This is a genomic window from Streptomyces albus subsp. albus, from assembly GCF_000725885.1.
In the GTDB taxonomy this organism is placed as follows: Bacteria; Actinomycetota; Actinomycetes; order Streptomycetales; family Streptomycetaceae; genus Streptomyces; species Streptomyces albus.
The window spans coordinates 1-114,119 of sequence record NZ_JODR01000021.1 but is presented as its reverse complement, the minus strand read 5'-3'; the positions used below and the strand labels follow the sequence as shown (position 1 = coordinate 114,119).

Annotated in this window: 101 protein-coding genes and 2 pseudogenes (1 of these 103 running past the window's edge); 62 read left to right on the top strand and 41 right to left on the bottom strand. The window is 72.1% G+C overall.

All coding sequences use genetic code 11. The features are described from left to right. A protein-coding gene (locus IO40_RS0124015) for a L,D-transpeptidase (RefSeq protein WP_016469419.1) crosses the window boundary here: on the top strand, positions 1-378 show its final stretch. The gene continues 852 nt to the left of window position 1, outside the view; only the last 378 of its 1,230 coding nucleotides appear in the window; the start codon falls outside the window, past its left edge; its stop codon occupies positions 376-378. Positions 379-851: 473 nt separating this feature from the next. Here IO40_RS0124015 and IO40_RS0124010 read toward each other — a convergent pair whose 3' ends face one another. Beyond that, positions 852-1,295: an acyl-CoA thioesterase gene (locus IO40_RS0124010; protein ID WP_016469420.1), complete on the bottom strand. Its 444-nt coding sequence runs from the start codon at positions 1,293-1,295 to the stop codon at positions 852-854. A 392-nt stretch (positions 1,296-1,687) separates the two neighbouring features. On the opposite strand from IO40_RS0124010, the gene IO40_RS0124005 reads away from it, so the two are divergent. Next, a complete protein-coding gene (locus IO40_RS0124005) occupies positions 1,688-3,253 on the top strand; it encodes a hypothetical protein (RefSeq protein ID WP_106963717.1) in 1,566 nt (521 codons plus the stop codon). 17 nt (positions 3,254-3,270) lie between these two features. Here the strand turns inward: IO40_RS0124005 and IO40_RS34010 are convergent, their stop codons facing one another. The 4 genes from IO40_RS34010 to mca form a co-directional block, all read right to left on the bottom strand. Beyond that, complete coding sequence (locus IO40_RS34010; protein WP_234336569.1) at positions 3,271-4,740, bottom strand: amidohydrolase family protein; 1,470 nt, start codon at positions 4,738-4,740, stop codon at positions 3,271-3,273. A 396-nt stretch (positions 4,741-5,136) separates the two neighbouring features. Further along, positions 5,137-5,802 carry a peptide-methionine (S)-S-oxide reductase MsrA gene (msrA, locus tag IO40_RS0123995; RefSeq protein WP_016469423.1) on the bottom strand — a complete coding sequence of 222 codons (666 nt, stop codon included), beginning with the start codon at positions 5,800-5,802 and terminating at the stop codon, positions 5,137-5,139. Between the two features lie 52 nt (positions 5,803-5,854). Next, the gene (locus IO40_RS0123990; RefSeq protein ID WP_016469424.1) at positions 5,855-6,172 is read right to left on the bottom strand and encodes a hypothetical protein; all 318 of its coding nucleotides are present in this window, start codon (positions 6,170-6,172) and stop codon (positions 5,855-5,857) included. Between the two features lie 4 nt (positions 6,173-6,176). After that, complete coding sequence (gene mca, locus IO40_RS0123985; RefSeq protein WP_030409112.1) at positions 6,177-7,055, bottom strand: mycothiol conjugate amidase Mca; 879 nt, start codon at positions 7,053-7,055, stop codon at positions 6,177-6,179. A 194-nt stretch (positions 7,056-7,249) separates the two neighbouring features. Between mca and IO40_RS0123980 the strand changes: the two genes are divergently transcribed. Continuing rightward, the gene (locus tag IO40_RS0123980) at positions 7,250-7,681 is read left to right on the top strand and encodes a DUF4307 domain-containing protein (protein WP_031176103.1); all 432 of its coding nucleotides are present in this window, start codon (positions 7,250-7,252) and stop codon (positions 7,679-7,681) included. Positions 7,682-8,073: 392 nt separating this feature from the next. Further along, positions 8,074-8,571 (top strand): transcription elongation factor GreA, encoded by a 498-nt coding sequence (gene greA / locus IO40_RS0123975; protein ID WP_016469427.1) that lies wholly within the window; start codon positions 8,074-8,076, stop codon positions 8,569-8,571. A 157-nt stretch (positions 8,572-8,728) separates the two neighbouring features. Here greA and IO40_RS0123965 read toward each other — a convergent pair. From IO40_RS0123965 to IO40_RS0123955, 3 genes and pseudogenes are all read right to left on the bottom strand, one after another. Next, positions 8,729-9,294 (bottom strand): annotated as a pseudogene (locus IO40_RS0123965) (GNAT family N-acetyltransferase). Between the two features lie 79 nt (positions 9,295-9,373). Then, a complete protein-coding gene (locus IO40_RS0123960) occupies positions 9,374-9,958 on the bottom strand; it encodes an HD domain-containing protein (RefSeq protein WP_030409110.1) in 585 nt (194 codons plus the stop codon). A gap of 154 nt (positions 9,959-10,112) precedes the next feature. After that, entirely contained in the window at positions 10,113-11,450 is a 1,338-nt protein-coding gene (locus tag IO40_RS0123955; protein ID WP_033229604.1) for an NsdA family TPR-like regulatory protein, read from the bottom strand. A 237-nt stretch (positions 11,451-11,687) separates the two neighbouring features. Between IO40_RS0123955 and IO40_RS39695 the strand changes: the two genes are divergently transcribed. The 4 genes and pseudogenes from IO40_RS39695 (at position 11,688) to tgmC (ending at position 14,648) form a co-directional block, all read left to right on the top strand. Next, positions 11,688-12,110 (top strand): ATP-binding protein, encoded by a 423-nt coding sequence (locus IO40_RS39695; RefSeq protein WP_041968700.1) that lies wholly within the window; start codon positions 11,688-11,690, stop codon positions 12,108-12,110. Positions 12,111-12,263: 153 nt separating this feature from the next. Continuing rightward, positions 12,264-12,566: a putative ATP-grasp-modified RiPP gene (gene tgmA, locus IO40_RS0123945; RefSeq protein ID WP_031176101.1), complete on the top strand. Its 303-nt coding sequence runs from the start codon at positions 12,264-12,266 to the stop codon at positions 12,564-12,566. Positions 12,567-12,595: 29 nt separating this feature from the next. Then, positions 12,596-13,512 (top strand): annotated as a pseudogene (gene tgmB, locus IO40_RS34005) (ATP-grasp ribosomal peptide maturase). Then, complete coding sequence (gene tgmC / locus IO40_RS0123935; RefSeq protein ID WP_016469436.1) at positions 13,509-14,648, top strand: ATP-grasp peptide maturase system methyltransferase; 1,140 nt, start codon at positions 13,509-13,511, stop codon at positions 14,646-14,648. The pseudogene tgmB and the gene tgmC overlap by 4 nt, the downstream one beginning before the upstream one ends. 76 nt (positions 14,649-14,724) lie before the next feature. Here tgmC and IO40_RS0123930 read toward each other — a convergent pair whose 3' ends face one another. The 3 genes from IO40_RS0123930 to ilvA form a co-directional block, all read right to left on the bottom strand. After that, the gene (locus IO40_RS0123930; protein ID WP_016469437.1) at positions 14,725-15,588 is read right to left on the bottom strand and encodes an ABC transporter permease; all 864 of its coding nucleotides are present in this window, start codon (positions 15,586-15,588) and stop codon (positions 14,725-14,727) included. Continuing rightward, entirely contained in the window at positions 15,585-16,616 is a 1,032-nt protein-coding gene (locus IO40_RS0123925) for a daunorubicin resistance protein DrrA family ABC transporter ATP-binding protein (protein ID WP_016469438.1), read from the bottom strand. Before IO40_RS0123925 ends, IO40_RS0123930 begins: the two co-directional genes overlap by 4 nt. 216 nt (positions 16,617-16,832) lie before the next feature. Beyond that, positions 16,833-18,080: a threonine ammonia-lyase gene (gene ilvA, locus IO40_RS0123920; RefSeq protein WP_031176100.1), complete on the bottom strand. Its 1,248-nt coding sequence runs from the start codon at positions 18,078-18,080 to the stop codon at positions 16,833-16,835. A 393-nt stretch (positions 18,081-18,473) separates the two neighbouring features. On the opposite strand from ilvA, the gene IO40_RS0123915 reads away from it, so the two are divergent. The 3 genes from IO40_RS0123915 (at position 18,474) to IO40_RS0123905 (ending at position 19,805) form a co-directional block, all read left to right on the top strand. Beyond that, a complete protein-coding gene (locus tag IO40_RS0123915) occupies positions 18,474-19,013 on the top strand; it encodes a MarR family winged helix-turn-helix transcriptional regulator (RefSeq protein ID WP_016469440.1) in 540 nt (179 codons plus the stop codon). 86 nt (positions 19,014-19,099) lie between these two features. Further along, positions 19,100-19,567 (top strand): sigma factor-like helix-turn-helix DNA-binding protein, encoded by a 468-nt coding sequence (locus tag IO40_RS0123910; protein ID WP_030409104.1) that lies wholly within the window; start codon positions 19,100-19,102, stop codon positions 19,565-19,567. Continuing rightward, positions 19,554-19,805 (top strand): hypothetical protein, encoded by a 252-nt coding sequence (locus tag IO40_RS0123905; RefSeq protein WP_030409103.1) that lies wholly within the window; start codon positions 19,554-19,556, stop codon positions 19,803-19,805. Before IO40_RS0123910 ends, IO40_RS0123905 begins: the two co-directional genes overlap by 14 nt. 110 nt (positions 19,806-19,915) lie before the next feature. Here IO40_RS0123905 and IO40_RS0123900 read toward each other — a convergent pair whose 3' ends face one another. Next, positions 19,916-21,112, bottom strand: coding sequence for a cystathionine gamma-synthase (locus IO40_RS0123900; RefSeq protein WP_016469443.1), 1,197 nt, complete (start codon positions 21,110-21,112; stop codon positions 19,916-19,918). Positions 21,113-21,223: 111 nt separating this feature from the next. On the opposite strand from IO40_RS0123900, the gene IO40_RS0123895 reads away from it, so the two are divergent. Further along, positions 21,224-22,402 (top strand): hypothetical protein, encoded by a 1,179-nt coding sequence (locus tag IO40_RS0123895; protein WP_030409101.1) that lies wholly within the window; start codon positions 21,224-21,226, stop codon positions 22,400-22,402. Between the two features lie 144 nt (positions 22,403-22,546). Here the strand turns inward: IO40_RS0123895 and IO40_RS0123890 are convergent, their stop codons facing one another. Further along, positions 22,547-23,155, bottom strand: coding sequence for an O-methyltransferase (locus tag IO40_RS0123890; protein WP_041968699.1), 609 nt, complete (start codon positions 23,153-23,155; stop codon positions 22,547-22,549). Positions 23,156-23,289: 134 nt separating this feature from the next. After that, on the bottom strand, positions 23,290-24,183 hold the full coding sequence (locus IO40_RS0123885) for an SDR family oxidoreductase (protein WP_016469446.1): 894 nt from the start codon (positions 24,181-24,183) through the stop codon (positions 23,290-23,292). 240 nt (positions 24,184-24,423) lie between these two features. Between IO40_RS0123885 and IO40_RS0123880 the strand changes: the two genes are divergently transcribed. Both IO40_RS0123880 and IO40_RS0123875 read left to right on the top strand, forming a co-directional pair. Then, entirely contained in the window at positions 24,424-24,996 is a 573-nt protein-coding gene (locus IO40_RS0123880; RefSeq protein WP_030409099.1) for a TetR/AcrR family transcriptional regulator, read from the top strand. Between the two features lie 283 nt (positions 24,997-25,279). After that, positions 25,280-27,304, top strand: coding sequence for a thioredoxin domain-containing protein (locus tag IO40_RS0123875; protein ID WP_031176099.1), 2,025 nt, complete (start codon positions 25,280-25,282; stop codon positions 27,302-27,304). Positions 27,305-27,335: 31 nt separating this feature from the next. On the opposite strand, the gene IO40_RS0123870 is transcribed toward IO40_RS0123875, so the two are convergent. After that, positions 27,336-27,986: a TetR/AcrR family transcriptional regulator gene (locus IO40_RS0123870; protein ID WP_016469449.1), complete on the bottom strand. Its 651-nt coding sequence runs from the start codon at positions 27,984-27,986 to the stop codon at positions 27,336-27,338. 274 nt (positions 27,987-28,260) lie between these two features. Here IO40_RS0123870 and IO40_RS0123865 point away from each other — a divergent pair, with 274 nt between their 5' ends. Next, the gene (locus tag IO40_RS0123865; RefSeq protein WP_016469450.1) at positions 28,261-29,472 is read left to right on the top strand and encodes a pyridoxal phosphate-dependent aminotransferase; all 1,212 of its coding nucleotides are present in this window, start codon (positions 28,261-28,263) and stop codon (positions 29,470-29,472) included. Between the two features lie 76 nt (positions 29,473-29,548). Continuing rightward, the gene (locus IO40_RS0123860; protein WP_016469451.1) at positions 29,549-29,962 is read left to right on the top strand and encodes an SCO4983 family protein; all 414 of its coding nucleotides are present in this window, start codon (positions 29,549-29,551) and stop codon (positions 29,960-29,962) included. An 89-nt stretch (positions 29,963-30,051) separates the two neighbouring features. On the opposite strand, the gene IO40_RS0123855 is transcribed toward IO40_RS0123860, so the two are convergent. Continuing rightward, entirely contained in the window at positions 30,052-31,896 is a 1,845-nt protein-coding gene (locus tag IO40_RS0123855; protein WP_016469452.1) for a phosphoenolpyruvate carboxykinase (GTP), read from the bottom strand. Positions 31,897-32,163: 267 nt separating this feature from the next. Here IO40_RS0123855 and trhA point away from each other — a divergent pair, with 267 nt between their 5' ends. Next, complete coding sequence (gene trhA, locus IO40_RS0123845) at positions 32,164-32,886, top strand: PAQR family membrane homeostasis protein TrhA (RefSeq protein WP_016469453.1); 723 nt, start codon at positions 32,164-32,166, stop codon at positions 32,884-32,886. On the opposite strand, the gene IO40_RS0123840 is transcribed toward trhA, so the two are convergent. Beyond that, positions 32,874-34,493, bottom strand: a complete 1,620-nt coding sequence (locus tag IO40_RS0123840) for an N-acyl-D-amino-acid deacylase family protein (RefSeq protein ID WP_258775790.1) — start codon at positions 34,491-34,493, stop codon at positions 32,874-32,876. The genes trhA and IO40_RS0123840 overlap by 13 nt on opposite strands. Positions 34,494-34,695: 202 nt before the next feature. Beyond that, a complete protein-coding gene (locus tag IO40_RS0123835) occupies positions 34,696-36,006 on the bottom strand; it encodes an alanine racemase (protein ID WP_031176098.1) in 1,311 nt (436 codons plus the stop codon). Between the two features lie 197 nt (positions 36,007-36,203). Between IO40_RS0123835 and IO40_RS0123830 the strand changes: the two genes are divergently transcribed. The 6 genes from IO40_RS0123830 (at position 36,204) to IO40_RS0123805 (ending at position 42,235) form a co-directional block, all read left to right on the top strand. Then, on the top strand, positions 36,204-37,463 hold the full coding sequence (locus IO40_RS0123830) for a sugar kinase (protein ID WP_031176097.1): 1,260 nt from the start codon (positions 36,204-36,206) through the stop codon (positions 37,461-37,463). Then, a complete protein-coding gene (locus IO40_RS0123825) occupies positions 37,460-38,239 on the top strand; it encodes an IclR family transcriptional regulator (protein ID WP_016469457.1) in 780 nt (259 codons plus the stop codon). The genes IO40_RS0123830 and IO40_RS0123825 overlap by 4 nt, the downstream gene beginning before the upstream one ends. Continuing rightward, positions 38,236-38,649 carry a RidA family protein gene (locus IO40_RS0123820; RefSeq protein ID WP_016469458.1) on the top strand — a complete coding sequence of 138 codons (414 nt, stop codon included), beginning with the start codon at positions 38,236-38,238 and terminating at the stop codon, positions 38,647-38,649. The genes IO40_RS0123825 and IO40_RS0123820 overlap by 4 nt, the downstream gene beginning before the upstream one ends. A 205-nt stretch (positions 38,650-38,854) precedes the next feature. Then, positions 38,855-40,309: a GntP family permease gene (locus IO40_RS0123815; protein WP_016469459.1), complete on the top strand. Its 1,455-nt coding sequence runs from the start codon at positions 38,855-38,857 to the stop codon at positions 40,307-40,309. Between the two features lie 151 nt (positions 40,310-40,460). Beyond that, a complete protein-coding gene (locus IO40_RS0123810) occupies positions 40,461-41,321 on the top strand; it encodes a S1 family peptidase (protein WP_016469460.1) in 861 nt (286 codons plus the stop codon). Between the two features lie 32 nt (positions 41,322-41,353). After that, positions 41,354-42,235, top strand: a complete 882-nt coding sequence (locus IO40_RS0123805; protein ID WP_031176096.1) for a S1 family peptidase — start codon at positions 41,354-41,356, stop codon at positions 42,233-42,235. Positions 42,236-42,338: 103 nt separating this feature from the next. Here IO40_RS0123805 and IO40_RS0123800 read toward each other — a convergent pair whose 3' ends face one another. Next, entirely contained in the window at positions 42,339-43,370 is a 1,032-nt protein-coding gene (locus IO40_RS0123800) for a chitinase (RefSeq protein ID WP_031176095.1), read from the bottom strand. Positions 43,371-43,580: 210 nt separating this feature from the next. Between IO40_RS0123800 and IO40_RS0123795 the strand changes: the two genes are divergently transcribed. Then, on the top strand, positions 43,581-44,891 hold the full coding sequence (locus IO40_RS0123795; protein ID WP_016469463.1) for an Nramp family divalent metal transporter: 1,311 nt from the start codon (positions 43,581-43,583) through the stop codon (positions 44,889-44,891). A gap of 27 nt (positions 44,892-44,918) precedes the next feature. On the opposite strand, the gene IO40_RS0123790 is transcribed toward IO40_RS0123795, so the two are convergent. Beyond that, the gene (locus tag IO40_RS0123790; RefSeq protein WP_016469464.1) at positions 44,919-45,176 is read right to left on the bottom strand and encodes a hypothetical protein; all 258 of its coding nucleotides are present in this window, start codon (positions 45,174-45,176) and stop codon (positions 44,919-44,921) included. 320 nt (positions 45,177-45,496) lie between these two features. On the opposite strand from IO40_RS0123790, the gene IO40_RS0123785 reads away from it, so the two are divergent. The 11 genes from IO40_RS0123785 (at position 45,497) to IO40_RS0123735 (ending at position 55,865) form a co-directional block, all read left to right on the top strand. Continuing rightward, positions 45,497-46,441 carry a hypothetical protein gene (locus IO40_RS0123785; RefSeq protein ID WP_031176094.1) on the top strand — a complete coding sequence of 315 codons (945 nt, stop codon included), beginning with the start codon at positions 45,497-45,499 and terminating at the stop codon, positions 46,439-46,441. Beyond that, positions 46,438-47,190 (top strand): Flp pilus assembly protein CpaB, encoded by a 753-nt coding sequence (cpaB, locus tag IO40_RS0123780; protein ID WP_016469466.1) that lies wholly within the window; start codon positions 46,438-46,440, stop codon positions 47,188-47,190. Before IO40_RS0123785 ends, cpaB begins: the two co-directional genes overlap by 4 nt. Before the next feature lie 7 nt (positions 47,191-47,197). After that, a complete protein-coding gene (locus IO40_RS38980) occupies positions 47,198-49,294 on the top strand; it encodes a CpaE/TadZ family protein (RefSeq protein WP_016469467.1) in 2,097 nt (698 codons plus the stop codon). 54 nt (positions 49,295-49,348) lie between these two features. Further along, positions 49,349-49,762, top strand: coding sequence for a TadE family protein (locus IO40_RS0123770; protein ID WP_031176093.1), 414 nt, complete (start codon positions 49,349-49,351; stop codon positions 49,760-49,762). Positions 49,763-49,989: 227 nt separating this feature from the next. Then, a complete protein-coding gene (locus IO40_RS0123765; RefSeq protein ID WP_016469469.1) occupies positions 49,990-51,357 on the top strand; it encodes a TadA family conjugal transfer-associated ATPase in 1,368 nt (455 codons plus the stop codon). Positions 51,358-51,395: 38 nt separating this feature from the next. Then, positions 51,396-52,367, top strand: coding sequence for a type II secretion system F family protein (locus IO40_RS0123760; RefSeq protein WP_033229602.1), 972 nt, complete (start codon positions 51,396-51,398; stop codon positions 52,365-52,367). 4 nt (positions 52,368-52,371) lie between these two features. Further along, positions 52,372-53,262, top strand: a complete 891-nt coding sequence (locus IO40_RS0123755; protein WP_016469471.1) for a DUF5936 domain-containing protein — start codon at positions 52,372-52,374, stop codon at positions 53,260-53,262. Between the two features lie 361 nt (positions 53,263-53,623). Next, on the top strand, positions 53,624-53,827 hold the full coding sequence (locus tag IO40_RS0123750; RefSeq protein ID WP_016469472.1) for a hypothetical protein: 204 nt from the start codon (positions 53,624-53,626) through the stop codon (positions 53,825-53,827). Positions 53,828-54,006: 179 nt separating this feature from the next. Then, positions 54,007-54,474, top strand: coding sequence for a hypothetical protein (locus IO40_RS0123745; protein WP_016469473.1), 468 nt, complete (start codon positions 54,007-54,009; stop codon positions 54,472-54,474). 33 nt (positions 54,475-54,507) lie between these two features. Beyond that, complete coding sequence (locus IO40_RS0123740; RefSeq protein ID WP_016469474.1) at positions 54,508-55,092, top strand: hypothetical protein; 585 nt, start codon at positions 54,508-54,510, stop codon at positions 55,090-55,092. Positions 55,093-55,094: 2 nt separating this feature from the next. Continuing rightward, a complete protein-coding gene (locus IO40_RS0123735; protein ID WP_016469475.1) occupies positions 55,095-55,865 on the top strand; it encodes an OmpA family protein in 771 nt (256 codons plus the stop codon). A gap of 64 nt (positions 55,866-55,929) precedes the next feature. On the opposite strand, the gene IO40_RS0123730 is transcribed toward IO40_RS0123735, so the two are convergent. Next, on the bottom strand, positions 55,930-56,907 hold the full coding sequence (locus tag IO40_RS0123730) for a hypothetical protein (protein ID WP_016469476.1): 978 nt from the start codon (positions 56,905-56,907) through the stop codon (positions 55,930-55,932). Between the two features lie 155 nt (positions 56,908-57,062). On the opposite strand from IO40_RS0123730, the gene IO40_RS34995 reads away from it, so the two are divergent. Next, the gene (locus tag IO40_RS34995) at positions 57,063-57,773 is read left to right on the top strand and encodes a hypothetical protein (protein ID WP_051719302.1); all 711 of its coding nucleotides are present in this window, start codon (positions 57,063-57,065) and stop codon (positions 57,771-57,773) included. 132 nt (positions 57,774-57,905) lie between these two features. Here the strand turns inward: IO40_RS34995 and IO40_RS0123720 are convergent, their stop codons facing one another. Beyond that, positions 57,906-58,871 carry a hypothetical protein gene (locus IO40_RS0123720; protein WP_030408848.1) on the bottom strand — a complete coding sequence of 322 codons (966 nt, stop codon included), beginning with the start codon at positions 58,869-58,871 and terminating at the stop codon, positions 57,906-57,908. A gap of 185 nt (positions 58,872-59,056) precedes the next feature. After that, complete coding sequence (locus tag IO40_RS37735) at positions 59,057-59,275, bottom strand: hypothetical protein (protein WP_016469479.1); 219 nt, start codon at positions 59,273-59,275, stop codon at positions 59,057-59,059. Between the two features lie 204 nt (positions 59,276-59,479). Between IO40_RS37735 and IO40_RS0123710 the strand changes: the two genes are divergently transcribed. Next, positions 59,480-60,238 (top strand): prepilin peptidase, encoded by a 759-nt coding sequence (locus IO40_RS0123710; protein WP_031176089.1) that lies wholly within the window; start codon positions 59,480-59,482, stop codon positions 60,236-60,238. 139 nt (positions 60,239-60,377) lie between these two features. Here the strand turns inward: IO40_RS0123710 and mgrA are convergent, their stop codons facing one another. Continuing rightward, on the bottom strand, positions 60,378-61,469 hold the full coding sequence (mgrA, locus tag IO40_RS0123705; protein ID WP_016469481.1) for an L-glyceraldehyde 3-phosphate reductase: 1,092 nt from the start codon (positions 61,467-61,469) through the stop codon (positions 60,378-60,380). A 106-nt stretch (positions 61,470-61,575) separates the two neighbouring features. On the opposite strand from mgrA, the gene IO40_RS0123700 reads away from it, so the two are divergent. From IO40_RS0123700 to IO40_RS0123685, 4 genes are all read left to right on the top strand, one after another. Then, positions 61,576-62,337, top strand: a complete 762-nt coding sequence (locus IO40_RS0123700) for an isoprenyl transferase (protein ID WP_016469482.1) — start codon at positions 61,576-61,578, stop codon at positions 62,335-62,337. 256 nt (positions 62,338-62,593) lie between these two features. Next, positions 62,594-63,931, top strand: a complete 1,338-nt coding sequence (locus IO40_RS0123695) for an RNA 5'-3' helicase PhoH2 (protein WP_016469483.1) — start codon at positions 62,594-62,596, stop codon at positions 63,929-63,931. A gap of 435 nt (positions 63,932-64,366) precedes the next feature. Next, the gene (locus IO40_RS0123690; RefSeq protein WP_016469484.1) at positions 64,367-65,098 is read left to right on the top strand and encodes an aggregation-promoting factor C-terminal-like domain-containing protein; all 732 of its coding nucleotides are present in this window, start codon (positions 64,367-64,369) and stop codon (positions 65,096-65,098) included. A 334-nt stretch (positions 65,099-65,432) separates the two neighbouring features. Continuing rightward, positions 65,433-66,809: an AI-2E family transporter gene (locus IO40_RS0123685; protein ID WP_030408845.1), complete on the top strand. Its 1,377-nt coding sequence runs from the start codon at positions 65,433-65,435 to the stop codon at positions 66,807-66,809. 4 nt (positions 66,810-66,813) lie between these two features. On the opposite strand, the gene IO40_RS0123680 is transcribed toward IO40_RS0123685, so the two are convergent. After that, positions 66,814-68,937 carry an alpha/beta hydrolase gene (locus tag IO40_RS0123680; protein WP_031176088.1) on the bottom strand — a complete coding sequence of 708 codons (2,124 nt, stop codon included), beginning with the start codon at positions 68,935-68,937 and terminating at the stop codon, positions 66,814-66,816. A 230-nt stretch (positions 68,938-69,167) separates the two neighbouring features. On the opposite strand from IO40_RS0123680, the gene IO40_RS0123675 reads away from it, so the two are divergent. The 5 genes from IO40_RS0123675 to IO40_RS0123655 all read left to right on the top strand — a co-directional run bounded on the left by IO40_RS0123675 (position 69,168) and on the right by IO40_RS0123655 (position 74,146). Next, a complete protein-coding gene (locus IO40_RS0123675; RefSeq protein ID WP_016469487.1) occupies positions 69,168-69,692 on the top strand; it encodes a PadR family transcriptional regulator in 525 nt (174 codons plus the stop codon). Further along, on the top strand, positions 69,689-70,420 hold the full coding sequence (locus tag IO40_RS0123670) for an ABC transporter ATP-binding protein (RefSeq protein ID WP_174500685.1): 732 nt from the start codon (positions 69,689-69,691) through the stop codon (positions 70,418-70,420). Before IO40_RS0123675 ends, IO40_RS0123670 begins: the two co-directional genes overlap by 4 nt. Next, positions 70,417-72,777, top strand: a complete 2,361-nt coding sequence (locus IO40_RS0123665) for an FtsX-like permease family protein (protein WP_030408842.1) — start codon at positions 70,417-70,419, stop codon at positions 72,775-72,777. Before IO40_RS0123670 ends, IO40_RS0123665 begins: the two co-directional genes overlap by 4 nt. Before the next feature lie 161 nt (positions 72,778-72,938). Further along, on the top strand, positions 72,939-73,871 hold the full coding sequence (locus IO40_RS0123660) for an SPFH domain-containing protein (protein ID WP_016469490.1): 933 nt from the start codon (positions 72,939-72,941) through the stop codon (positions 73,869-73,871). Beyond that, positions 73,868-74,146, top strand: a complete 279-nt coding sequence (locus IO40_RS0123655; protein WP_016469491.1) for a type II toxin-antitoxin system antitoxin — start codon at positions 73,868-73,870, stop codon at positions 74,144-74,146. The genes IO40_RS0123660 and IO40_RS0123655 overlap by 4 nt, the downstream gene beginning before the upstream one ends. Positions 74,147-74,257: 111 nt before the next feature. Here the strand turns inward: IO40_RS0123655 and IO40_RS0123650 are convergent, their stop codons facing one another. Beyond that, a complete protein-coding gene (locus tag IO40_RS0123650) occupies positions 74,258-75,229 on the bottom strand; it encodes a LysR substrate-binding domain-containing protein (RefSeq protein ID WP_041968694.1) in 972 nt (323 codons plus the stop codon). Between the two features lie 176 nt (positions 75,230-75,405). Here IO40_RS0123650 and IO40_RS0123645 point away from each other — a divergent pair, with 176 nt between their 5' ends. Both IO40_RS0123645 and IO40_RS0123640 read left to right on the top strand, forming a co-directional pair. Beyond that, positions 75,406-75,960 carry a peroxiredoxin gene (locus IO40_RS0123645; RefSeq protein WP_016469493.1) on the top strand — a complete coding sequence of 185 codons (555 nt, stop codon included), beginning with the start codon at positions 75,406-75,408 and terminating at the stop codon, positions 75,958-75,960. Between the two features lie 6 nt (positions 75,961-75,966). Beyond that, complete coding sequence (locus tag IO40_RS0123640) at positions 75,967-76,500, top strand: alkyl hydroperoxide reductase (RefSeq protein ID WP_016469494.1); 534 nt, start codon at positions 75,967-75,969, stop codon at positions 76,498-76,500. Between the two features lie 505 nt (positions 76,501-77,005). Here IO40_RS0123640 and IO40_RS0123635 read toward each other — a convergent pair. The 4 genes from IO40_RS0123635 to IO40_RS0123620 form a co-directional block, all read right to left on the bottom strand. Further along, positions 77,006-79,042 (bottom strand): SpoIIE family protein phosphatase, encoded by a 2,037-nt coding sequence (locus IO40_RS0123635; protein ID WP_016469495.1) that lies wholly within the window; start codon positions 79,040-79,042, stop codon positions 77,006-77,008. Between the two features lie 49 nt (positions 79,043-79,091). Further along, positions 79,092-79,802, bottom strand: coding sequence for a class I SAM-dependent methyltransferase (locus IO40_RS0123630; RefSeq protein WP_016469496.1), 711 nt, complete (start codon positions 79,800-79,802; stop codon positions 79,092-79,094). 104 nt (positions 79,803-79,906) lie between these two features. Continuing rightward, positions 79,907-80,617 (bottom strand): cytidylyl-2-hydroxypropylphosphonate hydrolase, encoded by a 711-nt coding sequence (fomD, locus tag IO40_RS0123625; protein WP_016469497.1) that lies wholly within the window; start codon positions 80,615-80,617, stop codon positions 79,907-79,909. Between the two features lie 91 nt (positions 80,618-80,708). Further along, positions 80,709-82,130, bottom strand: a complete 1,422-nt coding sequence (locus IO40_RS0123620) for a class II fumarate hydratase (protein WP_016469498.1) — start codon at positions 82,128-82,130, stop codon at positions 80,709-80,711. 86 nt (positions 82,131-82,216) lie between these two features. On the opposite strand from IO40_RS0123620, the gene IO40_RS0123615 reads away from it, so the two are divergent. Further along, complete coding sequence (locus IO40_RS0123615; protein WP_016469499.1) at positions 82,217-82,600, top strand: VOC family protein; 384 nt, start codon at positions 82,217-82,219, stop codon at positions 82,598-82,600. Between the two features lie 39 nt (positions 82,601-82,639). Here the strand turns inward: IO40_RS0123615 and IO40_RS0123610 are convergent, their stop codons facing one another. Both IO40_RS0123610 and IO40_RS0123605 read right to left on the bottom strand, forming a co-directional pair. Beyond that, entirely contained in the window at positions 82,640-86,137 is a 3,498-nt protein-coding gene (locus IO40_RS0123610) for an NACHT domain-containing protein (RefSeq protein WP_016469500.1), read from the bottom strand. 215 nt (positions 86,138-86,352) lie between these two features. After that, entirely contained in the window at positions 86,353-88,053 is a 1,701-nt protein-coding gene (locus IO40_RS0123605; RefSeq protein ID WP_016469501.1) for a fumarate hydratase, read from the bottom strand. A gap of 148 nt (positions 88,054-88,201) precedes the next feature. Here IO40_RS0123605 and IO40_RS0123600 point away from each other — a divergent pair, with 148 nt between their 5' ends. Continuing rightward, a complete protein-coding gene (locus tag IO40_RS0123600; RefSeq protein ID WP_016469502.1) occupies positions 88,202-88,963 on the top strand; it encodes a DUF1707 SHOCT-like domain-containing protein in 762 nt (253 codons plus the stop codon). 246 nt (positions 88,964-89,209) lie between these two features. Continuing rightward, on the top strand, positions 89,210-89,548 hold the full coding sequence (locus IO40_RS0123595; protein WP_016469503.1) for a WhiB family transcriptional regulator: 339 nt from the start codon (positions 89,210-89,212) through the stop codon (positions 89,546-89,548). A 747-nt stretch (positions 89,549-90,295) separates the two neighbouring features. Here IO40_RS0123595 and glpX read toward each other — a convergent pair. Next, a complete protein-coding gene (gene glpX / locus IO40_RS0123590) occupies positions 90,296-91,330 on the bottom strand; it encodes a class II fructose-bisphosphatase (RefSeq protein ID WP_016469505.1) in 1,035 nt (344 codons plus the stop codon). 278 nt (positions 91,331-91,608) lie between these two features. Here glpX and IO40_RS0123585 point away from each other — a divergent pair, with 278 nt between their 5' ends. Beyond that, positions 91,609-92,202, top strand: a complete 594-nt coding sequence (locus IO40_RS0123585) for a DUF4245 domain-containing protein (protein ID WP_016469506.1) — start codon at positions 91,609-91,611, stop codon at positions 92,200-92,202. 331 nt (positions 92,203-92,533) lie between these two features. Here IO40_RS0123585 and IO40_RS0123580 read toward each other — a convergent pair whose 3' ends face one another. The 4 genes from IO40_RS0123580 to IO40_RS0123565 all read right to left on the bottom strand — a co-directional run bounded on the left by IO40_RS0123580 (position 92,534) and on the right by IO40_RS0123565 (position 96,502). Continuing rightward, positions 92,534-93,127, bottom strand: coding sequence for a malonic semialdehyde reductase (locus IO40_RS0123580; protein WP_031176086.1), 594 nt, complete (start codon positions 93,125-93,127; stop codon positions 92,534-92,536). A gap of 146 nt (positions 93,128-93,273) precedes the next feature. After that, positions 93,274-93,624: an exodeoxyribonuclease VII small subunit gene (locus tag IO40_RS34000; RefSeq protein WP_016469508.1), complete on the bottom strand. Its 351-nt coding sequence runs from the start codon at positions 93,622-93,624 to the stop codon at positions 93,274-93,276. A gap of 70 nt (positions 93,625-93,694) precedes the next feature. Next, positions 93,695-94,978 carry an exodeoxyribonuclease VII large subunit gene (gene xseA / locus IO40_RS0123570; RefSeq protein ID WP_016469509.1) on the bottom strand — a complete coding sequence of 428 codons (1,284 nt, stop codon included), beginning with the start codon at positions 94,976-94,978 and terminating at the stop codon, positions 93,695-93,697. A 93-nt stretch (positions 94,979-95,071) separates the two neighbouring features. Beyond that, the gene (locus tag IO40_RS0123565) at positions 95,072-96,502 is read right to left on the bottom strand and encodes an APC family permease (RefSeq protein ID WP_016469510.1); all 1,431 of its coding nucleotides are present in this window, start codon (positions 96,500-96,502) and stop codon (positions 95,072-95,074) included. 276 nt (positions 96,503-96,778) lie between these two features. Here IO40_RS0123565 and IO40_RS0123560 point away from each other — a divergent pair, with 276 nt between their 5' ends. Beyond that, positions 96,779-97,855, top strand: a complete 1,077-nt coding sequence (locus tag IO40_RS0123560) for a 4-hydroxy-3-methylbut-2-enyl diphosphate reductase (RefSeq protein WP_016469511.1) — start codon at positions 96,779-96,781, stop codon at positions 97,853-97,855. A 149-nt stretch (positions 97,856-98,004) separates the two neighbouring features. On the opposite strand, the gene IO40_RS34990 is transcribed toward IO40_RS0123560, so the two are convergent. Next, positions 98,005-98,733, bottom strand: coding sequence for a TetR/AcrR family transcriptional regulator (locus IO40_RS34990; protein ID WP_016469512.1), 729 nt, complete (start codon positions 98,731-98,733; stop codon positions 98,005-98,007). Positions 98,734-98,878: 145 nt separating this feature from the next. On the opposite strand from IO40_RS34990, the gene IO40_RS0123550 reads away from it, so the two are divergent. Then, positions 98,879-99,817 carry a cyclase family protein gene (locus IO40_RS0123550; RefSeq protein WP_030408832.1) on the top strand — a complete coding sequence of 313 codons (939 nt, stop codon included), beginning with the start codon at positions 98,879-98,881 and terminating at the stop codon, positions 99,815-99,817. Positions 99,818-99,853: 36 nt separating this feature from the next. Here the strand turns inward: IO40_RS0123550 and IO40_RS37730 are convergent, their stop codons facing one another. Further along, positions 99,854-100,624, bottom strand: a complete 771-nt coding sequence (locus IO40_RS37730; RefSeq protein WP_016469514.1) for a DUF6542 domain-containing protein — start codon at positions 100,622-100,624, stop codon at positions 99,854-99,856. Positions 100,625-100,921: 297 nt separating this feature from the next. Here IO40_RS37730 and ychF point away from each other — a divergent pair, with 297 nt between their 5' ends. Then, positions 100,922-102,010 (top strand): redox-regulated ATPase YchF, encoded by a 1,089-nt coding sequence (gene ychF / locus IO40_RS0123540; RefSeq protein WP_016469515.1) that lies wholly within the window; start codon positions 100,922-100,924, stop codon positions 102,008-102,010. A 113-nt stretch (positions 102,011-102,123) separates the two neighbouring features. Here the strand turns inward: ychF and IO40_RS0123535 are convergent, their stop codons facing one another. Further along, entirely contained in the window at positions 102,124-104,028 is a 1,905-nt protein-coding gene (locus tag IO40_RS0123535) for a DUF2075 domain-containing protein (protein WP_033229585.1), read from the bottom strand. A 198-nt stretch (positions 104,029-104,226) separates the two neighbouring features. Beyond that, entirely contained in the window at positions 104,227-104,754 is a 528-nt protein-coding gene (locus tag IO40_RS0123530; RefSeq protein ID WP_016469517.1) for a VOC family protein, read from the bottom strand. Positions 104,755-104,898: 144 nt separating this feature from the next. Here IO40_RS0123530 and IO40_RS0123525 point away from each other — a divergent pair, with 144 nt between their 5' ends. From IO40_RS0123525 to IO40_RS0123495, 7 genes are all read left to right on the top strand, one after another. After that, positions 104,899-106,326: an MFS transporter gene (locus tag IO40_RS0123525; RefSeq protein WP_234029802.1), complete on the top strand. Its 1,428-nt coding sequence runs from the start codon at positions 104,899-104,901 to the stop codon at positions 106,324-106,326. A 14-nt stretch (positions 106,327-106,340) separates the two neighbouring features. Further along, positions 106,341-106,946 (top strand): ArsR/SmtB family transcription factor, encoded by a 606-nt coding sequence (locus tag IO40_RS0123520; protein ID WP_016469519.1) that lies wholly within the window; start codon positions 106,341-106,343, stop codon positions 106,944-106,946. 271 nt (positions 106,947-107,217) lie between these two features. Then, the gene (locus tag IO40_RS0123515) at positions 107,218-107,970 is read left to right on the top strand and encodes a GntR family transcriptional regulator (RefSeq protein ID WP_016469520.1); all 753 of its coding nucleotides are present in this window, start codon (positions 107,218-107,220) and stop codon (positions 107,968-107,970) included. Between the two features lie 367 nt (positions 107,971-108,337). After that, on the top strand, positions 108,338-108,553 hold the full coding sequence (locus IO40_RS0123510; protein ID WP_016469521.1) for a hypothetical protein: 216 nt from the start codon (positions 108,338-108,340) through the stop codon (positions 108,551-108,553). Between the two features lie 479 nt (positions 108,554-109,032). After that, positions 109,033-110,295, top strand: a complete 1,263-nt coding sequence (locus IO40_RS38975; RefSeq protein WP_234336567.1) for a PAS domain-containing protein — start codon at positions 109,033-109,035, stop codon at positions 110,293-110,295. After that, positions 110,186-111,646 carry an ATP-binding SpoIIE family protein phosphatase gene (locus IO40_RS38970; RefSeq protein ID WP_234336566.1) on the top strand — a complete coding sequence of 487 codons (1,461 nt, stop codon included), beginning with the start codon at positions 110,186-110,188 and terminating at the stop codon, positions 111,644-111,646. The genes IO40_RS38975 and IO40_RS38970 overlap by 110 nt, the downstream gene beginning before the upstream one ends. Before the next feature lie 395 nt (positions 111,647-112,041). Continuing rightward, positions 112,042-114,075, top strand: a complete 2,034-nt coding sequence (locus IO40_RS0123495; protein WP_037612940.1) for a SpoIIE family protein phosphatase — start codon at positions 112,042-112,044, stop codon at positions 114,073-114,075. The last annotated feature ends 44 nt before the right edge of the window (positions 114,076-114,119 follow it).

The following is a 114,119-nucleotide window of genomic DNA, read 5'->3' as shown; positions in this document are numbered from 1 at the left end:
AAGATGGTGATCTCCGAGAAGCACAAGGAGACCCGGATGGACGGGAACACCGTCGGGTTCGGCCGCAAGGGCGCCGAGGGGTACGACATCCCCGACGTCCCGCACGCCATGCGGCTGTCCACCTCCGGCACCTTCATCCACGGCAACTACTGGGGCGCCCCCTTCGGGTCGGGCAACACCAGCCACGGCTGCGTGGGCCTGCGGGACAGCCAGGGTGCGGGCAACCCGGGCACCGACGGCGCCTGGTTCTACGAGAACTCGCTGATCGGCGACATCGTCGAGGTCAAGGGTTCCCCCGACAAGACGATCCAGCCGGACAACGGCCTCAACGGCTGGAACATGAGCTGGTCGGAGTGGAAGGCGGGCTCCGCGATCTGACCTCGCGGTCCGGCACGGACACATGACAGGAGGGTGGCTCCCGCTCGGGGAGCCGCCCTCCTGGCGTTTGCGGACCTTCGACGCCGGGAGCTTGCCGGCTACTGGCTGTTGTCGCGCGGCCGACGATCGGTGGCCGTCTCCGAGGGCGCTTGCGGCTTCTGCGCCGTCCCGACGGGCCTGCCGGGGCTGCGGCGCCCTGACCCGCCCTGACCCGGGGCCTGCCCGGCCTCCGAGGGCGTTCTACGGCCCCTGCCGGGCTTTGGGGGCGCCTGCGGGCTTCCGTGGGCTTGTGGGTCTGCCGGCCTCCGCGCGGGCCTTCTGCCGGCCTCCGCTGGCCTGCCCCGGGAATCGGACGACCCCGACAGGTATCAGGCCGCCGCTCGCCGCCCCAGGGCGTCAGCCTCCCCGGCCGTCGGGGCTCGGCCCCGGCCGTCCGGCGGAAGCCCGGCGGCGGGAGCCGCCCGTGCCGCGCTCTAGTCGAGGCCCATCGCCTCGGGCGCCGTGGCCAGTTTCCGCAGGGCCGCGCGGGCGTCCGGCACCAGGCGGCGGGCATCCAGATCGATCACCCCGCCCACGCCGGTCACCTCCGCGGCGAGTGTGCCGTCCGTCGTGCGGATCTCCTGGTGGACGTGGAACACCTTGCCCTCGCCCCATTCGAAGGCGCAGCTGACCGTCACCTCGTCACCCGCGCGCAGCTCACGGCGGTAGCGCACCGTCTGCTCCAGTACGACCGGGCCGACGCGTTCGGCCAGCAGATGCTTCTGCTCGATGCCCGCCGCGTGCAACACCGACCAGCGGGCGTGCTCGGCGTACTGGAGGTACACCGCCTGGTTCAGATGCCCCTGGACGTCGGTCTCGTATCCCCGGACCGTCACGGGAACGGTGAACGGGCCGCCCGTCTCCTGTGGTTGTGCCACCGTGCTCCTCCGTCTCACCGGTCCGCCCCGGCGGGGCGGCCTTCACCGGCGGGGACAATCGTCCCCTGCCCTCGGCGCGGCAACACGGGCCGGGGCACCGGGCATTCCCGTATTCCGCGCCGACAGCCCCCGCCGCGCGCCGCTGCGACGGTGAGAACCGGCGTGCGCCCTGCGGCGTACAGGGCGGTGGCCCGGAGCGCATCGGTGGGCGGACCGGCGTGCGGTGTGGCAACCACGGCTCGCGCGGGCGGGGTTGGCGCCGCCGTCGGCCACCGTCGGCGTGGTGCGGCAGGGCTCTGCCGGCTCCCGGGCGCCGTCCGCGGGGCGGGAGCGGGACACGGCGGGCCCACGCCTGCCGGGGGAATCCGCACCGCGGCGGGAAGATGCCGGGTATGTCGTCTGTCGTACGGAATGCCGCGTCGGAATCCGTCCCGGCGCCCCGGCCGGACCGCTCCTCGCGCAGGACAGGTCGCCCCGCCTGGTGGCGCGACGAACGGTGGTGGCTGGCCGGGGTCTGCGCGCTGTTCGCCACCGTCTCCCTCGTGCTCGTCCACCCCACGCTGGCGCTCGGCTGGGACGAACTCGTCTACGCCAGCCGCTTCGGCCCGCACGGGCCCGACACCCCCTTCAGCGCGCCCCGCACCCGCGGCGTCCCGGCCCTGATCGCGCCCGTCGCCGCGCTGACCGACTCGGTGGTGCTGCTGCGCTGCTATCTGACGGTGGCCGCGGCACTGGCGCTCTACCTGGGCTATCTGCCGTGGCTGGAAGCGGTCGGCCGGCGCGGGGTGGTGACCCTGGCCGCCGGGCTCTACGGCAGCCTGTGGATCGGCCTCTTCTACGCGGGCGCGGCCATGCCCAACCACTATGTGGCGACCGGACTCGCCGGCGCCGTCGGCTGCTTCCTGGCCCGGCCCGCGCGGCGGGGGACGCTCGTGGCCCTCGGCGCGTCGTTCGCCCTCGTCACGCTGATGCGGCCCAACGACGCGGTGTGGCCCGGCCTCGTGCTGCTGCTCGCGGCGGCCTGGGACGGGCGTCGCCGGCGAGACCGTCACCCCGACGGCGAGGCCCCGGCCGGCCCAACGCCCACCGGTGAGGCGGCGACAGGCAGGGTGCTCGCCGTCGTGGGGGGCGTCGCCGCCGGTCTGCTGCCCTGGGTGGCGGAGGCCGTGATCCGGTTCGGCGGCGTACTGGAGAGGCTGCACGCGGCCAGCGAGATCCAGGGCGGGATGAGCCTGCGGCTCTCCTTCGACACCCTGCGGGCGCACGCCGCCGCGCTCGACGGGCCCCTGCTGTGCCGCCCGTGCGACGGGGCGAGCGTCGAGTGGATCAACGTCGGCTGGTGGCTGCTCGTCCCCCCGCTGGTGGGGCTCGGACTGTACGCGGCGCGGCGGCGGGGCCGTACCGCGCTGGGGCTGCTGCCCACCGCGGCGGCCCTCGCCGTGGCCGTGCCGTACCTGTTCCTGATGGGGTACGCCGCCCCGCGCTTCCTGCTGCCCGCCTACGCGCTGCTGGCCCCCGTCGCAGCCCTCGGCATCCGGCAGGCCGCGCAGTGGGCCCGCCGGACGCGGTGTGCGGCAGCGCTGTTGTGCGCCGGTGCCGCCCTCGCCCTCCTCCACCTGGGGGTGCAGATCCAGCAGGTCGACGTCCAGTACGGCATCCAGAAGGCGGCCCGGCAGGACTGGCAGCGCATCGCCCGGGTCCTGCACGCACACGGTGTGCGCCCGCCCTGTGCGCTCGACGGCAACAAGGCGGCCATCCCCATCGCCCACACCGCCGGCTGCCGTGCCGAGCCCGCCCGCACGCCCGACGCGCTCGTCCTGCGCCGGGTACCGCTCCCGGGCTGGGCCGCCCAGGCCGGCTGGCGCACCTACCCGGTCCGGCACACCTACAGCGGCCACTGGTACGTGGCCGTCCCCGTGCGAGCCGCCCTGGCCGCCCCGGGGCAGGCCGTCCCCTGACTGTCGCGCGGGGCGGGTCAGGCGGCGGACGGAAGGCGGGCCGCCGCCTGCTCCGCCTGGCGGACGACTTCCCGTTCGTCGACGCCGACCAGGGCGCCGCCGGTCTTGCGCAGCCGTCCGTCCACGTAGATGTCGGTGACGTTCGCGGGCTGGCCGTTGAGGACGATCTGGCTGATCCAGTCGATGCGGGGTGCGAAGTTGAGGGTGCCGGGGTCCAGGACGAGGACGTCGGCGCGTTTGCCGGGGGTGAGGGAGCCGACCAGGCCGTCCATGCCGATGGCCTCGGCGCCGCCGAGGGTGGCCATGCGCAGGACCTCGGGGAGGGTGGGGTGGACCTCGGCGTCCTCGTGGACGGCCCGCTGGAGACCGACGGCGGCCTTCATGAGGGCGAACATGTCGGAGGTGTCGTTGGTGCCGCCGTCGTGGCCGAGACCGGCGGTGACGCCCCGCTTCCACAGCCGCGGCAGCGGCATCACGCCCGAGGCGAGGCGCATGTTGCTGAGCGGGCAGTGCGCCACCCGCACCCCGTGGTCGCCGGTCAGCGCGATCTCCGCGCGGCTGAGGTGGATCGCGTGGTTCATCAGCAGCCGCGGACCGAACGCGCCGGCCTCGCGCAGCGAGCGGATCTGGCCCGCCGCACGGTCCGTACGGTGCTCCAGCACGTGTGAGTTGAGCATCGGCCCCAGCTCCCGGGCCACCTTCCAGGAGGCCCGCAGCGCGTCGAGGCCCGCCATCCCGGCGTGCACCGCGACCTGCGCCGAGGCCAGCGGCAGCGGGGCCAGCAGTCTCTCGTGCACCTTGCGCACCAGCCCTTCCTCGCCCGGGGCCGTGGCCATGGCGTAGACGAAGCGCAGGCCCGCGTCGTCCAGTGCCCGTACGTACCGCTCGCTCGTCCCGTACGGGACGGCGTGCACCCAGTCGACCACCGTGGTGACGCCCGTCCGCAGGGCGTCGAGCGCGGAGAGGTGAACGAAGCGGTACATGTCCGCCGCGCCGATCTTCGGCAGCGTCGCGCGGTTGCAGGACGTGAGCCAGCCGTCGAGGTCCTGGTCGGAGCAGCCGCCCCGGATGCTGGACTGCCACAGGTGGTTGTGGATGTCCACGAACCCGGGCAGCACCAGCTTCCCCGCCATGTCCCGTACGCGGGCGCCGGCGGGGGCCCGCAGCCGGTGGCCGACCTGTGCGATCCTCCCGTCCCGCAGCAGGAGGTCCGCGTTCTCCAGGGCGCCCAGCGGTCCGCTTCCCCGGCCCGGGTCCATGGTGAGGAGCAGGGCGGCGCCACGCAGCAGCGTGGTGCGCGGTGTGCGGGCCTCCTCGCCGGGCGGGGCGGCCGTCAGAGGGGCCGACGGCCGGGCGGACGCGCTCGGGGCGGTGAGGGTGGCTCCGGCGGCCAGGGAGGCGCCGCCGAGCCCGGTGAGCAGGCTCCTGCGGCGGATTCTCGCGGGGCGGCGGCGTGGGGGGCGTGGGGGTGTGTGAGGAGAGGTCATTGCGGCGTTATAGCGCCGCTGCTTCCGGCACGGGCAGATGCGAATCAGTCCACTGAGCGGAAAATAATTTCCGTTATAGGCCGCCATGCCGTGCTTCCGGGCCGCCGCGCCCGGCCGGCGCGTTTACGCCGCACCCTTCGCACCGGGGTGAATCGCGAAAGGTGTTACCGCGGGTCACAGCACCCCGGGCCGTGTACGGACGCGAATCGCCGCCGCCGGAACGCGGACGGCGGCCGAGCCGGATGCCGCCGACCGAAAAACGTTGTCCGCGACGCGGAAAAGTCCTGCGGGCATGGAAAAGGCGGCCGGGTCGGCAAGACCGCTCGGCCGCCTCCCTGTGCTCCCTGTGCCACAGGCGCTCACCGCGTGACTCGCCGGGTCACGCTCCCCGGCTCGTCAGTCCCCGGCGGATGCGATACCCACCGGGCAGGCCACACCGGTACCGCCGATGCCGCAGTAACCCGCGGGGTTCTTGTCGAGGTACTGCTGGTGGTAGCCCTCGGCCGGGTAGAAGGGACGGTCCGCGGCCGGCAGGATCTCCGTGGTGATCTCACCGTGCCCCGAAGCCGTCAGCACCTGCTGGTAGGCCGCACGCGACGCCTCGGCGGCAGCCGCCTGCGCGGAGGAGTGGGTGTAGACCGCCGAGCGGTACTGGGTGCCCATGTCGTTGCCCTGCCGGAAGCCCTGCGTGGGGTCGTGGGACTCCCAGAAGCGCCGCAGAAGGGTCTCGTAGGAGACCTTCGCCGGGTCGTACACGACACGGACGACCTCGGCGTGGCCCGTGAGGCCCGAGCAGACCTCCTCGTACGTCGGGTGGGGCGTCGAGCCGCCCTGGTAGCCGACGAGCGTCGTGAAGACACCCTCCGTCTTCCAGAAGACACGCTCGGCGCCCCAGAAACAGCCCATCCCGAAGTCGACGATCTCCAGACCCTCCGGATACGGACCCAGCAGCGGCGTGCCGAGCACCGTGTGACGCTCGGGCACCGCGTACTGCGGCTCCTCGCGGCCCTTGAGGGCCTCCTCCGGGGCGGGAATGCGGTCCTTGAACCTGCCGAACAGCATGACGATCTCCAGACGGGCGTCGGAGGGGACGGGGGCGGGGCCGACGCGGACGTCAGCCCTTCGGCTTGGCGGCGGAGCCGGAGCCGGCCGCCTCGGCCGTGGAGCCCTTCTTCGGGCTGCCACTCCTGTCAGCACGCACGGCGCCGCCGCTGTTCCCGGCCGGGCCGGCCGCCGCGCCGTCCGGGAGCGGCTGCTCCGTGAAATCGACCCGCTTCATGTGCTTGTTCATCGACTTCATCAGCATCCACACGGCCAGGCCGATCACCGCGAAGACGACGAAACCGAGTACGCCGGGAGTCACCTTGTTCTCGTCCAGGTCCTTGGCGGCCAGCGGAAGGACCTGGGCGAGCGTTGTCTGCGTCGGGCTCATACCGTCAATTCTCGCGGATCCCCGCGAACAGATCGTCCTCGGGGAGGGAGGTCTCCACGAGCGACTTCGCCAGCTCGTACTCCTCCGTGGGCCAGACCTCCTTCTGGATCTCCATCGGGACGCGGAACCAGCCGCCGTCCGGGTCGATCTGCGTGGCGTGCGCGATCAGTGCCTTGTCACGGATCTCGAAGTAGTCGCCGCAGGGCACGAAGGTGGTGAGCTCGCGCTCCTTGACCTTCATGTTCTCCCAGCGCTCCAGCCACTCCGTGTACGGCGACTCCAGGCCGCGCTCGATCATGGCGTTGTGCATGGCGAGGGTGCGCTGCCGGTTGAAGCCCTGGTTGTAGTACACCTTCAGCGGCTGCCAGGCCGGCCCGAACTCCGCCTCCGGGTACTTGTCCGTGTCCGCCGCGTGCTCGAAGGCGACCATCGTGATCTTGTGGGTCATGATGTGGTCGGGGTGCGGATAGCCGCCGTTCTCGTCGTAGGTGGTGATCACCTGCGGACGGAACTCACGGATCAGCCGCACCAGCGCACCGGCGGCCTCGTCCACGTCCTGGAGCGCGAAGCAGCCCTCCGGCAGCGGCGGCAGCGGGTCGCCCTCGGGCAGGCCCGAGTCGACGAAGCCCAGCCACGCCTGCTTGACGCCCAGGATCTGGCGGGCCTCGTCCATCTCCTTCTTGCGCACCTCGTGGATGTGCTCCTCGACGTAGGTGTCGCCCTGGAGCTTCGGGTTGAGGATGGAGCCACGCTCGCCCCCGGTGCACGTCGCGACCAGCACGTCCACCCCCTCGTCGACGTACTTGGCCATGGTGGCCGCGCCCTTGCTCGACTCGTCGTCCGGGTGCGCGTGCACGGCCATCAGTCGCAGTTGCTCAGTCACAACTCAATCCTCGTTGGTCAAAGCGGCCCTCGGCCCTGTCATCGGCCCGCTCGGCGATTGCGGTGAATTGCGGCGGGTCCTGCCCTTGGCCCGCCTTCGGCGGTCTTGCGGGCGGCTTCTATAGTGACCGAACCGGCACCCTGTTGTATTCCCGGTCCACCTGCCGTACCTGGGCCCGTCGAGAGGAACGCGCCATGGCCGACCTGGCTCACAAGGTCCCCGAGGGGCGTTACGGGCGTACCACCGGCCGCACCGGGGGCGCGGGGGGCCGCTCCGACGCCCGAACCGACCGCCGCCTGAAGATCACCGGCGGTGTGCTGGGTGTCCTGATGCTGGCGCTGATCGGCTGGATCGGCGTCTCCTACATCGCCGGCCAGGACGTCAGCGGCGAACTGATCAAATACAAGGTTGTCTCCGACAACGCCGTGCAGGTGCACCTCGAAGTGCGCAAGGACGCCGGCGTCGAGGGCGTGTGCACGCTGCGTGCCCGCGCGGAGGACGGCGGCGAGGTGGGCCGCAAGTCCGCGAACTTCGACGCGGGCAGCTCCCGCATCGACGAAGTGATCACCATCCGGACGACCGCCCGCGCCACCAGCGGAGAACTGGTCGGCTGCCAGCAGAAGTGACGCCGCCGGCGGGCGGCGCCGAACGGTGTTGTCCGCCGCCGCGCGGCGGCGGGGTGCCGGGTGGCGAGACCCGGGCGGATGGCGAGACCCGTGCGGATGGCGAGGCCCGGGCGGCCGACGGGCCCGGCAGGCCGCCCGCCCGCGCAACGTGACCGCCACGTCACAGCCCCTGGACCAGGGCCCGCCCACCACTGACGGAAGCGGCGGCACCGGCCCCTGCCCGGCTGCGGGCCCGCTGCGGAGCCCGTCCTGACCTGGGACGGAGCTTCGGCCTTCTTCCCTTTTCAGCCGGAATTGTTAAGCTCGTGGTTTCGCCCACCAGTGAAGGCGCACCCTTTCTGGTAGGGCGATTGCTGCATCAGCTGACATCCCAGTACCGACGAGGAGCACCTGTGACCCAGACCAGCGACAACGTCACCTGGCTGACCCAGGAGGCGTATTCCCAGCTCAAGGCCGAGCTGGAATACCTGTCGGGTCCTGCACGTACCGAGATCGCCAAGAAGATCGAGGCGGCTCGCGAGGAGGGCGACCTCCGCGAGAACGGCGGGTACCACGCGGCCAAGGAGGAGCAGGGCAAGCAGGAGCTGCGGATCCGTCAGCTTCAGCAGCTCCTGGAGAACGCGAAGGTCGGTGAGGCGCCGGCGGACGACGGCGTGGTGGAGCCGGGCATGGTGGTGACCATCGCCTTCGACGGCGACGAGGACGACACCATCACCTTCCTCCTCGCCTCCCGCGAGTACGCGAGCGCGGACATCGAGACCTACTCTCCGCAGTCCCCGCTGGGCACCGGCGTGAACGGCAAGAAGGTCGGCGAGGACGCCCAGTACGAGCTGCCCAACGGCAAGATGGCCTCCGTCCGCATCCTGGCCGCGAAGCCCTACCAGGGCTGAGCACGGCAGGTACCGGACACGACGACGGCGGACGGCCCGCGCGCCCAGCGCGGGCCGTCCGCCGTTCGCACATCGGGGACGGGGCCCCGCCCGCTGTCCGCCACGGGCTGTGGCAGAGGTGTGATCGGCCAGACCGTCACCGAGCGAGCAGGCAGGCTCAGGCCGAGGGCAGACGCGGCCGGATCATGGCCCGCAGCAGGGGCGAGTCGGGCGAGGGCCTGCTGTCGCCGAGGTCCCGGTAGCCCCACCCCTCGTACAGGCGGTGCACCTTTCCGTCACCGGCCGAGGGGTTGACCATCAGGGTCACCTGTTCCTCGGCCCGCCCGTGAGAAGCGTGTCGTGGATGCTCCGCGACGCCCCCGTCTTGCGCCAGGGGACCCGCACCATGATCTCTTTGAGCACCAGCGTCGGCGTCCGGGTCAGTGTCTCCGGCAACGGTGTGGTGATCCGCCGCCAGTAACGGTCGCCGTGCTCGATGCTGTTGCCGTACGCATAGCCCACCGCCTCGTCGCCGTCGTACCCGACGACGGCCTCCCACCCCGGCTCGGCCGCATGACGGGCCAAGCGTTCGCCGTACCGCTCGACGGAGTAGTGCGGATCATGAAGCCGGTCGGCCCGCACTTCCGCGTAGACACTGATCAGCGTGTCCCAGACGGGCGCGATGTCCCGGAAGCGGCGCAGTTCTACGGCCGCGGGCACGGGGGTCACGGGGCGTCCTTTCATGGCGTCGCGCACCGAACGGCAGTGGGGCCCGCCCGGACAGGCACTTTCGCGTGCGTACGGGCACTGCGCGAGGCCGGGCTCAGCGGAGGTAGGTCTGCTGCCACTCGATCGAGGTCATGCTCAGCGCGGCCTCGGCGAGGGCCTTGGCGGAGGCCGTCTTGAGCTTCGAGAGGCTGCTGTCGATCCACGGCTGGACGTTCGAGCAGCCCTGTTCGCGGTATTCCACAGCCTGGACCAGGCACTCCAGCTTGTCGGCGTCGTGCGCGCAGACGACTTCGAGGGAGTCCCCGTTCTCGTACTCCGCCACGATCCGCTGCGCCCCGGCCCGCACCGCCGGGTGCGCCGCCGACACCTGGTCCGCGGTGACCTTCTCGTTGCCGGCCGCTTCGAGATAGCGCCGGCCGATGTGCGGGATGTCGCCGACGCGGGTCTCCTGGGTGTCGTGCCAGAGCCCGAGAAGAGCCGTCTTCGCGGGATCGGCGCCTTCCATCATGGCGAGCACGGAGCCGATGAGCCCCACACGGAACGAGTGCTCGGCGATCGTCTCGGGGTCCTTCACCCCGGCGATCCACCAGCCGCTGCGCTTGGCACGCTTCAGCATCCCCATCTCCAGCAGAAACCCTGCTGTGCCCTTCGCCTGCTCCTGCGGGGTGTTGTCCGCCATGGGATGTGTCCCTCCGGTGTCATGTGTGCGCGCTGTTCTCGCGCGGCACGCCGCGCGCCCTCGGTGTGACTTCCTCGCATCCGAGAGCGGGGCCGGGGGCACCGCGTCAATGCGTCTCGATGCCGTAATCGGCAGTGCCCGCATGGGCGTTCCGTCAGGCCGCCTCGACAACCGGCAGGGCGCGGAGGCGGTCCTGGAAGTCCCGTACTGCGGGGGTGTCGTACCGCTTGAGCCGTCCGGAGAACTCCTTCAGACGGTCGACCGCCCGGCCTGATGACACCCCCCCTTCGAGCAGCTTCACACCGTGAGTCGCCGCGTCGAGCGCACCGTCGAGGTCGTGGCCCGTCAGTCGTGCCTCCGCGAGGCGGCCGGCACGGACGGCTCGGTCCCGGGGTGCGGAGGCGGTCACCGAGGAGACCAGGTAGCGGGTCGCTTCGGCGGGACGTCCTGCCCAGAGGGCAACCTTGCCGCGGGTCGAGTCGATCTGCGATTCGCCGAACCACCCGAGCCACGCGGGGCGTTCCTTCTCCACGCGGTCCCACAGCCCGAGAGAGCGCTGGAGGGCCACCGAAGCGCCCCGGTGATCCTTCAGCTGTGCCTTCGCCGCCGCCAGATGGAGGTACAGGTACGTCCGTGAGAGCGCCGACAAAGACCCGGTGCGCCTCTCCAAAGCTGTTTCCAGCAGTGTGGCGCGCTCGCGGTTGTGACCCCCGTCGGAGGCGTGGACGCCCATCTCCGCGAGGACGAAGGCGCCCAGGTTCTCGTCCCCGGCCGTACGGGCGGAGCGCAGAGCGGCGACGTAATACTGCTGCCCGACCGAGTGGAGTCCGGAGTCGTATGCCATCCATCCCGTGAGGTGCGCGACTTCGGCGGCCAGGGAATGGAGACGAGCGCGCACCGTTTCGGTGCAGCGGGCACTTTTGATCATTGTCGTGATCAGAGCCAGGTCGCTGCGGGCGTGCTCCAGCAGCTTCGCTCCCCCTGCTTCGGCGTCGAGGTCGCGCAGGGAAGTGACGCGTTGCTCAAGGCTGGTGAGCATCCGGTCCGTCACCCTGTCACCCTCCGCCGCGGAGGCGAAGGCGGCCGGCGCTTCGGCCCAACTCACGGCCAGCGCACTCAAAGATGCTCCTGTGATGGTGAGGAAGCCTCGCCGGTCCATATGTCCACCCCTCACGAGATCGCTCAGCACTTCCACGGTACCGGCCTGAGTCCATGGCTGGTGGATACCGGTGACTTCCCAGACCGGCAGCCAGAGGGGCCACGTGTCCGGCCTGGCATATTCCGGAGGAATTCCCAACATGTCAGCGATGACTGCCTGGGCAGCCCTGTCAGGGACTTGCCCCCAGGTCTCCCATTTCCAGACGGTGGTGCGATTCGTGGCGAGGTTGTGTCCGAGCTTCTTCCCGTGCCGGCATAGGTGGTCGGCGAAACGCCGAACCCCCATCTGGAGCAGGGATTCTCTGACGTAGGTCAGCGGATGGGCTAGTGGCATCTCATGCGGCACTGCTGCTCCTCGGTCCCTGAAGGGCGTTTTCGAGCCTACCCGTCGCGCAGCTCAACGACCGCAGGACGGAGGAGAAACCCCCTCGAAACCTCCCGCTGGCAACGGGGTCCCCACAGACTTTTCCTCGCCGTCGGAACTCTCGGCGGCAGGTGGGGCCCTGTGCCGTGAACCGGGATCTCCCCACCGGCTCGGAATCAAGGGAGGGAAGACCTTGTGATCACGCCCATGACCCGACCCCCCGCGGTGGGAGTGCCCGGCTACAGCCAAAGTCTGCGCTGCGAGGCGCAGTCCGCGCGGCGCGCTCGTCGCCTGGTGGAAGTGGTCCTGGCCGCGTGGCAGCTCGATTCTTTGAGCGGAACAGCGTGCTTGGTGGTCTCCGAGTTGGTGGCCAACGCTGTGAAACATACGGAGAGTACGACCGTGCGGGTGGGCATCATCCGGGTCGGACCTCGCCGCGTCCGGATCGGTGTCTCCGACACCTCCGCGCAAATGCCGCTCCTGAAGCCCTTCGAACGTTGCGCGACTTCGGGCCGTGGCCTTCACCTGGTTGCGGAGGCGGCGGTTCGGTGGGGCGTTGACCAAGGCAGGTGGGGCAAGACGGTGTGGGCGGAGCTGTCCGGGGGACAGCCGCCGGGGGCTCTGCTGTGAAGCCGTGTCACCTCTGAGGTTCTTTTCCTTGCCTCTTTCGTTCAGCGCTCTTTCACGGCGGTGCTCGTCCGACGCCGCCGGTGGTCTCTCCCGGCTGATCCGCAAGGGCAGCGGGGGCCGTTCTGTTCCGACGATTCCATGACGGAGGACAAGGTGTTCAACCACTCGGATCGACTTCCGACCAGTTCGCCCCTGCCCCAGGGGTGGCCCACGACTGTTCCGTGGGGTGTCCAGAGGATGGCGCCGTACCCGGCCCTCGCCCCCTTCTACGCGCGGGCCGAGATCGACGGCGTGACACAGACAGCCCGCTACTTCGACGCCGGCGGACATGTCATGGAGATGCCCGGGCACGGCACCAGCACCGGCACCAATCCGGCGACCAACACCGGGAACCCCAGCGGCGGGGGCGGCAGTGGCGGGGGCGACCAGGACACGGGGAACGACAACGACCAGTGAGCTACACCGGCCCGGTGCTGGTCGTCACCATGGTTGACGACCCGACGGCCGACTTGGTGATCAGTGAGCTGCACGGCCGGGGCGTTCCGGTCGTGCGGCTCGACTCCGGGGACTTTCCCGCCACCTTGTCGGTCGCGGCAAAGATCACCGAAGAAGGAGTCGGCGGAACGCTGGTCACACCGACCCGTACCGCGGATCTGTCCCATGTCCGTTCCCTGTACTACCGGCGGCCTTCCGGATTCGCCTTCCCGCACCTGGACGAGCAGGACGCGCGGTTCGCGGTGACGCAGGCCCGCTACGGGCTCGGAGGGGTCCTCGCAGCGCTGCCCGGCTGTCTCTACGTCAACCACCCCCACCGCATCGGGGACGCCGAGTTCAAGCCTTCGGGCCTGGCGGCGGCGGTCGCGTCGGGCTTCCGGGTTCCCCCCACTTTGATCACATCCGACCCGGTTGCCGCGAAGAGCTTCGTCGAGGAACACGGCCCCGCCATTTACAAGCCGCTCTCCACGCCGCTGTACCGGGTGGACGGAGTCTCGTGCACGGTCAAGGTCGAGGAAGTCACCGCGGACCAGCTCGACGAACGGTTGGCCGGTACCGCCCATCTGTTCAGCAGAAGGTGGGCAAGGTCGCCGATGTGCGGGTGACGGTCATCGGGGACAAAGTCTTCAGCGTCCGGATCGACTCCGGTCTCCTGGACTGGCGGACGGACTACGAGAGGCTGTCGTACAGCGTGGTCGAGCCGCCCGACGAGGTGCGCACGGCGCTGCGGCGCTACCTCGCATACTTCGGGCTGGCCTTCGGTGCTTTCGACTTCGCCCTCGACCGGCACGGTGTGTGGTGGTTTCTCGAATGCAACCCGTCAGGCCAGTGGGCATGGCTGGAGCCGGCCACCGGGTTGCCCATGGTCGCGGCCATGGCTGATCTCTTGGAGCGATACCCGGGATGAGTACCGACAGGAGTCTTGCTGAAGCGCTGGCCGATCACATCGCGGCCAGTGGCGATCTGCGGTCGCCCGAGTGGCGCCGGGCCGTTCTCGACGTTCCCCGGCACGAGTTCCTGCGCGACGGGTTCTTCCGGCGCACGGACGAAGGCCACGTGACCGGGTGGGAGCCTGTTCTGCCCGACGATCCGACGTGGTTGCCGGCTTGCTACGCGAACGCGTCGCTGGTCACGCAGATCGCCGGGGGGATCGTGCCGCGTGACATCGAGGGGCGCATCTTCCGGCAGCCGACCAGTTCCAGCACCATGCCGGGCCTCGTCGTCCGGATGCTGGAGGAACTGGGCGTCGAGGACGGGATGCGAGTCCTGGAGATCGGCAGCGGTACCGGATACTCCACGGGCCTGTTGAGCCACCGGCTCGGCGACGAGCTGGTGACGTCAGTCGAAGTGGACCCGGCTGTGTCCGGTCGCGCTCGGGCAGCACTCGGCCGCATCGGGCATCACCCCCGCATGGTCATTGGTGACGGCCTCCAGGGACACCGCGAGGGGGCCCCCTACGATCGGCTGATCGCCACGTGCGGGGTCTTGCGCATCCCCGTCGCATGGCTGGAGCAGGTCAAGCCTGGTGGTCGGATCCTCGCCACCGTCGGCGGTTGGCTGTACGCCTCGGAGCTGGCATGTCTCACCGTGCACGAGGACGGCACAGCCGCGGGGCGCCTTCTCGGCGGAGAAGTCTCCTTCATGCTGGCGCGGCCCCACACACCACCACCTCTCGGCGTCCTCCCGGACTTCGCCCGAGAAGGTACGGAGAGGGAGTGCACGGTGCCCGGCGATGCGCTGACCGACTGGACCGCGCGTTTCGTCGCCCAGCTCGCCGTCCCCGGAGCACAGCGCTTCAGCCTGATGGACGGCGACGGTGACATGGACGTGCTGCTGGATGTCCACGGGGAGTCCTGGGCCGGGCTGCGCAACGAGAAGGGCCGGTGGATCGTGCGGGAAGGCGGGCCGGAGCCGCTGTGGCGGCGGATCGAAGACGCTCTGCTCAGGTGGGGGCGCGACGGGGCGCCGGCGTTGGGCTCCTTCACCGTCGGTGTGTCGGCGGAGGGCGGTCAGACGGTGAGCTGGCCGTCTTCGGCGGGGTGACCGGGCGGTGAGTCCTGCCCGCATGCCGTGTTCCGTGCGTGCGGGCAGGACTTCGTGCCGACCTCTTACCGGGGGATCAGCGGGCCGTGCTGCGGTACTTGTGGACCGCCAGGGTGCGGAAGACGGCGATGATGACGACGGACCAGAGCAGCGACGCCCATACCGGGTGCTGCATCGGCCAGGCGTCCGGCACCGGGTAGTGCGGCGGCAGGTTGCCGAACAGTTCGCGGGCGGCCACGACGGTGGCGCTGAACGGGTTCCATTCGGCCAGGTGCTGGAGGAAGGCGGGCATGTTCTGCGAGGGCACGAACGCCACCGAGATGAACGTCAGCGGGAACAGCCACACCAGCCCGCCCGAGGTGGCGGCCTCCGGTGTGCGTACCGAGAGGCCGATCAGCGCGCCGATCCAGGTGAAGGCGTAGCCCAGCAGCAACAGCAGCCCGAAACCGGCCAGGGCGTTGAGGACACCGTCGTGTGCCCGCCATCCGACCAGGGCGGCGACGATCGCGAGCACCACCAGGGTCAGCGCCGTCTGCACCAGATCGGCCAGGGTGCGGCCGGTCAGTACGGCGCCGCGTGCCATGGGCAGTGAGCGGAACCGGTCGATGAGGCCCCTGTGCATGTCCTCCGCTATACCGGCGCCCGCACCGGCCGTGGCGAAGGTGACGGTCTGGGCGAAGATGCCAGCCATCAGGAACTCGCGGTAGTCCTGGGCGCTGGTGCCGGAACCGGGGATCTGGATGGAGCCGCCGAAGACGTAGCTGAACAGCACCACGAACATGATCGGCTGGATGAGCCCGAAGATGACGACCTCGGGGATGCGCACCATCCGGATCAGGTTGCGCTTGGCCATGACCAGCGAGTCGGTGACGGACTGGACGATGCCGCCGCGCCCCTTGGGGGCGGTGCCGGACGGCGCGGCGTGGGCGGTGGCGGTCACTTGCCGGCCTCCTTGCGCTGGGACGCGCGCCGGGCGGGGCGCTCGTCCTGTGACTCCTGCTCCTGTGGTGCGCTCTCGGCGGCGTGTCCGGTCAGCGAGATGAAGACATCGTCGAGGGTGGGGCGGCGCAGGCCGATGTCGTCGATCTCGATGCCGCGGGTGTCCAGCTCCCGGATGACCTCGGCCAGCAGTTTGGCGCCGCCGGTGACCGGGACGGTCAGTTTGCGGGTGTGCTCCTCGACGGTGCAGCCCTCGTGCGCGGTGCCGCGCAGGCCGTGGTTCTCCAGGATCTCGCGGGCCGCGGGCAGGTCCGCGCGCTCGTGGACGACGACCTCGATGCGCTCGCCGCCCGTCTGCGCCTTGAGCTGGTCGGAGGTGCCGCGGGCGATGACCGTGCCGTGGTCCACCACGGCGATGTCGTGCGCCAGCCGGTCGGCCTCCTCCAGATACTGCGTGGTCAGCAGCAGCGTCGTACCGCCCGCCACCAGTTCCTCGATGACCTCCCACAACTGCTGCCGGTTGCGGGGGTCGAGGCCCGTGGTCGGCTCGTCCATGAACATCACGGGAGGGCTGACGACGAGGGCGGCGGCCAGGTCGAGGCGGCGCCGCATACCGCCGGAGTACGTCTTGGCGGTGCGGTCGGCGGCTTCCGCGAGGTTGAAGCGCTCCAGCAGCTCGTCCGCCCGCTTCTTCGCGTCCCGCGCGGACATCTGGTAGAGCCGGCCGACCATCTGGAGGTTCTCACGGCCGGTCAGATACTCATCCACGGCGGCGAACTGGCCGGACAGGCCGATGGAGCGGCGGACCGCCGTCGGGTTCTTCAGCACGTCGATGCCCGCGACCCGGGCCGTGCCCGCGTCGGGCCGCAGCAGCGTGGTGAGCACCCGCACCGTGGTGGTCTTGCCCGCGCCGTTGGGGCCCAGCAGGCCGAGCACGGTGGATTCGGGGACGTCGAGATCGACGCCGTCCAGAGCCTTCACGTCGCCGAAGGTCTTCACCAGCCCCTCGGCGTAAATGGCACCCGGCATGGATGGACTCCCAGAGTGTGGAGCGCGGAGCTCTACGAAAAAAGCACGATATTCCGGAACAAGACGGCACGCACGGATCGGCGCGGGGCGCGGCCGTCGCACAGCAGTATGTGCGACGCGATGTATCGCGTCAACCGCTTCTCGCGATAGTGCGCGTCCGCCGAGTGCGTCGTGGTGGCTCCGGCCCCTCGCCCGGCGGCACCGGCCGGACGGGCCTCAGCTCTTGACCGTGTACCCCGCCGCCCGCAGCCCGGACGCGACCTCCACGCAGTGCTCGGGGCCCTTGGTCTCCAGGTGTAGTTCGACCTCCACCTCGTCGAGTCCCAGCCGCGGATCGGTCCGCACATGGCTCACGTCGAGCACGTTGGCGTCGAGCGCCGACAACTCGCCCATCAGCGCGGCCAGGGCGCCGGGCCGGTCCGAGAGGCGCAGCCGCAGCGAGAGGTAGCGGCCCGCCGCTGCCATGCCGTGCCGCAGCGTCCGCTGGAGCACCAGGGGATCGACGTTGCCGCCGGACAGTACGGCCGAGAGGGGTCCGTCGAAGCTGTCCGGCTCCTCCAGGAGCGCCGCGACCGGGCTGGCGCCCGCCGGTTCGACGACCAGTTTCGCCCGCTCCAGGCAGAGCAACAGTGCGCGGGAGAGGGCGTCTTCGGAGACGGTGCGGACCTCGTCCACCAGCGAGCTGATGATCCGGAACGGGACGTCCCCGGGGCGGCCCACCTTGATGCCGTCCGCCATGGTGGCGACGGACTCCAGGGCGACGGGCGCGCCGGCCGCGAGGGAGGGCGGGTACGCGGCCGATCCCGCGGCCTGCACGCCCACCACCCGTACGTCGGGCCGCAGGGCCTTGATCGCGACCGCCATCCCGGCCAGCAGTCCGCCGCCGCCGACGCCCACCACGACCGTGCGCACCTCGGGGCACTGCTCCAGCAGTTCCAGGCCCAGCGTGCCCTGGCCGGCCACCACGTGCGGGTGGTCGAAGGGGTGGATGAAGACGGCGCCGGTGGCATGTGCGTACTCCTGCGCGGCCTTCAGCGTCTCGTCCACCACCTGGCCGTGCATCCGGACCCGGGCCCCGTACTCGCGAGTGGCGGCCACCTTCGGCAGGGGAGCGCCCACCGGCATGAACACCGTCGAGGTCACCCCCAGCAGTGAGGCGGCCAGAGCCACACCCTGCGCGTGGTTGCCGGCGCTGGCCGCGACCACGCCGCGCCGCCGCTCCTGCGGTGAGAGGCCGGCGATCCGCACGTAGGCGCCGCGCAGCTTGAACGATCCGGTGCGTTGCAGGTTCTCGCACTTGAGGCGCACCGGGGCGCCGATCAGCGAACTGAGGTGGCGGCTGCCTTCGATCGCGGTGGTGCGGGCGACGCCGGCGAGGGTCCGCCGTGCGCGGCGGATGTCCTCCAGGGTGACGGGGAGATCCGCTTCCGGAGTGGTGTGGTGCGGTGGTGCGGTGGTGGACATGGGGGTCAGTGTGGCAGCCGGCCCGAGGGAGGGGCGCCCGCTGACGCGGTGCGGCCGGTGGGGTGCCCGGTGTCCTTGTGGGGGGCCGCGGCGTTGTCCCCGGCGGGGCCGCAGTAGGTTTCCGGCGACGTCCCGGCGTGGTCCCCGCGGCGCCCGGGCCGCGTTCCTGTCACGTCCCGGTCGCGTTCAGCCGACGTCCGGGCCGTGTTCCGGTGAGGTTCGGGCGGTACTCCGGCGTGGTTCGCGTCACTGGTTCGTGCAGCGGAGGTACTCAGCTGGGCTACTCCGCGTACTCTGTCGGCACCAGCTAGGTCGTCGCACCCAATAAACTATCCCAAAACCGTCAAAATTCGTCAAAAACTCCCGCAGACCCACGAAGTGAGCGCATCTGCCATGCCCACGCACCCGGACATGACGACAGACACCCCAGACAGCCCGGACGCGGGAGCCACCGCTTCCCCGGCCGCCGTGCTGGACGCCATGCAGCACCAGCTGGCGGTGTACGCGCGCCGCGCGGAGCAGACCCGGCTCGGCGGTCTCGGCCAGGCCCGCAACTCCATGGACCGCGCCGCCTATCTGCTGCTCAACCGCCTCGACCAGGAGGGGCCGATGGGCGTCAAGGCACTCGCCGCGGGGATGGGCATCGACTCCTCCACCGTCACCCGGCAAGTCGCCCCGCTCGTCGAATCCGGCCTGGTCAAGCGCACCTCGCACCCGGAGGACGGACGCGCCGTCGTCCTGGAGCTGTCGCCGCGCGGGGTGGCCCGCCTGGAAGAGGTGCGCTCCTCGCGGCGCAACCTCATGCAGCTCATCACCAAGGACTGGACGGAAGAGGAACGCGGTACGTTCTGCGCGCTGCTGACCCGGTTCAACCGGGCGATGCTCGATCTGCACCCCGGCAACGGCACGCAGGGCCCCAGGTCCGGCTCATGACCCCGCGGGGCAGGTGCCGGCGGTCGTGCCGCGCCTCTTGATTTGATCTGTCTCCCTGCCGTCCCATGGGCGGCACGGGAGGCGGCGTGCGAGAGCGTCAGCAACAGCAAGAACGCCTCCGCGCCCTGGAGTTCGAAGCGTTCGTCGCGGGCGCGGGCGGCCGGCTCCTGCATGCCGCCACACTGCTGACCGGCGAACCCCCCGGTGCCGCGCCCGAGGCCGAACGGCTGCTGGTACGGGCACTCGGACGGACCCGCGCCGACTGGGCACGGCTGCGCGGCGGCGACCCCTACGACCGGACGCGGCAGGAACTGGCCGCGCGGTTCGCCCGCTCCACCCGGCGCCACCGCCGCGCGCGCGGCGGCCTGTTGGGCGGCCTGTCCCCCCACGAACGGCTGGTGCTGGTGCTGCGGCTGTACGAGGGCATCGCGGAGGAACAGGTCGCCGCCGGGCTCGGACTGCCCGTCGAGCGCGTACGGGCCCTGCACACCCGGGCGATGACGGCGCTGCTCAGCCGCCCCTCGGAAGCGGAGGCGCAGCATGAGCCCGCCTGACCGCAAGGAAGCCGACGTGAGGGCGCTGCTGCGGCAGCCGCCAGGGGTGCCGGTGCCGGCCGATCTGGCCGCGCGTGCCCTCGCGCAGGGGGAGCGGCTGCTGCGGCGGCGCCGGGTACGGCTCGCCCTCGTCTGGGTGACGGTGCTGACCGCACTGCTGGCGCTGGTGGTCTGCTCCCTCGTGCTCGACCCCTGGTCGGAGCCGCCGCCGACGACCTCCCCGGCAGTGGGCCGGTGACCCGTCGCCCGGGGCTGCCGGGCGAGCCGCGGGCGGGGCCTTCCCGGGAGAGGGCCCCGCCCGACGGATCAGTCCCGGCGGATCAAGCCCGACGGATCAAGCCCGGCGGATCAGTCCAGGGCCTGGCTCAGGTCCGCCAGCAGATCGTCCGCCGACTCGATGCCGACCGACAGCCGCACCAGATCCGCGGGCACCTCCAGCGCCGAGCCGGCCGCCGAGGCGTGGGTCATCCGTCCCGGGTGCTCGATCAGGGACTCGACACCGCCGAGGGACTCGCCCAGGGTGAACAGCCGCGCACGGTCGCAGACCCGTACGGCCGCCTCCTCGCCGCCGGCCACCCGGAAGGACACCATCCCGCCGAAGCCCCGCATCTGCTTGGCGGCGATCTCGTGCCCCGGGTGGGAGGGCAGCCCCGGATAGAAGACCTCGGTCACCTTCGGGTGGGCCTCCAGCAGCTGCACGACGCGCTGCGCGTTCTCCCCGTGCCGGTCCATGCGCACGCCGAGGGTCTTGATCCCGCGCAGCACCAGCCACGAGTCGAAGGGCCCCGCGATGCCGCCCATCGCGTTCTGGTGGAAGGCCAGCTCGTCGCCGAGCGCCGGATCGGTGACGACCAGGGCGCCGCCCACCACGTCGGAGTGGCCGCCCATGTACTTCGTCGTCGAGTGGACCACCGCGTCGGCACCGAGCGCGAGCGGCTGCTGGAGATAGGGGCTGGCGAAGGTGTTGTCGACGACCAGCCGGGCGCCCGCCGCGTGGGCCACCTCCGCGACGGCGGCGATGTCCGTGATGCCCAGCAGCGGGTTCGAGGGGGTCTCCACCCACACGGCCTTGGTGCGCTCGCGCAGCTCGGCCCGTACGGCGGCCGGGTCGGAGGAGTCGGCCACCGACCACTGGACGCCCCACCGCTCCGCGACGCGGGCGAAGAGCCGGAAGGTGCCGCCGTACGCGTCGTTCGGGATCACCACGTGGTCGCCGGGCGTGAGCAGGGTCCGCAGGAGGCAGTCCTCGGCGGCGAGCCCGGAGGCGAAGGCGAGACCGCGCCTGCCGCCCTCCAGCGCCGCGAGGTTCTCCTCCAGCGCGGTGCGGGTCGGATTGGCCGAGCGGCTGTACTCGTAGCCGCCGCGCAGCCCGCCGACGCCGTCCTGCTTGTAGGTGGACACCTGGTGGATGGGCGGGACCACCGCCCCCGTGGCCGGGTCGGCCGCCTGCCCCGCGTGGATGGCGAGGGTCTCGAAACCGTGCCGGGGGCCGCTGGTGGTGCCCTCGGCGCCGCCGCCGATGCCGTTGTCGCGCTGCTCACTCATGGGGGCGAGACTAGTGGGCCGTACGGTGGAGTGGGGGCATGCTCGGCAGAGCCGTCCCTCAGCAACGCCCCGACCCGCCGCCGCCTCGTCACAGCGTGGAGAACCGACGCCATGGAAGCCCTGTTCCTCCTGATCGCATTCGCCGCCGTCTTCGGCGCGGTGGTCTACCCGGCGGTGCGCCGCAGAAAGCTGCGGCAGGAGGGCATCCAGGGGGCGGCGCGTGCGCTCGACCCGGTCGCCGGCTACGGATTCGTACCCTCCGACGAGCTGGACGTACGGCTGCCGGGACCCGACCGGGAACTGGTCGAGGCACTGGAGGAGACCCAGCGCGGCCAGGACTGGGAGCCGGTGGCACGACTGCTGGCCCTCACCGGTGACGAGTACGAGCTGCGCTGGCAGCGGGTGCAGTCCCTGGCGGGCGCCGCGGCGATGGAACTGGCCGGCTGGCGGGCCCAGGGGCAGGCCGCGGGCGGCGAGGAGACCGGCGGCACGGCAGGCAGCGTCTCCTTCAGCAAACAGCCGGCCGCCGTACCGCAGGACGCCCGGTGGCTGCGCCAGTGGCGGCTCCAGCGGCCCCAGGACCACGGCGGGGCGCAGGTGTACGCGCAGTTCCTGGTCTTCCAGGCGCTGGCGGAGCCGCAGTCGGCCGATCACCGCATCATCCTGGAGGAGGCGCGCAACGTCGCCCAGGACGCGGCGCGGCTCGCCCCCGCCGACCCGACTCCGCACATCACCGAGCTGCTGATCGCCCGGCACCTCAACTACCGCGAGGCCGATTTCTCCGCCCTGTGGGACACCGTGCGCCGCCTTGCACCCGACCACATGGGCGCCCACCTTGCGGCGCTGCCGTACTGGTCGGCCAAGTCGATGGGCTCCAAGGACAAGGCCGACGCGTTCGCCCGGGCCGCCGCGGCCCAGGCCCCCGAGGGCACCCTTCTGGCGGCGCTGCCGCTGTTCGCCGCCTACGACCACCTGCCGGAGGTCAACATGGTGCGCGGCCTGTACCGCAGCGAGGAGATCGGCACGGCCATCGAGGCCGCCGAGTACGCCGTCGACCAGGTCGACGACGACCACCCGGTGCGCCCCCACGTGCTGCACCTGCTGGTGTGGTTCCTCGTCCGCGCCGAACGGTACGAGGAGGCCATGGAGGCCCTGGCCGCCGTGGACGGCCACGTGGGCGCCATCCCCTGGGTCGACGAGGGCGACCCGGCCGCCGCGTACGCCGCCTACCGCGCGCTGGCCGTCGCCGGCTGGGAGGCCACGGGCGGCGCCCGCACGTCGCATCCGTGACGGGGGGCTGCTCGGCGCTTCCCGGCACAGTGAGCCGTCTGCCGCGGTCCCGGTCCGGCCGGGTCTCGCCGTTCCGTGCGGTCCGCGCAGGCGGGTGGCTGGGGCCATGACGCGGCCGGACCGGTGGTCCTGAGCGGCGCACACCTACAGGCGGCAGCTGATCTCCAGGCCGTCGTCCACCGGGAAGGTGACGCTGTGGTAGCCGTTGGCCGTGTCCCGGACGTGGTCGAGGTAGGGGGCCAGGCCGGGCAGTTCGACGTCGTCGGCGACCACGAGGGTGCCCGGCGCGAGGTGCGGCTCCAGGAGCCGCAGGACGGGCAGGCACAGGTCCTTCCAGCCGTCCAGGAACAGGAAGCCGATCCGGGTGTCCAGCTCGGCGAGTGTCCGCAGAGCGTCGCCTTCCAGCAGGGTGATCACGTCGTCGAGGCCGGTGGCGGCGAAGGTGCGACGGGCGGCTGCGGCCTTGCTCCGGCTCATCTCGGTGGTGATGACGTGCCCGACGCCGTTGTCCCGCACGGCGGCGGCGAGATGGAGTGCCGAGATCCCGTACGAGGTGCCGAACTCGACGACGTGGGAGGGGCGGGTGGCGCGCACCAGGTTGTAGAGGAGCCTGCCGCCCTCCGCGGAGACCGGCATGTAGATGTCCTGTGCCGCATCGGCGAGTTGCTGAGCCGTGAGGGCGTCGCCGCCGGCGGAGTGCGGTATTCCCGCACGCTGTGCGGTCTGACCGTCGTGCTCAGCGGCTTCGAACATGCGGGCGAGTGCCGCTGAGACACGTGGTTCTGCGAGCGTGTGCGAGTACGTGTTCACGGGGTGTGCTCCTCGAATTCTTGGTGGACCGGTGGGCCGGGTGGGCGGCGCCGCGGGCCGCCCACCCGCAGGGTGCGTCAGGCCGTGTAGGCACCCGCGTCGATGTCCTCGACGAGGGTGGGGCCGCCGGGCTCCCATGACAGAAGCTGCTGGGTGGCTTTGCTCTCGGCGGTCATGGTCGAGGCGAAGAAGCGGCCGACGAAGCCGAAGTGTGGACCGGCGTCCTCCGGCGCGACGGAGACGACCGGCAGGCCGAGGCTGCGGCCGACGGCCTCGGCGATCTCCTTGGTGGTGACGCTCTCCTCGGCCACGGCGTGCAGGCGTGTTCCGGCGGGAGCCTGCTCCATGCCGAGGCGGACGAGGCGGGCGGCATCCGTGCGGTGGACCGCCGACCAGGCGGTGGAACCGTCACCGATGTATCCCGAGGAGCCCCGCTCGCGGGCGGCGGCCGTCAGGAAGTTGACGAATCCCCAGTCGCCGTGGCCGTGCACGCTCGGTGCGAAGCGTACGATCACGCTCCGCACACCTTCGGCAGCGTAGTCCAGGGCGAGATTCTCGCTGCCGCCGCGGTTGGAGCGCGGGCCGACGGCGGGTGAGGCGTCGGCCTCGGTGGCCGGGCGGCCTTCCACGAGGCCGGACAGCGCGGAGGCGACGATCAGGGGCCGGCCGCTGCCGGCCAGGCTGTCGCCGAGGGCGGCGACGGCGGCACGTTCGGCGCGGTCCGACTCGGCCGGGTTTCCCCAGTCGTGCTTGTTGGCGAGGTGGATGACGGCTTCGGCTTCCGCCGCGCCGCGCCGCAACGCTTCGAGGTCGTCCAGATCGCCCCGGTGCGCGGTCGCGCCCTTGGCGGTCAGCTTCCGTTCGCTTTCCTCGGAGCGGGCCAGGCCGACGACCTGGTGGCCTGCCGCGAGGAGCTCGTCGACCACGGCGGAGCCGATCCAGCCGGTGGCTCCGGTGACGAATGCGCGCATGAGTGTGGTCTCCTTCGTCCCCCTGGGGGGCGGTAAGAGGTGGTGATGGTGGTCGGGCTTTCCCCTGTGCAGGGCGTGTGGCCATACGCGAAAAGCCGTGGACTGTCGGTTTCGTCGGCGGACGTGGTGCATGACAGGCGGCACGGAGCGTGGGCCGGTAAGCCGGACACGCATTTCCGAGTCACCGTGCACCGTAAACGTAGCAGATACGGTGCACCGTGTCTCGTTTACGATGAGTGCATGGTGGAAGGCACAGGCCGCGGACGGCCGCGCAGCGAGAGTGCACGGGCCGCCGTGCTCCACGCCGTCGACGACCTGCTGGTCGAGGTGGGATACGCGGCTTTGACGATGAAGGGCATCGCGGAGCGGGCCGGTGTGGGCCGGCAGACCGTGTACCGCTGGTGGTCGAACAAGGCGGAGGTCCTGTACGAGGCGAGCGTGACCGACGCCCGGCAGGAGCTGGCGGTGTCTCTCAGCGGTGACGCCCGTGCGGACGTGCGGGCCTATCTCGACGCTCTGATCGCCTTCTTGACCCGCTCCCACGCGGGAGCGGCCTACCGGGCCCTTCTGGGAGAGGCGCAGCACGATCCGGATGTCGCCCTCCTGCTGGCCTCCCGCGACATCCTCGAAGACAGCGCGGCGGCGATCGTGGAGGCGGCGCGCGCGGCCAGCGGTACGACCCTGTCGGCCGAAGAGGCGACCGCGCTGCTGATCGGGCCGTCCTTCTTCCGCGTGCTGTCCGGGCATCGTGCCGAGGACATCGACACCGCGGCACTCGCGGACCGGTTCATGCGGGCCCTGGCCTCCCCCTGAGCAGCGGTACGCGGCACGCTCCCGCGCCGTGCGCGAGCCGGGCCGAGCGCGGCGCGCAGCGCACCGACGGCGCGGCCCGGGGTGGTACGTCCGAGGACGCTCCCCGCCGCGTTCGCCGCGGCGCCCGCCGAGTGTCGTTCGTACACGGAGCTGCCGCCGCGCGCCCGTTCGCCCAGCAATCCCCGGACGGGTTCGCCGGAGTGGTGGCGGCTGCCGGCCACTCCGAGTGCAGCCGGCACGCTGAGCATGAACAGGGCTGCGGTGGCGTGAGAGGGTGGGTCGTATGAACCGGTTGGCTGGTATGACCTCGCCGTATCTGCTCCAGCACGCGGACAATCCGGTCGACTGGTGGCCCTGGTCGCCGGAGGCGTTCGAGGAGGCGCGGCGGCGGCAGGTGCCGGTGCTGCTGAGCGTCGGCTACGCCTCGTGCCACTGGTGTCATGTGATGGCCCGCGAGAGCTTCGAGGACGAGGCGACGGCGCGGGTGATGAACGCGCACTTCGTTTCCGTGAAGGTGGACCGCGAGGAGCGGCCGGACGTGGACGCCGTCTACATGGAGGCGGTGCAGGCGGCCACCGGACAGGGCGGCTGGCCGATGACCGTCTTCCTGACACCCGACGCCGAGCCGTTCTACTTCGGCACCTACTTCCCGCCCGCGCCGCGGCACGGCATGCCCTCCTTCCGGCAGGTGCTGGAGGGGGTGCGGACCGCCTGGCAGGACCGGCGTGACGAGGTCGCCGACGTGGCCTCCAGGATCAGTGCCGATCTCGCGGGCCGCAGCATCCGGCTGGGGGCGCCGCAGCCGCCGGGGGCGGAGGAGATGGGGGCCGCGCTGCTGGGGCTGACCAAGGACTTCGACGCGAGCCGCGGCGGCTTCGGCGGGGCGCCGAAGTTCCCGCCGTCGATGGTGCTGGAGTTCCTGCTGCGGCACCACGCCCGCACGGGTTCCGAGGGTGCGCTGCAGATGGTGCAGGCCACCTGTGAGGCGATGGCCCGGGGCGGTATCTACGACCAGCTCGGCGGCGGTTTCGCGCGCTACTCCGTGGACGCGGAGTGGGTCGTGCCGCACTTCGAGAAGATGCTGTACGACAACGCGCTGCTGTGCCGCGTGTACGCCCATCTGTGGCGGAGTACCGGGGATGAGCGGGCCCGCCGGATCGCGCTGGAGACCGCCGACTTCATGGTGCGTGAACTGGGCACCCAGCAGGGCGGTTTCGCCTCCGCGCTGGACGCGGACAGCGACGACGGGCAGGGCGGCCACGCCGAGGGTGCCTACTACGTGTGGACCCGCTCCCAGCTGACGGAGGTGCTCGGCGAGGACGACGCCGCACTGGCCGCCGACTGCTTCCGCGTCACCGAGGAGGGCACGTTCGAGCGCGGCGCCTCCGTGCTGCAACTGGCCGACCGGGACCGGCCGCTGGCCGACGCCGACCGTCTGGAATCGGTGCGGCGCAGGTTGCTGGAGGCCCGTGCGGCCCGGCCCCGGCCCGAGCGCGACGACAAGGTCGTCACCGCCTGGAACGGTCTGGCCGTCGCCGCGCTGGCCGAGACCGGCGCCTATTTCGAACGGCCCGATCTGGTGGAGGCGGCCACCACCGCCGCGCGGCTGCTCGCCGAGGTGCACACCGTCGAGGACGGCCGCCGGCTGCTGCGCACCTCGCGTGACGGCGTGCCCGGCACCAGCGCCGGGGTGCTGGAGGACTACGCGGATGTGGCCGAGGGCTATCTGACGCTGTACGCGGTCACCGGTGAGACGGACTGGCTGCACCGTGCGGGTGCCCTGCTCGACACGGTGCTGGAGCGGTTCGCCGGTGACGATGGCACGCTGTACGACACGGCCGACGACGCGGAGCGGCTGATCCGCCGCCCGCAGGACCCCACCGACAACGCGGTCCCCTCCGGCTGGAACGCCGCCGCCGGTGCCCTGCTGGCCTACGGCGCCTACAACGGTGAGCACCGCTACCGCCAGGCCGCCGAGCAGGCCCTGGGTGTGGTGCGCGAGCTCGCCGCCCGGGCGCCGCGGTTCCTGGGCTGGGGCCTGGCCGTGGGGGAGGCTTTGCTGGACGGGCCGCGCGAGGTGGCCGTGGTGGGCGAGCCGGAGGAGCGCGCCGCGCTGCACCGTACGGCGCTGCTGGCGACGGCGCCCGGCGCGGTCGTGGCCACCGGTGCGCCGGGGGAGACGTCGGTGCCGCTGCTGGAGGGCCGCGGCCGGGTCGAGGGGCGGCCCGCGGCCTATGTGTGCCGCGGTTTCGTGTGCGCGGCGCCCGTGACGGAGCCGGACGAGCTGGAGCGGGCCCTCGGCGACTGAGGGCCCCGCGTCCGGTCCGGCTGTCCCGCGCTCACAGGGTCAGGCCGCGCTCCAGGACGCCCAGGGCGCGGGTGACCAGGGTGTGCAGGGTGTCCAGGTCGCCGCTGAAGTCGGACTCGGACCAGCAGTAGAGGGCTTCCATCAGGGCGCCCAGCATGGCGCCGGTGACGATCCGCAGTTCCAGGTCGTCCTCGGGGCGCCCGGTGCGTTCCGCCAGGCTGCGGCGCAGCTGGCAGGCGGTGTCGGCGGAGTGCTCGCTCATCCGGCCGCGCAGCGCGGGCACCTGGCGGATGAGGCGGATGCGCTGGAAGATCTCGTCGGCCTCCGTCTGGTGGATGCGGGCCAGCGAGGCGTACAGCGCCTCGCGCAGCGCCGTGACGGGCGGCTCGCCGGCGGGCCGTTCTCCCAGGGCCTCCTCCAGCAGCGGGTCGTACTCGTCGGTCAGCACGATGTCTTCCTTGGTGGGGAAGTAGCGGAAGACAGTGCTGGGGGAGACCTCCGCCTCGTCGGCGATCTGGTCGACGGGGGTGGCGTCGTAGCCCTGTTCCTGGAAGAGGCGGTAGGCGGTCCTGCGGATGGCCTGGCGGGTCTGGATCTTCTTCCGCTCGCGCAGACCCAGCTTGGCCGGGGGAAGGTCCGCGTGGGCGGTGTCGTCGGCGGATTTGGTATGTGCGGGGGCCATGGATGTCATTGTCGGCCATGGCCCGGTGCGGGGCCATGCGCCGGACGCGTCCGAACGCCCGCGGGCGCGCTCGTGGGCTCCCCGGAACGGCCGAATGCCCCGGGAGCCGCCGGACGGGCCGGACGGGCGGGCCGGGGACGGCCGGGCGGGTGGTCCGGGCCGGGGCCGGCACCGGGCGGGAGGGCGGGCGGCCCGCCCGCGGCCCGGACCGGACGTCCCCCGGGGTGAGGCAAAACACGGAGCGGCCTGTGGGCGGCGCCCGTAGGGTGGCGCTATGCAGGTCATCCAGTCGACGAAGCTCGCCAACGTCTGCTACGAGATCCGGGGCCCGGTCCTGGAGGAGGCGCAGCGGCTGGAGGCGGCGGGGCATCAGATCCTCAAGCTCAACACCGGCAATCCGGCGGCGTTCGGGTTCGACTGCCCGCCGGAGATCCTGGAGGACATGCTCCGCAACGTGGGCACGGCGCACGGCTACGGCGACGCCAAGGGCCTGCTGTCCGCGCGGCGCGCGGTGATGCAGCACTACCAGAAGCTGGGCATCGAACTGTCCGTCGAGGACGTCTACCTGGGCAACGGGGTCTCCGAGCTGATCCAGATGTCCATGCAGGCGCTGCTGGACGACGGCGACGAGGTGCTGGTGCCCGCCCCGGACTATCCGCTGTGGACGGCCTCCGTCTCGCTGGCGGGCGGTACCGCCGTGCACTACCGCTGCGACGAGCAGTCCGACTGGATGCCGGATCTGGCCGATGTCGAGCGCAAGGTCACCGACCGTACGAAGGCGCTCGTCATCATCAACCCGAACAACCCCACGGGCGCGGTCTACGACGAAGAGGTCCTGCGGGGGCTGACCGACATCGCGCGGCGGCACGGGCTGGTGGTGTGCTCGGACGAGATCTACGACAAGATCCTCTACGACGGTGCCACGCACACCCCCACCACGCTGATCGCCCCCGACCTGCTGACCTTGACGTTCAACGGGCTGTCCAAGTCCTACCGGGTGGCCGGCTACCGCAGCGGCTGGCTGGCGGTGTGCGGTCCCAAGGCGCACGCGGGCAGCTACATCGAGGGGCTGACGATCCTCGCGAACATGCGGCTGTGCGCGAATGTGCCGGCGCAGCACGCGGTCGCCGCCGCGCTGGGCGGCCGGCAGTCCATCGAGGATCTGGTGCTGCCGGGCGGCAGGCTCTGCGAGCAGCGGGATGCCGCCTACGACCTGCTCACTCAGATCCCCGGCGTGACGTGTGTGCGGCCCAAGGGGGCCATCTACGCGTTCCCGCGGCTCGACCCGAAGGTCTACAAGATCAAGGACGACCGGCAGATGGTGATCGATCTGCTCCGCAGCGAGAAGATCATGATCGTGCACGGTACGGGTTTCAACTGGCCCGAGCCCGACCACTTCCGTATCGTCAACCTGCCCGCCGTCGACGAGTTGCGCGACGCGGTGACGCGGATCGGCCGCTTCCTGGACGGCTACGGGCAGCCGTGACCGTTCGGTGAATGCGGGCCAAGTTTAGACGCCGTCTAAGTTAGGATGGCTTCCTGAACGCATCAGGAGGCCATCCATGTACGAACCGATCCGCACCAAGTCGGTCCACACCGTGGCCGAGAACGTCCACCGGGGCACGCTGCCCCGGCGTTCCCGCGAGGAAGAGCTCGACATCCGCCTCGCCGGGCACCTGACCGCGCTCCTGACCGTGACCGACGAGCTGCGCGCCCTGACGCCCTCCGCATCCCTGGAGACGGCGGCCGTGGAGCTGGCCGCCCATGCGACCCGGCTCGCCGGCGGGCGCGCACCCCTGCGCGCGGAGCCCTCCGCCCCGCGGAACGACCCCGCGCACCTCGCCTCCCTGCACGCGAGGGCCCGCACCCTCGCCGGCACGGCGCTGGCCGTCGCCACCTCCCGCGGCGACGAGGCCGTCGCCGCGCTGATGACCGAGCGTCTGGCCGCCCACGAGGGGGCCCTCGTCCCGGCGTGAGGCACCGCGCGGCGCCCTTACGGCGTACGCGCTGTGCGCCGGCCGAGGACGGGGGGGACAGCGACCCGTCCACGGCCGGCGCGCCGCCGTCAGCCCAGGCGGTCCACCAGGGCGCGGTACTCGTCCCAGAGCGCCTGCGGGGTGTGGCTGCCGAAGGTCTCCAGGTGGCCGGGGATCAGCGCCGCCTCCTCGCGCCAGACCTCGCGGTCCACCTCCAGGATGAAGTCCAGCTCCGCCTCCGACAGGCCGAGCCCCTCGGTGTCCAGGTCCTCCTTGCGCGGCAGGACGCCGATGGGCGTCTCCACGCCCTCCGCCTGGCCGTTCAGCCGCTGGACGATCCACTTCAGGACGCGGCTGTTCTCGCCGAACCCGGGCCAGACGAAGCGGCCCTTCTCGTCCTTCTTGAACCAGTTGACGTAGTAGATCTTCGGCAGCTTGGCCGGGTCGGCACCCTCGCCCACCTCAAGCCAGTGCGCGAAGTAGTCGCCCATGTTGTAGCCGCAGAACGGCAGCATGGCGAACGGGTCGCGGCGCAGCTCGCCCACCTTGCCCTCGGCGGCGGCGGTCTTCTCGCTGGCGACGTTGGCGCCGAGGAAGACGCCGTGCTGCCAGTCGAAGGATTCGGTCACCAGCGGTACGGCGGTGGCGCGGCGCCCGCCGAAGAGGATCGCGGAGATCGGCACACCGCGCGGGTCCTCCCACTCGGGGGCGATGATCGGGCACTGGCCGGCCGGGACGGTGAAGCGGGCGTTGGGGTGGGCGGCCGGGGTGCCGGACTCGGGCGTCCAGTCGTTGCCCTTCCAGTCCGTGAGGTGCGCGGGCGGCTCCTCCGTCATGCCCTCCCACCACACGTCGCCGTCGTCGGTGAGCGCGACGTTGGTGAAGACCGCGTTGCCCCACAGGGTCTTCATGGCGTTGGCGTTGGTGTCCTCGCCGGTGCCGGGGGCGACGCCGAAGAAGCCGGCCTCCGGGTTGATGGCGTACAGCCGGCCGTCCTCGCCGAACCGCATCCAGGCGATGTCGTCGCCGATCGTCTCCACCGTCCAGCCGGGGATGGTGGGCTGGAGCATCGCCAGGTTCGTCTTGCCGCAGGCCGAGGGGAAGGCGGCGGCCACGTACTTGGCCTCACCGCGCGGCGGGGTGAGCTTGAGGACCAGCATGTGCTCGGCGAGCCAGCCCTCGTCGCGGGCCATCACCGAGGCGATGCGCAGCGCGTAGCACTTCTTGCCGAGCAGCGCGTTGCCGCCGTAGCCGGAGCCGTACGACCAGATCTCGCGGGTCTCGGGGAAGTGGGAGATGTACTTGGTGGAGTTGCACGGCCACGGCACGTCCTGCTCGCCCTCGGCGAGCGGGGCGCCGACGCTGTGCACGGCCTTGACGAAGAAGCCGTCCTCGCCCAGTTCGTCCAGCACGGCCTGCCCCATGCGCGTCATCGTGCGCATGGAGACGGCGACGTACGCGGAGTCGGTGATCTCCACGCCGAGCGCGGAGAGCGGGGAGCCCAGCGGGCCCATGCAGAAGGGGACGACGTACATGGTGCGCCCGCGCATCGAACCGCGGAAGATGCCCTGTTCCCCGGCGAAGATCTCCTTCATCTCCGCGGGGTCCTTCCAGTGGTTCGTGGGGCCCGCGTCCTCCTCCTTCTCGGAGCAGATGAACGTGCGGTCCTCGACCCGCGCCACGTCGGTGGGGTCGGAGGCCGCGTAGTAGGAGTGCGGGCGTTTGACCGGGTCGAGCTTCTTGAAGGTTCCCTTGGCGACCAGTTCTTCGCACAGACGGTCGTACTCGGCCTCGGAGCCGTCGCACCACACGACGCGGTCGGGCTGGGTGAGCTCGGCGATGCTCTCGACCCAGGAGAGCAGTTCCCGGTGCCGGGTGGGGGCTGACGCGGAAGAGGGGTTCGAGGGGGTGGGAGCCGCAATGCTGCGCGCCACGATCGCTCCAGACGTTGAGGGTTTTGTTCTGCTGTCAGCGCGCCCCTTGGGGGCCGCGACCCGGATGCTTTCGTGGCAGTGGGTCTTTCTCGCTCATCCGGTGCCGCTTGTGCTCATCTGATCATGCGCGCGCACAGGGGTGCATGTCCAGATGGAATGTGTGTGTCCATGGCCACGCCGCGTCATCCGCGCAGCTCGCCGCCCGGATGCGGCGACGCAACCTACGGGGCCGCAAGTCCAGGTCCGGGCCGTGGTTACGATGGCGCGATGAACGACTCCGCGTTCCCGCCCCCGGAGCCCACCGTCCCCACCACCGCCGCCAAACTCTCCGCCTCCGCGCACAACGCGGCACAGGTGATCAAGCCCAAGCTGCGCGGCTGGCTGCACGCGGGGATGTTCCCCGCCGTCCTCGTCTCCGGCATGTTCCTGACCGCCCTCGCGGGCAGCACGCGCGGCCGGATCGCGTGCGCCGTCTACACCCTGACGGCGTGTCTGCTGTTCGGGATCAGCGCCCTCTACCACCGCGGCAACTGGAGCCCCCGCGTCAACGCGGTGCTGCGGCGCCTCGACCACGCCAACATCTTCCTGATCATCGCGGGCACCTACACACCGCTGACGATCCTGCTGCTGCCCGACGGGCGCGGCGACCTGCTGCTGTGGGGCGTGTGGATCGCCGCGGCCCTCGGCATCGCCTTCCGCGTCCTGTGGGTGGGCGCACCCCGCTGGCTCTACACGCCCTGCTACATCGCCATGGGGTGGGCCGCCGTCTTCTTCCTGCCCGACTTCCTGCGCACCGGAGGCATCGCCGTCCTGGTGTGCGTCCTGGTCGGCGGCCTCCTCTACAGCGTGGGCGGCGTCGTCTACGGCATCAAACGCCCCAACCCCTCACCCCGCTGGTTCGGGTTCCACGAGGTCTTCCACTCCCTCACGCTGGCCGCGTTCGCGGTCCACTACGTGGGGATCTCCCTCGTGGCCTATCAGCACGCCTGACGCCGTACCGCCCGGCCGGCCAGCACATCCGTGCGGCGCCCGTCCTCGATGACGGGACGGCCGGCCACCAGCACGTGCGGGATGCCCGTGGGCAGGGCGCGCGGCGCCTCGAAGGTGGAGCCAGCCGCGACCGTCTCCGGGTCGAAGACCACCAGGTCCGCCATATAGCCCTCGCGCACCAGGCCGCGGTCGGGCAGCCGCAGCCGGGCCGCCGGCCGGCCGGACAGGTGGGCGACGCACTCCTCCAGCGAGAGCACCCCCAACTCGCGTACGTAGCGGCCCAGGTACTGCGGGAACGTGCCGTACGCGCGCGGGTGCGGCTTCGCGCCCTGGAGGATGCCGTCGCTCCCGCCGGTGTGCACCCGGTGCTGCATGATCGCCCGGACGTTCTCCTCGTGCCCCACGTGCTGGAGGATCGTGGAGCCCAGCCGGTCCTCGGTCAGCAGCCGGTGGGCCGTCACCCACGGCTCCTCGCCCCTGGCCGCCGCCGACTCGGCGACCGTGGCGCCCACGTACGAGGCCAGGGCCGGATTGCTCACGCCGGAGATCTCGATGGCGTCCCACTCGATCGGCACCCCGTGGCAGCCGTCGGCGCCCTCCACCTCCATCACGTGCCGGATGCGGGCCGCCGTCGCCGGATCGGCCAGCCGCGCCAGTGTCGCCTCCGGGCCGCCCTCGTTCGCCCAGCTCGGCAGCATGGCGACAAGCGTGGTGCAGCCCGGCGTGTAGGGGTAGGTGTCGAGGGTGATGTCGGCGCCCTCCTCCAGCGCCGCGTCCAGCAGCGCCAGCAGTTCGGGCGCCCGGCCCTTGTTCACCCCGAAGTTCATGGTGGCGTGCGCCAGGTGCAGTGCGCAGCCGGCCTCGCGGGTGAGGGCCACCATCTCGGCGTACGCCTCCAGCGCCCCGGCCCCATAGGAGCGGTGGTGCGGGCAGTAGTAGCCGCCGTAGGAGGCCACCACCCGGCACAGCTGGGTCAGTTCCGCGTCGGAGGCGTACATGCCGGGGGTGTAGGTGAGGCCCGACGACATGCCCATCGCGCCCTGTTCCATGCCCTCGGCGACCAGCCGCTTCATGGTGGCCAGTTCGTCGTCCGTGGCCGGGCGGTCGTCCCAGCCCATGGCGAGCATCCTCACGCTGCCCTGCGGGATCAGATAGGCGGCGTTGACGGCCGTGCCCTGGCGGTCGATCCGGTCCAGGTAGCCGCCCACCGTGCGCCAGTCGAAGTCGATGTCGGAGCCGTCACCGTTCCAGCCGGTGATCGCCTCCCGGACGGCGGCCAGCGTCGTCTCGTCGGTGGGCGCGTACGACAGCCCGTCCTGTCCCAGGACCTCCAGCGTCACCCCCTGCGCGGCCTTCGCCGAGTGGTCCGCGTCGCGCAGGATCGCCAGGTCCGAGTGGGCGTGCATGTCGATGAAGCCCGGCGCCAGGACCCGGCCGTCGGCGTCGAGGGTGCGGGTGCCGCTCGGGCGGGGCGTGCCCTCGCGGCAGATCTGCGCGATACGGCCGTCGCGGACGGCGACGTCCGCGCGGTAGGAGGGGCCGCCCGTGCCGTCGATGACGCGGGCGTCGCGGATGACCAGGTCCATGGGTGCGTGCCTTTCCGGGATACCGGTGGGGTGGCTCCGGCCCCTGCCCGCCCCTCCGCATCCCGGCCCGGGAAGGGAGGGGCCGACGGTGGGGGACCGGCGCCCCCCGGGTGCCGTGCCGCCGCCGTGCGGGCGCCCCGGCGGCGCTGCCGCGGCCTGCCGGGCGCCCGTACGACGGGGAGCGGGGCACGCGCCCCGGTGCGGGGGAGGGGCGGGGCGGGGGTCAGAAGAAGGTGCGGATCAGATCGGTGACCGTGCCGTGGGCGTCCACGACGGGGAAGACCTGCCACTTGTCGAACATCGTGCAGGGGTGGGACATCCCGAAGCCGATCCACTCGCCCACTTCGAGCTCCACCCCCTCGTCGAGGCGCAGCCACGCGTGCTGGTCGCTCAGCGCGGTGACGGTGATGCCCTTGGCGGACCGCTCGTTGCCGTCGAGCCCGCGCACCCGGTGCGCCTCGGGCAGCTCCAGGTCGAAGGCGGCGTCCCGCTTGCCGGCGTTGACGAACGCCTGCCCGGGCTCGGGGCGCGAGACCACCTGGGTCCACAGGGTGAACGCCGCCTGGAGGCCGCCCTCGTCGGGGTGCCGGTTGAAGGGCGTCAGCTCGCGGTAGTGCCCGTCGTCGTGGGAGACGTACGCGCCGGAGCGCAACAGCCTGAGCACCGGCGCCGACAGCTCGGGTACCTCGGCGAAGACCTCGGCGACGGCGTCGAACCAGGCGCTGCCGCCCGCGCTCACCACGATCTCCTCCAGCCCGGCGAACCGGCCGTCCCGGTCGAACGCGGCGGCCATACCCACCAGCCGCCGCAGCCAGGCGCGGACGGCCTCCAGGGTGGCGCCGGGCACCTCGCCCTCGTAGCCGGCGACACCGACCAGCCGCAGCGTGCCGGTGGCGGCCACCGCGTCGGCGACGGCAGCGCACTCGGCCTCGGTGCGGGCGCCGGTGCGTGCCCCGTCGCCCGCACCCAGCTCCACGACCACGTCCACGGGCCGCCGGGCACCGGCCGGGCGCAGCGCCTCGTCCATGAGGGCGACGCCGCGCTCGGAGTCGACGTAGCAGACGAACCGGAAGCCGGGGTCGGCATCCAGTTCGGCGGCGAGCCAGCGCAGGGCCGCCGCGTCGACCAGTTCGTTGGCAAGGAAGATCCGCGGCACCCCGAACGCGCGGGCGACCCGCACCTGGTGGGGGACGGCCAGGGTGATGCCCCAGGCGCCGCGCTCCAGCTGCCGGGCGAACAGCTGGGGGGCCATGGAGGTCTTGCCGTGCGGGGCGAAGGCCAGGCCGTGCCGGGCGGTGTAGTCGGCGAGCGCGGCCAGGTTGTGCTCCAGCCGTTCGGCGGAGAGGGCGAGCACGGGGGTGGTGAAACCGCCGGTGAACAGGGAGCGGCGCTCGGCGGCCAGCTCGCCGAGGGTGGTGCCGCGGGCGGCGGCGTCCGGGGGCAGGCCCTTGAAGCGGTGGTCGGCGGGTTCGTCCGCGAGGCGGGCGACGGCGTGCGTGACGTCGGGGGCGACGGCGTTGTCAGGGGCTGCCATGCGGGACTCCGTAAGCGATAACGGGAAGGAGTTTGTTGCGTATGTTGCAACGTCCATTGCGTATGACGCTTAACGCTGTCTAGCATCCCGCCGAACGGCCGGTCAATGGAGCCGGCCCCGTCGAACGGCCCGGTGAGGTACCGGCCGGGGCGGCACGCACGCCGCGAGCAGCCGACCAGCGAGGAGCAGGACCTGTCGTGACCACCACCCCGAAGACCGATGTCGTCTGCCTGGGCGAGTCCATGGTCACCTTCCTGCCCTCCCGCCCCGGCCCCCTCGCCGACGTGCCCTCCTTCCGGCGCGCCATCGGCGGCGCCGAGTCCAACGTGGCCTGCGCCCTGGCCCGCGCCGGATACCGCACCCGCTGGGTGAGCCGGGTGGGCGCGGACGGCTTCGGCGACCATCTGCTCCGCACGATCGCCGCCCACGGCGTGGACACCACCGCCGTCGAACGCGACCCCGACCGCCCCACCGGCATCTACTTCCGCACCGACGGCGAACGCGCCACCGGCCCCACCGCCCCGGACGGCACGGCTGCCACGGACAGTACGGACGGCACCGGCTCCCGGGAAGGTGCCGGCACCACAGACCCCGCGAACGGCTCCGCCCCCACCGACGGCGCGCCCGGCACTCACCTCCCGGCGACCCCGCCCGGCCGGGGCGCCGTCTCCGAGGTGGTCTACTACCGGGCCGGGTCGGCCGCCTCCGCCATGTCCCCCGCCACCGTCCCCGCCGAGGCGCTGCGCACCGGACGGGTGCTGCACCTGACCGGCATCACCGCGGCCCTCTCCGCCGACTGCCTGGCCCTGCTGCGCGCCCTCACCACCGACCGCCCCGCCGTCCGCGACGGCGCCGCCCCGGGCCCGCTCGTCTCCTTCGACGTCAACTACCGCGTCAGTCTGTGGCGCACCGCACCCGAACCCGGCGCCGGCGTCCTGCTGGAGCTGGCCCGGCACAGCGACATCGTCTTCGTCGGCGAGGACGAGGCCGCCGCCGTATGGGGCGTCACCGGCGGCCCCGACGCGGTCCGCGCCGCACTGCCCGAGCCCGCCGTCCTGGTGGTCAAACAGGGCAGCGCCGGAGCCACCGCCTACGTCGGCGACAGCGGCCCGGTCTTCGCCCCCGCGCTGCGCGTGGACGTCGTCTCGCCCATCGGCGCCGGGGACGCCTTCGCCGCCGGGTTCCTGGCCGGGACCCTGCGCGGACTGCCCGTACGCGAACGGCTCCGGCACGGGCATCTGCTGGCCGCCGCCGCCCTCACCGACGCCGGTGACCTCGCGGCACCACCCGCCCGCGAGGCCGCCGACCGGCTCGTCGCCCTGGACGAAGGCGACTGGGGCAGACTGCGGCTGGGCCCCGGCTGGACGAGCACGCCGCCGCACGGGCCCGCGCCAGCAGACGCCGGCCCGCCCGCACCGCGGACCGGCCGGACCGAGCCGGAGGTGCCATCCGCATGAGCCAGACCGTCGACCGGGCCCTGAGCATCCTGCCGCTGCTCGCCGAGGGCCCCGCCAACCTCGAACAGGTCGCCGCCCGGCTCCAGGTGCACAAGTCCACCGCGCTGCGGCTGCTGCGCACCCTGCACGAGCACGGCCTCGTCTACCGCCAGGCCGACCAGCGCTACCGGCTCGGCGCCCGGCTGTTCGCCCTCGCCCAGGAAGCCGTCGAGAACCTCGACATCCGCGAGATCGCCCACCCCCACCTGGCCGAGCTCAACGCCGCCTGCGGCCACACCGTCCACCTCGCCGTCTACGAGGAGGACGAGGTCCTCTACATCGACAAGGTCGAGAGCCGCTACCCGGTACGGATGTACTCGCGCATCGGCAAACCCGTCGCCATCACCGTGGCCGCGGTGGCGAAACTGCTGCTCGCCGACCTTCCCGAGCCCGAACGGCGCGCCGTCGCCGAACGGCTCGACTACCCCATGTACACGCCCCGTTCGACACCCGACGCCACCGCGTTCCTCGCGGAACTGGCCAAGGTCCGCGAACAGGGCTGGGCCACCGACCTCGGTGGCCACGAGGAGTCCATCAACTGCGTCGCGGCACCCATCCGGGGCGCCGAGGGACGCGTGGTGGCGGCCATGTCGGTCTCCGCGCCGAACGTCGTCGTCTCCGCCGACGAACTCCTCTCCCTGCTGCCCCGCGTACGGCGGACCGCCGAGGCCATCAGCGCCGAGTACTCGGGGCGGACCGATCGCCCCCGCACCACGCGAAAGAGAGCCGCACCATGAGCGACAAGCTGACCAAGACCGCCCTCACCCCGGCCACGCACACCACGCCGCCCGCGAAGTTCTCGCACGGGGTGCGCAAGGGCAACATCCTCCAGGTCGCCGGCCAGGTCGGGTTCGGCCCGGCCGTCGAGGGCCAGGCACCGACCCCGGTCGGCCCCGGCCTGCGGGAGCAGACCCTCCAGGCGTTCGCCAACGCGGAGGCCATCCTCAAGGAGGGCGGCGCCAGCTGGGAGGACGCCGTGATGATCCGCGTGTACCTCACGGACACCGGTCACTTCGCGGAGTTCAACGAGATCTACAACGAGTACTTCGCCTCCCTCCAGGAGGCCCCGGCCGCGCGTACGACGGTGTACGTCGGCCTCCCCGCCGGCCTGCTCGTCGAGGTCGACGTCCTCGCCGTCCTCGGCTGAGGCTCCTTCCCCGGTCCCGCCCCCCTCGCCCCGGAGGGGGGCCGTCGGACCCCTCGCGTCTTTCCACCGCTCCCCTCCCCCTCCCCAGCCTGCGGCATGTCTCCGCGTACCCGCCCGCGCCCGTGCGCGGTACGGCACACCAGGGGGAACGGCAAAGGGGGAGGCGGGACCGGGGCCCCTTCAGCACTGAACAACGGAGTTCCCCATGCTGCTCGCCGCCGAGAAGGCGCCGCCCCACACGGGCGGTCTGCTCGCGCTCATACCCGGCACCGGGGGTCTGCTCACCGTGGCAGCCCTCGGCATCGTCCTGCTGCTCGTCCTGATCATCAAGGTCCGCCTCCAGCCGTTCGTCGCGCTGCTGGCCGTCTCCATCGCGGTCGGCCTGGGCGCGGGCCTGTCCGTCACCGAACTCTTCGGCACAGTCCAGAAGTCCGACGCCGTCTCGATGATCGAGTCGGGCATGGGCGGGATTCTCGGGCACGTCGCGATCATCATCGGCCTGGGCACCATGCTCGGCGCGATCCTGGAGGTCAGCGGGGGCGCCGAGGCCCTCTCGGCGCGGCTGCTGGGCCTCTTCGGGGAGAAGCGCGCGCCCCTCGCGATGGGGCTGACAGGTCTCCTCTTCGGCATCCCCGTCTTCTTCGACGTCGGCATCTTCGTCCTGGCGCCGATCGTCTACGCGGCGGCCAAGCGCAGCGGCAAATCGGTCCTCCTGTACTGCATGCCGATGCTCGCCGGCCTGTCCATGACGCACGCGTTCCTGCCCCCGCACCCCGGCCCGGTGGCCGCCGCCGGACTGCTGGACGTGGACCTGGGCTGGATCATCCTGATGGGCGTCGTCTGCGGCATCCCGGCCGTACTGGCCGCCTGGGCGTACGCGGCGTGGATAGGCAAGCGCGTCTTCGTGCAGGTCCCGCAGGAGATGCTGGAGGCCGTCGAGGAGTCCAAGCAGGCCGTCGCACAGGACCTGGGCCGGGGCGGTGAGGAGAAGCCGGTGTCGGTGGGCACCGTGCTGGTCATCATCGGCACCCCGCTGGTGCTGATCCTGGCCGCCACCTTCTCGTCCATCGCGTTCGACCCGTCCACGGGGCGCTCCGTCATCGAGTTCATCGGCCACCCGTTCGTGGCGCTGACGGTGGCGCTGCTGCTGGCCTACTGGCTGCTGGGCCTGCGCCGCGGCTGGAGCCGCAAGTCGCTGGAGACGGTCTCCACCGCCTCCCTCAAGCCGGTCGGCAACATCCTGCTGGTCGTCGGCGCGGGCGGCATCTTCGGCGCCGTACTCCAGGGCTCCGGCGTGGCGCAGGCGCTCGCCGACGTGTTCGGCGACGCCGGGCTGCCCGTCATCGTGCTCGCCTACCTGATCTCCGTGGTGCTGCGGGTGGCACAGGGCTCGGCGACCGTCGCCATCGTCACCACCGCCGGGATCGTCGCGCCGCTGCTGGCGCAGAGCGACCCCTCGCAGGCGCACGTGGCGCTGGTCATCATGGCCATCTCGGCCGGCTCGATCTTCGCCTCGCACGTCAACGACGGCGGCTTCTGGATGGTGGCGAAGTACTTCGGGATCTCCGAGCGGGACACCCTCAAGTCGTGGACCGTGCTGGAGTCCGTGCTGTCGCTGGCGGGCTTCGTGGTCGCCGCGGTGGTCAGCCTCTTCGTCTAGCGGACCAGCCCCTTCCGCACACCGCATACCGGACGCCCCCGGAATCGGCTCTGCCGATTCCGGGGGCGCTCTTGTGGCGGGCCCCGACTGGCCCAAGAATGCACGGCGTCAGCCGAACAATCCTTCGGTACCGAGAGAGGACTTCCCCACCATGAACAGACCTCTCGCAAGTTCCCTCGCCGCAGCTCTCCTGGGTGCCGCCGCGCTCACCGGCGTCTCCGCGGCCCCGGCGGCGGCGAGCGGCACCTCGGCTTCCCCCTCCGCCACCGGCGTCCGGGCCACCCCCTCCTTCGAGGGCACCGTCGCCCTCAGCAACTGCTCCGGCTCGCTGGTGAAGATGCCCAACTCCAAGGCGACGGACCCGGCGCTGGTGCTCTCCAACGGGCACTGCCTGGAGACGGGCATGCCGCAGCCCGGACAGGTCGTCAAGGACCAGGCCTCCAGCCGCTCCTTCACCCTGCTGAAGGCGAGCGGCGCCAACGCCGGCACGGTCCGCGCCACCAAGGTGGCCTACGCGACGATGACCGACACCGACGTGTCGCTCTACCAGGTGGGCTCCACCTACCAGGACATCGAGTCGCGGTACGGCATCAAGGCGCTCTCGCTGGACGCGGCCCGCCCCACGCAGGGCCGGGCCATCACCGTCGTCTCGGGCTACTGGAAGGAGAAGTACGGCTGCGCCATCGACGGCTTCGCCTACCGGCTCAAGGAGGCGGGCTGGACGATGAAGGACTCGATCCGCTACACCTCCGCCTGCCGCACCAAGGGCGGTACCTCCGGCTCGCCCGTCGTCGACAACGCGACCGGCAAGGTCATCGGCGTCAACAACACCCTCAACGAGGACGGCGCCCGGTGCACGCTCAACAACCCGTGCGAGGTCGACCAGACGGGTCAGGTCACCGTGCGCGCGGGCATCGGCTACGGCCAGCAGACCTATCTCATCGCGTTCTGCGTGGCCGAGGGCAACAAGATCGACCTCAACCGCGCGGGCTGCACGCTCCCCAAGCCATGACCGACAACTGACCCCGGAAGAATGAGGAGTACATGAGAAAGCCCCTCGTCGGCACGGCCGCGGCGGCGCTCTTCGGCGCCGCCGCGGTGGTGGGTACCGCCGCCACGCCCGCCGCCGCCGTCGGCCCCGCCGACTCCGCCGCCGGCAGCACCTCCGTGCGGACCGCAGCCGACCGTACGCCCTCCTTCGAGGGCACGGTCGCGCTGAGCAACTGCTCGGGTTCCGTCGTCAAGCTCAAGCACTCCAAGGCGACCGACCCGGCGCTGGTCCTCTCCAACGGGCACTGCCTCCAGGAGGGCATGCCCGGCGCCGGCGAGGTGCTGGTCGACAAGAAGACCAGCCGCGACTTCACGCTGCTGAACGCCGACGGCACCGACGCGGGGAAGATCCACTCCGACCGGATCGCCTACGCGACGATGACGGACACGGACATCTCCCTGTACGAGACGACGTCCACGTACAAGGAGATCAAGAAGAAGTACGGCATCGACGCGCTGCGGCTGGACGCCACCCATCCTCGGCAGGGCCGGGCCATCACCGTCGTCTCCGGCTACTGGAAGGAGACCTTCGGCTGCGCGGTCGACGGCTTCGCCCACCTTCTCAAGGAGGCCGACTGGACCTGGAAGGACTCCATCCGCTACACGATGGACTGCCAGACCAAGGGCGGCACCTCCGGCTCCCCGGTGATCGACAACCGCACCGGGAAGGTCGTCGGCGTCAACAACACGCACAACGAGGACGGCGAACGCTGCACCCTCAACAACCCGTGCGAGGTGGACCGGAAGGGCAACGTCACCGTCCGCCACCTGAACGCCTACGGTCAGCAGACGTACCAGATCAACTCCTGCTTCGGCCGCGGCAATCAGCTCGACCTGGACGCGCGCGGCTGCGTCCTGCCCCGGCCGGCCCGGTGACCGGCGCCGCGCCGGCCGGGCCGTAGCACGGCACGAGGACGCCCCCAGGGCCCGGTGCGGGCCCCGGGGGCGTCGGGTGAGCCGCCGGCGTCAGGAGCGTGGGTCACATGGCGTGCACATGGGGGCCGACCGTGGACGACCACTTGTTGCCGTTCGCCGCGTCCCACGCGGTGGACCAGGTCATCGCGCCCCGGATGCCGGGCCACTTCTCGTCGGGGACGAAGCTGCCGCAGCCGGTGCCCTCGGCCAGGCAGTCCAGGGCCGCGTTGACCACACCCGGGTCCACGTAGCCCGAACCGGCGGCCCGGGGCGAGGCGGGCGTGCCCAGACCCACCTGCGAGGGGTCGAGACCGCCCTTGATCTGGACACAGGCCAGCGCGGTGAGGAAGTCGACGGTGCCCGCCGAGTAGACCTTGCCGTCGCAGCCGTTCATCGAACCGCTGTTGTAGTACTGCATGTTGACGACGGTCAGATAGCTCTTGATGTTCAGCGCCGTCTTGAAGTACTCGTTCGACGGCGACTGCATGTCGATCGTCTGCGGTGCCATCGTGACGACCACGTCGCTCTTCGCCGCGTGGATCGCGTCGAGCGCCTTGGTCATGTAGGTCGAGTTGAGGCCGTTCTCCAAGTCGATGTCGACACCGTCGAAGCCGTACTCGTCCATCAGCTTCACGATGCTGTCGGAGAACGCCTTCGCCGAGGCGTCGTCGGCGACCGAGACGGTGCCCTTCTCACCGCCGACGGAGATGATCACTGACTTGCCCTCGGCGTGCTTGGCGGCGATGTCCGCCTTGAACTGCTCCTCGGAGTAGCCCAGCGCCGGGTCGAGGTTGAAGTCCACCTGTCCCGGGGAACCGGTCGCGTCGGCGAACGCGACGGCGATGATGTCGTACTCGTCCTGCACCTCGGCGAGCGTCTGGACGGTCGCTCCGTTGTCGAAGTTCTGCCAGTAGCCGGTGACCGCGTGCGCCGGGACCTGGGAGGCGCCGACGTGGGGGCCCGGACCGGCCGGCGGGGCGCCGCCGGCGGCGTGCGCCGATGCCGGGCCGAGGACGGCCATACCGCCCACGGCCAGCGTCGAGGCCGCCAGCGAGGCGAGGGTGCGCAGGAGGGAACGGCGTCTGGTACGTGCCACAACTGCCTCCGGTGTGGGGGGAGATGGGGAGGTCGTGGAGTTGCGCCGTACAACATGGTCCAGACCAATAATGGGTGTCAAGGGGTCCGACAAGGGTGACTGCCGTCCCGACCCCTTGTGCCCGCCGTCGCCAGCGGGTTACATGCGCCTGCGACCTGCGCGGTCGCCGCACACCCCCACGGCACCTGCGGACGGCGGAGGCGGATCGGCATGTCAGGCCAGGAGACCACGAGCCCGGCGCCCGGCGGCGGGACCGCACCACCGGTGCGCAAGCCCAGTTGGAAGATGATCGGCCCCGGCATGGTCGTCGCCGCGACCGGCGTCGGCGCCGGCGATCTGGTGGCCACACTCGTCGCGGGCAGCAAATTCGGCCACACCCTGCTGTGGGCCGCCGTCATCGGCTGCGTCGTCAAGATCGCCCTGGCCGAGGCGACCGGACGCTGGCACCTGGCCACCGGACGCACCATCTTCGACGGCTGGCGCAGCCTCGGCCCCTGGACCACCGTCTACTTCGCGGTGTACGTCGTCCTGTGGGGCTTCGTCTACGGCGCCACCGCGATGTCCTCCAGCGCGCTGCCGCTCGAAGCCCTCTTCCCCGACGTCATGCCGCTCAAGGTCTGGGCCATCCTCACCGGCCTGGTCGGCCTGGTCTTCGTGTGGACCAACCGCTACGCCATCGTCGAGAAGATCATGATGGTCTTCGTCGGCGTCATGTTCGTGGTCGTCGTCTACGTCGCGATCCGCGTCGCGCCCGACCTGCCGCGGGTCTTCGCCGGGCTGCTGCCCGTGCTCCCCTCCGGATCCATCGTCTACACCCTCGGCCTGGTCGGCGGCGTGGGCGGCACCATCACCATGGCCGCCTACGGCTACTGGATCAACGCCAAAGGATGGACCGACAGCGGGTGGATGAAGATGATGCGGCTCGACAACCGCGTCGCCTACCTCACCACCGGCGTCTTCGTCATCGCCATGCTCATCGTCGGCGCCGAACTGCTGCACTCGTCCCACATCGCGCTCGCCTCCGGCGACAAGGGACTCCTCGACCTCGACGAGATCCTGGCCGACCGCTTCGGCCCCTTCACCGCCAAGCTCTTCCTCATCGGCTTCTTCGCCGCGTCGTTCTCCTCCCTCGTGGGGGTGTGGCACGGCGTCAGCCTGATGTTCGCCGACTTCGTCGAACGGCTGCGCGCCGCCCGCGGCATGGACGCCGCCACCGGCGTGGCCCCGCTGGCCCGCGGCGAACAGGAACGCTCCCGGCCCTTCCGCGGCTACCTGCTGTGGCTGACCTTCCCGCCGATGGTCCTCCTCTGGCTCGACAAGCCCTTCGGCCTCGTCATCGCCTACGGCGTCCTGGGCGCCTTCTTCATGCCCTTCCTCGCCGTCACCCTCCTGTGGCTCCTCAACACCGACCGCACCCCGCGCGCCTGGCGCAACGGCCCCCTCAGCAACGTGCTCCTCGCCGCCTCGGCCGTGCTGTTCCTCGTCCTGTGCGTCCAGGAACTCCGCGACCTCCCCTGGTGAGGCGGGACCCGGGCTTCCGGCCCGCGCTCAGCCGTCGAACACCTGCTCGGCGTCGGTGGCCCGGAACGCCAGCTCCAGCCAGCGGTCCAGCACCGCGAGATCGGTACAGGCCAGCGCCCGGTCCCGCTGCGAGGGGGTGACGGGAATCCCCCGCATCTCCAGCAGCCGCAACACGGACCGCGCCGCCCCCACGGCCTCCCCTTCGGCCTTCCCTTCCGCCTTCCCCTCCAGGTACGTCTCCTCGACGAAGGTGCCGCGGCCGGGGAAGTAACTGCCGTTCTTCATGAGCTTCCTCCAGGTTCGCCGGGCGGGGGTGTGCGCGTGCCCGCGATCGTGACCGTACGGAAACGGTGGTGCGGGCGCCGCACGAGCCGATGCCCCGTCAGCGGATCGGGTGAATCGCGGATTCGGGGCGTCAACTGAAGCGGTTCGTGGGGTGGTTGGGAGGCGTGGGGTGGGGGGTAGTGGTGGCGGTGGTGGGTTTTCGGGAAGTGTTCCCGCAGCGGTGGGCCGTGGCTAGTGTGGTGGGTCGGCAAGCGGGATCTTCGGTGCTCAGTGGGGAAGCTCCGCCGCCCGTTCACCGTGGCGGCCCGGGGGAGGCGGATGTGTCTACGGCGTTAGCGGTCACCAGCCCCGATCTGCTGCTCGCGCCGCCGGACCCGCACCCCGCGCCCGCGCACGTCCTCGACCCGCCCGGCGGGCAGTCGCTGGAGGCGGCGCTCACCGAGACGTACGCGCTCCTCGAACAGCACGGTGCGCTGGTCGTCGTCCACCCCTCCGGCCTGCCCACCCCGTTCCTGCACCGGCTGCACACGGTCCGGGCGCTGCTGGAGAGCCGGCGGATCGCGCTGGTGCCGGTACGGCTGCCGCCCTTGGCGACGGCGGTCCTGGTGCGGCAGCTGCGGCAGCTGGCGCGGTGTGACTTCGGGCCGGGGGTACTGGCGGCGGCGGTCCGGCTGCTGACGCATTACCTGTACGCGGGTGCCGTGCTCGGTTCCGCCGTGAAACCCGGCCGGGTGCCCGCCGAGGCCGCCGCGCACGCCCGGTCGTGGGTGCCCGGCGCCCGCTTCGCCGTGCTGGCGGCACCCACCTGTGAGACGGTGCGGCTCTCCGGCGCCGGGGAGGCCGGACCGGGGCTGACCGGCCCACAGTTCGCCACGGAGCTGACCGTCGCGCACGGCAGGCTCACCTCCGACTGGGTGACCCGCACACTGCCCGCACACTGGCGGGTCGGCAGGGTGACCGAGGTGCCGCTGCCGGGCGACTCGGCCGAGTGGTGGGGCACCGGGAAGCTGACGGAGTTCGTGGCCGCCATCCCCGACGTCTCGGTGCTGTACCAGCTCGTCGCCTCGGTGCGGCGTGACGTCTGCCCCTGGTGCGGGCTGGAGGTGATCGGCGACCGCTGCGCGTTCTGCGCCGCCCCGCTGCCGTCCACCGCCCCGGCCCCGTCCGCCGCGCGTCCGCCGTCCGCCGCCTCGCGGCCCGCCCCGCCGGGCCCGTCCGCCGCGGCGCGTCCCGTCGTCGCCGATCCCCGAGGTGTCCGTCCATGAACGCACGCCAGCGCCGCGGCGTCCTCCTGCTGCTCGTGTCCCTCGTGTGCGCCCTCGCCGCGTTCGCCGGTGTGCTGGCGGTGGTCAGGAACGCGGAGGCCAAGGTGGGGGAGGAGGTGACGGCCTACCGGCTGAAGGAGGACGTGCCCGCCTACGAGGCGCTGCGCGAGTCCCAGTTGGAGCGGGTCTCGGTGCCCAGGCGCTGGCTCCCGCCGACAGCGGTGACCGATCCGGGCGGCCTCAGGAGCAGGATCACCGCGAACCGGCTGTCGAAGGGCTCGCTGCTCCAGTCGGACATGCTGGCGAAGCGGCCCCGGCTGGAGGACGGGGAACAGGAGCTGGCCATCATGATCGATGCGGAGACCGGGGTGGCGGGCAAGATCAACCCGGGGGACAGCGTCAACATCTACGCCACGTTCGAGGGCGAGCGGCGGCCGGACGGCGACGGCTCCCGGGCCGGGAGGGCGAACGGCACACCGTCGCAGTCGCGGCTCATCGTCAGCCGCGCCAAGGTGATCGACGTCGGCAAGCTGACCCCGTTCGACGACGACGGCGACCGCGACGAGCGCACCCGGCAGCGGGAGCGGGACGGTGTGCCGATCACGTTCGCGCTGACGGCGAAGGACGCGCAGCGGGTGGCGTACGCCGAGTCGTTCGCCGAGCACGTCCGGCTGGCCCTCATCGCGCCGGGGGACGAGAGCGAGGTCCCCGAGGAGGACCGCATCTACACGCTCCCCTCGGACAAGTGAGGTCCTCATGGTGATCCGTATCCAGCCGGCCGTCAGCGACCCGGACGCCGCCCGCGCCCTGGTCACCCTGCTCAGTCAGCTGCCCGACAGCGAGCCGCTGCCGCCGGCCGTGGACTCGGGGCAGTTGCTGGACACGCTCGCCCGGCGGGCGGAGGAGGCCCCGGCCGAGCTGCCCGAGGTGGTCCTCGTCCACGAGCTGATCGGCCCGGTACCCGCGCTGGAGCTGATCGGCCGGGTCGCGCTGCGCTTCCCGGCGGTCGGCGTGGTGCTGCTGACCCAGGACACCAGCCCCCGGCTGTACTCGGCGGCCATGGACGCCGGCGCCCGCGGGGTGGCCGCGCTGCCGCTGGCCTACGACGAGGTGGAGGCACGCGTCGGTGCCGCCGCCGCCTGGGCCCGCGGGGTGCGCCGGCACCTGGGCGGCGGCTTCGACGACGGCTGGGGCCCCGCGGGGCCCGGCCCGGGCGGGGAGGCCGGCACGGTGGTGACGGTCGCCGGCGCCAAGGGCGGGGTGGGCACCACCCTCACCGCCGTCCAACTGGCGCTGGCCGCCCGCGCCTCGGGCCGCGAGACGGCACTGGTGGACCTCGACCTCCAGGCCGGTGACGTGGCCTCCTTCCTGGACGTGCGGTTCCGCCGGTCGGTCGCCGACCTGGCCGGGATCACGGACCTGTCGCCGCGTGTCCTCCAGGACGCGGTCTACGCCCACGAGACGGGACTGGGCCTGCTGCTGGCCCCCGCGGAGGGGGAGCGCGGCGAGGAGGTGGACGAGCGGGCGGCCCGCCAACTGGTCGCCGCGCTGCGTGCCCGCTACGAGGTCGTCGTCGTGGACTGCGGCACCCAGATGAACGCCGGCAACACGGCCTCCATCGAGACGGCGGACACCGCGCTGCTGGTGACCACCCCCGATGTGGTCGCCGTGCGGGGAGCCACCCGCATGGTGCGGCTGTGGGACAGGCTCCAGGTCCGCACGGCGGAGGAGACGGTCATCGTCGTCAACCGCACCTCTCGGCACACCGAGATCCAGCCGCGGCTGATCGCCCGTATCACCGGCACCCCCGTGGCCCGCACCACGGTGCCCGCCCATTTCAAGGAGCTCCAGTCGGCGCTGGACGCGGGCCGCCTCCAGGACCTGGACGCCAAGGGCAGTGTGCGGCAGGCGCTGTGGCGGCTCGCCGGCGAACTGGGGCTGGTCGCCGGGGCGGAGCCCGAGGCCGGGCCCGGCGCGCGGGCGCGGCGGGGTGTCGCACGCCGCCGGGGACGTGGCCCCTCCGGGGAGGCCGGCAAGGGCACGGCCCGGCGGGGGGCGCTGGCGGCGCAGCCGGAACGGCAGGCGTTACCGAGAGGCACGTCCCCGTCGTCCCCGGCCGCCGGCTCGCCTTCTGCCGCCGGCTCGTCCCCCGCCGCGGGACCGGCGCCACCGGCCGGGGGCTCGTCACCGCCGGCCGCGGGCCCGTACCGGCCCTCCGCCCCGGGCGCCTACCCGGAGGCGGGGCACGTCTCGGGCCCGTACTCGGATCCGACGGACACCTCGCGACCGTACCCGGGCGTGACGGACGCCACGGGGGCGCATCCCGAAATCGCGCACGCCCCGGGCCCGTACCCGGACGGGACGACGTACGTCGCGGGGCCGGACGCGGCGGGTGGCGACGCCACGGGTGCCGGCGCGTTCGCCGTCCGGCCGGAGCGTGACGCCAACGGGTCGCCGCGCCGCCGCTTCCCCCCGCGTGGGGGCGAGGGCGGTGACCGGGGCGCGCTGTCCGTGGAGTTCGCCGGCATGGCGCCGGTGGTGCTGCTGACACTGGTGCTGCTGTGGCAGTGCGTGCTGATCGGCTACACCTTCTCCCTCGCGGGCAACTCCGCCGACGAGGCGGCCCGCGCCGCGACCGCCGCCGCAGCGTACGGGGACGCGCAGGGCGCCTGCGAGTCGGCGGCGCGCGCGCATCTGCCGGCCAAGTGGCGTGCGGACGCCCGGATCAGCTGCACCCGCGGCGGCACCGTCTGGAAGGCCGATGTCGATCTGCGGACGCCGCTGCTCTTCCCCGGTGCGGCCGGGCTGCCGTTCACCGTCGGCGGCGAGGCGGGCGCGGCGGTGGAGGGGTGAGCGGCGCCGGGCAGGGGCGAGGGCAGCAGGGGTGACGGGAAGGGGTGAGGGGACATGCGCGAGGGGCCCGTGCGCGGGCGGCGGTACGACGACCGGGGCTCCAGCGTCCTGGAGTTCGTCGGGATGCTGCCCGTGCTGCTGCTCGTCGGCCTGGCCGCCATCCAGCTGGGACTCGTCGGCTACGCGGTGCAGCAGGCGGGCACCGGTGCGCGGGCGGCGGCCCGGGTGGCGTCCCAGGAGGAGATCGCGGACCGGTACGCCGCGTCCGGGCGCGAGGCCATGTCGGGCTGGACGGCGCGGCGCAGCAGATTCGTGCTGGCCGGCGGCGGCGACGAGGTGACGGTCACCGTCACCGTGACCGTGCCCTCGCTCCTCCCCGGCATCGACAGCATGGGCAAGGCGTCCCGCTCCGCGACGATGCCGGGCGACGACGAGGGCGACGGTCTCCAGGGCGGCGACGACAACTGAGACGGCGACGAGAACCGAGACGGTGACGGCAACTGAGACGGCGGCGGCAACCGAGACGGCAACGACAACGAGTCGGCGACGAGAACCGAGACGGTGACGGCAACTGAGACGGCGGCGGCAACCGAGACGGCGACGACAACGAGTCGGCGACGAGAACCGAGACGGTGGCGAGAACTGAGGCGGTAGGGCATGCCAGGGACCGGTCGAGCGGCCAGCGAGGTGCCACGATGAGTCTGCGTTCCCGTATCACGGCGGTCACGGCGCACCAGCAGTCCGGCGGTGCGGCGGCCTCCGCTGCCGCCGGCGACACCACCGGCCCCCTGGTGGCGGCCTACCGCACCAAGCTGCTGGAGGAGATCGACCTCGCCGAGATGTCGGCGCTGAGCCCCGCCGAGCGCCGGGCCCGGCTGGAGCGGGTGCTGGGCCACATCATCAGCCGGGAGGGCCCGGTGCTGGCCACCGGCGACCGGACGCTGCTGATCCGGCGGGTGGTGGACGAGGCGCTGGGGCTGGGGGTGCTGGAGCCGCTGCTGGAGGACGGCTCCATCACCGAGATCATGGTCAACGGGCCGGACCAGATCTTCGTGGAACGGGGCGGGCGCGTCGAGGAGGTGCCCGTCCGCTTCGCCTCCGAGGAACAGCTGATGCAGACCATCGAACGCATCGTCTCCACGGTCAACCGGCGGGTGGACGAGTCGAATCCGATGGTGGACGCGCGGCTGCCGTCCGGGGAGCGGGTCAACGTCATCATCCCGCCGCTGTCGCTGACCGGCGCCACCCTCACCATCCGGCGGTTCCCCCGCGCCTACTCCCTCGCCGAACTGATCGGCCTGGGCACCCTGGACGAGCACATGCTGGCGCTGCTGTCCGCGTTCGTCCGGGCCCGCTTCAACGTGATCGTCTCCGGCGGTACGGGCAGCGGCAAGACGACGCTGCTCAACGCGCAGTCGGCGCTCATCCCCGAGCACGAGCGGATCATCACCGTCGAGGACGCCGCGGAACTCCAGCTCCAGCAGCGGCACGTGATCCGGCTGGAGACGCGTCCGCCCAACGTCGAGGGCAAGGGGCAGATCACCGTGCGCGATCTGGTCCGCAACTCCCTGCGCATGCGCCCCGACCGCATCATCGTCGGCGAGGTGCGCGGCGGCGAGACCCTCGACATGCTCCAGGCCATGTCCACCGGCCACGACGGCTCGCTGGCCACCGTCCACGCCAACAGCGCCGAGGACGCCCTGATGCGGCTCCAGACCCTCGCCTCCATGTCCGAGGTCGACGTGCCCTTCGCCGCCCTCCAGGACCAGATCAACTCCGCCGTGGACGTCCTCGTCCAGCTCGCCCGCTTTCCCGACGGCTCCCGCAAGGTGGTGGAGATCGCCGTGCTGGCCTCCCACGGCCGCGAGACCTTCCAGATCGCGACGGTCTCCCGCTTCGACGCCCGGCCCATGGGCCCGGACGGCCGGGTGCACGGGAGTTTCGTCCATCTGCCGCTGCCGCGCCGGGTGGCCGACCGGCTCTCCCTCGCGGGCGAACCGGTGCCCCCGGCCTTCGGCGTCGCCCGGTCCGACGAACAGCTCACCACCAGGGAGGCCGTGTGACCCCCGCCCGCCACGCCGTCGCCGCCCCGCCGTCGGCCCTGGCCGCCCCCGCACTCGACGCCACGGCCGGATTCGCCCTCGGCGCCGCCGTGGCCGCCTGCCTGCTGGCCGTCGCCGGTGCCGCCACCTACGCCTCCGGACGCGCCCGCCGCCGCGCCCTGCTCGACCGGCTCGGCCAGAACGGGCGGCACCCGGCCGCGCTGCCGCCCGGCACCGGCGGCCGGCCGCGCCGATTCGCCGCCGTCGACCGGCGGGTACGCGCCACCCGCGCAGGACGCCGCCTCCAGGCGAAACTGGCCACCACCGGACTCGACGTGACCCCCGGCGAGTACGTCGTGGCACTGGCCGGCGTGACAGCCGTGCTGTGGCTGCTGGCCTCCTGGATCCTCGCGCCGTTCTTCGGGCCGATCGCCGGGCTCGTCGGCGTGCTCGCCGGCAACGCCTTCCTCGCCCACCAGCGCCGCCGCCGCACCGAGCAGTTCATCAACCAGCTCCCCGAACTCGCCCGCATACTAGCCAACGCCACCTCGGCAGGCCTCGCCCTGCGCACCGCCCTCGGCATGGCCGCCGAGGAACTCGAAGCCCCCGCGGGAGACGAACTCCGGCTGGTCACCGACCAGCTCGCCGTCGGCCGCTCCGTCGACGACGCCCTGGGCGAACTGGCCGCACGCCTGCCCTCCCGCGAACTCGTCGTCCTCGTCACCACCCTGGTGCTCTCCAACCGGGCCGGCGGCACCATCGTCGCCTCCCTGCGGAACCTCACCACCACGCTGGAGGAACGCAAGGAGACCCGGCGCGAGGTGCGCACCATGCTCGCCGAGGTCAACGCCACCGCCTTCACCATCCCGCTGCTGGGACTGGGAGCGATGCTGATGATGAACTCGATGATGCCCGGCGCCCTCTCCCGAGTCACCGGCAGCCCCGTCGGACAGATCGCCATGGTGACCGCCGTCGGGCTGTTCGCCGCCGGGTTCTGGGTCATCCGCCGCCTCGGCCGGATCGAGGTGTGAGACGGTGCTCGCCCTCGCCCTGGCCACCCTCGCCGGCCTCGCCGTGTACGGCCTGTGCACCGGCATCCGCATGTACCGGGCCGAAACGCAACTGCCGCCCGACCTGGCCGTCGCCCTGGAGGTCGGCGCCACCCGCACCACCCGCAGCGGAGCCGCCGTCGACCGCCTCGGCATGCGGCTGGCTCCCCTCGTCCTGCGGCTGATGGGGCCCCGCCAGGTCGCCCGGAAACGCCGCAGGATCGACCAGGCCGGCAACCCCGGCGGCCTCACCCTGGAACGGTACGCGGCACGCCGCGCCGTCTACGGCGTCTTCGGCCTCGTCATGGCGCTGGTCGGACTGGCCGTCGACAGCCTGCTGTTCACCGCACTCGTCCTGGCCTTCGGCGCGTGCGCCGCCGACCTGACCATCCACCAGGCGATCAAGGACCGGCGCCGCGTCATCGAACGCACCCTGCCGGACTTCCTCGACGTACTCGCCGTCGTCGTCTCCGCCGGCCTCGGCTTCCGGCAGGCACTGGAACGGGTCGCCGACCGCTACGCCGGACCGTGGGCCGACGAACTGCGCATCACCCTCCGCCAGATGGACATGGGCGTCAGCCGCCGGCAGGCCTTCGACGAGCTGCGCCGCCGCAACGCCAGCGACCAGGTCGACCAGTTCGTCACCGCCCTCCAGCAGGGTGAGGAACTGGGCGCCCCGATCGCCGAGACGCTCATCCAGATCGCCACCGACATGCGCCGCACCGACGCGCAGAACGCCCGCCGCAAGGCGGCCAAGACCGTCCCCAAGGCGACGATGACCACCATCGCCTTCCTGCTGCCGGGCACCCTCATCCTCATCGTCGCCACCTTCGTCCTCGGCTCCGACACCGACTTCGGAGCAGTCCTGGGCGGCTGACCGCAGCATTCCCCGGGAGGGAACACCGATCATGGCCGCGAACACCCTTCGCACCAGGCGCGGTTGGCCCTTCCCCGGGGCCGGCGGTGCCCCTTTTGCGGCAGTGGGACGGGTTGCCGTACCACGTCAGGGGTGCGGGTTTTCCGCTACCCCTACGCCGCCGCAGCCAGATGTGGCACAGTCTGCATTCGGGCAGCGACTGATAGCTACGCCGTGGGGTGGCCAGGGGAGGGGGCTCGCGTCGTGACACCACGCTGCTGCGGCCCCCGCGAGGGCCGCCACGCGGGACGGGCGACCCGGCCGGACACGGGGGCGTATCCCTCCGGGGATACCGAGTCAGCCATCAACGGAGGAGATCCCGATGTCGAACCCCATCCGCAGGCGCATCCGGAATCGCACCACCCGCCTCCGCGGCCCCGCCGCGGACCGGGGCGCCAGCTCCATCGAGTACGCGGGCATCGTCATCCTGGTAGCCGGCATCATCCTCGCCATCCGCGCACTGGGGCTGGACGCGATGATCTCGGGGGCGGTCGCCAACGCGGTCAGCGCCGTCCTGGGCGGCTGACCGGCCCGGGCACGTCCGACGCGGGGCAGACGGTCATCCTCTACGGCGCGGTCGTCGCGGGCCTCCTCTTCCTGGCTTTCGCCTTCTTCACCGTCGCCCAGGCCGCCACCGTCCGCAACGGCGGGCAGACCGCCGCCGACGCCGCCGCGCTCGCAGCCGCCAAGGACGACCGGCGGCTGATGTTCGACGGTTTTCTCGACGCGCTCGGGGGCGAGGACGCGTGGCAGGACTGGCTGGACGCCGCGGCGCCCCTGTCCGGGGACGGCTGCGGGCAGGCGGCCCGGCTGGCCGGCCGCAACCGCTCCGACCTGCTCAGCTGCGCACCCGTGACGCGGGAGGGCGACGACGGGTATTCCGTGCGGATCGAGACGCGCTTCGACACGGGCGACACCCTGATCCCCGGCACCGGCCACCGGCCGGCTCGCGCCACGGCGACCGCCGTCCTCAGGCCCCGCTGCGTCCCCGCTCCCGGGGATGGGACCGGGGACGAGGCCGGTGACGAGTCCGGGGAGGGCGAGGAGGGCGAGGAGGACGCCGAGGAGATCGCGCTGGTCTGCGACGGCGAGGACCTCACGATCAGCACGCAGGACGAGGACGACGTCGATGTGCGTCCCTCGGATCTCTTCTCGGTGGTGCTGGTCGAATGACGAGCGAACGACGGATGAGAGTCGAGTGACTTCATGAATCTTCGGCGCGCCACGAAACTCCGCACGGGCATGACGGCGGTGAGTCTCGCCGCCGGGCTGGTTCTCACGGTTGCCGGCTGCGGCGGTGACGACTCGGGCGGCGAGGCGAAGGACGCGCGCCCCTCCGCCAAGCAGGACGGTGACGGCTCGCGCCCCGTCACGAACGACTCCGGGGAGCCGCTGGCGGAGGTGAAGGGTGGGGACGACATCACCCTCTCCATCACTTCGGCCCGCCGCGAGTCGGGCGGATTCGTGACCGTCACCGGAAAGGTGACCAACGGGAGCGGCAAGGCATGGGTGGCGCCCGGCTGGGAGGGCAACGAGTCCGAGCTGGCGCTCCGCAACAAGCTCTCCGTCGCCGGGGCGAAGCTCGTCGACAAGAAGGGCAAGAAGCGGTATCTGGTGCTCAGGGACACCGAGGGCCGCTGCCTGTGCACCGCGTTCGGCCAGCCCCTCCAGGCGGGTAAGTCCAAGACGTGGTACGCCCAGTTCCCGGCACCGCCGGAGGGGAACGACGAGGTCGAGTTCCAGATCGCCGACATGCCGCCGGCCGGGGTCGCTCTCAGTGGAGGGGAATGAAAATGGCGAGCAAGGCCGGCATGGCCCTCTCCCGGCCGTACCTGTCCAAGGTGGTGGCCTCCTCGTCCCTTTCCGCCGTGCTGGTGCTCGGCGTCGGCATCCCCGCCGCCGAGGCCGACGATCCCAAGCCGGGCGCCACGCCCTCGATCCCCGACATCGCCACCCAGTACCCCACCGACGACCCCACCTCCATCCCCACCGGGCAGGCTCCCTCTCTCCCGGGGGAGAAGGGGCCGGGGGATCCGGGGTTCAGCGAGCCGCCGGACAACATCGGGGACTCCGAGGTGCCGGTGGAGGTGGACCCGGGGGCGGAGGGGCTGCGGCTGGCTGACGGGGCCAAGCTGGCGGAGCCGAAGGTGCTGGACATCAAGTTCGTGACGGAGGACCTGGGCGGCGAGGAACGCCGTGAGGACAGCACGGTGAAGACGAAGTTCACGCTCCAGGCGGAGGTGCTCTTCCCCAAGGACAGCCCGGAGCTGAACAGCGGGGCGAAGTCCCGTATCAGGACGATCGCCGAGGAGATCGAGAAACAGGGCAGCACACAGGTGAACGTCTTCGGCTTCACCGACGATCTCGGTTCCTACGAGCACGGCAGGAAGCTGTCGAAGAAGCGCGCGGCGATGGTGCAGCGGGAGCTGGCGGCGATGCTCGGCCCGGACGTCAGCTTCAACGTGCGCGGCTACAGCGAGGACTATCCGGTGGCCGACAACCGCACGGAGGAGGGCCGCAAGAAGAACCGCCGGGTGGAGGTGTCGTTCCCGAAGAAGGACTGAGGGGGCGGGGCCGAACCGGCGGGCGGCCGAAGTGCCCCGTCCCGTGGCCCGCGCCCGGGCGTGGTCACCGGGATGCGGGAACGTCCTCGTCGGCGGGGGTGTCCTCGTCGGTGGGGGCGCCGTAGACGACGGCGACCACCGGCAGTTCGGGGTTGGTCGGCGCCTGCATGTGCAGCCGTACTCCGTGGTCGGGCAGTTCGGCGGACAGTTCGCCGCGTACGACGCGGATGCCGGCCCGGGCGAGGTCGGCGGCGACCTGGGCGTAGGGGCGGTCGAGGAGCTGGACGCCGGCCAGGGTGGCGGTGCCCTTGTGGCCGGTGTAGCCGATGGCGAGGGTCACCAGGCGGTCGTCGCTGTCGAAGGTCAGCTCCAGGCCGTGGTCGAAGTAGCGGTCGGTGCCGGCGCCGTGCCCGTCGGGGCCGCAGACGAGGGTGGCGCCGAGGCGGGCGCGGAGGGAGCGGCGGTCCTGGCCGAGCCGCACGGTCTCGGTGCCCTCGAAGGGCAGGAGGCGGTGCGCGGTGATGCCGGGGAGGTGGACGCCGCCGGTCATCCGGGGCGGGGGCATGTCGGCGCGGTCGTCGGGCTGGACGCCGACGCAGTAGACGGGGGCTTCGTCGCCTTCGGGACGGGCGGTGAGGTTGAACCCGGCGGCGGGTATCTCGTGCCCGGCGTCGGTCTCCCGCGACTCCCAGCCGCGGGCGCGCAGCGCGTCGAGCACGTCGCCGTAGGGCCGGTCGAGCAGGCCGACGCCGTCGAACTCGACCGGCGCGGAGGCGAACAGTTCGAGGTAGGCGAGGCGCTGGTGGGCGTCGTGGTGGAGGATCAGGTCGAGGGAGTGGTAGGCGTCGCAGAGGCCGAGCGAGGTGGCGCTCTTGCGGAAGGTGCTGCGTTCGCCCAGGCGGTCGCCGTACGCGGTGGTGAGGCGCCGGGCGAGGACGTCCCTGCGCGCGCCGAACGGGAGGCTGCCGGGTACGACGCCTTCGAGCCCGTGGAAGGGATGGATCCGCCAGGGGCCGGCCGGGAGCGGTGCGGGGTTCGTCATCGCGGTCATCCTCGCATGTCACCGCGGCTCTTGGTCGTACACCTGCGCGAAATCGCCGACGGCGCTTCGCCGTTGCCTCTTGTGGCGGCGGACGGCTGCACCGGATCATGACGGCGAAGACGAGGCGCAGGGGGACGGCGGGGCGGGTGAACGGGATGGACGACGGGTCCGGCGACGACAGCGGCGGCACCACGACGGCGGGAAGCCGAACCGGCGTCGGTGACGGCGGCACCACGGCGGTGGGACACGGAACCGACGACAGCGCGGCGGTGAGGAGCGCGCCCGGCGACGACACCCGGGCGGCCGGTCCCGGTGACGGCGGTGACGGCGCCCGGAACGCGGCGGACACACCCAGGGGCGGCCACACCGTGCGGGGCGCGGCACGGCTGCGTGCCTGGACGGTCGGCTGGACGACCGGTGTCGCCCAGGCGCTCGGCGCGGCACTGCTGTTGATCACCGAATGCGTGCGGTACGACGTGGCACCGCTCGGCGGACGGGTGGTGCCGGGCACGGAACTGCCGGGCTACGCGCACGACTTCCCGCACTGGATGGATGCCGTGGACGGCCAGTGGTGGTTCCGCGCGGCGGAAGAGGTACGGGACGCGATCGGTTTCGGCGAGCCGCGCGCGGCACTGTGGGCGGCGGTCTGTGCCGCGCTGGTGGTGCGTTTCAACGCGGACGGGCCGCCGCGCCTCCAGTGCGTCCTGTCCGGGCTGGGCGCTGTCTACTGTCTGGCCGCGGTGATTTCCGCGGTCCCGTTCCTGGCGCTGGCGGGTGCGGCCCTCCCGTTCGCGCTGCTGGTCGGCGCCCTGGCGGTGATGGTGGCGACCCCGGCCGCGCGCCGCCGCTTCCGTACGACGGTCTGAGCGCCGGGCGCCCAGCCTGCCGGGTTCCCCGGACGTCAGCCCTGAGTGGCGAGCAGCTGACGGGCGCCTGCCGAGCCCGTCGCGGGGGCCCGCGACGGGACGGTGTGTCCGTGGTGCGGCTCGGCGCAGTGGTCACCCGGTCGCGTCGGCGGTGCACAGGGTGCGGCTGCCGCCGTCCACCTGCCAGGTCCAGTAGCGGTCGTGGGTGCCGGCGTCCCCTTCGCGGCAGGTGGTGTCGTCGTCGTAGACACCGGTCACGGTCAGCAGCCGGTCGTACCGTCCCTGGCCGGCGGGCGGCCGGCTGGAGCAGGCGGGGGCGGACATGAGTGCGGCGCGCATCTCGCCGCCGGTGGATTCGGCGAGGAGGCACTGGCCGGTGCGGAACTGCCGGGTGACGCACAGCGTGGTGTCGTCCATCGACCAGGTGGCGCGGCCGTTGCCGACGGGGCAGGAGGTGTCGCCCGCACCGCCGGGGCCGGCGCGGTGCACGGCGGTCACCCGGGTGAAGGCGCGGTCGTCGCCGCAGGGGACGCGCGTGGCTTCGGTGGGCGCGGGGCGGCTCCACCCGGTGCCGTTGGCGTGCACCGTCAGGCACTGTCCGGCCCGCACCGAACGGAAGGCGGACGCCGGGGAGTCGGCGTCCGCGTCGGTGTCGGGGCCGTTCAGCGGGCCGGCCCCGGGCGGGTGGGCTCCGTCGGGGGCCGTCTCGGGTGAGCCGCCGGTGCCGGGGGTGGGGGAGGCGGCCGAGGACGGGGCCGGGTCCGGAGCGCTGCCGGGGGTGCTGCCGGGGGCGGGGGAGGCGCTGGAGGATGCCTGGCCGGTGCCCGGGGAGGGCTGGTGCGCGGCCAGGTCGTCGCTGTGCCCGGGGCCGTCGACGACCTTGGGAAGGATGAGTGTCGCGAACAGGGCGGTGGCCACGAGCAGCCGGTTCCGTCCGCGGCGGGCCCGGGTGGCGGGACCGTCGCCGTGCTCGGTGTCCGGTCCGGCGGCCGTCTCGGGAGCTGGTCCGGTGGCCGGTGCGGGCGGGTGCCCGCCGGTGTCTTGCTTCTCGTCGGCCGGCCGGTGACGGCGGCGCCGCCGCAGTACGGGCTTGTTCACCGAGCGCTCCGTATCCCTAGGGGGCCGCGCCCCCCGCGCGTGCCGCTCACCCGTACATGCTTGCGGATCAACGCGCGGGTGGCGAGCCCCCGTTGCGGATCGGGAGGTTGGGAACGCCGACGGCGGGGCCCGGTCTCAGCGGGCCGGGCGGCGCAGGAGGGAAGAGATGGCCAAGGCGGCGGCCCTCACGCCGCCTTGACCATCTCGGCACGGACGGCGCGCTGCCACTGCCCGCGCAGCCGGTCCAGTTCGGCGAGTGCTTCCTTCGACCAGAGCGTGCGGCCGGCGACGAAGTTGCGGATGGCGTCGTTGGCCGCGGTGACGGAGGGCTGCGGCGCGGGCACCTCGCCCGCACCCGTCTCCAGGGTTCCGGGCTCTCCGGGCCCGGTGGAAGTCGATGTCATACGGACTACAGTACGGCCCCTCACTGACAACGGCAGTCGGATAACGGGCCGCACAGAGGGGCCGATTGGTGCTCCGTCGCAGGTGTCGGCGCTGTCCCGCTCCGGGATGCTCCGCGCGGGTGTGAGATGAATCGCTCCGATGAGACCTCCGTACGACGGATTCCGGCGGCTCACTGGCGTGTCGGCGGGACGTAAGCTCCGGGTGTGCCGCTGGAGTGGATAGCGATCGTGGCCGCCGCCGCTTACGGCGCCGCGGCCGGCTCTCTCCTGCCCCGCGCGGTCTACCGGCTCTCCGTGGAGCCGGGGCTGCCCTGGCGGGACAGCTGCCCGCAGGGGCACCCCCTGGGCGGGGGAGTACGCGGGGTGCTGGGCCCCGCGGTGTGCGCCCCGTGCGCCGGCGCCTCGGACGCCCAGGGGGCGTACGGGGGCGGACGGAGCGTCCTCGCGCTGGTCGGCGCACTGGTGTGCGCGGCACTCACGGCGACGGTCGGGACACGCCCGGAGCTGGCGGTGTGGCTGCTGTTCACGCCCTGCGCGCTGCTGCTGGCGACCGTCGATCTGGCCGTGATGCGGCTGCCGGACATGATCACCCTGCCCCTGGCGGCCGGCACCGCCGCACTGCTGGGACTGGCCGCACTGCTGCCCGGCGCGGGCGGCAGCTGGCGACGCGCGCTGCTGGGCGGCCTGGTGCTGGCCGGAGCGTTCTTCGTGCTGTTCGTCATCAGCCCGCGGGCGGTGGCCTTCGGGGACGTCAAGCTCGCCCTGTCGGTCGGGGTGGCCCTCGGGTGGTACGGCTGGCCTGTGCTGTTCGCCGGAGCGTTTCTGGGCTTCCTGTCGGCGGCCTGCTATGGCTTCGCGCTGATGGCGACCGGACGCGCGCGCCGCAGCAGTGCCATGGCCTTCGGGCCGTTCATGGTGCTCGGCGCGGTGGTGGGCGTCGCCGTGGGCGGGGCGGCCGTCTGATCCCGTCGTACTGGCTTGTGCGACACGGTCGTTGGTGTGCGGATCATCCGGCCCGAGGGGCTATGGTGGAAGCCCCCCCTCGGGCCGGTCCGTATCCCCCCACGGACCGGCCCGCTTCCTTTGGGGCGGTCGGCAGGCCTCAGCCGTTGCTGCTGGCCGCCCAGATGTTGGTGCCCGGCTCGGAGACGGCCAGCTCGTCGATCTCCGCCAGCTCGGCCTCCTCCAGGGGCGCCGCCCGCAGCGCGGCGACGTTGGCCTCCAGCTGGGCGACGGAGCTGGCACCGATGAGCGCGGAGGTCATCCGCGGGTCGCGCAGCACCCAGCGCAGGGCGAGCTGGGCGAGGGTCTGGCCGCGCCGCTCGGCGACGGCGTTGAGGCCGCGCAGCCGCCGCACCACTTCCTCGGTGAGCAGCGCCGGGTCGAGCGATTTGCCCTGGGCGGCACGGGAGTCGGCGGGGATGCCGTCGAGGTACTTGTCGGTGAGCAGCCCCTGGGCGAGCGGGGCGAAGGCGATGCAGCCCATGCCCTCGCCCTCCAGCGTGTCGAGCAGGCCGTCCTCCTCCGTCCAGCGGTTGATCATCGAGTAGGACGGCTGGTGGATCAGCGCGGGGACACCCATCTCGCGCAGCAGCCGGGCCGCCTCACGGGTGCGGGCCGCGCTGTAGGAGGAGATGCCCGCGTAGAGCGCCTTGCCCGCGTGGACGGCGGAGGCGAGCGCCCCCATCGTCTCCTCCAGCGGGGTGTCGGGGTCGTAGCGGTGGGAGTAGAAGATGTCGACGTAATCGAGGCCCATCCGGCTCAGCGAGGCGTCGAGCGAGGAGAGCAGGTACTTGCGGCTGCCCCACTCCCCGTAGGGCCCCGGGTGCATCAGGTAGCCCGCCTTGGTGGAGATGACCAGTTCATCCCGGTACGGACGGAAATCCTGGGCGAAGATGCGGCCGAAATTCAGCTCCGCGGAGCCGGCCGGCGGGCCGTAGTTGTTGGCCAGGTCGAAATGGGTGATGCCCAGGTCGAACGCGCGGCGCAGGATGGCGCGCTGGGTGGCCAGCGGACGGTCGTCGCCGAAGTTGTGCCACAGGCCGAGCGAGATCGCCGGCAGCTTGAGCCCGGAACGGCCCGTTCGGCGGTACTCCATCGCCTCGTAGCGGGCCGGGTCGGCGCGGTAGAGCGTGTCGGACGGAACGGCCGTGGGAGCCGGTGCGGGGACGGGGGATGTGGTGCGCTGGGTCATATGCCTTTTCTTATCACCGCGCCTGACCGGCCCGGTTCGTACGTCAGGGCGAACGGCAGTAAGGTGCTGGAATTCCCGACTCGGCACGGAGAGGCTGGCCGTTCCCATGAAGTTGCGCGACCTGGTGTACAAGCTCTATGCGCGCCGGGTGGAGGACCGTCTCGATCACGACCGGGTGCCCAAGCACATCGGCGTCATCCTCGACGGCAATCGGCGGTGGGCACGCGCATCGGGCGGCACGACCGAGCAGGGACACAAGGCCGGCGCCAGCAAGATCCAGGAGCTGCTCGGCTGGTGCGCCGAGACGGACGTCGAGGTCGTCACCCTGTGGCTGCTGTCCACGGACAACCTCAGCCGTCCGGAGAGCGAACTGCGTCCGCTGGTCGGCATCATCGAGGACACGGTGCGCGATCTGGCCGCCGACGGGCGCTGGCGGGTGCACCACGTCGGCCAGCTCGACCTGCTGCCGGACAGCACGCAGCGGGTGCTCAAGGAGGCCGAGCAGGAGGCGGGTGACGTCGACGGGATACTCGTCAACGTGGCCGTGGGGTACGGGGGGCGGCAGGAGATCACCGACGCCGTCCGCTCGCTGCTGGCAGACCGCGCGGACCGCGGCATGACGCTCGACGAATGCGCCGACACCCTCACCGTCGAGGACATCTCCGAGCACCTCTACACCCGGGGCCAGCCCGACCCGGACCTGATCATCCGCACCAGCGGGGAGACCCGGCTGTCCGGGTTCATGCTCTGGCAGAGCGCGCACTCCGAGTACTACTTCTGCGAAGTCCTGTGGCCCGGTTTCCGCAAGGTGGACTTCCTGCGTGCGCTGCGTGACTACGCCGCCCGGCACCGCCGGTACGGCAGCTGACCCCACCCGGGACGCGGGGGCCGTTCGGCCCCGAGCGTGACGGCGCGCATGCTTGCGGGCCGCTGCGGGAATATCCCTCACGACCGTGCCCGTCTCACCGGGCACAGTCGCCGGGAGGCCCTTTTGACACCACGGACGCCCCACAGAGTGGGGGTCGCGGAGGGCCGGAGCCCGGCCCGCGTGGTGCGGGCCGTCTCCGGCCTCTTCCCCCGCGACGCCGTCGCTCCCCGACCCATCCGAGGGGGTACGTCCCACCGTGGTGATCAGCAAGAAGCGCAGCGAGTCCGACCGGCGCACGTACGTCATCGACACCAGCGTGCTGCTGGCGGACCCGGCCGCCATGGACCGGTTCGACGAGCACGACATCGTGCTCCCCGTGGTCGTCATCACCGAGTTGGAGGCCAAGCGCAACCACCCAGAGCTGGGCTACTTCGCCAGGCAGGCCCTCCGCAGGCTCGACGAGTACCGCATCCGGTACGGGCGGCTCGATGCTCCGATCCCCCTCAGCGACCAGGGCGGAACGCTCCGGGTCGAACTGAACCACTCGGACCCGGCCGTGCTGCCGGCGGCCTTCCTCAAGCACGGCCAACTGGGTGACAACGACACCCGCATCCTCGCCGTGGCCCGGAATCTCCAGGCGGAGGGCTACGACGTCACCGTCGTCTCCAAGGACCTGCCGCTGCGCATCAAGGCGTCCTCCGTCGGGCTGATGGCGGAGGAGTACCGGGCGGAGCTGGCCATCACCGACTCCGGCTGGACGGGCATGGCCGAACTCACCCTTCCGGGGGAGGACGTCGATGAGCTGTTCGCGACCGAGAGCGTGGATCTGCCGTACGACGCTCCCGAACTGCCCGTGCACACCGGGCTGGTCCTCCAGTCGGAGAAGGGCAAGGCACTCGGCAGGGTGACCCCGGACGGGCGCATCCGGCTGGTGCGCGGCGACCGGGAGGCGTTCGGCATCAAGGGCCGCAGCGCCGAGCAGCGCATCGCCCTCGACCTGCTGCTCGACCCGGAGGTGGGCATCATCTCCATGGGCGGCAGGGCCGGCACCGGGAAGAGCGCACTGGCACTGTGCGCGGGCCTGGAGGCGGTGCTGGAGCGCAGGCAGCACAGCAAGGTGATGGTCTTCCGGCCGCTGTACGCCGTCGGGGGGCAGGAGCTGGGCTATCTGCCCGGCACCGAGGCGGAGAAGATGAGCCCCTGGGCGCAGGCCGTCTTCGACACCCTCTCCGCCGTCACCAGCCGCGAGGTCATCGAGGAAGTGGTGGCCAGGGGCATGCTGGAGGTGCTGCCCCTCACCCACATCCGGGGCCGCTCGCTGCACGACGCGTTCGTCATCGTGGACGAGGCCCAGTCGCTGGAGCGCAACGTGCTGCTGACGGTGCTCTCGCGGATCGGCACCGACTCGCGGGTGGTGCTCACGCACGATGTGGCGCAGCGCGACAACCTGCGGGTGGGGCGGTACGACGGGGTGGTCGCCGTGGTCGAGCGGCTGAAGGGGCATCCGCTCTTCTCCCACATCACCCTGACGCGTTCGGAGCGGTCGCCCATTGCCGCACTGGTGACCGAAATGCTGGAGGAAGGCCGCGTCTGACGCGGTTTTCGGTGCCTTCGGTGCCCCGGACGGCCCCTACGGGCCGTCAGCGGGCCGCCGTGCGGCCGTTGTGAACCGGGCCCCGTGCGCAAAGGGCGCAACACCCTAGCGGCACGGGGCCCGGTCGCGCGGTTTTTTCCGTCATTCCTTTGCCTCAAACGCCGTGTGACCTTTCCCACTCAACGCTGAATTGCTTCCGCGCGTCCCGTTCCGGCAAGGTGTGGGTCCTGTCAGGCCCCGCATACGGCACAGCCGCACCGTCAACGGTGCGACACCGCACAGCAGTACAGAACTGAACAGCAGTCGCCGTATGCCGCCCGAAGAACCACGCGGGCTGTCCCTGCCGGGGAAGCCCACCGGGCCCGCGCCTCCCGCGCCCACAAGGGGAGGCCAGTGTCAGGGGCACGATTGGTCCGCGAGGTCACCCGAGCGGGCATGTTGGAAGGGAACCGTGTGACTGCTCGGATTTCGGTCCGGGGATTCGCCGTGGCGTCCGCCACCGCGGTCACCACTGTCGGCGCCGTCGTCGGTGTCGCCGCAGGCGCCGACCAGGGTCAGGCGTCCGACGTCGAGGCCACCGCAGCGCAGGCGACGCTCCTAGAGGACATACCGGCCGGGTCTCAGGCCCAGGTCCAGACCGCCTCTCTCACGCAGCAGGCCGAGCACGCCTCGGCCGCGGCCCAGGCCAAGGCCAAGAAGTCGGCCGAGGAGGCCGCTCGCAAGCAGGCCGCCAAGGACGCCGCTGCCAAGAAGGAGAAGGCCGAGAAGGAGGCAGCCGCCAAGGATGCCGCCGAGAAGGCCAAGGAGCGGGACAAGATCAAGTCGGCGTCGAGCCGCTCCGAGGAACGTCCCGACTTCACCCAGAAGTCGTCCTACACCACGGCTGAAGTCCAGTCGATGGCCAAACAGATCGTCGGCGCGGACCAGTACCAGTGCTTCTCCGAGATCGTCTCTCGTGAGTCGGGCTGGAACTACCGTGCGACCAACGCCTCCTCGGGTGCCTACGGCCTCGTCCAGGCGCTGCCGGGCTCCAAGATGGCCTCGGCCGGCGCCGACTGGCGGACGAACCCGGCCACCCAGATCAAGTGGGGCCTCAACTACATGAACTCGCGGTACGACAGCCCCTGCGGCGCCTGGCAGTTCTGGCAGGCCAACCACTGGTACTGAGCCGACGCTCCCAGTGGTCCGCGGGACCCGTCACGAACCGTTGCCCCCGTGGTGATCAGCACCGATCACCACGGGGGCATTCGTGTGTTCTCCGCCACCCGTGCGGACGCCGTCCGGTCGTGGTCCCCGTCACCCGCGCGGGCCGCCGCCCGGCCGCCGCGCCAGGCCCGCACCCGCACGCCGTTCACTGCCCGTCTGCCGGCCTCGGGCCCTCGCCAAAGAGTTCCCGCGCCCCCGACGACCGCTCTTCCGGTTCGGGAAGCAACCACCGGCGCGGGTAACGTCGTCCCTCACACGGCGAAGCCACTGGCCATCGGGGGCGGAGGAAAGCGGAATGACGAGCAGAATGGACAGGCTCAGGTCGGCCGTCGGCCGCTGGGCCGCGAAGGCCGCCGAGCGGCGTGCCGAGGTGGAGGGCGCCGACGCCGGACACGGCGAGCCGGCCGGCCACCGCTCCGGGCTCTCCAACGTCGAAGCCGGCCGTGCCCAGGCCCAGCAGGAGGCGGCCGACAGCGGTCGCGGCAGTGACTACGTACCGCCGCCGCCCCAGTACGCACCGGCCATAGCGGCCAAACCGGAGCCCGCAGCCGCCGTGCCGTGGGGGGTGCGGGTCGCCGCCGAGGCCGGATGGCGGCTGCTGGTGCTGGCCGGGGTCGTCTGGGTGCTGATGAAGATCGTCAGCACCATCAGCCTGGTGATCATCGCCTTCTCCGCCGGCCTGCTGATCACCGCACTGCTCCAGCCGACCGTCGCCCGGCTGCGCCGGCTGGGACTGGGCCGAGGAGTTGCCACCGCCATCACCTTCATCGGCGGGTTCGTGATCATGGGCCTGGTCGGCTGGTTCGTGGTGTGGCAGGTGATGGAGAACCTCGACACCCTCACCGACAAGGTGCAGGCCGGTATCCAGGAGCTGCGCGACTGGGCGCTCAACGGGCCCTTCCACGTCTCCGAGGACCAGATCAACGACATCGCCCAGAACCTCAGCGACTGGATCGGCGACAACAGCAAGGAACTCACCTCGGCGGGCCTCGAGGGGGTCACCGTCGTCGTCGAGTTCCTCTCGGGCGCGCTGCTGTCGATGTTCGTGACGCTCTTCCTGCTCTACGACGGCCGCCGCATCTGGGAGTGGGCGCTCAAGTTCGTGCCCGCCGCGGCCCGCGAGGGAGTGGCCGGCGCCGGGCCCCGTGCCTGGGCGACACTCACCGGGTACGTGCGGGGCACGGTGATAGTGGCCTTCATCGACGCGGTCTTCATCGGCATCGGCCTGTACTTCCTCAATGTGCCGATGGCCGTGCCGCTCGCCGTCTTCATCTTCCTGTTCGCCTTCATCCCGATCATCGGTGCCGTGGTCTCCGGCGCACTCGCCGTCGTCGTCGCCCTGGTCACCAACGGCATCGTCACGGCCGCGCTGACCCTGGCCGTCGTGCTCGCCGTCCAGCAGATCGAGAGCCACGTCCTCCAGCCGTTCATCCTCGGCCGTCTGGTACGCGTCCACCCGCTCGCCGTCGTCCTCGGCGTGACGGGCGGCAGCCTGATCGCGGGCATCCCCGGCGCCGTGGTGGCCGTGCCGCTGGTCGCGGTCAGCAACACCGTCGTCGGCTATCTGAAGGGCTACGCGAACGAGCAGACGCTGCGCCGGCTCAGGGAAGCGGCACCCCCGGGCGGCGGCGAATCCGAGGAGCCGGCCGGGGAACGGGACAAGGAGAAGTAGCGGCTCAGTAGGGGGCCTCGCGCTGGTCCATGAAACGCCGCAGCCGCTCGGTGTCGGCGGCCGTCCAGCCCTCGGACGGCGCCACCGCCGCCCACGCCTCCACCGAACCGTTGCCGTACCGGTGCCCGTGCGGGGCGTCCACCCCGTAGGAGACGGCCATGTCCACCGTCGTCTGCCAGAAGGTGACCAGCGGGAACCAGTTGACCGCGCCGGTGATGTCGGGGCCCAGCGGCTCCCGCAGCCAGCGGGGCCGGTGCAGCGCCAGCTCGGGCGACCACCACACGATGGCGTCCGAGGCGTTCTGGAGGTAGACCACGCGCGGCGTGCCCCAGGTGGACTCCGGGCCCGGCCGCGCGAGGTCCTTCCGCGGCCACTGGGCGAACCGGAAGTGCCGGCCCTCGTCGTACTCCGGCCGCCACACCGGGCTGCCCGGATCGCGGTGGGCCGTCAGCTCCCGGCGGATGGGGGAGAAGTTGGGGGTGCCGGCCAGCACCGCGCCGTCCACCTTCGCCAGCAGATCGTCCGGGCCGTCGAACGCCGCTTCGATGCCGTAGGCCCCCAGCGACTCGCCGAAGACGACGAGTTTCGGCCGCTCGGCGGCCGGTATCTCCAGCCACCGGGCGCGCACCGCCTCGACCAGGGCCCGGGTGGCCCGGCCCGCCTGCTCCTTGTCCACCAGGAAGGACGCCCAGCTGGGCAGATAGGAGTACTGCACGGCGACGATCGCGGTGTTGCCGTGATGGATGTACTCCAGCGGTTCGGCGTCCGTCGAATTGACCCAGCCGCGTCCGGTCGTCCCCGCGACGGCCAGCACGTCCCGGTCGAAGGCGCCCGTCCGCTCCAGCTCCCGCACCGCCAGCCGGGCCCGCGCCCGGAAGGTCGGTGCCGACTCCTGTCCGACGTAGACCCGGACCGGCTGCCGGGCACCCTTGCCGGTGACGGAGGCGATCTGGTCCGCCGACAGGGAGGAGCCGGTGAAGTTGCGGCCCTCGTACCCCAGGTCGTCCCAGTGCACCAGTGAGGCCGTACTGCCCGAGACGAGGGAGGAACGCGGCCGGGTGATGCCGTCCTTGGTGCTCTTGTCCGTTTTCTCCGCAAGATGCGCGGCCACGTCGATGACGCCCCGGTCGAACACCACGTCACGGGTCCCGAAGACGACGACGGTCGCACTGACCAGCAGACCGGCGCCGATCGCCAGCGGGCGCGGCACGAACCGCCCCAGGACGCGGATCAGCGCACGCGTCCCCAGCCGGACCGCCCGGCCGAGGGCGACCAGGAAGGTGCATATCCCCAGGGCCAGCAGGGCGATCATCAGTGAGTGCCAGGTCAGGGCGGCGGGCATCCCCTGGAGGCGGCGCAGCTCCCGTTGCGCGTCCGCGCTCAACGACAGCGCGGCGATGGTCAGCAGCGTGCTGAGCGCGTAGTACGCCAGCCAGGCCCGGGCCCGCCAGCGCTGCGACGGCCGCGGGTGTCGTGAAGGCCGCAGGTGCCGGCGGCCCGGCAGCAGACGGCCGTAGCGGCGGAGCAGCGGTGCGAGGGCGAGCCGTATCAGCCACTCGGCCAGCCCGCCTATCGCATAGCCCATGGCGGCCGTTATCCCGCCGATGACCCCTTGCAACGGCCAGGGACGCGGCACCAGCGACGGCGTCAGCGAGAGCCAGAAGAAGAGCGTCGCGCACCACAGGGCGGTAAGCCCCGGCCACCGCCGCAGCACGTACGAGGAGTTTGGCGCCTCCCAGTAGGGGCGCCGCACCAGCGCCGCCAGCCGCCGCCGCGCACCACGGGCGACCGCCCGCCACCGCGGTGCCCGAGCCCCGCTTGCCGGGCCGGCCTCGGGCGCGGCGTCGCCCATGGGAGGGGTGTCCTCGTCCTGGGCGGAGGGTGGGGCGGCGGGGATATCGGCGCCGGGCGTGGGGTTGGTGGTGCTGGTGGGTTCCGTGGTAGCGGGTTCCGTTGTACCGGCAGGCGTGCCGTTCGTAGTGGAGGGTGAGCGGTCGGTGTGGGCCGGCGGGTGGCCGGTGTCCGTCGGGTCGTCCGTCCCGGCGGGCGGGTCCGAAAGGGAGTTCGCGTTGTGCGCTCCCGGCGTACGAGGGAGCGGCGCGAGCCGGTCTTCCGCTGCCCGTTCCATCGCCCCACTGTCCGTTCGTATGACCGCCCCGTGCCGACCGTCCAGTATCGGCCGCCCCGATCGGCTGACGCAGAGGGGGGTGGGTGGGTTGCCTCATGGCCGCTGATCAGCGGTGGAGCCGGCTCGGCGGGCGGTGGAGCCGGCCCCGGCCGACGGTGGACGTACCCCGGTCGGCGGCCACTCGTTCGGGGTATACAACGTGTGTATACACGTCGTGTAGAGTGCTCCGCATGTCGATCAGTCACGCCTTGCTCGGTCTGCTGGAGACCGGGCCCCGCCACGGTTACGACCTCAAACGCACCTTCGACGCGAAGTTCGGCCAGGACAGACCGCTGCACTACGGGCAGGTCTACTCCACGATGTCCCGGCTGCTGAAGAACGGTCTCGTGGAGGTCGAGGGCATAGAGCCGGGGGAGGGACCCGAGCGCAAGCGGTATGCGATCACGGATGCCGGTATCACCGACGTGCAGCAGTGGCTGGCCACCCCGGAGAAGCCGGAGCCCTATCTCCAGAGCACCCTCTACACCAAATTGGTGCTCGCCCTGCTGACCGGACGGGACGGTGCCGCCCTGCTGGACGTCCAGCGCGCGGAGCACCTGCGGCTGATGCGGGAGCTGACCCGCCGCAAGACCGAGGGCGATCTCGCGGACCAGCTGATCTGCGACCACGCACTCTTCCATCTGGAGGCCGATCTGCGCTGGCTGGAGACGGCCGCCGCCCGGCTCGACAAGCTCGCCCAGGAGGTGCGCGCATGATGTCCACCGGCACTGTCCCGGCAGCGGACCCCACGGCGGACACGGGCGTGCTGCTGAGCGCGAACGGTCTGCGCAAGACGTACGGGACGACACCCGCCCTCGACGGCGCGGACTTCGCGATCCGGCCTGGTGAGATCGTCGCGGTGATGGGCCCTTCCGGCTCCGGCAAGTCGACGCTGCTGCACTGCCTGGCCGGCATCGTGCCGCCCGACGAAGGTCAGGTGCGGTACGCGGGCAGGGAACTGTCCGCGCTCTCCGACGCGGAACGCAGCGCCCTGCGCCGCAGCGACTTCGGCTTCGTCTTCCAGTTCGGCCAGCTGGTGCCGGAGCTGACGTGTCTGGAGAACGCCGCTCTGCCGCTGCGCCTGGCCGGCACCCGCCGCAAGGAGGCCGAGGCGCAGGCCGCCCGCTGGCTGGAGCGGCTGGAGGTGGACGACGTGCGGCACCACCGGCCCGGACAGGTCTCCGGTGGCCAGGGGCAGCGTGTCGCCGTGGCCCGCGCCCTGGCCGGTATGCCGCGAGTCGTCTTCGCCGACGAGCCGACCGGAGCCCTCGACTCGCACAACGGCGAGCGCGTGATGCAGCTGCTGACGGAGGCGGCCCGGGAGACGCAGGCCGCTGTGGTGCTGGTCACCCACGAGTCGCGCGTCGCGGCCTACTCGGACCGCGAGATCGTCGTCCGGGACGGCCGGGCCCGGGACATGAGCGCGATGGCGGGTGCCGTATGACGGCCCAGCGCTCCGGGGGAGCCCGGCTGCGGACGGCGGCGCGCGATCTGGCGATGGGCGGCCGGTTCGCCCTCTCCGGCCGCCAGGGCTGGGTACGGACGCTGCTCACGGCGGTCGGCGTGGGGCTGGGGGTCGCCATGCTGCTGCTGGCCGCTTCCGTCCCGCACATCGCACAGGTCCGCCAGGAACGTACACACGCCCGCGACCTGAACCCGAGCGGGGACTACGGACAAGGGGAGAAACCCGGCGACCGCACCCTGCTGGCCGCCGACGCGAAGACGACCTACCACGGCAAGGAGATCTACGGCTACGCCCTCCAGCCCGAGGGGAAGCACCCGCTGGTGCCGCCGGGCATCGACGCCCTGCCCGCCCCCGGCCGGATGTACGTCTCACCGGCCTTGAAGAAGCTGCTGCGCTCGGACGAAGGCGGAGAACTGGCCCGCCGTCTCGACTCCCGCATCGTCGGCACCATCGGCGACGAAGGGCTCGAAGGGCCGCAGGAGCTGGCCTTCTACATGGGTGCGGAGAAGCTGAGCCCGCCCGGTACGGGCACGGCACGGGTGACCCGGATCGGCGACACGGAAGAGGGAGGCCCCATCCCCCCGGTCGTGGTGCTGCTCGGTGTGGTGGCCTGCGTCGTCCTCCTGATGCCGGTCGCCGTCTTCATCGGCGCCGCCGCCCGCTTCGGCGGTGACCGGCGGGACAGGCGGCTGGCCGCACTGCGCCTGGTCGGGGCGGACGCGGCCATGGCCCGCAGGGTCGCGGCCGGGGAGTCCCTGGTGGGGGCGGTGCTCGGGCTGTTCTTCGGGGCGGCGGTCTTCGCCCTGGGCCGCCACCTCCTGGGCGGGGTCTCGCTGTTCGGCCTGAGTGTCTTCCCCTCCGCCGTGGTGCCGGGGTTGGCGCTGGGCGCGCTGATCGTGCTCGGGGTGCCCGTGACGGCCGTCGCGGTCTCGGTGTTCGCGCTGCGCGGCGTGGCCATCGAACCACTGGGCGTGGTGCGGGAAGCGGAGCCGGGCCGCAGAAGGCTGTGGTGGCGGCTGCTGCCGCCGCTGGCCGGCGCGTTGCTGCTGCTGCCGCTCTCGGGCGAGGTCGAGAACACTCCCCAGGGCGATGTGCACGAGGTGCAGGTCGTGGGCGGAGTGCTGCTCCTGCTGAGCGGTGTGGGGCTGCTGCTGCCCTGGGTGGTGGAGAGGCTGGTGGCCCGTCTGAACGGGGGCGGGGTCTCCGGGCAGTTGGCGGTGCGCAGGCTCCAGTTGAACAGCGGCGCCGCCACCCGCGCGGTCAGCGGCATCACGATCGCGGTGGCCGGTGCCATCGCGCTCCAGATGCTCTTCCAGGGGGTGGCGAAGGAGACGACCGTCTCCACCGGTGACCGGGCCGACGCCCAGCGGATCGGGGTGCGGTACGTACCGGTCGGTCAGTCTTTGACGGGGAGCGAACGGCTCACGGCCGCCTTGCGGAAGACGGATGGGGTGCGCCGCGCGACGGGATATCTGGAGAGCTACCAGCAACTCGTCGGCAAGGACAAGTACGTCGCGGTCGGAGTGGGAAGCTGCGACACGCTGCGGGAGATCGCCGCGGTCGGCTCCTGCCGGGACGGCCAGTCCTTCCGTGTCGAAGCGCCCCGCGGCAAGGGGGAGGTGCCCCCGCCCCCGGCCGGAACGAAGGTGCGGCCGGACACCGAGGACGACTCGCAGGACAGCAAGCCGGGCCATGTCTGGAAGGTGCCCGCTTCGGCTCGTACGGTCACCGCCTTGCCGGACATCTGGGGGGAGGATTCGTTCGAGGGGCTGCTCCTCACTCCGGGGGCCATGCCGAAGGGTGTGACGGACGACGCGGTGTACGTCGGCCGGGTGCAGCTCGCCGCGGGCAACGCGGACGCACTCGAGCACGTGCGTACCACCGTCTTCCGGGAGGACCCGGCGGCTTCGGTGATCACTTTCACGGGCAGCGAGCGCAACGGCTACTTCGTGATGATGCAGCGGGTGATACTCGCCGCCGCGGTCGGTGTGATGGTGCTGATCGGCGCCAGTCTGGTGATCTCGATGCTGGAGCAGCTGCGGGAGCGCAAGCGGCAGTTGGCCGTGCTGGTCGCGTTCGGTACGCGCCGGACGACCCTGGGGGCCTCGGTGCTGTGGCAGTCGGCGGTCCCGGTGGTGCTGGGGCTCGTGCTGGCGTCCGGGTTCGGGATGCTGCTCGGCTGGGCGCTGCTGCGGCTGATCGACCAGCCGGTCGCGGACTGGCTGGTGTTCTTGCCGATGGCCGGAGTGGGGGCGGGGCTGATCGCGGTGGTGACACTGCTGAGCCTGCCGGTGCTGTGGCGGCTGATGCGTCCGGACGGGCTCCGTTCGGAGTAGCGGCACCGTTCCGGCCCTCGCCTCCCCGCTCGTCCTGCCCCGGCCCCCGACGGACCCCCGTACTGGCGGGAACCGGGGCAGGACGTTAAAGTGATAGCACATTGATAGGGCGCGGTCCGTCGGACACGCGCTCGCACACCGAGGAGAACGGGGGAGACGTGATGAGCCTCGACCAGCCCGTCGACGTACCGGAGATGCCCGCACCGGAAGTACGGGAGACGGCCGCGCACAGCATTCCGGGCGGACTCGCCCTGCTGCTGGGACTGATCGGCTTCCTGCTCGGGGTCGGTGCCGCGATAGCCGGCGCCGGTCTCACCGCCGACAGCGGTGCCGCGGGCGGTGCGCTGATCGTGGTCGGCGTGGTGCTGGTGATCGCCTCGGTCTTCGGCATGGCCGGGCTGAACATGGTGGAGCCCGGTGAGGCCCGCGTCGTCCAGCTCTTCGGCCGCTACACCGGCACGATCCGCGCGGACGGGCTGCGCTGGGTCAACCCGCTCACGAGCCGTTCGAAGATCTCCACCCGGGTCCGCAACCACGAAACAGCCGTCCTGAAGGTCAACGACGCCTACGGCAACCCGATCGAGCTGGCGGCCGTTGTCGTCTGGCAGGTCCGCGACACCGCCCAGGCCCTCTTCTCGGTGGACGACTACGTGGAGTTCGTCGCCACCCAAACCGAGGCAGCCGTGCGGCACATCGCCATCGAGTACCCGTACGACGCGCACGACGAGAACGGCCTGTCGCTGCGCGGCAACGCCGAGGAGATCACCGAGAAGCTGGCCGCCGAACTGACGGCGCGGGTGAGCGCCGCGGGCGTGACCATCGTCGAGTCCCGCTTCACCCACCTCGCCTACGCCCCCGAGATCGCCTCCGCCATGCTCCAGCGGCAGCAGGCGGGCGCGGTGGTCGCCGCCCGGCAGAAGATCGTGGAGGGCGCCTGCGGCATGGTCGAGGACGCCCTGGCCAGGATCACCGAGCAGGACTTCGTGGAGCTGGACGAAGAACGCCGGGCCACCATGGTCAGCAACCTGCTGGTGGTCCTGTGCGGCGACCGCTCCCCGCAGCCCGTGCTGAACACCGGGTCGCTCTACCAGTGACCGAGGACGGCGAGGACGGCGAGGACGGCGCCCCCGACCGGAGCGGGCCGGCGGCGCCGACGCCGGGGAGGAGCAGGCCGCGGCAGCGCAAGCAGGTGCTGCTGCGGCTCGACCCCGCCGTGCATGACGCGCTCGCCCGCTGGGCGGCCGACGAACTGCGCTCCACCAACGCGCAGATCGACTTCCTGCTGCGCCGGGCCCTCAAGGAAGCCGGCCGCATGCCCAAGGAGGCCGGGCCCCAGCCGCGCCGGGGCAGACCGCCCCGCGAGCAGTGACCACCGCGAGCGGTGCCTCCACCGGGAGCAGCAGCCACCGCGAGCTGTGCGAGCAGTGACCACCGCGAACCGGTGGGGCCGTGGCAGTGGCCGTGCCCGGGTCCCGTCGGCTCAGGGCAGGGCCGGCCGTACCGGCAGGGCGGCCAGGGCCGCACGCAGGGCGTCGCCGAAGGAGCAGAACTCCTCCTGACGGGCGGCGCCCTCACGCATCGCCAGCGCGATCCGCCGGGAGGGGGCCGGGTCGGCGAAGCAGGCGGTGCGCAGGGACTCGTTGCGTCCGGCCTCCACGCGGACGGCGGTCTGCGGCAGCAGGGTCACCCCCATGCCGCCGGCCACGAGCTGCACCAGGGTGGAGAGTCCGGCCGCGCTGGTCGTCACGCTGGCCGATTCGGTGCGGCCCGCCTCCCGGCAGATGTCGAGGGCCTGGTCGCGCAGACAGTGCCCTTCGTCCAGCAGCAGGAGGTCGAGTTCGCGCAGCAGGGAGCGGGGCAGGTCGCAGCGGCCGGCCGCGGGGTGGTCGTGCGGGGTGATCAGGACGAAGTCCTCGTCGAAGAGCGGTACCTCACGTATCCACGGCGCCGCCAGCGGAACCGCGCACAGCAGCAGGTCGAGCCGTCCTTGCCCGAGCCCCTCCAGCAGGGAGTCGGTCTGCTCCTCGTGCACCTGGAGGTCGAGCGCGGGATAGCGCCTGCGGACCAGGTCCAGCACGGTCGGCAGCAGATACGGGGCCACCGTGGGGATCACACCGAGCCGCAGCACGCCGGTGAAGGGGGCCTGGGCGGCCTCCGCCTCCTCCATCAACTCGCCCATGGTGTGGAGCACGGCGCGCGCACGGGCCGCCATCCGCTCACCGGCGGGTGAGAGCAGTACCTTTCGGGTGGTCCTCTCCAGCAGTTGCACGCCCAGCGTCTCCTCCAGTGCGGCCACCGCGCCCGACAGCGCGGGCTGGCTCATGCCGATGGCGGCGGCGGCCTCCCGGAAGTGCAGATGCTCGGCGACGGCGACGAAGGCCCGCAGCTGGGAGAGGCTGGGCTGTCTGCTGCGGGCGGTGCGCGGCGGCTGCGCGGACGGGGACGGGCGCACGGGCTGCGCGGGGGAGGTCTGCGCGGTCGGTGCGGTCACTGATAACTCACTCCAATCAACCACACCAACTCTAGCTATTTCCGTGATCAATGCCGCATGTGGTTAGGTGGGATCGACCAACCTCCAGGAATGCGCACAATCTAGGCATCCTGGCCGCAAGTGCAAGGAGTGTGTACGTGCTCACCGTCGGTGACAAGTTCCCTGAGTTCGAGCTGACTGCCTGCGTCTCTCTGGAGAAGGGCAAGGAGTTCGAGACGATCAACCACAAGACCTACGAGGGCAAGTGGAAGATCGTCTTCGCGTGGCCCAAGGACTTCACGTTCGTCTGCCCGACGGAGATCGCCGCCTTCGGCAAGCTGAACGACGAGTTCGCCGACCGCGACGCCCAGATCCTCGGTTTCTCCGGTGACTCGGAGTTCGTGCACCACGCCTGGCGCAAGGACCACCCGGACCTGACCGAGCTGCCCTTCCCGATGATGGCCGACTCCAAGCACGAGCTGATGCGTGCGCTCGGCATCGAGGGCGAGGACGGCTTCGCGCAGCGTGCCGTCTTCATCGTGGACCAGAACAACGAGATCCAGTTCACGATGGTGACCGCCGGCTCCGTCGGCCGTAACCCCAAGGAGGTCCTGCGGGTCCTCGACGCGCTCCAGACCGACGAGCTGTGCCCCTGCAACTGGACCAAGGGCGAGGAGACCCTCGACCCGGTCAAGCTGCTGGCCGGTGAGTGAGCAGTCATGGCGCTCGATGACCTGAAGTCGGCCCTTCCGGACTACGCGAAGGACCTGAAGCTCAACCTCGGCTCCGTCATAGGCAACTCGGAGCTGCCCAAGCAGCAGCTCTGGGGCACCGTCCTGGCCTGCGCCATCGCGTCCCGCTCCGGCATCGTGCTGCGCGCCCTGGAGCCGGAGGCCAAGGAGAACCTGAGCGACGAGGCGTACGCCGCGGCCAAGTCCGCCGCCGCCATCATGGCGATGAACAACGTCTTCTACCGCACCCGGCACCTGCTGTCGGACCCGGAGTACGGGACCCTGCGCGCCGGTCTGCGGATGAACGTCATCGGCAACCCCGGTGTCGAGAAGACCGACTTCGAGCTGTGGTCGCTCGCCGTCTCCGCCATCAACGGCTGCGGTCAGTGCCTGGACTCGCACGAGCAGGTGCTGCGCAAGGCCGGTGTGGACCGCGAGACGATCCAGGAGGCGTTCAAGATCGCCGCGGTCGTCCAGGCCGTCGGCACCACCCTGGACGCCGAAGCCGAGCTGAGCGCCTGACGGCCGTGCCGTCCCGTGTCCGGGCGTTGCGCTGTGCGGTGCCCCGCACCGCCCAGTGCGCCCGGGCGCCGCACCGCGTCCGGACCGTCAGGGGCGCCCGGACGCTCACAACGCACCGTCCGCCGCGCCCAGCAGCCCGCGCCGGGTGAAGCGGGACTCAGCCGCCCGCGCCAGGCGCAGGACCGCTTACGCCGGTCACCGGCTCAGCCACCGGCCCGCACCCGGGAACCGATGCCGCCCCCACGGGGGCGGTCACCCCGGGTGCGGGCCGGCGGCGTTGCCACCCGCGAGACCCACGCAACCCACGCAACCCCCGACTCGGGCCGCCCGCACCGCACCGTCCGCGGGCCGACGGGCCGCTCCCGTCTCCCCCTGCCCCGCACCCCCACCCGCACCCCGTGCCCCGTCCGGGCAGACAACGCCCGGCCCCGGCACGCGTACCGTGCCCGGACACGCGTCTGCCGCCCAGGCCGGGGCTCAGGGCCGGGACGGGCGCGCGGTGGTGTCACGGCTCCGGTTCGGGCTCCGGGACGGGCAGTTCGAACCAGACCACCTTGCCCGTGGACAGGCGAGTGGCCCCCCACCGCCGGGCCAGCCGGTTGACGAGGTACAGCCCGCGCCCGCCCTCGTCGGTGGCGCGGGCCTGCCGCAGCCTCGGCAGCTGCGGCACATCGTCCCCGACCTCGCACCGCAGGACGTCCGTGCGCAGCAGCCGCAGGGTGATGGGGCGTTCCGCGTACCGCACCGCGTTGGTGACGATCTCGCTCACCAGCAGTTCGACCGCGTCGCTGAGTTCGTCCAGGCCCCAGCGGGCCAGGGCTCTGCGGGCCAGCCGGCGGGCCTGCCGCGCGGTCTGGGCCCGCGGGTCGAGGTACCAGTACGCCACGTCGCTCGGCGCGATGCCGTCGAACCGGGCGGCCAGCAGGGCGATGTCGTCGTCCCGGTCGCCGGGCCCGACGATGTCCAGCACCTCGTCGCACAGCGGCTCCAGCGGGGCGGCGGCGCCGGGGCGGGTCAGCCGGGCGGTGGCCGCCAGCTTCTCCCGCAGGTGCTCGATGCCGGTCCACACGTCCCGTTGCCGCGATTCGACCAGCCCGTCGGTGTACAGCAGCAGGGTGGCGCCTGCCGGGGCGTCCAGTTCGACGGCCTCGAAGTCGACGCCGCCCACCCCGATCGGGGCGCCTGCCGGTATGCGGAGGACCTCCGCACGGCCGCCGCGGTGCAGCATGACGGGCGGCGGGTGGCCTGCGTTGGCGACGACGATGCGGTGTGCCACCGGGTCGTAGACGGCGTACAGACAGGTGGCCATGCGGTCACTGCCCAGCCGCTGGGCCTGCTCGTCCAGGTGGTGCAGCACTTCCTGCGGCGGCAGGTCCAGTCCGGCCAGTGTCTGTGCGGTCGTGCGCAACTGGCCCATGATGGCCGCGGAAGTCATCGAGTGGCCCATCACGTCGCCGACGACGAGCGCCACGCGTGAGCCGGGCAGCGGAATGGCGTCGTACCAGTCGCCGCCGACCCGGGCGGTCTCGGCGGCGGGCAGGTAGCGGCTGGCGAGCTGGACGCCGGTGGGCTGCGGCAGCTCGTCGGGGAGCATGGTGCGCTGGAGTTCGTCGGCGATGTACGCCTCGCGCCCGTACAGCACCGCTTTGTCCACGCCCAGCGCGGTGTGGGTGGCCAGCTGCGCCGCGATGAGCAGGTCGTCGGGCTCGAAGGCGGGCCGCTCTGGGCGGCGCAGGAAGACGGCGGCGCCGATCACCCGGCGCCGGCCGCGCAGCGGCGCGAGGATGGCGCGGTTGCCGGTGGGCACCTGCCGGTCGGGGCCCAGCAGTTCGGGGAGGGCGGCGCTGGCCGCGGGCGAGTCGGCGAAGACCGGCCGTACCCCGCGCAGCACCTCGGCCAGCGGACCGCCGGGCTGCACCTCGGCGAGCTGGGCCGCGGCCGTGCCGGCGGAGCCCGCCGCCATGCCGGAGACCACACCGAGGGTGAGGCCGGCGCCGGTCTCGGCCACCGGGCCGGGCGGCACCGTCTGGGTGTGGTGCAGCGCGTGGGCGGTCAGCGGGTCGTCGGGGATGCGGTCGCTGCGCCGCAGCCGCAGCACGAACGGCCCGGTGGGGCGTTCGTCGCCGACGGGCAGCGGGTCGCGCAGATAGACGAGGATGGCGTCCGAGTAGGCGGGCACGCTGGCGCGGCACAGCCCCAGCACCGTCTCGTCCAGGTCGACACCGCGCGCGATGCGCCGGGTGGCGGCGCCGACGAAGCGCAGCCGGTCCCCGCCCCGCCGCTCCCGCTCGGAGTGCTCACCGCCGGCGGCCGGGCCGGGGTGCCCGGCGGGGCCGGGTGCCGCCCCGGTCGTGGGGTGGGGCGGATGCGGCTGGGGCTGGGCGGGGATTCTCTCGTGTCCGCCCGCACCGGGGCCGGACGGGGCGGCGTCCGGCCCGTCCGCGGGGCCGCTGCGGGCCTCCCCCGAGGGTTTCGGCGGCGTCGGCTCGGTGGTGCTGCTCGCCGCAGGCTTCTCGTGCTCCGTCACGCGTTCGGTTTCCATCCATCCGGGGCTGCGCGTCGGCGCACGCCCAGCGCCAGGTGCTCGCGGTCTATGGGCGTCGTCGGCAGTGCAGGAAGAGCTGAATCTCGGGCGGTATGTCCGTGCTCGCAGGAGCGTACGCGCGTGCGTCCTCCTCCACGATGTCGAATCCCGCGTCCTGGACCACTGAGCGCAATTCGTCCCGCAGATAGCCGGATACCCGGATCGCGTTGCCCAGGAACGGGATCGCGAAATCGTTCACGTCCGCTTCCACCATTCCCAGGACCAGCGGGCCGTCGCGCAGGAGCTGCCCGTGCAGGGTCCGCAGCGCGTGCGGGATCTCCCGGCGCGGGAGCATCATCAGCGAGAAGAACGCCACGACGCCGTCGAACGGGCCCAGCCCGGACGTGGCCAGGTCCGCCACGTCCAGTTTGCGGAACTCGCTCTCCGGCACGTTCTCCCGGCACTGCTTCAGCATCGAGGACGACAGGTCGATACCGACGACCTTGTGTCCGGCGTCGGCCAGCTGGCGGGCGGTCGGCAGTCCCGTGCCGCAGCCGACGTCGAGGATCCGGGAGCCGGGCGGCAGCAGGCCGGCCAGCCAGGCGGCGCCGGCGATCTGGCCTTCCTTGTGCGGGAACGTCTCGTCGTAGCGGTCACCGATGGCGTCGAACGCCTCGGATTGACCCGACCTGTCGATGCTCGTCCGGTCGTACCCGTCATAAGCACCGGCACCGGCCCCTGGTGTCCCGCTGGCCGCCGAACCCGCAGAGCTGCTCACGGCTGGGCTCCTTCCTGGCTGCCGGGCAAGTCCCCGGGGGGTGAGGGGAGTTGTGCGGCGTGTGCTTACGGAGGTTGATCCTACGTTTGCAGTATGGGGGCCTATCAAGGGGCACCGGGAGGCGGGTGCGGACAGGTGCTCCTGGGCGCCGCCCCGCCGGAGGGCGGCCGGTCCCAGTCGTCGGGCAGTTCGGGCACCGCCCAGTGCGGGTCGGGGCGCCACCGGTCCCAGCCGTCCGCGAAGGGTGAGCCCCAGGTCCGTACGGCGGCCACTGCCCTCTCGCCGGCCTCCCGCACCCGCTCGGCCTGCTTCGCGTCCATCAGCCCGGCCCGCTGCGCCTCGGCGAACTCGTCCTCGTCCCGCCACTCCCACCGTCCGTCGGGGCTGACCTCCAGGTCGAGGAAGTGGTCTTCCGAGTCGATCCCGCCCGGCCAGCGCAGCCGGGGCTCCTCCAGATTCACGTAGTAGTTCTTGAACCGCCAGCCGCGGTCCCAGAACAGCCATACCGACCAGGGCTCCTGCGGCCGGGCCAGTTTCAGCACGCCCATGCCGAACCACCGGGTGAACGCCGCCCGGCGGGGCTTGGTGTAGCGAGTGGTGAGGGGTTCCCGGTGCACGGGGGTGCCGTCCGCCAGCTCGGGGCGGACGCACAAGGTGCCGGGTGCCAGCCAGGCCGCCAGCAGTTCCGGGGTGTCGCGCACGACCGTGACGGGGCGGCAGATGTGGGGGTATGTGGCGCCGTTGGCCCGGTAGCGCCACAGGATCGGGGTGCCTGTGGGCCAGTGGCCGGTGGTCGCCGCCTGTTCCGCTGTCATGACGGGATCTTAGGTGCCCGCCCCGCCGGCCCGCCGTGAGATGCGCCGCAGCGACGCACCGGCGGGCGGGCCGGAAGGGGAAAGGGGGTGGTCAGGGGTGTGTCATCCGCAGCACGTCCAGTGCCTCGTCGAGCTGTTCGACCGTCAGCTCGCCGCGCTCGACGTAGCCGCTGCGCAGCACGGCCTCGCGGATGGTGAGCCGTTCCGCGAGTGCCTTCTTGGCGACGGCGGCGGCGTTCTCGTAGCCGATGTACTTGTTGAGCGGGGTGACGACCGAGGGGGAGGACTCGGCGTACTCCCTGGCGCGTTCGGCGTTCGCGGTGATGCCGTCCACGGTGCGGTCGGCCAGCAGCCGCGCCGCGTTGGACAGCAGCCGGATCGACTCCAGCAGGTTCTTGGCGATGACGGGCAGCATCACGTTCAGCTCGAAGTTGCCCGCCGCGCCGGCCGTCGCGACCGTCACGTCGTTCCCGGTCACCTGCGCGGCGACCATCAGCACCGCCTCGGGGATCACCGGGTTGACCTTGCCCGGCATGATGGACGAGCCCGGCTGGAGGTCGGGCAGCGCGATCTCGGCCAGGCCGGTGCGCGGCCCCGAGGACATCCAGCGCAGATCGTTGGAGATCTTGGTGAGGCCGACGGCGATGGTGCGCAGCTGCCCGGAGGTCTCCACCAGCGCGTCCCGCGCCCCCTGGGCCTCGAAGTGGTCGCGGGCCTCGGTCAGCGGCAGCCCGGTGGTGCGGGCCACCTCCTCGATGACGGCCGCCGCGAACCCGGGCGGGGTGTTGATGCCGGTGCCCACCGCGGTGCCGCCCAGCGGGAGTTCCGCGAGCCGGGGCAGGGCCGCGCGCAGCCGCTCGACGCCGTACCGCATCTGCGCCGCGTAGCCCCCGAACTCCTGCCCGAGGGTGACGGGGGTGGCGTCCATCAGGTGTGTGCGCCCCGACTTGACCACGTCCGCGAACTCCTCCGCCTTGCGCTCCAGCGCCTGGGCGAGGTGTTCCAGTGCGGGGATCAGATCGGCGGTCACCGCGGCGGTGGCCGCGATGTGGATGGACGAGGGGAACACGTCGTTGGACGACTGGCTGGCGTTGACGTGGTCGTTCGGGTGGACCTGGAGCCCGTCGCCGTCCGAGCCGCTCAGCCGCTCGGTGGCCAGGGTGGCGAGCACCTCGTTCATGTTCATGTTCGACGAGGTGCCCGAGCCGGTCTGGAAGACGTCCACCGGGAAGTGCTCGTCCCAGCGTCCGTCGGCGACCTCCTCGGCGGCGGCGCGCACCGCGTCCGCACGCTCCTGGTCGAGCACGCCCAGCCGGGCGTTCACCACGGCCGCCGCCGCCTTGATCCGCGCCAGCGCCTGGATGTGCGCCCGCTCCAGCCGCTGCCCGCTGACGGGGAAGTTCTCCACGGCCCGCTGCGTCTGTGCCCGCCACTTGGCGTGCGCGGGGACGCGGACCTCCCCCATGGAATCGTGCTCGGTCCGGTACTCGGCGCTGCTGGTGCTGTCGGTCATCGTGCGTACACCTCCATGCTCCTCAGCATCTCGCACGGCGCGGACATTCCTGGTCAGGGCCGGCCAGGGGTCGCTAGGGTCACCGCATGACGAGTCGTCTCGCACAAGTGTGCATCCATGCGGTCGAACCGCGGCGCGTGGCGGACTTCTGGTGCCGGGTGCTGGGCTGGGAGATCCTGGAGAAGGAGGACGGCGGCCTGTGCCTGGGCCCGCCCGGCGGCGGGATGCCCGGCATCGACGTGTTCCCCGTCACCGAACCCAAGACCGTCCACAACCGCCTCCACCTCGACCTGCGCGCCGACGGCACCAGCACCGAGGAGGAGCTGGCCCGGCTCCTGGCCCTGGGCGCCCGCAAGGTGGACGTCGGCCAGCCCGCGGACGTGAGCTGGACGGTGCTGGCCGACCCGGAGGGCAACGAGTTCTGTCTGCTGGGCACCCCCGTGCAGGAGCTGCCGGGCGCGCGGGAGTGAGACCGCGACGGCCTCGCCGGCGGGCGGCAGCCGCAGGGTTCACCGACCGCCGAGCTGGGTGTAGGCGCTGTTGAGGATCTTCTGCGCCAGCTCGGCGTGCCGGGGCGCGACGCGGACACTCATGTACAGCTGCCAGGCGTTCCGGCTGCTGTGCAGCTCGGTCCACAGACGCAGCTCATAGACCTTCTCCGTGCGCCGTACCGCGTACAGCGGGCCGCCCTTGCCGTGCGGGCGCCAGCGGACCGCGGCGGGCCCGGGGCGGTCCGCCGCGAACCGCCGGGTCTCCGTACGCGAGCAGCTGTCTTGGCAGGACAGCTCGGCCAGGTGCAGCCGCAGCCGGGGGATGGACCCGGCGGGCGGCCCGACGGTGGAGGCGCCGGAAGACGTATCGGTACGGGTTCCGCAGTCGTAGACACTGACGTGGGGGTTGTCCTCGTCTCCCCAGTTGCAGGTCAACTGCTTGGGGGCGCGCAGCCGCCACGGTGCCACGGGGAACTCCCACAGGTACGAGCGTTCCCGGCGGCCCCACACCGCACCGAGCAGCCGCCGTTCGGGCTGCCGGTGGCGGGTGAGCCGGGAGTCGTGGGGCGGTCGGGTGCGCGGGATGCCGGCCAGGTCCCGGGCGTCGTCCCGGCCGAGCGCCAGGCGCAGCAGCGACTCGGCGACGGCGGCGACCCGGCGCCGGGAGGCGAACTCCTCCTCGTATCTGACGGCCACCAGCAGGTTGCCCTTCCGAACGGTGAAACGGGCCCGTTGCAGCAGGGTGCCGGTCGAGGTCCGCAGCCCCGTCCTGGTCACGACGCGGACCGCCTCGTCGCCCGGTGCCGGCCGGTCGTCGAAGAACATCGCGGTGCTGGGGCGCCCGGACGCCCCGGCGGCGGCGCGCCGCTGTCCCTGTTCGAACTTCAGCATCCGCTGGAAGCTCTGGTGCGCTACCTGCGCACCGCTGAGGCCGCCGGGCCCCGGAGCCATCGCACGCACTTGCACGCTCACCTGGACCTCGGGTGCGAAGGGAGCCTGCTCGCCCGCCAGACAGGTGTCGTCCCGCGTGGTCCGCCGCCAATCGGTCATCAGCGCGTCGAGAGCCTCACGGGGCAGCACCGCGCAGGTGGTGGCCGGGCCCGGGTGCGGCGCCGGAACGCCGTCCGCGTCCAGCATCCCGAGGGCGGTGGAGAAGAGCAGGACACCGCCCAGCAGGCCCAGGGCCCCGCCGACGGGTTCGCCGAGCGCGTGCAGCCGCCCGTGCGGTGGTGCGGGAGCGGGTATGTCCTCGGCCAGCCGGTTGCGCAGTTCGATGTGGCGGAACCGGTGGACGCCGCCGGACTGCCGCAGGATCCCCTTGGCGTGGGCCTCGCGCAGGAAGTCCATCAGCCGCCAGGGCAGCCGTCCCGTCGTGGCGAGCCAGAGCCGGGCGAGCGTGAAACGGCCCCACGCCGAGGTGGCGTTCTCGTGCAGCCAGGTGCTCAGCGCGGCCCCGGCGACGGTGCCCAGCCAGGTGCCGGCCGTCACCACGTCCCGGCCGCCGAGCAGGTGCCACAGGGCGAGCAGTATCACCGGCAGCCCCCAGACCAGGGCCGGCTCGCCCGCCCCGCGGGTGGGAACGACGCCGAGGGCCAGCGCGGTCCGCCGGTCCCGGAGCAGCAGCCGGGCGGGTTCCGCCGCGGTCTGCGGGTCGGCCGGTCTCCTGGTGCGCCGCAGCACCTCGCACAGAACGGTGTACGCCAGGAACGCGGCTGCCAGCACCGCCCCCAGGCGCCTGCCGTGCGAGCCGGCGATCCCGTACGCCAGGTAGACGGCCCCCACCGCCAGCAGCGTCCACCCGGCCGCCTTGCCCACCGCCGTCCAGGACACGGCCGGCCGCGTACCGGCCGACAGCGGCAGCCGCGTCTGCTGCGGCACACGGGAGGGGCGCCCGCCCCATTCGTGCCAGGCGTACGCGAGGGCCGCCAGTCCGCAGCCTGCCCACAGCGGCACCGGGACCCAGCGGTCCCACCAGGGGGCGCCCAGTCCGGCGAAGCGCACGGTGAGGGCCGTCGTCACGGCGGCGGGCAGCACGCTCAGCCGCCGTAACCAGGACGGGAGCGCCTGCTCCAGCCGCCACCAGGCGATCTCCGTGTCGCCCAGGCGGCGGGCGTGTGCGGCGAGGAAGGCCGCCCGGCGGCGGGCCCGCGCCGCGAGGGCCGGCCCGGCGTCCGCGTAGGCGGCCGTCAGGAACGCGTCGTACAGGTGCCGTTCGACGGCCTGCCGGGTGGTGAAGCGTCCGGCGCCCAGGAGTTCGGCCGGGTCGGCGTCCGTCTCGCTGTAGGCGACGCGGGCCAGGGCCACCATCAGTGGCGTGCTGAGCACCTGGCGCAGTACGCGGGTCTCGCGCCGGGTGTCGGCGGGGTCGGCCAGCCGGGCCAGTACGGGGGACCACTTGGTACGGGAGGGATCCGCACGGCTGGTGCGGCGGCTGGTGCGGGGCAGGTAGTGGCGCAGGTCGTCGACGGTCAGCGGGCACAGCTCCACGGCCACCGCGCCCGGCATCGGCAGCGCCGCGGCCTCGACGGCCCGCGTGTACTCCCTGGTTCGGCTGGTGAGGACGTAACGGGCGTGCGTGGTGAGACTCGTCCGCAACTGCCGCAGCGCGTCCGCCTGGCTGGGCCGGGGCAGTTCGTCGAAGCCGTCGAGCACCGGCAGGACGCGCCCGGACTCGATCAGGTCGAGCGCCGTACGGGGGGTGGGCAGCGGCACCGGATGCTCGGCCGAGAGCCGCTCGGCCGCCCACTGCCACAGGCCGCGGCCCTCCGCCGGGTTCCAGGACGCCAGCGGCAGCACGACCGGAACGGGAGCGCCCGAGGCGGGGCCGCGCGCCTCCAGCAGCCTGCGGGCCAGACGGTGGACGAGGACGGTCTTCCCCGCACCGGGTGCACCCAGCACGACGAGACGGCCGCGGGGCAGGCCCGCGAAGAACTCGGGTATCCCCGCGAACTCACCGTCCGTCTCCAGCGAACCGGCCCGGGCTGCGGTACCGGCCGGAACGCCGAGCACATTCGGCTCGTGGTCCGTGACCAGCGGATCGGCGGCCCGCCACCGTACGGGGATGGGGGTGGGCGTCGTCACGGGGGACAGCGCCAGCTGGTCCTCCCTGGCGTACTGCCGCTCCAGCGCGCCGGCCAGCCGCTCGGTGGCCTGGTCGAGCCGGTGCGCGGGCAGCGGGGTACGGGGCCGGGCCAGCCGTCTGCGTTCCAGGGCCCGGCCCACCGCGGCGGCACCCATGGTCACGGCCCCCACCAGGGCGAGCAGCAAGGGCAGCCGCTCGTCGCGCACCAGGCCGCCCGGCAGTCCGGACGGTCTGACCGCCAACACGACGGCGGCGCAGGTCAGCAGCGCGGTGAGCGACCACAGGAGAACGGGCCGGCGGGGCAGCGGCACCGGCGTCTCGTGCACATGGATGTGGACGGCGTCGACGCGTTCCGCCTGGACGACCGTGCCGAAGCGGCCCCCGGTGATGCGGTTCTCCCAGCGGGGTCTGCCACTGCTGTCGTCCCCGGCCACCGGCCGCCCCCCCGTCCCCCTGCCCGTCCGACCGCCTGCCCTTTTGCCCGCTGCTTGTCTCGTACCCGCTTGCGCCGGGAGCGCCCCTCCTCAGCCGGCCCGCCTGCCCTCACTCCGTCCGGCTTCGGCGCGCCGGGCCTGTCGGCCGTTTTCCCCTCCGCCGTCCTGGCCCCCAAAGGGGCGCCGCCTCGCACGGCCGCGAGGCGGCGGCCCGCTCAGGCGCCCTGGCGTACCGGGATGGACGTCACGAACGGCTGCTCAGGGGCCGGGTCGGCGAAGAAGTCGTTGCCCTTGTCGTCGACGACGATGAACGCCGGGAAGTCCTCCACCTCGATCCGCCAGACCGCCTCCATGCCCAGCTCCTCGTACTCCAGCACCTCGACCTTCTTGATGCAGTCCTGCGCCAGCCGGGCCGCCGGGCCGCCGATCGAGCCGAGGTAGAAACCGCCGTGCTGGGCGCAGGCGTCGGTGACCTGCTTGCTGCGGTTGCCCTTGGCCAGCATCACCTTGGAGCCGCCGGCCGCCTGGAACTGCTCGACGTAGGCGTCCATCCGCCCGGCCGTGGTGGGGCCGAAGGAGCCCGAGGCGTAGCCCTCGGGGGTCTTGGCCGGTCCCGCGTAGTAGACGGGGTGGTCCTTGAGGTACTGCGGCATCTCCTCGCCGGCGTCCAGCCGCTCCTTGATCTTCGCGTGCGCGATGTCACGCGCGACGACGAGCGTGCCGGTCAGCGAAAGACGGGTCTTGACCGGGTGCTTGGTCAGCTCGGCGAGGATCTCGTCCATCGGCCGCGACAGGTCGATCTTCACCGCGTCCAGATCGGCGCCCGCGCCCTCGGTCAGCTCCGACTCGGTGGTCTCCGGCAGGAACCGCGCCGGGTCCCTCTCCAGCTGCTCCAGAAAGACGCCCTCGGCGGTGATCTTCGCCTTGGCCTGACGGTCGGCCGAGCAGGACACCGCGATGGCCACCGGGCAGGAGGCACCGTGCCGGGGGAGCCGCACCACGCGCACGTCGTGGCAGAAGTACTTGCCGCCGAACTGCGCCCCGATGCCGATCTTCTGCGTCAGCTCGAAGACCTTCTCCTCCAGCTCCTTGTCCCGGAAACCGTGCCCGGAGGGGGAACCCTCGGTGGGCAGCTCGTCCAGGTAGTGCGCCGAGGCGTACTTGGCGGTCTTGAGGGCGTACTCGGCACTGGTGCCGCCCACGACGATCGCCAGGTGGTACGGCGGGCAGGCGGCGGTGCCCAGTGAACGGATCTTCTCCTCCAGGAACTTCATCATGCTCTTCTCGTTGAGCACGGCCTTCGTCTCCTGGTAGAGGAAGGACTTGTTGGCGCTGCCGCCGCCCTTGGCCATGAACAGGAACTTGTAGGCGTCCCCGTCCGTGGCGTACAGCTCGATCTGCGCCGGCAGGTTGGTGCCGGTGTTCTTCTCCTCCCACATGGTCAGCGGCGCCATCTGGGAGTAGCGCAGGTTGAGCTGCGTGTAGGCGTCGTGGATGCCGCGCGAGAGGGCTTCCTCGTCGCCGCCCTCGGTCAGCACGTGCTGGCCCCGCTTGCCCATCACGATGGCGGTGCCGGTGTCCTGGCACATGGGCAGCACGCCGGCCGCCGCGATGTTGGCGTTCTTGAGCAGGTCGAGCGCGACGAACCGGTCGTTGGCGCTGGCCTCCGGGTCGTCGAGGATGCGGCGCAGCTGCGCCAGGTGCTCGGGGCGCAGATAGTGCTGGATGTCGTGGATCGCCTCGGCCGCCAGCTTGCGGAGCGCCTCCGGCTCCACCTTGAGGAAGGTGCGCCCGCCCGCCTCGATGGTGCTGACGCCCTCGCTGGTGATCAGACGGTAGGGCGTGGGGTCCTCACCGGTGGGGAGCAGATCCGTGTAGGAGAACTCCGGGCTGGCCGGTTGGGAGCTGGCAGACATACGGGGACTCTTCCTCTCACACTCGCGGCTCACCCAGGGGGGAGCCGGGGCTCTCGACGACGGGAGCGCGTCTCACAGCGTAGAACGCGGACGCAAGGGGGCCGTGCGGGGGTAGTCGCGATCTATCGCGTTTGGGTACGCTGCCCCTGTGACTGAAGACTCTCCGCGCCCCTCGCTCGAAAAGCAGCAGGCCGACGGGCAGCCCCCGGCGCCCGCCCCGGCGGTCTCGCACGCCGACGTGCGGGCCTCGGACGCCGACCGGGACCGCGTCGCCGACATCCTGCGCGAGGCCCTCGCCGAGGGCCGGCTGGACCCGCAGGAGCACGGCGAGCGGATCGACGCCGTCTACGCGGCCAAGACGATGGGTGAACTGGAGCCGCTCATCCGCGATCTGCCGGCCGGCCGCGAGGCCGCCTCCGGCGCGGCGCACGGCGAGGGGGAGGACCCGGGGGCCGGGCGGTCCTACGCCTCCTCGTTCGCGACCTTCTCCGCCTCGCACACCTCCGGGGCCGGTGCTTTCGGCTGGGGACCCAAGGAGAACCTGGTCGCGATCTTCAGCGGCTCCGGGCGCAAGGGGCGCTGGCGGGTGCCGCGCAAGATCAACGCGTTCGCGCTCTTCGGCGGTATCGAGATCGATCTGACCGAGGCGCTGTTCGAGCATCCGCACGTACAGATCAACGCCACTGCGATCTTCGGAGGAATCGAGATCCGGGTCCCGGAGAATGTCACGCTCCAGCAGAAGGGTGCGGGGATCTTCGGCGGCTTCGACGTCCAGGTCACCGACTCGCCCGATCCCGGCGCCCCCACCGTGCTGGTGGAGGGAGCCGCCATCTTCGGTGGCGTGGACGCCAGACCGAAGCGCGGGCGGCTGATCCAGAACCTGCGCGACCGGTTCCGCAAGGAGTTGTGACACCCGCGCCGACGGGCCCGGCGCATGGGCGGCACGGTGTGCGCCGGGGAGCGTACGCCCGGGCGCGCATGGGAGGCCACGCAATGCATACCGGCGCGCACAGCGGGTAGGGCTCGGGCATCGTCTTTCGTACGGTCGGATTCGCGGACCGGCCCCGCAGGGGGCCGGTGGGGGACTCGTGAACCACCGTGCGATGCAAGACGGGTGAAGGGGAACCAACCTCCGTCGTCGCGTCAGGAGCAGACCGTGCTGCAAACGCCGCATCAGTCCCTGCAGGCCGCCGCCACCATCCCCGTACAGCGAACGCCTGAGCGAGATGACCAAGCGGGCCCCTGGCACGCGGAGGCCGTCTGCCGCCGCGACGAAGCCGGCCTCTTCTTCGCCCCTTCCAAGGAGCCCACCGCCGCCCGCCTCTCCCGGGAACAGGCGGCCAAACGCGTCTGCGCCCGCTGCCCGGTCCTGGTCGAGTGCCGCGAGCACGCCCTGCTGATGCCCGAACCGTACGGCGTCTGGGGCGGGTTGACCGCCGCCGAGCGCCGTGTGGTCCTCACCCGGCGCCGCAGGGCGAAGACCGCCACCGTGTAGCGGCGAGCCGATCGCCCCGCCGCGCGCCGCCCCACCGCCCGCGTGCGCCGGTTGCGCCCCGCATGCACCCGCCACCCTCGGCATGAGGGAGGCCGCATCCGCGTGCCCGCGCCGGGGTCGGTGCCGGGGGCTGTGGTGCGCCCGGGGTTGGTTGTGTCGGGGCCTGTGGTGCGCCCGGGGTTGGTTGGTGCCGGTCTTCGGGTTGGTGCGTCCACGGGGTGGTGTCGGTCATCGAGTTGGTGCGTCCCGGGCTGGGCGCCCCCTGGGGCCGGGGGCTGGTCACCGGGCGCGCGAACGATGCGACTCCGGCCTGGGCGGTGTGCTCACGGACGTTGCGGGGCGCGGCCTTTTCCGGGCGCGGATGTTGCCGGGGTGCGGGCGTCGCGCCGGACACGCGTCACCCCGGGCATGCACCGCCACCGGGGTCACGGTGACACTGACCTGCGGCGACACCAACTACAGAGGGCCGTCCCTCGTGGCATGGACCGTCACCCGGTACAGGGCTGCTGCCAACACGGGCCGCCACCTGGCACGGGGTGCTGCCCGGCAGGGGGAGGCCACCCGGCATGCGGGCACAGGTTGCCACCGAGCGCGGGGCCACCATCAAACATGCGGTCGCCGCAGGGGGCCGGAAGACCGAGGCACCAGGGGGCCGGGGGGACAGGGGCGCCGCACAGGCGTGGGCGTGCCGTCGCCGTGGCGTGGGGCCCGGGGAGGGCGGCCCACGCCACGGCGACGGCACGGTGCTCAGCGTGCGCGGTCGAAGTCGATCGCGCTGTAGGCACGCAGCTTCGAGAGCCGGTGCTCCGACTCGATCTGGCGGATCGTCCCCGACTTCGACCGCATCACCAGGGACTGGGTGAACGCCCGCTCGCCGCGGTAGTGCACGCCCCGCAGCAGATCGCCGTCGGTGATCCCGGTGGCGACGAAGAAGACGTTCTCGCCCTTGACCAGGTCCTCCGTCGTCAGCACCTGGTCGAGGTCGTGCCCCGCGTCGAGGGCGCGCTGCCGCTCCTCGTCGTCCTTCGGCCACAGCTTGCCCTGTATGGTCCCGCCGAGGCACTTGATCGCGCAGGCCGCGATGATGCCCTCCGGGGTACCGCCCACGCCGAGCAGCAGGTCCACACCGGTCTCCTCGCGCACCGTCATGACGGCACCGGCCACGTCACCGTCCGCGATGAACTTGATCCGCGCACCGGTCTCGCGGATCTCCTTCACCAGGCCCTCGTGCCGGGGGCGGTCCAGCACCACCACGGTGACGTCCTCCACGCCGCAGCCCTTGGCCTTGGCGATACGGCGGATGTTGACCGTCGGCGGCGCCGTGATGTCCACGAACTCGGCGGCCTCGGGACCGGTCACCAGCTTGTCCATGTAGAAGACGGCGCTCGGGTCGAACATCGCGCCGCGTTCGGCGACCGCCAGCACCGAGACGGCGTTGCCCATGCCCTTCGCCGTCAGGGTCGTCCCGTCCACGGGGTCCACGGCCACATCGCACTCGGGGCCGGTGCCGTCGCCGACGCGTTCCCCGTTGTAGAGCATCGGGGCCTCGTCCTTCTCGCCCTCGCCGATCACCACGATGCCGTTCATGGAGACCGTCGAGACAAGGGTGCGCATCGCCTTCACGGCGGCACCGTCCGCGCCGTTCTTGTCGCCCTTGCCGACCCAGCGGCCCGATGCCATCGCCCCCGCCTCCGTCACCCGCACGAGCTCCAGCGCGAGGTTGCGGTCCGGTGCCTCCGGGCTGACTTCGAGCGGCGAGGGCAGGTGGTGGTGTTCGGTCATCGGAACACACCTTTCTGTACGGCGACTCAGGACGGCCACTGCGGCGACGAGCTGCGCCGATTCGGCGAGGGTGGGCAAGATTTTACCGGTAGGCACCAAACTGAGCAGGGGCGCCCACGGATGAGCGCGCGCCGAGACGTGCGCCGGCTCCGTACTCTCCCCGCAGGTCCGGCCGTTCGCCTCCGGTGGCCGCTCGGCCCGGCGGCCCCGCGCAGTTCCCGTCGCCCTCTCCGCAGCCCCCCGGCGGGCCGCCGACGGGCATAAGGGACGATGGGGGTGTGGCAGCAGACAAGAAGCGAGGCGCGCAGACCGCGCGCGACATGGTGATCTCGCTCGCGGTGATCGTCCTCGCCGCCTGGGTGATCTACCTCTTCGTCCCGCACGACGAGTCCAAGGACCCGGTCAAGCCGGTCAGCTACCGCGTGGAGCTGGCGTCCGCACGGCGTGCCGCCCCGTACCCGGTCGCCGCGCCGCAGGGACTGCCCAAGGAGTGGCGCGCCACCTCCGTCCGCTACACCGCCGACGGCCCCGCCGGCGCGGCCTGGCACCTGGGCTTCATGACGCCCGACAACGAGTACGCGGCCGTCGAGCAGAGCGACGACGAGAGGCCCGGCCGCTTCATCGACGAGGTCACCCAGGGCGCCGAGAAGACGGGGAAGACCCAGCAGGCCGGCGGCACGGAGTGGACGCGGTACACGGGCTCGAAGTACGACGCGCTGGTTGCCAAGTCGGAGGACGGCAAGTCGGTGACGGTCGTCACCGGCACGGCGACCTTCCAGCAGCTGGGCAAGCTCGCCGGCTCCCTGGAGCTCAAGCAGGACAAGCCGGAGGCGCCGGCCAAGGAGAAGGCCGCAGAGAAGGCCGCCGAGTAGGCCGCGGAGCGCACCGCGCGGGTGTGCGCACCACGCGAAGGGCGCGGCCCGTTCCCCGAGTGAGGGAGCCCCCGGCGTGCCCCCGGCGTGGGTGGAGGTCTCCGGGTGAGGAGGAGCCTCCGCGCAGGAGGATGCACGCCGGGCGACGAGGAGCCTGCGCGCATGAGGAAGCCCTCCGCGCGCGAGGGGGGAGTTACGCGCGGAGGGCGGTTCGGGGCCGGCTGGGCGGCGGTGCCGGGCCGGGGCCGTCAGCGGCCGGGCGGGCCCGTGACGAGGCGGCCGGCGGTCGGCATCCGGAGCAGGCGGCCGGCGTGCCGTGCGGGCCCGCGGCTCACAGGACGGTCGCCACGTCCTCGTAGTCCAGCCGCGGCGAGCGCGCGGCGAAGGCGTCCGGGCCCGGCTTGCCGATGTTGACGACCATCAGCACCTTCTGCCGTCCGTCGCCGAAGAACTCCTTGTTGACGCCCTCCGGGTCGAAGCCGGTCATCGGGCCGGCGGCGAGCCCGGCGGCGCGTACGCCGAGGATGAAGTACCCGGCCTGGAGCGTCGCGTTGAGCGCGCCGGCGGTCTCGCGGGTGGTCTCCTCGGAGAAGACGGCGTCCTTGATGTGCGGCGCGTGCGGGAACAGGTGGGGCAGCCGCTCGTGGAAGTCCAGGTCGTAGGAGAGGATCGCGGTCAGCGGCGCGGTGCGGGTCTTGGGCACGTTGCCCTCCGCCATGTGGGCGAGCAGCCGCTCCCGGCTCTCGGGGGAGCGCAGCAGGGTCAGCCGCAGCGGCGACTGGTTGAAGGCCGTCGGGCCGTACTTGATCAGGTCGTAGACGGCCTGGATCTGCTCCTCGGTGACCGGCTCGTCCGTGAAGGTGTTGGCCGTACGGGCCTCACGGAAGAGCAGGTCCTGTTCTGCGGGGTCGAGGACGAGAGCCATGGGGTGGTGCCTTGCCTTTGCGTGCGACGACAGGTGCTCCGGTGAACGGAGGGGTACTCCGTTTAAGTGTAACGAGCACTTGTTCAACGTTGAACTGGTGCGGGGTGATGACGATCACCCCGCCCGCCGCCGCCCGGGTCCTCCGGTCAGCCGGGCTCCCCGTCCTCCGCGTCGTCGTCCTCTTCTTCCGCGTCGTCCGCCTCTTCCTCCAGCACGGCGTCCAGCCGCGCCCGCGCACCGTCCAGCCAGGCGCGGCAGACCCCCGCCAGCTCCTCGCCGCGCTCCCACAGCGCCAGCGACTCCTCCAGCGTGGAACCGCCCGACTCCAGCCGCTGCACCACCTCGACCAGCTCCGCGCGGGCCTGCTCGTAGCTGAGCGCGTCCGCCGTGGCCAGCTCCGCCTGGGAGGCGCCCTCCGCGGACCCGGCCTCCCCGTCGCGCGGGGACCCGTCCCGGGCCGTCCCGGCAGCCGTCCGCCCTTCCGCTTTCGTCGTCATACCGCCAGCCTATGCGGGACCGCTGACACCCGGCGGACACCGTCGGCAGCGCCGGGCGGCACCGTGGCTCTCACCGGCCCTCCCCGCCGCCGCCGACGGCACCATGCCCGGCCGCGTCGGGGGCGGCCCCGTCAGATCCGACGGCGCCGGCGCTGACAGTGACGCCGAACTCCCCGTCGGCCACCCGGGCCCGCAGCCGCTCGCCCTCGGTCACCTCCGCGGCGTCCCGCACCACCGCGCCGTCCGCCCGTTGCAGCACCGCGTACCCGCGCTGCAACGTCGCGGCCGGGGAGAGCGCCACCACCCGCGCACGGGTGTGCGTCAGCTCGTCCTCGGCACGGGTCAGCCGGTGGTCCAGACAGCGTCGCGACCGGTCCAGCAACGCCGCCAGCTCGTCCTCGCGGGTCTCCACCATCGCGTACGGATCGGCCATCGCCGGGCGGCTCATCACCTCGGCGAGCCCGCGCTCCTCGCGGTCGAGCACCCCGTTGATCACCCGCCAGGCGCGCTCGCGCAGGGCCCGCACCCGCTCGTGCTCCTCCCCGACGTCCGGCACGGTGTCCTTGGCCGCGTGCGTCGGGGTACGCGACCGCAGGTCGGCCACCAGATCCAGCAGCGGCGCGTCCGCCTCGTGCCCGATGGCCGAGACCACCGGAGTGCGGGCCGCCGCCACCGCGCGCACCAGCCGCTCGTCCGAGAAGGGCAGCAGATCCTCCATCCCGCCGCCGCCCCGCGTCACGATGATCACGTCCACGTCCTCGCGCGCGTCCAGCTCCCGCAGGGCCTCGATGATCTGCGGCACCGCGTACGGGCCCTGCACCGCCGTGTTGCGCACCTCGAACCGCACCGCGGGCCAGCGCTCCCGCGCCGTGTGCAGCACGTCCCGCTCCGCGTCGGAGGCGCGGCCGGTGATCAGCCCTATGCGCTGCGGCAGGAACGGCAGCCGCTTCTTGCGCTCGGCGGTGAACAGCCCCTCGGCCGCCAGCGCCTTGCGCAGCCGCTCCAGCCGGGCCAGCAGCTCCCCGACCCCCACCGGACGGATCTCCGCCGCGCGCAGGGAGAGCCGGCCCGTCTTCTCGTACCACTCGGGCTTGGCGTGCACCACCACGCGTGTGCCCTCGCCGATGACATCCTTGACCTGCTCGTAGACCTGCCGGAAACAGGTGACGCTCAGCGACACCTCCCGGGAGGGGTCCCTGAGCGTCAGGAAGACCATGCCCGCCCCCGGCCGGGGCGAGAGCTGGATGATCTGGCCCTCGACCCAGACGGCACCGAGCCGGTCGATCCACCCGCGGATCAGGCGCGAGACCTCGCTGACGGGAATCGGTGCTTCGGCGGACGTGGTGAGAGGCATGCGGAAAGGCTAGGCCCTCCCACCGACATCCGGGCCCTCCCGGGGCTCGCCCCGAAAGTGGCCGGCAGCGCCCGCGGCCGGCCCCGGGAGGGCTCAGTCCGCGTGGGTGCCGGCCCGGTCGCGGCGGCGCAGTACCGCGAGCGCCACGAGGGCCGCGGCCAGCCAGCCCAGGCCGACCCAGTGGGCCTCGCGGTTGGCCGTGACGATCACGGCGATGATGATGGCAAGCCCGACCAGCGGCAGCACCCAGTTGCCCAGCACTCCCGCCCGGGGCCCGGCGGTGCCGGCCGCCTCCTGCGCCCCGCCGCCGCGCCGGCCGAGGCCGTAGTAGCCGACCACCGACAGGTGCAGCATGCCGAACGCGAACAGCGCGCCGATGTCCACGATGGACACCAGCCGGTCCAGACCGTCGGGGGCGCGGGCGGCCCACACCGCGGCGCACATCGTCAGCACCGCGCTGACCAGCAGTGCCCGCCCCGGCACGCCGGTGCGGGCGCTGACGTTGCCGAGGGCGTGCGGCAGCCGGCGGTCCCGCGCCATGGCGTACAGCAGCCGGGAGGCCGCGGCCTGCCCGGCGAGGGCCGCGAACGCCGCGCCCAGCGCCTTGCTCGCCGCAACCGTCGTCTGGAGCCAGCCGCCCACCGCCGCCTTCGTCGCGTCGTAGAAGGCCGAGCCCTGCTCCGCAGGGTGGTCCGCCAGGTGCCGCGAGGAGTCCACCGACAGCAGAGCCGCCAGGTACGTCTGGACGACGAAGAGGAACCCGGTGATGAACAGGCACCACACCACGGCCCGCGCCACCGTCGACGCGCCGCGGCCCTTGCCGCCCACCGCCTCCTCGGCGAAGTTGGCGATGGCGTCGAAGCCCAGGAAGGAGAGCACCGCCACGGAGACCGCGCTCAGCAGCGCCGTCAGCGAGAACGTGCGGTCCCCGGTGAGCGGGGAGAGCCAGTCGCGTTCCGGGCCGTCCTGCACCAGTACGACGAGTGCGGCGGCCACGAAAACGGCCAGCACCAGGATCTCCATGGCCAGCACCAGGAAGCCGACGACGGCCGCCCGGCGCACACCCGAGAGGTTCAGCGCGGTGGTGACCACGACTGCGATCGCCGTCCAGATCCACTGATCGACCTCGGGCACGAGCTGCGCCATGGCGATCCCGGAGAAGAGATAGGCGACGGCCGGGATGAGCAGGTAGTCGAGCATCATCATCCAGCCGGTCACGAATCCCGCGCCGTCACCCAGTCCCGCCCGTGCGTAGGCGTACACGGAGCCCGCCTGCGGCACCGTGTGGATCATGCGCGAGTAGGAGTAGGCGGTGAACGACATGGCGACGGTGGCGACCACGTACACCAGGGGCACCACGCCGTGACTGCGGGCGTCCAGTGCCCCGTAGATGCCCACGGGGGCCATCGGTGCGATGAACAGCAACCCGTAGACGATCAGGTCGCGGAGGGTCAGACTGCGCCGCAGGGCGCCGCTCGGCGGGTCACCCGGGGCTGTAGCGGTACGCGAGCGATCTCCAGGCATGGCCCCAGCTTGCCGCAGAACGCCCTTCACGGCAGAGAAGCGCGCAACACACCGGTCGGTCGTTTTCGGTGCCGCACTGGCGGTCGTTTTGCGGAGCCGCCGAGTGGGCCACTGGTCGGTCTTTGGCGGAGCCCGCCCAGCGTGCCGCACCAGTCAGTCGTTTTCGGTGCCGCACAGAGCAGCCGCGGCCCCTGCGTGCGCCGTGCACTCCGGTGTGCGTCCCGTGCGCGCCCGCACGCCCGGCGGCCCTTGCGGGCACGCCCTTACGATGGAGCCATGACTGGTACGCCCGACCGCCGGCCCGCCGACGCCCCGGAATCCGCCGCCTCCGACTCAGCCCGGGAAGCCGACGCCCCGGAAGCCACTTCGGAATCCCCGGCCCCCGGCCGCCGCCGGGTCCTGCTCGCCGCGCCGCGCGGCTACTGCGCGGGTGTGGACCGCGCGGTGATCGCCGTCGAGAAGGCGCTGGAGCAGTACGGCGCTCCCATCTACGTGCGGCACGAGATCGTGCACAACAAGTACGTCGTCCAGACGCTGGAGAAGAAGGGCGCCATCTTCGTCGAGGAGACGGACGAGGTCCCCCAGGGCGAGATCGTGATCTTTTCGGCGCACGGCGTGGCGCCCACCGTCCACGAGGAGGCCCGGCGCGGAAAGCTGGCCACCATCGACGCCACCTGCCCGCTGGTCACCAAGGTGCACAAGGAAGCGGTGCGCTACGCCAAGGAGGACTACGACATCCTCCTGATCGGCCACGAGGGCCACGAAGAGGTCATCGGCACCAGCGGTGAGGCGCCGGACCACATCACCCTGGTCGACGGCCCGAAGGACGTGGAGAACGTCGAGGTCCGGGACCCGGACAAGGTCGTGTGGCTGTCCCAGACGACCCTGTCGGTGGACGAGACGATGGAGACCGTCGACGCCCTCAAGAACCGCTACCCCAACCTGCTCTCGCCGCCCAGCGACGACATCTGCTACGCGACGCAGAACCGTCAGACGGCCATCAAGCAGGTGGCGGCCGAGGCCGACCTGGTGCTGGTCGTCGGCTCGAAGAACTCCTCCAACTCGGTCCGCCTGGTGGAGACGGCCCTCTCGCACGGCGCGAAGGACGGTCACCTGGTGGACAACGCGGACGAGATCGACGAGGCCTGGCTGGAGGGCGTGAGCACGATCGGCCTGTCGTCGGGTGCCTCCGTACCGGAGGTGCTGGTCGACGGCGTGCTGGAGTGGCTCGCGGAGCGCGGCTGGGACGACGTGGAGATCGTCAAGCCCGTCGACGAGCACATGCAGTTCTCCCTGCCGAAGGAGCTGCGGCGCGACCTGCGCTCGGAGGCCGCCGAGAAGCTGCGGGCATGACGGCAGCACGCCGCCCCGCGGGCATTTCGCGGACCTAGCGGTTCTCCGGGCCCTCCGGACCGCCCGGCCCTCCGGACACCTCACAGGTTGTCCGGAGGGCCGTCGGCGTTCCGGAGGGCTCTGCCGGTTCGCGGCGGCACCGCACCGCCTCACTGCCCGGAAGGCGCGGGCCTTCCGCCGTCCGGGCGGACCGCATCGCCGTCGGGCCGGTGAGCACCGACGTGGGCACTGCCGGCCCGGTGAGCGCCGGCGGCCCGGTCCGCGTCGCCGTCCGGCTGGACGGAGAGGAAGCCCTGGTCCAGCACGCGGCAGGTCTCCTCCAGCAGCCGCTCCCGCTCGTCCTCGTCGCTGCCCTCGGCATGGCGCAGGGTGACGGTGAGCGCGGCGACGGCGGTGACGGCGCCGAGCCGTACGAGGTGGGAGCCGGCAGGCCGGCCGAGCCGCGCGGCGATGCCCTGCTCGACGGCGTGGACGACCTTGCGGGTCAGCTGGGTGGCCTGCGCAGCCACGTCCGGGTTGCGGTGCATCACCTCGCGGACGATCGTGGCCCGGCTGCCGGGTTCGGGCGGGAACGCGGTCGTCGTCATGGCCCACACCGCGGCCCGTACGGCGCTCTCCGAGCGGGGCCGGTCGGCGATGAGGCCCGCGAGGTAGGCGTCGTCGGCCGCGTCCCAGGCCAGGAACGCTTCGTCCTTGGTGGCGAAGTGGTTGAAGAAGGTACGCCGGGAGACGCCCGCCTCGGCGCAGATGTCGTCGATGGTGACCTCGTCCGCGCCGCGCAGACCGGCCAGTTTCGTCGCCGCGTCGCGGAGGCGGGCGGTGGTCGCGCGTTTGCGGGCTTCGCGCTGGCTCGGTTCCTGCTGCTGTCGTTCGCTCACTGTTCCGCCCCGCTCCGGTGGACCGCCACATTCTTTGCACTCATTGCACTCACAGGTTACTGTGCCGATGAGGGTGCAATGAGTGCACTCATATGGGTGCAGTCAGTGCACTGGAGCAGAGGAACTCCGGAGGGCGGGACATCCCATGACCGAGTACGCGTTCAAGAAGACCGGACGAGAGCTGTCCAACTGGGGCCGCTGGGGCGACGACGACGAGAAGGGCACCCTCAACTTCGTCACCCCGAAGACCGTGAAGGAGGCCCTCACCGCCGTACGGACGGGACAGCGGTACGAACTGAGCATCCCGGTGGGCGCCTCAGGCCCGCAGAACGGCTGGATGCGGCGGATCAACCCGGTGCACACCATGACCGTCACCCCGCACGACTTCACCGCGGCCGAGGGGCTCTTCACCGCCCCCGAGGGCCTCGTCGTCAGCGACGACTTCATCAGCATGCCGCTCCAGTCCGGCACCCAGCTGGACGGACTCACCCACGTCGGATACGACGGGGCCTTCTACAACGGCGTCCCGGCGGACGCCGTCACCCCCGCCGGCGGCGCCGCCCGCAACGCCATCGACGCGACGCTCCCCGGCTTCGCCGGCCGCGGCGTCCTCCTCGACGTCGCGGCACTCGACGGCGGGGAATGGCTGGCCGGCGGCCGGTCCGTCACGGTGGCCGACCTGGAGCGCGCCGAGGAGGCCGCCGGAGTCCGGCTCGGCACCGGCGACGCCCTCCTCGTCCGCACCGGCTGGCTGCGCAAGGGGCTCACCGAGGGCTGGAAGGGCTGGCTGCACGAGGAGCCCGGACTCGACCCCGAGTGCGCCGCCTGGATACACGACCGCGAACTGGCAATGGTGGCGTGCGACAACTGGGGCGTCGAGGTCCAGCCCGCCGACGACGGCCTCATCCCCCTGCACGCCGTCCTCATCAGGGACATGGGCATGATGCTCGGCGAGATGTGGCAGCTCGACGACCTCGCCGCCGCCTGCCGCGCCGACGGTGCCTGGGACTTCTTCCTGACGGCCACCGCCTTGCGGATCACGGGCGGCGTCGGCTCACCGGTCAGCCCCGTCGCGATCCGCTGAGCGGCGACGGCACCGCGGGCCGCCCCTGATGAGGGGCTAGGCGGCGGCCGGCTGCCGCCGCTGCTCGCGGCGGTGCCGCAGAGCGATGAGCACCCGCCGCACCAGTACGAGCACCAGACAGCAGAGCGTCCCGGCGTACAGCCACAGGGCGTGCAGGGCCAGACCGGTGAAGACGTCCTGGAGCAGCCCGGACAGACCGCTGCCGGGGCCGCCGGTGAAGAACTGCCCCACCGTGTAGGCGAGCGGTGCGGCGACCGGCGCCGCGAACAGCTCGGCCGGCCGCACCCACAGCGCCCCGGCCACACAGACGAGGACGAACACACAGCCGTAGAGCACGGGCGCCCCGAAGGGCAGCAGCCCGGACAGGCCGCCGGCAGCCGCCATCAGCAGCGAGGAGAAGACCCCCACGCCCAGTCCCGTCAGCCGCGGCGCAGGCAGCCTCGACCGCGTGTCCCCTCCCGGACGGCCGGAAGGCGCCGCGGCGGGCGCGGGCTCGGACAGTTCGTCGCCCGGTGCGGGGCGGGGCGGTGCCGTGCGGCCCGCGGCGGGGGCTGCCGGGCGGGGCAGCCGGGGACGGCGCCGGACGCGCCCGCCCCGGGGAGCGCCGAGTGGGACGGCGTCCTCGGGGGCCGGGGCGGCGGGGGCCTGGTCGTACGCGCGGCGCGGCCCGTCGCCGTACCCGTCGTACCGCCCGTCGTACCGGTCGTACGCCTCGGGGCCGTACGCGTCGTACGGGACGTCGTGGCCGTGCGGCTCGTACAGTCCGTACGGTTCGTGCTCGGTCGGGTGCGCGCTGCGTTGCTCCACCGGGCCACGGTAGGCGGTACATGCCAAGACGCGCCGTCATGGACACGCGATATCCGTCATCGCCACCGGACCGGCACTACGCGCTGACGTCCGACAGGGGGACACGACCGCCCGACGCTGCCACGCGCACGACGGTACGGATCGCTGCCCCTGCCGGGGGTGCCGCAGGGCGGCCCGGACCCCTCAAAGGAGCCCCGGCGCCTTCCGTAGACTGGGTGGTCGGCCCGAGGGCCGCCTGTCCGCCAAGAGACCGCACTATGGAGAACCCCGCCAGGGGCCACGGGAAGTAGTCGCCACGTGTCGCTCACGATCGGAATCGTCGGCCTGCCGAATGTCGGCAAGTCGACCCTGTTCAACGCCCTGACCAAGAACGAGGTGCTGGCGGCCAACTACCCGTTCGCCACCATCGAGCCGAACGTCGGCGTCGTGGGCGTCCCCGACCCCCGCCTGGGCAAGCTCGCCGAGCTGTTCGAGTCCCAGCGGGTACTGCCCGCCACCGTCGATTTCGTCGACATCGCCGGCATCGTGCGGGGTGCGAGCGAGGGCGAGGGCCTGGGCAACAAGTTCCTGGCGAACATCCGTGAGTCCGACGCCATCTGCCAGGTCATCCGCGCGTTCAAGGACGAGAACGTCGTCCACGTCGACGGCAAGATCTCGCCCAAGGACGACATCGAGACGATCAACACCGAGCTGATCCTCGCCGACCTCCAGACGATCGAGAAGGTCCTGCCGCGGCTGGAGAAGGAAGCCCGCGTCAAGAAGGACAAGCAGCCGCAGGTCAAGGCCGTCCAGGAGGCCAAGGGCATCCTGGAGGAGGGCCGCACCCTCTTCTCCGCGGGCATCGCCCAGGGCACCGAGCGCGCCGAGGCCCTCCACGAGCTCCACCTGCTGACGACCAAGCCGTTCATCTACGTCTTCAACGTGGACGAGGACGAACTGGTGGACGAGGACTTCAAGAACGAGCAGCGGTCCCTCGTCGCCCCCGCCGAGGCCGTCTTCCTCAACGCCAAACTGGAAGCCGACCTCGCCGAGCTGGACGAGGAGGAAGCCCTGGAACTCCTCCAGACCGTCGGCCAGGACGAGCCCGGCCTCGCCACGCTCGCCCGCGTCGGCTTCGAGACCCTCGGCCTCCAGACCTACCTGACGGCAGGCCCCAAGGAAGCCCGCGCCTGGACCATCAAGAAGGGCGCCACCGCCCCCGAGGCCGCCGGCGTCATCCACACCGACTTCCAGCGCGGCTTCATCAAGGCCGAGGTCATCTCCTTCGACGACCTGGTCGAAGCCGGCTCCGTCGCCGAGGTCCGCGCCCGCGGCAAGGCCCGCATGGAGGGCAAGGACTATGTGATGCAGGACGGGGACGTGGTGGAGTTCCGGTTCAACGTCTGAGCGAACGGGACGGCCACCGTGCAGGGTGAGCCGCGCACGCCGAGGGGCCGGCTCCCCGGGGAGCCGGCCCCTCGGCGTTCCCGCCCCGATCCTCGCCGAGCCGGGGCGTGCCGCTACCGGCCGCCGACGCCCGCGGTCTCGACCGCGGCCTTCGGCACTGCCGCTCCGATCAGCTCCCGCAGTTTCTCGCGGGTCTCGGCGTCGGTCGAGTACACCACCGTGCCGACCATTCCCCGCGTCAGCAGCACCTTGTACGTGTTGCGGATCAGCCGGTCCACGTCCGCGTCCGGGACCGACTTCTTGAAGACCGGGTCCTTGGACTGTGTGCGGTCGGTGACCCAGTGGTCGCCCCGCCACACCAGATCGGGACCGATGATCACTCCGCTCCAGTCGTACTCGAACCCCTGTGCGGTGTAGACGCAGCCCACTTGCCCGAAACCGGCCGGATCCGTCGCCCACAGCGCCGCGGGAGGAGCGCCCCCGACGGCGCGGTCACCGTAGACGTTCCAGGGGCGCTGCCACTCCCCGACAGTGACGTCCGCGGGCAGGGCTTGGCCGGGCGGGACCTTCTTCGTCCACTTCCAGCAGTAGCCGGCGGACATGCGCGCACCGTAGCCCTGTGCGCGGCGCTCCTGGAGGTACGCCTCCATCTCCTGCGGGCTGTCCGCGAGCAGGAGCTGCATCCTGCCGTCGGGTTCCCATGCCACAGGCCCGCCCGGCTCCAGACCCAGGAGGCGTATCACCCACCGCAGGTACGCGTCGCTGCCGCCGCAGCGGAACTGGCTGTCCAACGACACCAGCCGGCAGTGGAGCCCCTTCCGCGCAGCCGCCTCCTTGATCTCCGCCACCGTGCCCATCTCACCGGGCCGGACGACCTGGTGCTCGTCCAGCAGGAAGACCGGGACGCGTGCCGCGTCGATGAGCTCGTCGATCTGAGGCTTGCCGGTGCGGTTCGACGCGGGCGTGTAACGGTTGGCCGACGTCTCCCGGATGCGGTGGGCCTCGTCACAGATCAGGACGTCGAGACTGTTGCGCTCGGTGGTCATGAAGCTGTTGAAGTACTTGAAGAGCCCTTGCACCTCGCGCTTGCGAGCGCCCGCCACCTTCCTCATCGTGGTCGTGAAGGAGTTGGAGCCGGTCGCGTGCAGCGCGGTGATGCCCTGCCGGTACAGCTCGCCGAGGAGCGACAGCGCGATGACGCTCTTGCCGGTGCCCGGTCCGCCGGTGACGACCACGACCTCCTTGTGGTCGGACTGCTTGGCGCGGCGGACGGCGTTCAGGACCGTGCGGTAGGCGACCTGCTGCTCGTCCAGGAGCACGAACTGCTCGCGCTCCCGCACCTCCTGGGCGGCCACCGCCATGAGCTGCCTGGACGGACCGATCTTCCCGTTGACGAGCTCGTCCGCAGCGGCGGCGCCGGACTCGGCTCCCAGTTTGGAGCGCAGGTAGTCGATGAACTCCCCGCGCCGCTCGCCGATGAAGAGCCGACCGTACTCGTTCTGCTCGGCGGCGAAGAGCCCGCTGACGCCGAACCGAGTGGCATTGTGCAGGTACGCGGCGCCGCTGATCCGGTCGGGATGTTCCGCCAGTGCTCCGTTGAAGGAGACGAGGTATTCGCAGTAACCGCGCACCTGGTCCACGGGGTTCAGCACGGCCCGGGCGTACGCGTCGATGCGGCACAGGGACGGATCGTCGTCGTCCGGCTCGGCGCTGCTCCACTGCTTCAGCTCCACGACGACGTACGACGGCAGACCGGTCGTGGGGTGCACACCGGCAAGTACGGCGTCGGCCCGCTTGCTGTTCAGCGGCAGCCCGTACTCCAGCAGGACCTCGACCCGGCCGAGGCCCGCGTCGTTGAGGGCGTTCGCGAGCACCGGGATGCTCCGTTCCCATGAGCGCACCTCGGATCCGCTCGGCTTGTGACCGTGCATATGCACGAACTGCTCCGTCAGGCGGAAGAAGAGAGAGCCGGAAAGGCACTCGGCGGCGACCGCGGCGGCGGAATCGCGGAACAGCAAGAGGACGCCCCCAGGCAGCACGAAGGAACTCGTGCGGGTGGGGGCATGTCCGTGAAGACTCCGTCATACGGAGCGGAAGCCCGGCGGGCCGCAGCTACGACGAGACCAAGGCTACCTGTGGTGTCCTGTCCGGACAGAGGGGAGTTGGGCCGCTTCGCTGGCGGGCCTCGGCCTGGGGCGTTGCTGTGCTGCCGGCTGTCACGGCCCCGGCTCTTCCCTCCTCGTCGGTACCGGGTCGCGGCCGAATACCCAGGGGGCGAGGACGACGAGCCAGCCGTCGGGGTCCTCGAAGAGGGTGGCGCCGTGGTCGGGCCAGTACGGGTTGGCGGCGGGGACGGGGTGGTGGCCGCGGGCGGTGAGGTGGGCGACCGCGCGGTCGTGCGCGGCCTGGTTCTCCAGGTAGAGCACGAGTTGGTTCTCCGGGTGCGGTGCCGGGATGCGGGGCGGGTTGCCGTGCTGGGTGATCTCCATGTGGACGGGGGTGCCGGGGAGGCCCACGACGAGTCCGTCGTAGCCGGCGTGGCCGCGCCATTCGGCGAGGACGGGCAGGCCGAGGTCGTCGACGTAGAAGGCGCGTACGGCGTCCAGTTGTGCGCTCGGGCGGGCGAAGCGGACCGCGCCGACGGCCAGATGGCCGGGCCAGCCGGAGGCTGAGTGCTGTGCGGGGACCGCGGGGGCTGTCCTGCTCGCCGAGGCAGCCCGTTCCGTGGGGTTGCTGTCGTTCATGGGGACACCGTGGCAGCCGGGGCCCGGCGTGCGCCTCGGACCGGCGGCAGAGGCCGTATCCGTCCATGGGCGGAAGTCCGCCGGGGGATCAAGCCCCCAAAGAAGTGTTTGACGGTCAGGGGTTCCTCCCGCACACTCTTCGCTGTGACGACTCCCGTCTCCCGGCGGCCGGACACTCCCGGCCGCCCCCTGATGCGCGCTCTCCTGCGCGAAAAGGCGTTCCGCAGCCTCGCCGCGGGACGTGCCCTGACGTTCTTCGGCAACTCCATGGCGCCGGTGGTGCTGGCCTTCGCCGTGCTGGACCTCGGCGGGTCCGCGGTGGATGTCGGGCTCGTCGTCGGTGCCCGGTCGGTCAGCAACGTCGTGCTGCTGCTCTTCGGCGGGCTCCTCGCCGACCGGATGCCCCGCGCACTGGTGCTCCAGGGCGCGGCTTATTCCGCCGCGGCCGTACAGGCGGGGGTCGGCATCGCGGTACTGGCAGGCCGGGCACCAGTCGGCATCCTGCTGGTCCTCAGCGTGGTGCAGGGCGCCGCCTCGGCCGTGTCCATGCCGGCGTCGGCGGCGCTGATCCCCCGCACGGTGCCGGCCGGCGAACTGCGGGGCGCCAACGCGCTGTCCCGCATGGGCGTCAACGCCGGAATGATCGCCGGCACTTCCTTCGGCGGGCTGCTCGCGGCCCTGGCGGGACCCGGCTGGGGCATGGTGCTCAACGGGGTGGCGTTCTTGGGTGCCGCACTCGCGTACGGGGCTGCCGGACGGGCGCTCGCCAGGCGGCGGGCGGCGGCTGCGGCTGCGGCTGCGGAGGAGGATTCCGTCGAGGCAACCGCGAGTGGGGCCACGGCGGTCGAGGGCGGCCCCGGGGCGTCCGACGGTGCCGCGGAGGGCCCCTGGCACGCATTGCGCGAGGGCTGGCGCGAGTTCGTCTCCCGCACCTGGGTGTGGGTGGTCGTGGCGCAGTTCTTCGTGGTGAACGCGGTGTCCGCCGGAGGCATCCAGGTGCTGGGACCCACGGTCGCTGACGCGACGTTCGGGCGCACCCTGTGGGGTTTCGTCCTGGCCGCACAGATGGCCGGTGCACTCGTCGGCGGACTGCTGGTCGCCCGCTCGCGGTCGCGGCACGCCCTGCGGATCGGGGTGGCCGTCGTCGCGCTGGACGCGCTGCCGCTCGCCGCGCTCGCGCAGTCCGCCGATGTGGCCGTGCTCCTGGTGGCGATGTTCGTGAACGGCGTCGCCATCGAACAGTTCGGCGTCGCCTGGGACCTGTCCCTCCAGGAGAACGTCCCCCAGGACAAGCTGGCCCGCGTCTACTCCTACGACGCCCTCGGCTCCACCCTCGCCCTGCCGCTGGGGGAGATGGCGGCCGGCCCGCTCGCCGAACACTACGGCGTGCGCCCCACCCTGCTGTGCGGCGTCGCCCTGGTCGCGCTCGTGACGGCGGGCGCCCTGTGCAGCCGCCAGGTGCGCGACCTGACGACCGGTGGGGCGGTCGCCCCTGTCGACGGCGGCCCTGCTGCGGGCGGCCCCCGTGGCGGTCGCCCTCCGGATGCGGCCGAACCGCTCGACGCGCCCTGAGGGAAACTTGTCCGGTGCCCGACTCCACCAGCCCGCCCGACGGGACGCCGGGGGCCAAGCCCCACAGGCCTCCGAACGCCGCCGACGACCCTTCGGTCGCCGACCTGCGGGTGCTCGCGCACCCGTTGCGACTCCAGTTGCTCTCCCTGCTGACGGGGCAGGCCTACAGCGCGGCCGAGGCGGCCCGGGTGCTCGGCCAGTCGCAGGCGAACGTCAGCTACCACTTGCGCAGACTCCACAAGGCCGGGCTGGTGGACGCGGTGGGGGAGGTCACCGTGCGGGGCGGGACGGCCAAGAAGTACCGGCACGACCCTTTGAGTGGTGAATTGCTGGGCAGCGGTGCCCGGCAGGGGGTCGACAGTTATCTGGCCCTCGCCGGCGCCCTCGGCGAGGAACTGCGCCGCCGTACGGCCCAGCGGAACACCTCGGTCCCGGGGGAGATGACGGACGCGGAGGTGTGGCTGGACCCGCAGGTGTGGGCGGACGCGCTGCGCCGGGCCAGGGAACTGGGGGACGATCTGCACCGTCATGCCCTCCCGCCGGGGACCCCCGGCGCGGTACGGGCCAGCGCCACCATGGTGCTGTTCACCATGCGGTCCGGTGAGGAGTCCGAGGGCTGATCCGCGCAGCCGCCGCGGCCCCCGTCACACCTGTGGATGCTCCGTCTCCGCGCCGGCGTACGCCGTCACGCATGTGGACGCCCTGAGCAGGCTCTCATCACATCGGGTGAAACTTTGGCCGCCCGTTGCGGCCAACAACCCTCTGTTGCCAAGCTGTTGCTGACCGTCAACACCTCTCGGCAGTACTCGACGCCTCCGCGTCGTCACTTCGCACCCACCCAGCACCAATACCCAGCACCAGGCTGGCCAGGCCGAAACGGGGAGGGCACACGTGCCATTCGGTGAGCAGCCCGCGTATCTGCGTGTGGCCTCGGACCTGCGCAAGAAGATCGCCGACGGATCTCTGCCGCCACACGCCAGACTTCCTTCGCAGGCCCGCATCCGCGAGGAGTACGGCGTCTCGGACACCGTCGCGCTGGAGGCCCGCAAGGTGCTGATGGCCGAGGGGCTGGTCGAGGGCCGCTCGGGCTCGGGGACGTACGTGAGGGAGCTGCCCACCGCGCGCCGCGTCGCCCGCACCGGGTACCGCACGATGGGCGAGTGCACCCCCTTCCGTCAGGAGCAGTCCGACGAACGGGTGCAGGGCAGCTGGGAGTCCCGCAGCGAGCAGGAGGAGGCGTCGGCGGACATCGCCGAGCGCCTGTTCATCGAGCCGGGCGACAGGGTGATGCGCACCCGGTACGTCTTCCAGGTGGACGGTGAGCCGGTGATGCTCTCGACATCCTGGGAGCCGCTGGCCGTGACGGGCCGGACCCCCGTGATGCTCCCCGAGGAGGGGCCGCTGGGGGGCCGGGGCGTGGTGGAGCGGATGGCCGCCATCGACCTGGTGGTCGACAACGTCACCGAGGAGGTCGGCACCCGGCCTGGCCGGGCCGAGGAGATGACCGCGCTCGGCGGGGTTCCCGGCCACGCTGTGCTCGTCATCGCGCGGACGTACTTCGCGGGCAAACGTCCGGTCGAGACGGCGGACGTGGTGGTCCCCGCAGACCGCTTCAAGCTCGCGTACCACCTGCCGGTGAAGTAAGCCGGCGGGACGGGACCGCGCCCCATGTGTCGGCGGCCTGCGGCGCTGGTGGCTCACGTCCGTGGATCGTGCGCCCGCGTGTGCGCCCCTATCGGGCGTGCGTCGCGTTTCCTTGGCTGTGGGGCCCGTTGCCCTCGTCGGTGCGGGCCTCCGTCCGCCCATCGGCCGGACCCCTTCTGCCTCTTGCGTCCCGCGTGCTCGTCGCCGTCCGTTGCCATCGTTCCGCGCGAGGGTTGCCGTCCGTCACCGGAACGGGTGACTTGCGAGTGTCAGAGCGTCCCGGGGCGAGCGAACAGGCGGCCGAAAAGGTTGGCCCTTTGTGCAAAACCGAATGCGCTGAGTGAACGCTGGGCGTAAGCTCTGGCATATGCGAAGTGCGAGCGGCGACAGTGACGCGCTGCGGCCCTGGCAGCTCATACGCCAGGACCGCCACGGCAATCGTTACCGCGTCGGCAGTTACGCCACCCGGGCCGAGGCCCTCCATCTCGCCGAACGGCTGGGGGAGCGGGGCGAGGGATATGTGGTGGAACGCTGTGACCGACTGATCGACACCTTGGAACCCACGGACGACATCCGCCGCTGAGCGGCGGACCCGCACGGACCACCTCGGCCCGGCGGCCGGGTGCATGGGGGGCGTACGTCTCGCGGTGCGGTGTGCCCGTGCGCCGGAGCGCGTTCCTTGTGTGGTGCGCTCCTCTGCCACCCTTGCGCGGTCAGCGCGTCCCTGGTTCGGCCGGGTGCTCCTTACTGCCGTCCCCGGTGGGTGCGTGCGGCCTGTGGGTCGCCGTCTCCCGCGCCCGGTGCGGTCCGCCGTTCCTCCGGTCCGTCGTTCCTCCGGTGTGCCGGTGTGCTGGCGTGCCGGTGTCCGGCCGTTGGCGCGCCGCCGTGCCCGGCACCGCCCCGCCGGAATGATCCCGATAATCCGCAACCCTGTGGATAATTAGGCCGTCCTGACCGTTTCAGCTGTCTTGGGTGGTTCTCCCGTCGGCCGTCCGCCGTACCGTGGCCGGGCCGCGATCCGCTCGGGGCTGCCAGTCGAGCGTGACCAGGGACGTGGGCCATGTGAGCACCGAACCCGCCGACAGGGCGACCTCACTTCTGGACACCCTGCGCATCGGCATCGTCATGCTCGACGAAGAGGGCACTGTCCTGCTGTGGAGCCCCACGACGCAGGAGATCTGCGGCTGGTCCCCGCAGGAGGTGACCGGTCACCGGCTCGAGGAGTTCATCGCCGGCGACGACGAGGAACGCCGTACGCGCGCAGAGGTCCTGCGCCGCACCCACGAATGGCGCGGTGGTATGCGGCTCCGGCACCGGGACGGGGGCCTGGTCGAGGTCGAGGGGCGGGGCTCGGTGCTCCAGGACACCGAAGGACGGTCCCTGGTCCTCGCCACCTTGATGGAAACCAGGCGGATCAAGGCCGTCGAACACGACCTGGCCGCGCTGGACGGACTGTTCGTCACCTCTCCGCTGGGCATCGCCCTCTTCGACACCGGGCTGCGCTACGTCCGGTGGAACGAAGCCCTGCTCGAACTGAACAGCGCGACCGGTCGCGACCTCCTCGGCCAGACCGTCGCCGACGTACTGCCCCCGGGGCTCGCCGAGGAGGTCCTCCGCATCCAGGCGGGGGTGCTGGAGACCGGACGCCCCGTGGTGGACATGATCATGCCCGCACCGTACGGGCCCGGCGCCCGCTCCCTCTCTTACGGGCAGCTGACCGACCGCGCCGGTCAGGTCGTCGGGGTGAGCTGCACGGTGATGGACGTCACCGAACGGCTGGAGGCACTCAACAAGGCCGAGGCGGCGCGCGGCCGGCTCGCCCTCCTGGACGACCTCGGGGTGGCCCTGGGCGACCGGCTCGACGTACGGGCCATCTCCCAGGCCATCGCCTCCGTGCTGGTGCCCCGGTTCGCCGACTACGCGGGGGTGCTGCTGCGCGGCGAGGTCGCCGACGGAGGTGATCTGCCCGAACAGGTGATCCCCATGGGGACGCCCCTGCATCTGCTCGGCTTCGCCGCGCGGCACGCGGGGGGAGCGGGTCGAGCGGCTGCTGCGGCTCGGACGCGAGGTCGTCTACGAACGGGGCTCGCTGCTGTCCCGGGCGCTGGATTCCGGGGTCCCCCAGATCGCCAATTCGCCGGAGGAGATCCTGCGCGCCACCCGGCCCGGCGATCCCAAGGTCGAGGCCGGATTCGAACTGGGCGCCTACTCGCTGATGGCCGTACCGCTGCGCGCCCGGGGCACCGCGCTCGGGCTGCTCGTCGTCAGCCGGACGGGAGGCAACGGACAGCCGGGAACGGGACGGGAGCGGGAACCGTTCGTTGACGACGACCGCGCGCTCGCCGTCGAACTGGCCGACCGTTCCGCCACCTTCCTGGACAACGCGCGGCTCTACGCACGGGAACGCGAAGGGGCGCTGATGCTCCAGCGCAGCCTGCTGCCGCAGCGCATCCCCGAGCCTCCCGGTGTGGTCCTCGCCTACCGTTACGTGCCCGGCAGCAGCGGCACGGAGGTCGGCGGCGACTGGTTCGACGTCATCCCGCTGCCCGGCGGCCGGGTGGCGTTCGTCGTCGGGGACGTGATGGGCCATGGGCTGCACTCCGCCGTCACCATGGGCCGGCTGCGCACCGCGGTGCGCACGCTGGCCGGGCTCGACCTGCCGCCCGACGAACTGCTGGCCCGCGTCAGCGTCGTCGGCGAAGACCTGTCGCACGGGCCCGACGAGCCGCTGATGGCCACTTGTCTGTACGCCGTCTACGAGCCGGCACCCACCTCGGCGGGCAGCCGCTGCGGGGTGCTGACCATGGCCAGCGCGGGCCACGTGCCGCCCCTGCTCGTCACCCGTGAGGGGGACGGTGGCTGCCGGGCCAGGCCGGTGGACGTCCCCTCCGGCATGCCGCTGGGGGTCGGCGGCGCCGTGGGCGAAGGGGACTACACGCTGACCGAGGTGGAGGTCGAGGAGGGCGGCATCCTCGTCCTCTACACCGATGGTCTCGTCGAGACCAGAGGCGAGGACATCACCACCGGCATCGACCGGGTGTGCGCCCTGCTCGCCGGGCCCGACCCCCGTCGGGCGCCCCCGGAACCCGGCTTCACCTGGGACGGGGCCGGCGCCCATGTGTCACCCGGCCCGGCCGAGGAGACCGGCTGCGGCGGTATCGAGCAGGCGTGCGACGTCCTCATCGGCGCACTGCGCGAACAGGGCGGCCGTACCAACGGACGGCTGAGCACAGGTGACGACGTGGCGCTGCTGATGGCCCGGCTCGGCGGACTGCCCGGGGACATCGCCGCCTCCTGGTCGTTCAGCACCGGCAGCTACGCGGTGCGCAGGGCGCGCGAGGCCGTACGGCAGACGCTGCGCGAATGGGGACTGCCGACGCTGGAGGACACCGCGGTACTGCTCGTGAGTGAACTGGTCACCAACGCGCTGCGGTATGCCCACGGGCCGATCGGGGTGCGGATGGTGCGCGACACCCGGCGCGAGGGCGGCGCCCAGGAAGGCGCGCTCGTGGTGGAGGTCTCCGATCCGCTGCCCGAACCACCCCGCGAGCGCATCGTCACCGAGGAACAAGAGGGTGGCAGAGGCATCCAGCTGGTCGCGCATGCGGCCCGCCGATGGGGTACCCGGCAAGGACCCGAGGGCAAGACGGTCTGGTTCGAACTGCCGCTCGCCTGAGCAGACATAAGAACAGATCTGAGCAGTCTTGGAACAGATCTGTGCGACCTGTGCAGACAGCAGATTTGCGCAGACATGGGAACAAGATCTGCGCGGCCAGGAGAACAGCACCGTGCAGGCATAAGGACAAGAAAGGACAACGGGCCGTGGTGGCGCGGGGTGGCGCCTGCCCGACCCGGCAGCGGCTCGTGGGACGGCGCACACATCAGGGGTTCGACTGCCCGCTCGCTGGTTAGGAGACAGGGGTGGCCCCCGTGGACAGCGGGGGGTATGCGCATGTTGCCTCGTCGCGGCAAGGAGACTTGTAGCGATCGGGAAGAGCGGGCTCCGGATTGCTCTCCGGGCTGCCACACTGCTCGGACCGGAGGCGAGCACCGGCAGTGGAAGGGGCGGCATTGAGCGATATCCCAGTGGAGGCGGCCGGTAAGCAGGACGACGTGCGTCGTGCCCTAGCCCTGCTGAACGCCGCAGGCGCGCGGATCGGCAACTCACTGGACCTGGAGACCACGGCGCGGGAACTGCTGGACGTGGCCGTCCCCCAGTTCTGCGACCTGGCCTCCGTCGACCTGTACGAAAGCGTGCTCGCGGGTGACGAACCGCGCCCCGTCGGACCCGCCGGGCCCGACGAGAACGACGGCTTCGGCAACGACGGTTCCGGTGGCAGCGGGTTCGCCACCACGGACCTGGGGCCCGTCAACGGCGTCGTCCGGCGCGGGCTCCCGGCGGGCAGCACCCGGCCGGGCCTGCCCCGTCGGCGCAGGCCCGTCGGCTCACCACGCGCCGAACTGCGCCGCGTCGCGTTCGCCAGCGCCGTCTCCGACGCCCCGTACGGTCTCGGCATGCCGGACGACGAGGCCCGCACCCCGGCCTGTGACGCCGAGGCCGCGGCACGGGCCGCCCGCAACGGCTCCGTACCGGCCCCCGTCGCACAACCGGGACAGCCCGCCGAGGTCGGCTCCACCCACTGCTACGCCGAGAACTCCCCCTACGCCGCCGCACTGCGCACCGGCCGGGTGCAGAACATCACCGGGCAGGACAGCGGCGTGCCGGCCCAGTTCGGGACCGTCGTCCAGTCGACACTCGTTGTGCCCATGGTCGCCCGGGACCGAGTGCTGGGACTCGCCCAGTTCTCACGGGCCAAGGGCAGTGAACCCTTCGGGGAACGGGACGGCGCACTCGCCGCCGAACTGGCCGCCCGCGCCGCCGTGTGCATCGACAACGCCCGCCTCTACCGCAGAGAACACGAACGCGCCCTCATACTGCAACGCAGCCTGCTGCCGCCGGGCGACCCCGAAGCGGCCGGACTCGAGATCGCCTGCCGCTATCTGCCCGGCAACCCCGCCACCGAGGTGGGCGGCGACTGGTTCGACGTGATCGAGTTGCCGGGCCACCGCACGGCCATCGTCGTCGGTGATGTCATGGGGCGCGGACTGCGCGCCGCCGTCGCCATGGGAGAACTGCGCACCGCCGTACGCACCCTGGCGCTGACCGACATGGAACCCGCCGAGGTGCTGGGCGCACTCGATGAGATCGCCCGCGGCCTGGGCGACCCGCGCAGACAGCAGCACACCCAGCGCGCCTACCGCGGCAACGACGCCGATCTGGCCGAGGTCTACCTGGCGACCTGCATCTACGCCGTCTACGACCCCGTCTCCCGGCGATGTACCTTCGCCAACGCCGGACACCTGCCGCCCATCATGGTCGAACCGGACGAACCCGCACTGCTGCTGGAAGTACCCAAAGGAGTGCCGCTGGGAGTGGGCGGCGAGCCGTTCGAGGAGATCGAGATCGAACTGCCGGAGGGCGCCATGCTCGCCCTCTACACCGACGGCCTGGTCGAATCCCGCGACCACCCGCTGGACGAGGGCCTGGACCGGTTCCGGTCGGCGCTCACCGACGCCACCGAACCGCTGGAGGACGCCGCCGACCGGGTCCTGCGCACCCTCAACGTCCACCACGGCGAGGACGACATCGCCCTCCTCGTCGCCCGCGTCCAGGGACTGGACGAGGAACACGTCGGCGACTGGACACTCCCGCCGGAACCGCGCTCGGTCGCCCGCGCCCGCGAACTCGCCCGCGAACAACTCGCCGCCTGGGACCTGGAAGCGCTCGCCGACACCACCGAACTGCTGGTGAGCGAACTGGTCACCAACGCGCTGCGCTACGGGGAGGGCAACATTCGGCTACGGCTGCTGCTGGACCGCACCCTGGTGTGCGAAGTGTGGGACGCGGGACAGGTACAGCCACGCCGGCGCAGGGCACGTGACACGGACGAGGGCGGCCGTGGCCTTCAGCTCGTCGACCTGCTCAGCAGCGGCTGGGGCAGTCGCCGCGTACCGTCCGGCAAAGCCGTCTGGTTCCAGTTGCCGCGCCCGGAGGCCGGTGTCGAAGCGCCGGATCCGACCGAGGCGCTGCTGAGCCTGTTATGACTGGCGCGGGGCGGATGTTTGTGGTGGGGGGACGGGGGTTGGGG

Bases quoted from the DNA above. Each gene is read 5' to 3' on its own strand.
- IO40_RS0124005 (WP_106963717.1), top strand. From the start codon at position 1,688: ATGTCGTCTGTCGTACGGAATGCCGCGTCGGAATCCGTCCCGGCGCCC.
- IO40_RS34010 (WP_234336569.1), bottom strand. From the start codon at position 4,740: ATGACCTCTCCTCACACACCCCCACGCCCCCCACGCCGCCGCCCCGCG.
- msrA (WP_016469423.1), bottom strand. From the start codon at position 5,802: ATGCTGTTCGGCAGGTTCAAGGACCGCATTCCCGCCCCGGAGGAGGCC.
- IO40_RS0123990 (WP_016469424.1), bottom strand. From the start codon at position 6,172: ATGAGCCCGACGCAGACAACGCTCGCCCAGGTCCTTCCGCTGGCCGCC.
- IO40_RS0123980 (WP_031176103.1), top strand. From the start codon at position 7,250: ATGGCCGACCTGGCTCACAAGGTCCCCGAGGGGCGTTACGGGCGTACC.
- IO40_RS0123960 (WP_030409110.1), bottom strand. From the start codon at position 9,958: ATGGCGGACAACACCCCGCAGGAGCAGGCGAAGGGCACAGCAGGGTTT.
- IO40_RS0123955 (WP_033229604.1), bottom strand. From the start codon at position 11,450: ATGCCACTAGCCCATCCGCTGACCTACGTCAGAGAATCCCTGCTCCAG.
- IO40_RS39695 (WP_041968700.1), top strand. From the start codon at position 11,688: ATGACCCGACCCCCCGCGGTGGGAGTGCCCGGCTACAGCCAAAGTCTG.
- tgmC (WP_016469436.1), top strand. From the start codon at position 13,509: ATGAGTACCGACAGGAGTCTTGCTGAAGCGCTGGCCGATCACATCGCG.
- IO40_RS0123925 (WP_016469438.1), bottom strand. From the start codon at position 16,616: ATGCCGGGTGCCATTTACGCCGAGGGGCTGGTGAAGACCTTCGGCGAC.
- ilvA (WP_031176100.1), bottom strand. From the start codon at position 18,080: ATGTCCACCACCGCACCACCGCACCACACCACTCCGGAAGCGGATCTC.
- IO40_RS0123915 (WP_016469440.1), top strand. From the start codon at position 18,474: ATGCCCACGCACCCGGACATGACGACAGACACCCCAGACAGCCCGGAC.
- IO40_RS0123905 (WP_030409103.1), top strand. From the start codon at position 19,554: ATGAGCCCGCCTGACCGCAAGGAAGCCGACGTGAGGGCGCTGCTGCGG.
- IO40_RS0123900 (WP_016469443.1), bottom strand. From the start codon at position 21,112: ATGAGTGAGCAGCGCGACAACGGCATCGGCGGCGGCGCCGAGGGCACC.
- IO40_RS0123895 (WP_030409101.1), top strand. From the start codon at position 21,224: ATGGAAGCCCTGTTCCTCCTGATCGCATTCGCCGCCGTCTTCGGCGCG.
- IO40_RS0123890 (WP_041968699.1), bottom strand. From the start codon at position 23,155: ATGTTCGAAGCCGCTGAGCACGACGGTCAGACCGCACAGCGTGCGGGA.
- IO40_RS0123885 (WP_016469446.1), bottom strand. From the start codon at position 24,183: ATGCGCGCATTCGTCACCGGAGCCACCGGCTGGATCGGCTCCGCCGTG.
- IO40_RS0123880 (WP_030409099.1), top strand. From the start codon at position 24,424: ATGGTGGAAGGCACAGGCCGCGGACGGCCGCGCAGCGAGAGTGCACGG.
- IO40_RS0123875 (WP_031176099.1), top strand. From the start codon at position 25,280: ATGAACCGGTTGGCTGGTATGACCTCGCCGTATCTGCTCCAGCACGCG.
- IO40_RS0123870 (WP_016469449.1), bottom strand. From the start codon at position 27,986: ATGGCCCCCGCACATACCAAATCCGCCGACGACACCGCCCACGCGGAC.
- IO40_RS0123865 (WP_016469450.1), top strand. From the start codon at position 28,261: ATGCAGGTCATCCAGTCGACGAAGCTCGCCAACGTCTGCTACGAGATC.
- IO40_RS0123860 (WP_016469451.1), top strand. From the start codon at position 29,549: ATGTACGAACCGATCCGCACCAAGTCGGTCCACACCGTGGCCGAGAAC.
- trhA (WP_016469453.1), top strand. From the start codon at position 32,164: ATGAACGACTCCGCGTTCCCGCCCCCGGAGCCCACCGTCCCCACCACC.
- IO40_RS0123835 (WP_031176098.1), bottom strand. From the start codon at position 36,006: ATGGCAGCCCCTGACAACGCCGTCGCCCCCGACGTCACGCACGCCGTC.
- IO40_RS0123825 (WP_016469457.1), top strand. From the start codon at position 37,460: ATGAGCCAGACCGTCGACCGGGCCCTGAGCATCCTGCCGCTGCTCGCC.
- IO40_RS0123820 (WP_016469458.1), top strand. From the start codon at position 38,236: ATGAGCGACAAGCTGACCAAGACCGCCCTCACCCCGGCCACGCACACC.
- IO40_RS0123815 (WP_016469459.1), top strand. From the start codon at position 38,855: ATGCTGCTCGCCGCCGAGAAGGCGCCGCCCCACACGGGCGGTCTGCTC.
- IO40_RS0123810 (WP_016469460.1), top strand. From the start codon at position 40,461: ATGAACAGACCTCTCGCAAGTTCCCTCGCCGCAGCTCTCCTGGGTGCC.
- IO40_RS0123805 (WP_031176096.1), top strand. From the start codon at position 41,354: ATGAGAAAGCCCCTCGTCGGCACGGCCGCGGCGGCGCTCTTCGGCGCC.
- IO40_RS0123795 (WP_016469463.1), top strand. From the start codon at position 43,581: ATGTCAGGCCAGGAGACCACGAGCCCGGCGCCCGGCGGCGGGACCGCA.
- IO40_RS0123790 (WP_016469464.1), bottom strand. From the start codon at position 45,176: ATGAAGAACGGCAGTTACTTCCCCGGCCGCGGCACCTTCGTCGAGGAG.
- cpaB (WP_016469466.1), top strand. From the start codon at position 46,438: ATGAACGCACGCCAGCGCCGCGGCGTCCTCCTGCTGCTCGTGTCCCTC.
- IO40_RS38980 (WP_016469467.1), top strand. From the start codon at position 47,198: ATGGTGATCCGTATCCAGCCGGCCGTCAGCGACCCGGACGCCGCCCGC.
- IO40_RS0123770 (WP_031176093.1), top strand. From the start codon at position 49,349: ATGCGCGAGGGGCCCGTGCGCGGGCGGCGGTACGACGACCGGGGCTCC.
- IO40_RS0123765 (WP_016469469.1), top strand. From the start codon at position 49,990: ATGAGTCTGCGTTCCCGTATCACGGCGGTCACGGCGCACCAGCAGTCC.
- IO40_RS0123750 (WP_016469472.1), top strand. From the start codon at position 53,624: ATGTCGAACCCCATCCGCAGGCGCATCCGGAATCGCACCACCCGCCTC.
- IO40_RS0123745 (WP_016469473.1), top strand. From the start codon at position 54,007: ATGTTCGACGGTTTTCTCGACGCGCTCGGGGGCGAGGACGCGTGGCAG.
- IO40_RS0123740 (WP_016469474.1), top strand. From the start codon at position 54,508: ATGAATCTTCGGCGCGCCACGAAACTCCGCACGGGCATGACGGCGGTG.
- IO40_RS0123735 (WP_016469475.1), top strand. From the start codon at position 55,095: ATGGCGAGCAAGGCCGGCATGGCCCTCTCCCGGCCGTACCTGTCCAAG.
- IO40_RS0123730 (WP_016469476.1), bottom strand. From the start codon at position 56,907: ATGACGAACCCCGCACCGCTCCCGGCCGGCCCCTGGCGGATCCATCCC.
- IO40_RS34995 (WP_051719302.1), top strand. From the start codon at position 57,063: ATGGACGACGGGTCCGGCGACGACAGCGGCGGCACCACGACGGCGGGA.
- IO40_RS37735 (WP_016469479.1), bottom strand. From the start codon at position 59,275: ATGACATCGACTTCCACCGGGCCCGGAGAGCCCGGAACCCTGGAGACG.
- mgrA (WP_016469481.1), bottom strand. From the start codon at position 61,469: ATGACCCAGCGCACCACATCCCCCGTCCCCGCACCGGCTCCCACGGCC.
- IO40_RS0123700 (WP_016469482.1), top strand. From the start codon at position 61,576: ATGAAGTTGCGCGACCTGGTGTACAAGCTCTATGCGCGCCGGGTGGAG.
- IO40_RS0123690 (WP_016469484.1), top strand. From the start codon at position 64,367: ATGTTGGAAGGGAACCGTGTGACTGCTCGGATTTCGGTCCGGGGATTC.
- IO40_RS0123685 (WP_030408845.1), top strand. From the start codon at position 65,433: ATGACGAGCAGAATGGACAGGCTCAGGTCGGCCGTCGGCCGCTGGGCC.
- IO40_RS0123680 (WP_031176088.1), bottom strand. From the start codon at position 68,937: ATGGAACGGGCAGCGGAAGACCGGCTCGCGCCGCTCCCTCGTACGCCG.
- IO40_RS0123675 (WP_016469487.1), top strand. From the start codon at position 69,168: ATGTCGATCAGTCACGCCTTGCTCGGTCTGCTGGAGACCGGGCCCCGC.
- IO40_RS0123670 (WP_174500685.1), top strand. From the start codon at position 69,689: ATGATGTCCACCGGCACTGTCCCGGCAGCGGACCCCACGGCGGACACG.
- IO40_RS0123665 (WP_030408842.1), top strand. From the start codon at position 70,417: ATGACGGCCCAGCGCTCCGGGGGAGCCCGGCTGCGGACGGCGGCGCGC.
- IO40_RS0123660 (WP_016469490.1), top strand. From the start codon at position 72,939: ATGAGCCTCGACCAGCCCGTCGACGTACCGGAGATGCCCGCACCGGAA.
- IO40_RS0123640 (WP_016469494.1), top strand. From the start codon at position 75,967: ATGGCGCTCGATGACCTGAAGTCGGCCCTTCCGGACTACGCGAAGGAC.
- IO40_RS0123635 (WP_016469495.1), bottom strand. From the start codon at position 79,042: ATGGAAACCGAACGCGTGACGGAGCACGAGAAGCCTGCGGCGAGCAGC.
- fomD (WP_016469497.1), bottom strand. From the start codon at position 80,617: ATGACAGCGGAACAGGCGGCGACCACCGGCCACTGGCCCACAGGCACC.
- IO40_RS0123620 (WP_016469498.1), bottom strand. From the start codon at position 82,130: ATGACCGACAGCACCAGCAGCGCCGAGTACCGGACCGAGCACGATTCC.
- IO40_RS0123615 (WP_016469499.1), top strand. From the start codon at position 82,217: ATGACGAGTCGTCTCGCACAAGTGTGCATCCATGCGGTCGAACCGCGG.
- IO40_RS0123605 (WP_016469501.1), bottom strand. From the start codon at position 88,053: ATGTCTGCCAGCTCCCAACCGGCCAGCCCGGAGTTCTCCTACACGGAT.
- glpX (WP_016469505.1), bottom strand. From the start codon at position 91,330: ATGACCGAACACCACCACCTGCCCTCGCCGCTCGAAGTCAGCCCGGAG.
- IO40_RS0123580 (WP_031176086.1), bottom strand. From the start codon at position 93,127: ATGGCTCTCGTCCTCGACCCCGCAGAACAGGACCTGCTCTTCCGTGAG.
- IO40_RS34000 (WP_016469508.1), bottom strand. From the start codon at position 93,624: ATGACGACGAAAGCGGAAGGGCGGACGGCTGCCGGGACGGCCCGGGAC.
- xseA (WP_016469509.1), bottom strand. From the start codon at position 94,978: ATGCCTCTCACCACGTCCGCCGAAGCACCGATTCCCGTCAGCGAGGTC.
- IO40_RS0123565 (WP_016469510.1), bottom strand. From the start codon at position 96,502: ATGCCTGGAGATCGCTCGCGTACCGCTACAGCCCCGGGTGACCCGCCG.
- IO40_RS0123560 (WP_016469511.1), top strand. From the start codon at position 96,779: ATGACTGGTACGCCCGACCGCCGGCCCGCCGACGCCCCGGAATCCGCC.
- IO40_RS0123550 (WP_030408832.1), top strand. From the start codon at position 98,879: ATGACCGAGTACGCGTTCAAGAAGACCGGACGAGAGCTGTCCAACTGG.
- IO40_RS0123530 (WP_016469517.1), bottom strand. From the start codon at position 104,754: ATGAACGACAGCAACCCCACGGAACGGGCTGCCTCGGCGAGCAGGACA.
- IO40_RS0123510 (WP_016469521.1), top strand. From the start codon at position 108,338: ATGCGAAGTGCGAGCGGCGACAGTGACGCGCTGCGGCCCTGGCAGCTC.
- IO40_RS38970 (WP_234336566.1), top strand. From the start codon at position 110,186: ATGGCCGTACCGCTGCGCGCCCGGGGCACCGCGCTCGGGCTGCTCGTC.